Annotated in this window: 104 protein-coding genes (1 of these 104 running past the window's edge); 58 read left to right on the top strand and 46 right to left on the bottom strand. The window is 46.8% G+C overall.

All coding sequences use genetic code 11. The annotated features are described in order from the left end of the window. From NO352_RS16725 to NO352_RS16750, 7 genes are all read right to left on the bottom strand, one after another. The coding region (locus tag NO352_RS16725) for a LamG domain-containing protein (protein WP_289356185.1) at nucleotides 1–732 on the bottom strand (732 nt) is incomplete at its 3' end. 63 nt (nucleotides 733–795) lie between these two features. Continuing rightward, nucleotides 796–2,175 carry a GBS Bsp-like repeat-containing protein gene (locus NO352_RS16730; RefSeq protein WP_289356186.1) on the bottom strand — a complete coding sequence of 460 codons (1,380 nt, stop codon included), beginning with the start codon at nucleotides 2,173–2,175 and terminating at the stop codon, nucleotides 796–798. Between the two features lie 268 nt (nucleotides 2,176–2,443). Then, nucleotides 2,444–2,671, bottom strand: a complete 228-nt coding sequence (locus tag NO352_RS16735; RefSeq protein ID WP_327195484.1) for an aspartyl-phosphate phosphatase Spo0E family protein — start codon at nucleotides 2,669–2,671, stop codon at nucleotides 2,444–2,446. A gap of 312 nt (nucleotides 2,672–2,983) precedes the next feature. Further along, on the bottom strand, nucleotides 2,984–3,139 hold the full coding sequence (locus tag NO352_RS16740; protein WP_289356187.1) for a hypothetical protein: 156 nt from the start codon (nucleotides 3,137–3,139) through the stop codon (nucleotides 2,984–2,986). Nucleotides 3,140–3,227: 88 nt separating this feature from the next. Beyond that, the gene (locus tag NO352_RS16745) at nucleotides 3,228–4,304 is read right to left on the bottom strand and encodes a transcriptional regulator (RefSeq protein WP_289356188.1); all 1,077 of its coding nucleotides are present in this window, start codon (nucleotides 4,302–4,304) and stop codon (nucleotides 3,228–3,230) included. Next, nucleotides 4,246–4,437 carry a helix-turn-helix domain-containing protein gene (locus tag NO352_RS25175; RefSeq protein WP_353961265.1) on the bottom strand — a complete coding sequence of 64 codons (192 nt, stop codon included), beginning with the start codon at nucleotides 4,435–4,437 and terminating at the stop codon, nucleotides 4,246–4,248. Before NO352_RS25175 ends, NO352_RS16745 begins: the two co-directional genes overlap by 59 nt. Before the next feature lie 360 nt (nucleotides 4,438–4,797). Beyond that, complete coding sequence (locus NO352_RS16750; RefSeq protein WP_289356189.1) at nucleotides 4,798–9,471, bottom strand: S-layer homology domain-containing protein; 4,674 nt, start codon at nucleotides 9,469–9,471, stop codon at nucleotides 4,798–4,800. 410 nt (nucleotides 9,472–9,881) lie between these two features. Here NO352_RS16750 and NO352_RS16755 point away from each other — a divergent pair, with 410 nt between their 5' ends. The 3 genes from NO352_RS16755 (at nucleotide 9,882) to NO352_RS16765 (ending at nucleotide 14,221) form a co-directional block, all read left to right on the top strand. Beyond that, entirely contained in the window at nucleotides 9,882–11,627 is a 1,746-nt protein-coding gene (locus NO352_RS16755) for an ABC transporter ATP-binding protein (RefSeq protein ID WP_289356190.1), read from the top strand. Beyond that, nucleotides 11,624–13,414, top strand: coding sequence for an ABC transporter ATP-binding protein (locus NO352_RS16760; RefSeq protein ID WP_289356191.1), 1,791 nt, complete (start codon nucleotides 11,624–11,626; stop codon nucleotides 13,412–13,414). Before NO352_RS16755 ends, NO352_RS16760 begins: the two co-directional genes overlap by 4 nt. Before the next feature lie 63 nt (nucleotides 13,415–13,477). After that, on the top strand, nucleotides 13,478–14,221 hold the full coding sequence (locus tag NO352_RS16765; protein WP_268620773.1) for a YwaF family protein: 744 nt from the start codon (nucleotides 13,478–13,480) through the stop codon (nucleotides 14,219–14,221). A 169-nt stretch (nucleotides 14,222–14,390) separates the two neighbouring features. Here NO352_RS16765 and NO352_RS16770 read toward each other — a convergent pair whose 3' ends face one another. Continuing rightward, nucleotides 14,391–15,296 (bottom strand): LysR family transcriptional regulator, encoded by a 906-nt coding sequence (locus NO352_RS16770; protein WP_005548601.1) that lies wholly within the window; start codon nucleotides 15,294–15,296, stop codon nucleotides 14,391–14,393. 199 nt (nucleotides 15,297–15,495) lie between these two features. Between NO352_RS16770 and NO352_RS16775 the strand changes: the two genes are divergently transcribed. Then, nucleotides 15,496–16,497 (top strand): DMT family transporter, encoded by a 1,002-nt coding sequence (locus NO352_RS16775; RefSeq protein WP_268620774.1) that lies wholly within the window; start codon nucleotides 15,496–15,498, stop codon nucleotides 16,495–16,497. A gap of 180 nt (nucleotides 16,498–16,677) precedes the next feature. On the opposite strand, the gene NO352_RS16780 is transcribed toward NO352_RS16775, so the two are convergent. The 3 genes from NO352_RS16780 to NO352_RS16790 form a co-directional block, all read right to left on the bottom strand. Continuing rightward, nucleotides 16,678–18,183, bottom strand: coding sequence for a leucyl aminopeptidase (locus NO352_RS16780; RefSeq protein ID WP_268598761.1), 1,506 nt, complete (start codon nucleotides 18,181–18,183; stop codon nucleotides 16,678–16,680). Nucleotides 18,184–18,315: 132 nt separating this feature from the next. After that, nucleotides 18,316–19,737: a two-component system sensor histidine kinase NtrB gene (locus NO352_RS16785; protein ID WP_289356194.1), complete on the bottom strand. Its 1,422-nt coding sequence runs from the start codon at nucleotides 19,735–19,737 to the stop codon at nucleotides 18,316–18,318. A 258-nt stretch (nucleotides 19,738–19,995) separates the two neighbouring features. Beyond that, nucleotides 19,996–20,403, bottom strand: coding sequence for a hypothetical protein (locus tag NO352_RS16790; protein WP_005548608.1), 408 nt, complete (start codon nucleotides 20,401–20,403; stop codon nucleotides 19,996–19,998). 179 nt (nucleotides 20,404–20,582) lie between these two features. Between NO352_RS16790 and NO352_RS16795 the strand changes: the two genes are divergently transcribed. The 5 genes from NO352_RS16795 (at nucleotide 20,583) to NO352_RS16815 (ending at nucleotide 28,902) form a co-directional block, all read left to right on the top strand. After that, entirely contained in the window at nucleotides 20,583–20,816 is a 234-nt protein-coding gene (locus NO352_RS16795) for a KTSC domain-containing protein (RefSeq protein WP_005548610.1), read from the top strand. Nucleotides 20,817–21,055: 239 nt separating this feature from the next. Then, a complete protein-coding gene (locus tag NO352_RS16800) occupies nucleotides 21,056–21,526 on the top strand; it encodes a DUF4912 domain-containing protein (RefSeq protein WP_268620776.1) in 471 nt (156 codons plus the stop codon). Next, on the top strand, nucleotides 21,523–24,483 hold the full coding sequence (locus tag NO352_RS16805) for a 1,4-alpha-glucan branching protein domain-containing protein (RefSeq protein ID WP_289356195.1): 2,961 nt from the start codon (nucleotides 21,523–21,525) through the stop codon (nucleotides 24,481–24,483). The genes NO352_RS16800 and NO352_RS16805 overlap by 4 nt, the downstream gene beginning before the upstream one ends. Then, on the top strand, nucleotides 24,480–26,909 hold the full coding sequence (locus NO352_RS16810) for a sugar phosphate nucleotidyltransferase (RefSeq protein ID WP_268620779.1): 2,430 nt from the start codon (nucleotides 24,480–24,482) through the stop codon (nucleotides 26,907–26,909). Before NO352_RS16805 ends, NO352_RS16810 begins: the two co-directional genes overlap by 4 nt. A gap of 4 nt (nucleotides 26,910–26,913) precedes the next feature. After that, entirely contained in the window at nucleotides 26,914–28,902 is a 1,989-nt protein-coding gene (locus tag NO352_RS16815) for a glycoside hydrolase family 15 protein (protein WP_005548617.1), read from the top strand. Between the two features lie 136 nt (nucleotides 28,903–29,038). Here NO352_RS16815 and NO352_RS16820 read toward each other — a convergent pair whose 3' ends face one another. Together NO352_RS16820 and leuB are read right to left on the bottom strand one after the other, a co-directional pair. Further along, nucleotides 29,039–29,584 (bottom strand): peroxiredoxin, encoded by a 546-nt coding sequence (locus tag NO352_RS16820; protein WP_289356196.1) that lies wholly within the window; start codon nucleotides 29,582–29,584, stop codon nucleotides 29,039–29,041. Between the two features lie 210 nt (nucleotides 29,585–29,794). After that, nucleotides 29,795–30,874, bottom strand: a complete 1,080-nt coding sequence (leuB, locus tag NO352_RS16825; protein WP_268598764.1) for a 3-isopropylmalate dehydrogenase — start codon at nucleotides 30,872–30,874, stop codon at nucleotides 29,795–29,797. 332 nt (nucleotides 30,875–31,206) lie between these two features. Here leuB and NO352_RS16830 point away from each other — a divergent pair, with 332 nt between their 5' ends. The 5 genes from NO352_RS16830 to NO352_RS16850 all read left to right on the top strand — a co-directional run bounded on the left by NO352_RS16830 (nucleotide 31,207) and on the right by NO352_RS16850 (nucleotide 37,431). Further along, nucleotides 31,207–32,295: a glycosyltransferase family 61 protein gene (locus NO352_RS16830; RefSeq protein ID WP_289356197.1), complete on the top strand. Its 1,089-nt coding sequence runs from the start codon at nucleotides 31,207–31,209 to the stop codon at nucleotides 32,293–32,295. Between the two features lie 223 nt (nucleotides 32,296–32,518). Further along, complete coding sequence (locus NO352_RS16835) at nucleotides 32,519–33,610, top strand: glycosyltransferase family 61 protein (RefSeq protein ID WP_005548624.1); 1,092 nt, start codon at nucleotides 32,519–32,521, stop codon at nucleotides 33,608–33,610. Between the two features lie 329 nt (nucleotides 33,611–33,939). Next, nucleotides 33,940–34,572 carry an acetyltransferase gene (locus tag NO352_RS16840; RefSeq protein WP_051135160.1) on the top strand — a complete coding sequence of 211 codons (633 nt, stop codon included), beginning with the start codon at nucleotides 33,940–33,942 and terminating at the stop codon, nucleotides 34,570–34,572. A 39-nt stretch (nucleotides 34,573–34,611) separates the two neighbouring features. Beyond that, nucleotides 34,612–35,718, top strand: coding sequence for a DegT/DnrJ/EryC1/StrS family aminotransferase (locus NO352_RS16845; RefSeq protein WP_289356199.1), 1,107 nt, complete (start codon nucleotides 34,612–34,614; stop codon nucleotides 35,716–35,718). A gap of 30 nt (nucleotides 35,719–35,748) precedes the next feature. Then, entirely contained in the window at nucleotides 35,749–37,431 is a 1,683-nt protein-coding gene (locus NO352_RS16850) for a DUF4214 domain-containing protein (protein ID WP_289356200.1), read from the top strand. 57 nt (nucleotides 37,432–37,488) lie between these two features. Here NO352_RS16850 and NO352_RS16855 read toward each other — a convergent pair whose 3' ends face one another. Next, nucleotides 37,489–38,664, bottom strand: coding sequence for a glycosyltransferase (locus tag NO352_RS16855; RefSeq protein WP_289356201.1), 1,176 nt, complete (start codon nucleotides 38,662–38,664; stop codon nucleotides 37,489–37,491). Nucleotides 38,665–38,816: 152 nt separating this feature from the next. On the opposite strand from NO352_RS16855, the gene NO352_RS16860 reads away from it, so the two are divergent. Further along, a complete protein-coding gene (locus NO352_RS16860) occupies nucleotides 38,817–39,926 on the top strand; it encodes a glycosyltransferase (protein WP_262866643.1) in 1,110 nt (369 codons plus the stop codon). Nucleotides 39,927–39,953: 27 nt separating this feature from the next. Here NO352_RS16860 and mnmH read toward each other — a convergent pair whose 3' ends face one another. Further along, a complete protein-coding gene (mnmH, locus tag NO352_RS16865) occupies nucleotides 39,954–40,991 on the bottom strand; it encodes a tRNA 2-selenouridine(34) synthase MnmH (protein WP_289356204.1) in 1,038 nt (345 codons plus the stop codon). A 159-nt stretch (nucleotides 40,992–41,150) separates the two neighbouring features. Here mnmH and NO352_RS16870 point away from each other — a divergent pair, with 159 nt between their 5' ends. From NO352_RS16870 to NO352_RS16885, 4 genes are read left to right on the top strand one after another with little or no spacing between them, the layout of a single operon-like run. Next, entirely contained in the window at nucleotides 41,151–42,329 is a 1,179-nt protein-coding gene (locus tag NO352_RS16870) for a mannose-1-phosphate guanylyltransferase (RefSeq protein WP_289356205.1), read from the top strand. Between the two features lie 18 nt (nucleotides 42,330–42,347). Further along, a complete protein-coding gene (locus NO352_RS16875; protein ID WP_268598768.1) occupies nucleotides 42,348–43,448 on the top strand; it encodes a glycosyltransferase family 4 protein in 1,101 nt (366 codons plus the stop codon). An 18-nt stretch (nucleotides 43,449–43,466) separates the two neighbouring features. Further along, nucleotides 43,467–44,225 carry a glycosyltransferase family 2 protein gene (locus NO352_RS16880; RefSeq protein ID WP_289356206.1) on the top strand — a complete coding sequence of 253 codons (759 nt, stop codon included), beginning with the start codon at nucleotides 43,467–43,469 and terminating at the stop codon, nucleotides 44,223–44,225. Beyond that, a complete protein-coding gene (locus tag NO352_RS16885) occupies nucleotides 44,222–45,262 on the top strand; it encodes a glycosyltransferase family 4 protein (protein ID WP_005548649.1) in 1,041 nt (346 codons plus the stop codon). The genes NO352_RS16880 and NO352_RS16885 overlap by 4 nt, the downstream gene beginning before the upstream one ends. A gap of 71 nt (nucleotides 45,263–45,333) precedes the next feature. Here the strand turns inward: NO352_RS16885 and NO352_RS16890 are convergent, their stop codons facing one another. From NO352_RS16890 to NO352_RS16900, 3 genes are read right to left on the bottom strand one after another with little or no spacing between them, the layout of a single operon-like run. Next, nucleotides 45,334–45,963: a DUF1796 family putative cysteine peptidase gene (locus tag NO352_RS16890; protein ID WP_289356207.1), complete on the bottom strand. Its 630-nt coding sequence runs from the start codon at nucleotides 45,961–45,963 to the stop codon at nucleotides 45,334–45,336. A gap of 14 nt (nucleotides 45,964–45,977) precedes the next feature. Next, nucleotides 45,978–46,628 carry a glycosyltransferase family 2 protein gene (locus NO352_RS16895; protein WP_005548652.1) on the bottom strand — a complete coding sequence of 217 codons (651 nt, stop codon included), beginning with the start codon at nucleotides 46,626–46,628 and terminating at the stop codon, nucleotides 45,978–45,980. 34 nt (nucleotides 46,629–46,662) lie between these two features. Continuing rightward, nucleotides 46,663–49,038 carry a DUF4214 domain-containing protein gene (locus NO352_RS16900; RefSeq protein WP_289356208.1) on the bottom strand — a complete coding sequence of 792 codons (2,376 nt, stop codon included), beginning with the start codon at nucleotides 49,036–49,038 and terminating at the stop codon, nucleotides 46,663–46,665. Between the two features lie 196 nt (nucleotides 49,039–49,234). On the opposite strand from NO352_RS16900, the gene NO352_RS16905 reads away from it, so the two are divergent. Genes NO352_RS16905 through NO352_RS16915 form a run of 3 tightly spaced genes read left to right on the top strand, consistent with a single transcriptional unit; the run spans nucleotide 49,235 to nucleotide 51,096 of the window. Continuing rightward, on the top strand, nucleotides 49,235–49,804 hold the full coding sequence (locus tag NO352_RS16905; protein WP_268620786.1) for a class I SAM-dependent methyltransferase: 570 nt from the start codon (nucleotides 49,235–49,237) through the stop codon (nucleotides 49,802–49,804). Between the two features lie 26 nt (nucleotides 49,805–49,830). After that, on the top strand, nucleotides 49,831–50,379 hold the full coding sequence (locus NO352_RS16910) for a CatB-related O-acetyltransferase (RefSeq protein ID WP_005548660.1): 549 nt from the start codon (nucleotides 49,831–49,833) through the stop codon (nucleotides 50,377–50,379). Between the two features lie 18 nt (nucleotides 50,380–50,397). After that, nucleotides 50,398–51,096: a class I SAM-dependent methyltransferase gene (locus tag NO352_RS16915; protein WP_262866645.1), complete on the top strand. Its 699-nt coding sequence runs from the start codon at nucleotides 50,398–50,400 to the stop codon at nucleotides 51,094–51,096. A gap of 368 nt (nucleotides 51,097–51,464) precedes the next feature. Here NO352_RS16915 and NO352_RS16920 read toward each other — a convergent pair whose 3' ends face one another. Continuing rightward, complete coding sequence (locus tag NO352_RS16920) at nucleotides 51,465–52,163, bottom strand: class I SAM-dependent methyltransferase (protein WP_289356209.1); 699 nt, start codon at nucleotides 52,161–52,163, stop codon at nucleotides 51,465–51,467. 173 nt (nucleotides 52,164–52,336) lie between these two features. Between NO352_RS16920 and NO352_RS16925 the strand changes: the two genes are divergently transcribed. The 3 genes from NO352_RS16925 to NO352_RS16935 all read left to right on the top strand — a co-directional run bounded on the left by NO352_RS16925 (nucleotide 52,337) and on the right by NO352_RS16935 (nucleotide 55,006). Then, on the top strand, nucleotides 52,337–53,665 hold the full coding sequence (locus NO352_RS16925; protein WP_289356210.1) for a hypothetical protein: 1,329 nt from the start codon (nucleotides 52,337–52,339) through the stop codon (nucleotides 53,663–53,665). Nucleotides 53,666–53,678: 13 nt separating this feature from the next. Continuing rightward, nucleotides 53,679–54,179, top strand: a complete 501-nt coding sequence (locus NO352_RS16930; RefSeq protein WP_005548670.1) for a hypothetical protein — start codon at nucleotides 53,679–53,681, stop codon at nucleotides 54,177–54,179. 191 nt (nucleotides 54,180–54,370) lie between these two features. Next, a complete protein-coding gene (locus tag NO352_RS16935) occupies nucleotides 54,371–55,006 on the top strand; it encodes a hypothetical protein (protein WP_268598769.1) in 636 nt (211 codons plus the stop codon). Between the two features lie 116 nt (nucleotides 55,007–55,122). On the opposite strand, the gene NO352_RS16940 is transcribed toward NO352_RS16935, so the two are convergent. From NO352_RS16940 to NO352_RS16950, 3 genes are read right to left on the bottom strand one after another with little or no spacing between them, the layout of a single operon-like run. Beyond that, a complete protein-coding gene (locus NO352_RS16940) occupies nucleotides 55,123–55,554 on the bottom strand; it encodes a M67 family metallopeptidase (protein WP_289356211.1) in 432 nt (143 codons plus the stop codon). Beyond that, nucleotides 55,526–57,127, bottom strand: a complete 1,602-nt coding sequence (locus NO352_RS16945) for a hypothetical protein (protein ID WP_289356212.1) — start codon at nucleotides 57,125–57,127, stop codon at nucleotides 55,526–55,528. Before NO352_RS16945 ends, NO352_RS16940 begins: the two co-directional genes overlap by 29 nt. A gap of 35 nt (nucleotides 57,128–57,162) precedes the next feature. Further along, nucleotides 57,163–58,458 carry a hypothetical protein gene (locus NO352_RS16950; protein ID WP_289356213.1) on the bottom strand — a complete coding sequence of 432 codons (1,296 nt, stop codon included), beginning with the start codon at nucleotides 58,456–58,458 and terminating at the stop codon, nucleotides 57,163–57,165. 107 nt (nucleotides 58,459–58,565) lie between these two features. Here NO352_RS16950 and NO352_RS16955 point away from each other — a divergent pair, with 107 nt between their 5' ends. Both NO352_RS16955 and NO352_RS16960 read left to right on the top strand, forming a co-directional pair. Further along, nucleotides 58,566–59,228, top strand: coding sequence for a BMQ_0737 family morphogenetic spore coat protein (locus tag NO352_RS16955; protein WP_005548678.1), 663 nt, complete (start codon nucleotides 58,566–58,568; stop codon nucleotides 59,226–59,228). 81 nt (nucleotides 59,229–59,309) lie between these two features. After that, a complete protein-coding gene (locus NO352_RS16960; protein ID WP_005548680.1) occupies nucleotides 59,310–60,284 on the top strand; it encodes a CgeB family protein in 975 nt (324 codons plus the stop codon). A 180-nt stretch (nucleotides 60,285–60,464) separates the two neighbouring features. Here the strand turns inward: NO352_RS16960 and NO352_RS16965 are convergent, their stop codons facing one another. Then, nucleotides 60,465–60,812 carry a DUF1360 domain-containing protein gene (locus tag NO352_RS16965; protein WP_005548682.1) on the bottom strand — a complete coding sequence of 116 codons (348 nt, stop codon included), beginning with the start codon at nucleotides 60,810–60,812 and terminating at the stop codon, nucleotides 60,465–60,467. Between the two features lie 155 nt (nucleotides 60,813–60,967). Here NO352_RS16965 and ytxJ point away from each other — a divergent pair, with 155 nt between their 5' ends. Next, nucleotides 60,968–61,342, top strand: coding sequence for a bacillithiol system redox-active protein YtxJ (ytxJ, locus tag NO352_RS16970; RefSeq protein WP_005548683.1), 375 nt, complete (start codon nucleotides 60,968–60,970; stop codon nucleotides 61,340–61,342). Nucleotides 61,343–61,445: 103 nt separating this feature from the next. On the opposite strand, the gene selD is transcribed toward ytxJ, so the two are convergent. From selD to NO352_RS17005, 7 genes are all read right to left on the bottom strand, one after another. Continuing rightward, the gene (gene selD, locus NO352_RS16975; protein ID WP_289356216.1) at nucleotides 61,446–62,513 is read right to left on the bottom strand and encodes a selenide, water dikinase SelD; all 1,068 of its coding nucleotides are present in this window, start codon (nucleotides 62,511–62,513) and stop codon (nucleotides 61,446–61,448) included. 213 nt (nucleotides 62,514–62,726) lie between these two features. Beyond that, the gene (locus NO352_RS16980; protein WP_289356217.1) at nucleotides 62,727–64,277 is read right to left on the bottom strand and encodes a 2-isopropylmalate synthase; all 1,551 of its coding nucleotides are present in this window, start codon (nucleotides 64,275–64,277) and stop codon (nucleotides 62,727–62,729) included. A 139-nt stretch (nucleotides 64,278–64,416) separates the two neighbouring features. Beyond that, a complete protein-coding gene (gene ilvC / locus NO352_RS16985) occupies nucleotides 64,417–65,409 on the bottom strand; it encodes a ketol-acid reductoisomerase (protein ID WP_005548686.1) in 993 nt (330 codons plus the stop codon). Between the two features lie 184 nt (nucleotides 65,410–65,593). Continuing rightward, entirely contained in the window at nucleotides 65,594–66,094 is a 501-nt protein-coding gene (ilvN, locus tag NO352_RS16990; RefSeq protein WP_268598771.1) for an acetolactate synthase small subunit, read from the bottom strand. Next, nucleotides 66,091–67,836 carry a biosynthetic-type acetolactate synthase large subunit gene (gene ilvB / locus NO352_RS16995; RefSeq protein WP_268620796.1) on the bottom strand — a complete coding sequence of 582 codons (1,746 nt, stop codon included), beginning with the start codon at nucleotides 67,834–67,836 and terminating at the stop codon, nucleotides 66,091–66,093. The genes ilvN and ilvB overlap by 4 nt, the downstream gene beginning before the upstream one ends. Nucleotides 67,837–68,517: 681 nt before the next feature. Next, on the bottom strand, nucleotides 68,518–70,014 hold the full coding sequence (locus tag NO352_RS17000) for an ADP-ribosylglycohydrolase family protein (RefSeq protein ID WP_289356218.1): 1,497 nt from the start codon (nucleotides 70,012–70,014) through the stop codon (nucleotides 68,518–68,520). 83 nt (nucleotides 70,015–70,097) lie between these two features. Further along, complete coding sequence (locus NO352_RS17005) at nucleotides 70,098–70,286, bottom strand: hypothetical protein (RefSeq protein WP_268598773.1); 189 nt, start codon at nucleotides 70,284–70,286, stop codon at nucleotides 70,098–70,100. A 320-nt stretch (nucleotides 70,287–70,606) separates the two neighbouring features. Here NO352_RS17005 and NO352_RS17010 point away from each other — a divergent pair, with 320 nt between their 5' ends. Next, entirely contained in the window at nucleotides 70,607–71,044 is a 438-nt protein-coding gene (locus NO352_RS17010; protein WP_289356219.1) for a GNAT family N-acetyltransferase, read from the top strand. A 100-nt stretch (nucleotides 71,045–71,144) separates the two neighbouring features. Here the strand turns inward: NO352_RS17010 and NO352_RS17015 are convergent, their stop codons facing one another. After that, complete coding sequence (locus NO352_RS17015) at nucleotides 71,145–71,468, bottom strand: hypothetical protein (RefSeq protein ID WP_040736124.1); 324 nt, start codon at nucleotides 71,466–71,468, stop codon at nucleotides 71,145–71,147. Between the two features lie 343 nt (nucleotides 71,469–71,811). Then, complete coding sequence (locus NO352_RS17020; protein ID WP_289356220.1) at nucleotides 71,812–72,876, bottom strand: nucleoid-associated protein; 1,065 nt, start codon at nucleotides 72,874–72,876, stop codon at nucleotides 71,812–71,814. Nucleotides 72,877–73,026: 150 nt separating this feature from the next. Between NO352_RS17020 and NO352_RS17025 the strand changes: the two genes are divergently transcribed. The 3 genes from NO352_RS17025 (at nucleotide 73,027) to NO352_RS17035 (ending at nucleotide 75,056) form a co-directional block, all read left to right on the top strand. Continuing rightward, nucleotides 73,027–73,182, top strand: a complete 156-nt coding sequence (locus NO352_RS17025) for a DUF1540 domain-containing protein (protein WP_005548696.1) — start codon at nucleotides 73,027–73,029, stop codon at nucleotides 73,180–73,182. A 275-nt stretch (nucleotides 73,183–73,457) separates the two neighbouring features. Next, nucleotides 73,458–74,273 carry a DUF3298 and DUF4163 domain-containing protein gene (locus tag NO352_RS17030; protein ID WP_262866647.1) on the top strand — a complete coding sequence of 272 codons (816 nt, stop codon included), beginning with the start codon at nucleotides 73,458–73,460 and terminating at the stop codon, nucleotides 74,271–74,273. Between the two features lie 231 nt (nucleotides 74,274–74,504). Further along, a complete protein-coding gene (locus NO352_RS17035) occupies nucleotides 74,505–75,056 on the top strand; it encodes an acyl-CoA thioesterase (RefSeq protein WP_268598776.1) in 552 nt (183 codons plus the stop codon). Between the two features lie 64 nt (nucleotides 75,057–75,120). Here NO352_RS17035 and rplT read toward each other — a convergent pair whose 3' ends face one another. The 4 genes from rplT to NO352_RS17055 all read right to left on the bottom strand — a co-directional run bounded on the left by rplT (nucleotide 75,121) and on the right by NO352_RS17055 (nucleotide 77,809). Next, complete coding sequence (gene rplT / locus NO352_RS17040) at nucleotides 75,121–75,480, bottom strand: 50S ribosomal protein L20 (RefSeq protein WP_021254461.1); 360 nt, start codon at nucleotides 75,478–75,480, stop codon at nucleotides 75,121–75,123. Nucleotides 75,481–75,523: 43 nt separating this feature from the next. Beyond that, complete coding sequence (gene rpmI, locus NO352_RS17045; RefSeq protein ID WP_005548700.1) at nucleotides 75,524–75,724, bottom strand: 50S ribosomal protein L35; 201 nt, start codon at nucleotides 75,722–75,724, stop codon at nucleotides 75,524–75,526. Between the two features lie 62 nt (nucleotides 75,725–75,786). Continuing rightward, entirely contained in the window at nucleotides 75,787–76,287 is a 501-nt protein-coding gene (gene infC / locus NO352_RS17050) for a translation initiation factor IF-3 (RefSeq protein WP_040736125.1), read from the bottom strand. Between the two features lie 283 nt (nucleotides 76,288–76,570). Next, nucleotides 76,571–77,809 carry a glycosyltransferase family 2 protein gene (locus tag NO352_RS17055; protein WP_262866648.1) on the bottom strand — a complete coding sequence of 413 codons (1,239 nt, stop codon included), beginning with the start codon at nucleotides 77,807–77,809 and terminating at the stop codon, nucleotides 76,571–76,573. An 851-nt stretch (nucleotides 77,810–78,660) separates the two neighbouring features. On the opposite strand from NO352_RS17055, the gene NO352_RS17060 reads away from it, so the two are divergent. Beyond that, entirely contained in the window at nucleotides 78,661–79,188 is a 528-nt protein-coding gene (locus NO352_RS17060; RefSeq protein WP_005548706.1) for a phosphatase PAP2 family protein, read from the top strand. Nucleotides 79,189–79,309: 121 nt separating this feature from the next. Beyond that, the gene (locus NO352_RS17065; protein WP_051135162.1) at nucleotides 79,310–80,503 is read left to right on the top strand and encodes an MGDG synthase family glycosyltransferase; all 1,194 of its coding nucleotides are present in this window, start codon (nucleotides 79,310–79,312) and stop codon (nucleotides 80,501–80,503) included. A 92-nt stretch (nucleotides 80,504–80,595) separates the two neighbouring features. Here the strand turns inward: NO352_RS17065 and trmB are convergent, their stop codons facing one another. Further along, nucleotides 80,596–81,318, bottom strand: a complete 723-nt coding sequence (gene trmB / locus NO352_RS17070) for a tRNA (guanosine(46)-N7)-methyltransferase TrmB (RefSeq protein ID WP_005548710.1) — start codon at nucleotides 81,316–81,318, stop codon at nucleotides 80,596–80,598. 1,080 nt (nucleotides 81,319–82,398) lie between these two features. Between trmB and mnmL the strand changes: the two genes are divergently transcribed. The 5 genes from mnmL (at nucleotide 82,399) to NO352_RS17095 (ending at nucleotide 86,061) form a co-directional block, all read left to right on the top strand. Then, nucleotides 82,399–83,361, top strand: a complete 963-nt coding sequence (mnmL, locus tag NO352_RS17075; protein ID WP_040736127.1) for a tRNA modification radical SAM protein MnmL/YtqA — start codon at nucleotides 82,399–82,401, stop codon at nucleotides 83,359–83,361. A gap of 1 nt (nucleotide 83,362) precedes the next feature. Then, nucleotides 83,363–83,980: a tRNA 5-(aminomethyl)-2-thiouridylate-methyltransferase MnmM gene (gene mnmM, locus NO352_RS17080; protein WP_268598778.1), complete on the top strand. Its 618-nt coding sequence runs from the start codon at nucleotides 83,363–83,365 to the stop codon at nucleotides 83,978–83,980. A gap of 86 nt (nucleotides 83,981–84,066) precedes the next feature. Beyond that, a complete protein-coding gene (locus tag NO352_RS17085) occupies nucleotides 84,067–84,462 on the top strand; it encodes a VOC family protein (RefSeq protein WP_005548716.1) in 396 nt (131 codons plus the stop codon). Between the two features lie 21 nt (nucleotides 84,463–84,483). Then, entirely contained in the window at nucleotides 84,484–85,452 is a 969-nt protein-coding gene (locus tag NO352_RS17090) for a type I phosphomannose isomerase catalytic subunit (protein ID WP_005548718.1), read from the top strand. 105 nt (nucleotides 85,453–85,557) lie between these two features. Continuing rightward, nucleotides 85,558–86,061, top strand: coding sequence for a YbaK/EbsC family protein (locus NO352_RS17095; protein ID WP_171415883.1), 504 nt, complete (start codon nucleotides 85,558–85,560; stop codon nucleotides 86,059–86,061). 86 nt (nucleotides 86,062–86,147) lie between these two features. Here the strand turns inward: NO352_RS17095 and NO352_RS17100 are convergent, their stop codons facing one another. Further along, on the bottom strand, nucleotides 86,148–88,034 hold the full coding sequence (locus NO352_RS17100) for a helix-turn-helix transcriptional regulator (RefSeq protein ID WP_289356223.1): 1,887 nt from the start codon (nucleotides 88,032–88,034) through the stop codon (nucleotides 86,148–86,150). A gap of 182 nt (nucleotides 88,035–88,216) precedes the next feature. Between NO352_RS17100 and NO352_RS17105 the strand changes: the two genes are divergently transcribed. After that, on the top strand, nucleotides 88,217–89,035 hold the full coding sequence (locus NO352_RS17105; RefSeq protein ID WP_289356224.1) for a type II CAAX endopeptidase family protein: 819 nt from the start codon (nucleotides 88,217–88,219) through the stop codon (nucleotides 89,033–89,035). Nucleotides 89,036–89,099: 64 nt separating this feature from the next. On the opposite strand, the gene NO352_RS17110 is transcribed toward NO352_RS17105, so the two are convergent. Further along, entirely contained in the window at nucleotides 89,100–89,414 is a 315-nt protein-coding gene (locus NO352_RS17110; RefSeq protein ID WP_171415889.1) for an ArsR/SmtB family transcription factor, read from the bottom strand. A gap of 215 nt (nucleotides 89,415–89,629) precedes the next feature. Here NO352_RS17110 and NO352_RS17115 point away from each other — a divergent pair, with 215 nt between their 5' ends. From NO352_RS17115 to NO352_RS17140, 6 genes are all read left to right on the top strand, one after another. Then, nucleotides 89,630–90,853 carry an MFS transporter gene (locus NO352_RS17115; RefSeq protein ID WP_289356225.1) on the top strand — a complete coding sequence of 408 codons (1,224 nt, stop codon included), beginning with the start codon at nucleotides 89,630–89,632 and terminating at the stop codon, nucleotides 90,851–90,853. A 95-nt stretch (nucleotides 90,854–90,948) separates the two neighbouring features. Next, nucleotides 90,949–91,623 carry a response regulator transcription factor gene (locus NO352_RS17120; protein WP_268598782.1) on the top strand — a complete coding sequence of 225 codons (675 nt, stop codon included), beginning with the start codon at nucleotides 90,949–90,951 and terminating at the stop codon, nucleotides 91,621–91,623. Further along, nucleotides 91,620–93,002 carry a sensor histidine kinase gene (locus tag NO352_RS17125; protein ID WP_289356226.1) on the top strand — a complete coding sequence of 461 codons (1,383 nt, stop codon included), beginning with the start codon at nucleotides 91,620–91,622 and terminating at the stop codon, nucleotides 93,000–93,002. The genes NO352_RS17120 and NO352_RS17125 overlap by 4 nt, the downstream gene beginning before the upstream one ends. A gap of 207 nt (nucleotides 93,003–93,209) precedes the next feature. Further along, the gene (locus tag NO352_RS17130) at nucleotides 93,210–94,124 is read left to right on the top strand and encodes an ABC transporter ATP-binding protein (protein WP_289356227.1); all 915 of its coding nucleotides are present in this window, start codon (nucleotides 93,210–93,212) and stop codon (nucleotides 94,122–94,124) included. Further along, nucleotides 94,121–94,834 carry an ABC transporter permease gene (locus NO352_RS17135; protein WP_005548736.1) on the top strand — a complete coding sequence of 238 codons (714 nt, stop codon included), beginning with the start codon at nucleotides 94,121–94,123 and terminating at the stop codon, nucleotides 94,832–94,834. The genes NO352_RS17130 and NO352_RS17135 overlap by 4 nt, the downstream gene beginning before the upstream one ends. A gap of 1 nt (nucleotide 94,835) precedes the next feature. Continuing rightward, the gene (locus tag NO352_RS17140) at nucleotides 94,836–95,567 is read left to right on the top strand and encodes an ABC transporter permease (protein WP_289356228.1); all 732 of its coding nucleotides are present in this window, start codon (nucleotides 94,836–94,838) and stop codon (nucleotides 95,565–95,567) included. Nucleotides 95,568–95,680: 113 nt separating this feature from the next. Here NO352_RS17140 and NO352_RS17145 read toward each other — a convergent pair whose 3' ends face one another. The 4 genes from NO352_RS17145 to recQ all read right to left on the bottom strand — a co-directional run bounded on the left by NO352_RS17145 (nucleotide 95,681) and on the right by recQ (nucleotide 100,369). Then, complete coding sequence (locus NO352_RS17145; RefSeq protein WP_289356229.1) at nucleotides 95,681–95,842, bottom strand: hypothetical protein; 162 nt, start codon at nucleotides 95,840–95,842, stop codon at nucleotides 95,681–95,683. A gap of 249 nt (nucleotides 95,843–96,091) precedes the next feature. After that, nucleotides 96,092–97,900 carry a B12-binding domain-containing radical SAM protein gene (locus NO352_RS17150; RefSeq protein WP_289356230.1) on the bottom strand — a complete coding sequence of 603 codons (1,809 nt, stop codon included), beginning with the start codon at nucleotides 97,898–97,900 and terminating at the stop codon, nucleotides 96,092–96,094. A gap of 245 nt (nucleotides 97,901–98,145) precedes the next feature. Beyond that, nucleotides 98,146–98,508 (bottom strand): chaperone CsaA, encoded by a 363-nt coding sequence (gene csaA / locus NO352_RS17155; protein ID WP_005548744.1) that lies wholly within the window; start codon nucleotides 98,506–98,508, stop codon nucleotides 98,146–98,148. A 43-nt stretch (nucleotides 98,509–98,551) separates the two neighbouring features. Further along, a complete protein-coding gene (recQ, locus tag NO352_RS17160) occupies nucleotides 98,552–100,369 on the bottom strand; it encodes a DNA helicase RecQ (protein WP_289356231.1) in 1,818 nt (605 codons plus the stop codon). Nucleotides 100,370–100,640: 271 nt separating this feature from the next. On the opposite strand from recQ, the gene NO352_RS17165 reads away from it, so the two are divergent. Beyond that, on the top strand, nucleotides 100,641–101,651 hold the full coding sequence (locus NO352_RS17165) for an RluA family pseudouridine synthase (protein ID WP_289356232.1): 1,011 nt from the start codon (nucleotides 100,641–100,643) through the stop codon (nucleotides 101,649–101,651). Between the two features lie 89 nt (nucleotides 101,652–101,740). Here the strand turns inward: NO352_RS17165 and NO352_RS17170 are convergent, their stop codons facing one another. Next, nucleotides 101,741–102,211, bottom strand: coding sequence for a GNAT family N-acetyltransferase (locus tag NO352_RS17170; RefSeq protein WP_289356233.1), 471 nt, complete (start codon nucleotides 102,209–102,211; stop codon nucleotides 101,741–101,743). Between the two features lie 193 nt (nucleotides 102,212–102,404). Here NO352_RS17170 and NO352_RS17175 point away from each other — a divergent pair, with 193 nt between their 5' ends. The 6 genes from NO352_RS17175 to NO352_RS17200 all read left to right on the top strand — a co-directional run bounded on the left by NO352_RS17175 (nucleotide 102,405) and on the right by NO352_RS17200 (nucleotide 108,965). Further along, the gene (locus NO352_RS17175) at nucleotides 102,405–103,424 is read left to right on the top strand and encodes a hypothetical protein (protein WP_005548749.1); all 1,020 of its coding nucleotides are present in this window, start codon (nucleotides 102,405–102,407) and stop codon (nucleotides 103,422–103,424) included. A gap of 439 nt (nucleotides 103,425–103,863) precedes the next feature. Next, nucleotides 103,864–104,400, top strand: coding sequence for a sigma-70 family RNA polymerase sigma factor (locus NO352_RS17180; RefSeq protein ID WP_005548751.1), 537 nt, complete (start codon nucleotides 103,864–103,866; stop codon nucleotides 104,398–104,400). Continuing rightward, nucleotides 104,401–105,843: a DUF4179 domain-containing protein gene (locus NO352_RS17185; RefSeq protein ID WP_289356234.1), complete on the top strand. Its 1,443-nt coding sequence runs from the start codon at nucleotides 104,401–104,403 to the stop codon at nucleotides 105,841–105,843. Nucleotides 105,844–105,977: 134 nt separating this feature from the next. Then, a complete protein-coding gene (locus NO352_RS17190; protein WP_005548755.1) occupies nucleotides 105,978–106,190 on the top strand; it encodes a hypothetical protein in 213 nt (70 codons plus the stop codon). Nucleotides 106,191–106,373: 183 nt separating this feature from the next. Next, nucleotides 106,374–107,606, top strand: a complete 1,233-nt coding sequence (locus NO352_RS17195) for an aminopeptidase (RefSeq protein ID WP_005548757.1) — start codon at nucleotides 106,374–106,376, stop codon at nucleotides 107,604–107,606. A 183-nt stretch (nucleotides 107,607–107,789) separates the two neighbouring features. After that, nucleotides 107,790–108,965 (top strand): MFS transporter, encoded by a 1,176-nt coding sequence (locus NO352_RS17200; protein WP_005548759.1) that lies wholly within the window; start codon nucleotides 107,790–107,792, stop codon nucleotides 108,963–108,965. A 254-nt stretch (nucleotides 108,966–109,219) separates the two neighbouring features. Here the strand turns inward: NO352_RS17200 and NO352_RS17205 are convergent, their stop codons facing one another. Continuing rightward, on the bottom strand, nucleotides 109,220–111,511 hold the full coding sequence (locus NO352_RS17205; RefSeq protein ID WP_289356235.1) for a hypothetical protein: 2,292 nt from the start codon (nucleotides 111,509–111,511) through the stop codon (nucleotides 109,220–109,222). Between the two features lie 347 nt (nucleotides 111,512–111,858). Here NO352_RS17205 and NO352_RS17210 point away from each other — a divergent pair, with 347 nt between their 5' ends. The 5 genes from NO352_RS17210 to NO352_RS17230 all read left to right on the top strand — a co-directional run bounded on the left by NO352_RS17210 (nucleotide 111,859) and on the right by NO352_RS17230 (nucleotide 115,193). Then, complete coding sequence (locus NO352_RS17210; RefSeq protein ID WP_005548762.1) at nucleotides 111,859–112,128, top strand: YciI family protein; 270 nt, start codon at nucleotides 111,859–111,861, stop codon at nucleotides 112,126–112,128. 91 nt (nucleotides 112,129–112,219) lie between these two features. Further along, nucleotides 112,220–112,852: a DJ-1/PfpI family protein gene (locus tag NO352_RS17215; protein ID WP_005548763.1), complete on the top strand. Its 633-nt coding sequence runs from the start codon at nucleotides 112,220–112,222 to the stop codon at nucleotides 112,850–112,852. Next, nucleotides 112,849–113,799 (top strand): helix-turn-helix transcriptional regulator, encoded by a 951-nt coding sequence (locus NO352_RS17220; protein WP_005548764.1) that lies wholly within the window; start codon nucleotides 112,849–112,851, stop codon nucleotides 113,797–113,799. The genes NO352_RS17215 and NO352_RS17220 overlap by 4 nt, the downstream gene beginning before the upstream one ends. 62 nt (nucleotides 113,800–113,861) lie before the next feature. Further along, nucleotides 113,862–114,626 (top strand): effector binding domain-containing protein, encoded by a 765-nt coding sequence (locus NO352_RS17225; RefSeq protein WP_268620811.1) that lies wholly within the window; start codon nucleotides 113,862–113,864, stop codon nucleotides 114,624–114,626. A gap of 18 nt (nucleotides 114,627–114,644) precedes the next feature. Further along, entirely contained in the window at nucleotides 114,645–115,193 is a 549-nt protein-coding gene (locus NO352_RS17230; protein ID WP_268620813.1) for a DinB family protein, read from the top strand. A gap of 29 nt (nucleotides 115,194–115,222) precedes the next feature. On the opposite strand, the gene NO352_RS17235 is transcribed toward NO352_RS17230, so the two are convergent. Continuing rightward, nucleotides 115,223–115,343, bottom strand: partial view of an erythromycin esterase family protein gene (locus NO352_RS17235; protein WP_289356236.1) — the end only. Its footprint extends 1,277 nt past the window's final position; the window shows 121 of its 1,398 coding nt (coding positions 1,278–1,398); its start codon lies beyond the right edge, outside the window; it ends in the stop codon at nucleotides 115,223–115,225.

Raw genomic sequence — 115,343 nt, forward strand, 5'->3', positions numbered from 1 at the left:
TTTCATTTGTTGGAATCCGTTGAACTTCAGTGATTGTACAGGCTCATCTCTTAGCTTCCATTCTCCTACCAAATCTGTTACTGCTACAGGACTTTTCGAAAATACACTGCTTGAAATTTCGGGTTGCGTTAACGCCCTCTTCCAGATTTTTAGATCTGATATTTGACCTTTGAAGCGGTAATCTTCACTCCTTGCCCAGCCTGAAATATTCGCAGTGCCCGACACAGATTTGATTAGTGATTGACTCCCGTAGTGTTGTAACGTTTGCTTTGTTCCATTTACATAGATTTCACTTTTTGTAATGTCCCCATTATGAAATATGGCTGTAATTTGAACCCATTTGTTAGCGATATTTTCGGCTGGAAATCCGAATATGTCCCCATTCCCCGTGTTGAACCCAAATACATTACTATAAAGCCAAAGTGTGTACCCTGAATGCCAGCTAAATGGCATCATATTGTCTTGACCTGTCCAGTACATCCAAAATTGAACGGTTGTATGCGCATTATCAGCGCTGCTAACTCCCTTGGCACTGATTGCAACTTTTTCTTTTCCTGTAAACGTCTTTTTATCGGCGGGAGTGTAGCCACTATCTGCAACATTTACAGTAGATTTTCGAATCAAGTTGCCATTTGGGTCATATTCATAAATAACGTTGTTTCCTGCAAAGCTCGTGCCAGCCGGCAACATTATCATAAGAAGTATAAGTAGTGACGATAATATTGTTCTCATATGATACCGCTCTCCTCGTAAATTCATTGTTTTATGCTGCTCTACTACATTTACTTATATATTTCAATCCATTACCCGAACATTCACCCATGCTACAGCCATCATATTTCCGTATGGATCAACCGTGTAAACATGCGTAATGTATGTACCTGATTCATTATTATGTTTACTGAAAGGAATTCGGATTTTCCATACACCCGGCTTTACTTGTTCTCCTTTCATCCATGGATGTTCAAGATCATCTTGTCCATTGTGATCCGTCCATGTTGGAAATCTGACTTCATTGATGCTAGTAGGAACTCCTTCTACAAAAATTTCATATGAACCGTCGCTTTTCTTCACCTCTTGCGGAGCTCTAAGTTGAACGTTGTTGCCGCGAACCGTAACGATAAAACCATCTACAAATTTCCCATCCGCATAGATATGGGTAATATAGCTGCCAGCCTCCTGATTATGCTCACTATAAAGTACAGTTGCTTTCCATACTCCATTTGCGACTTTACTTCCCTCAATCCACTTCAAATCATCCTGATCATTGTGAGCTGTCCACGTTGGGAACTGAACCTTCTGCGTATTCTGATCCAGACCATAAATGGCAATATCGTAGGACACACTAGATAGATTCGTCTCGATTGGATACTGAGTTCCACCTGTCACATTTACCTCTGCCGCGCCAAGCATCATGTTGTTTCCATATTTGTCAAAGCTATAAATATGTGTGATATACTTTCCCGTCTCATAATTATGCTTCTTGAATGGAATCGTTATTTTCCATGTACCGTTCCCTTGATTGACTCCTCTAATCCAAGGTTGCTCCAGATCGTCTTGGCCATTTGCCTCTGTCCAAGTCGGAAACCTAACCTCTTTCACATTGGCACTTATGCCATCAATGTAAATATCATAAGACTCATCCTTCAATGGCGCTTTTTCTGGACTGCGCACTTTCACGTTAAAGCCCACATTCACGATTGTCGATGCAACCATACGATCCCCATCATAAATATGAGTAATATAAGAGCCTGTTTCCATACCGTGATTTTTGAAAAAAACAGTCGCTTTCCATACTCCATTAGACACCTTCGTTCCCTTGATCCAATCAATATCATCTTGACCATTACGATCAGTCCAAGTAGGGAAATATACCTGTTCAGCATTACTACGTATCCCTCTTATATAGATCTCATAGGATAGAGCCGACAAATTGATTGTTGGCTGTGCTGTCTGGCTCCCTTTTTTTCGATTGATTTGATTTCCGTTTGAATCATAGATATAAGACATATAAGTGCCATCTGCTAGAAAAGCTGCAATCAATCTTCCGTCAGCATCGTATATGTAATCGTTTTTCTTTGCATCTGTAGACAAGTTAATAAACACTTGCTGCGATTCATTTTGCCCTTCTTGAGCAAGTGCTTTGTCCCCGTAAATCAAGTTTGTCCCAATCATAAAAACAATCATTATAGTGATGCTTATGAACAGCTTCTTTACTTCACCATTACCATGTACCCCTGCCTTATATAGGTTTCCTATTTTCTATATTTACTATATCTGCTGACCCGCGCAGCATGACAGACATTAATTTACATAAATAAGAACAAACGGGTATTATTTTGGAGGGTTCATATACTCATTCACGGAGGTACAAATCGAATGAAAAGACTGATTTGCCTATTTCTTTGCTGTTTGGATTTGCCCCTGCAATCAATATCATAAATCATAAAATTTCTATTTGTTTTTTTAAAACTTTCCTCCTTCTACATGCTTCCTTACTCCTTCTCTGAAACTCAAAAAGATAAACATCTAATTCTTGACTCAATCTCACAACACTTTCGTTTGTAAAGCTCTTTTTTTCATTTGCTGTCTTTATTAATTGCTGTCGGATACTTTCGATTTTCTCAATTAAATAATCATGTTTTGCATAGCAAAAATAAAAAGGTTCTATTGTTGAAACACCCTTTCATATTTTTTGACAGCTTAAATGATTGGAGCGCCCCTAATCCATAAACTGTACTTTCTTGATAATAATAGAGGTTGCTGAAAAATGATTATTTGGGAGTTTTTATGTAACCCTTAATGATCCGACATTCTTTAATGAATATTTTTACACAAACAAAAAGACGCCAACCAAATAGCGTCTGTCTGATTTAAGTACGACTAATTTAAGTTCTTAGGTCAATTGAAGCCAATACGTTATTGAAATAATTTTTTCATTATACCAATCTTCCTTAATTTATTTTTGCACTAGAGGTTTGAATTAAGGAATTAATTCTTTAACTGCTTCTTGGTTTTTTAAAGAACTGTCATTAATCATGGCTTGTGCAACAAGCAATAATGACGAAGATGCAACAGCACTAGTGAGAGGGTAAGGGGATGGTTCGTCTAAATATTCGTTTAATTGCGTTATTTCCAAATCTACATTTCCTTTTTTCCATAAATTAAGGTGAGCATCAATTTAACGTTGTTTGGAACAAACGAATATGGAAACTTATTGTACTTCTTTAGATTAGCTTGACAAGCTTCATCGAGATACAATTATAGCATTCAAACGCTTCGGTATACATATTGACTTTCATATACTCGTGTGCGCCTTTAGCATAATATTCAAATGCAGTTGCTGTGTATTCATTATTAGACATCAGAAAATCGCCCTTAAGCTTATAAAAATAAGCAAGTATATACCTTCTAAAAGGCGTTACAATGTTCATGTTCGCAATTTTCTCTTCATTGCTTAACAGTTTTTCAATTGCGGAAAAATCTTTTTTTTGCAGATACAGTTCGAATAACGAAACTGCGATATAAACAAAATTATATTCAGAGGAGTTCTTTAAGCAATCTTCAAGTTGGGTAATTGCCAAATCTATATTTCCCAGTTTTCCGTTTATGGAACCAGTCATAAATTTGATGTTCTCGATTACATGCGGAAAGGAGAATTTACTATATTCGTCTAGATAGTACCTAGCTGAAGCGGCATCTCCTAAATAATAGTATGAATTGCATAAGGCATAAAAAGCCTCCGCTTTCAAAAAACTATCTGCTTTGTCATTGCGGATAACATTTGAACAAAGCTCAATGCAATCTTCATAGAGCCTTAAAACATAGGCGTGGCAGCCTAGCTTATAATAAAATGTTATTCGCTCGTCGTGGGATAAGAAATCCGCATAATTCAAAATAGCTCTTCCAACTGTATATGTTTCATTTAATCTACTGAAATCATCTCGTTCAATCATATACTTTTGGTACAAACCTTTTGCTATATAGGGCATAATTCCATGGGCACGTGAGTAATCGATGATGAGGCTGTACAGGGATAATTGAATGGAGGTATCCTCTAAGGAGTCTGTCATTTGATACAGATTTTCTATCAAATCTAATGTATCCTCTTTTGGTGATTCGAGATATTTTGTAGCTATTTTGGTTATTAATGATGGACTGTAAAATGCTGCAACCGCTTTCTGTAAAAACGCATAAATCACATTTGATTTATGTCCGATCTCGATGTACTGTTCTACGATGTCTTCAGAGGGGGGCTGCGATAGATTCAATGATGTTGAAATTGGGACGTTTAACCTCCCCATTCTCAATCCTTGAAAGGTTGCCTTTATCAAGGCCAACTAATTCTTGAAGCTTAGACAAACTGATATTTTTCCTTTGGCGATGATACTGAATAAGCTCCCCTAATGTTGCAGGCTTCGCAGTAACGATACGCACAACCTCACCTTCCTTTAGCGTTGCAGATAATCACACTATATTTTACCGTATTTTTAATAATTGTAAATATTTCTTAATTAATCAATTTTGTGAAAATCTTCAAAAGAAATTATAGGAGTCTGTAAAATAGTTTGTGTGAACTCTTAAACCAAAATCCAGTAAACTTAAGTAAATCCGGTTTAAGAAAACAACGCAAATGGCACGGTTTAACAGGCCTGCCCTTGGAGTTGGATGATAATTATAAAACACTTTTACCAGCAGTCGGAATCTTGACCAATATAAAAAAAGCCTCCCACGCCAGCCAGCATACACTATACACTGGACTGACGTGGAAATGCTACCGTACCTTCTTCCCCATTACTATCGGTTCAAATACCCTGCCTGCTGCAGCAGCCGCTTCAATACTACAACAGCTTCTGCGCGTGTGGCCGTTCCATTCGGCACAAAATGATCAAAAGAACGTCCTTCCATTAATCCATTGTTTACGACCTTCGCTACCGCATCCTTGGCCCACGAAGCAATCTTGCTCCGATCCTTGAACGCTCGGAGAAGCTCCTCCGTATTCCCCTCTGCAAGGTTCATCCCTGCAAGCTCGGCTGCTCTGGCTAGCAGCACACTTATCTGTTCCCGCGTGATCCTATCATTCGGACGGAAACGTCCGTTATCGCCTTGAATCAGTCCCTGCTCAACAGCTGCTCCTATTGCGCCTGCATACCAATCCTTGGGCTGAATATCTGAAAAAGGTGAAACATCTGTCTTCTCCTTCATGCCGAGGGCCCGCACCAGCATAGTCGTGAACTGAGCACGCGTCAACGGCTCGCCAGGATCGAAGCGGGTATCACTCGTCCCCTTCACGATGAGCTTGGATGCCAGCAGTAAAATGTCTGTCTCTGCCCAATGTCCCTGAATATCAGCAAAAATAGGTGACTGCACCGCAGCAATGGTAAAGATGCCTGTCTCCGATAGCTGAAGCGATGCTTCCAAGCCTCCATCTCGAAACTCGAACAAGGCAGGGAGGAAGGCGATTCGTCCCGAATGTCGATCATACGAAATTGCCGTAACTCGATTTTTATCAGACATTGCGGCCGGAAGCTTGTAGCCAAATTGAGTCCGCACGCGACTCAATGTGGTTGCTTGCTTTCTATCCCCATCCTTCACGGCAAATTCAATTTCGAACGGTGACCCAAGCTGTAGAGCTCCTTCAACTGCCAATCGTTTCTGCAGCTCTTTATCCTGTTCTTTTGTTAGCGTTCTGATCTGAATCTGAAGCTCTTCTGTTTTCTGAACGCTGTTGCTGCCTAATGCTGATCTCAAGGCATGAAGCGGGAGAGTAAGCTGTCCGAACGATGATTCGATACGTATGCTCGGCTTCAACTGCGAAAACTCTTCCGCAGCCTGCAGCACGCCCTTCACCGGCAAACTGATATCCAGCACATCCTGAACGTTGGAGATGCTATAGGTAAAAATCGGAGCAGTTGATGATTGCTTTTTGAATTGCTCGATTTCTGCCTGCATCGGAGCAAGATTAATCCTTGCCGCAGTTACGAATTGACCGTCCTTATTCTGCCTATGCGAAATGGACAAACGCTCTGGTTTAGCAGGAGCTGCAGGCTGCTGCGATACAACTGCACCGCCGGATTGGCTTGAATCCCCTGAATTCGAGTCTGTATCTCCAGAACCGGTGCGGGTGATATCAATCGTTCGACTGTTTGTTTTGATCTTGTCGACAAATACTTGGACGGTAACACTGTTATGGCCAACGGACAGCGGGATGACGGACTTGAACGTACCGCTCGCACCCACCGTTGCGGCCTGCCCGTTTAAATAAACCTCAGATTTCCCCGTGCCCAGCACTTCAACCTGACCCTCTACCCATATCTCTCGGCTCGATGTCTTTCGTCCTTCATCATCCTTCAATCCGCTGAGTACAGCTGCCCGTACTGAATTGCCTGTATCATATGCATTTGCCACAAGCTGACGCAGCGTACTCGTCCCGGAAGGATCAACGGTCGTAATGACAAATCCCCCTTGCGGGATGATGCTATTATTTTGCTCTGGCACTGCCCAATTCCACTGAATGGCTTGATTGCGATTGACCACCTTCGTCACCTGACCGGAAGCATCAACTACTACTTCGACTCCAAATTGATTCGTGCCCGTTGAATAACCGAACGCATCAGTAAGTACATTTACATTTCCTTCGACTCGGTTCACATTATAATAATTCCCCTCCAGAAATGAATTTGGCCTGTTCGGCAAGCTGATGCCAAGCTGGTAATCCTTCACGTATTCTTCATCCCTCAGCGCAGCAGCGGCAATCGGCCAGTTGATCTGCGACGCATCGAATAGCATCAGCCCGTTCGTCGTGCTTAATCCTGCTTGGAATGCCTCCCTCTGCATGGACGGAGACTGCACGTTCACCAGCGAGATTCCCGCATAGAGCGGAACTTCCCCGTTGGTGACAATATTGCCGAGCGTAATGTATTTCTTTACTTCCTTACTCGTTGTCTGATAGGCGCCAATCATAAGGAAGTCCAAGTATTCAATATATCCTGTACCGTAATATTCAGGGGTATATACAGATTGATCAGGGAGTCCCAACCTTTCATCATAGCGAAAATTAGCACTTCCCCAATTGACGCCATTCAAATAGTACGTTTCATACCATGAACCGACATAGGAAGACACCTGAATTGTTCGTCCCGTCGAAGCTTCATAGGAATCAACCAATGCCTTTACTTCACCGAAGAAGCTCTTAATTGTCTGCGAGCGGAATTCCCACCACTCTTGAATAAGTGGTCCATAGATTCGGGTATTCTGCTCATAGCGATAAATATCGTTAGGCCAGTTCTGCAGACGCTTACCTTTTGCCTGCAAAAACTGCTCAAACTTGATTCGGGTAATATCGCTGAAATCAGCGGTTTCGTTATCATACCTCCCTCTATCATGTACAACTCCGTCTACATCGTAGTTTTTGATCACTTCCTCGAACGTTTTTAGCTGATAGGCTCTACCCTCATCATTAGATGGATTGACAAAGGCAACGAGCCCCTTTTTCGCGCTATCACGCAGACGCTTGATTTCCCCGTTATTTTCCGGAACATACACGCGCTCCTCCCAATCCAAGTGCTGATCGAGCACGGCATATTCATTATGGGCAATCGAGCCTTCCGCGAATACATTCACAGATGCGTGCACTTTTAAGCCGAGCGCATGGCCATGGGTGACGAATTCCTGCAGCAGATCGAGATTCGGGTTGGAGCCAGACTTCTCCGGCGCCTTTATTTCACTGACATACGGTCTTCCCGTTAGATCATTCTTTTTGTAGGATGCGAATCCCTCAACCCCCTTCACATCGAAAATGATCGTTGTTACGCCTATGTCCTTCGCTTTTTTCAGGAAGGCCTGCACCTGCTCACTGGATTGGAACTTCCTTGCATTGGCAGCCTGATCTACCCACAATATAACTTCCTTCTTCGGGGCAAATCCTGGTCTGCTGAATACAACAATATGCCGCTTATCCTGTTCTTTGCCATTCTTCATGACCGCAATATCCACATAATTCGTACCGCTGTTGAGGGGTACCGGAACGGAAAAAGAACCGTCCGCACCGAATGTCTCCTGCTTTCCATTCATGAACAACACGGTTGCAGCAGGGTTATCCATATTCATAATACGTCCAGTAATGATCGTCTGTTGATCCGTAACCGTATACATGGAGTCATTGTCCAGCACTATTCTTGCGATTGCGCCATTCCCGCTCATCACATCTCTAACGGAGACAACCTCGCCATTTTTGCGAAGCTTGATTTGATCCCCAGCCTTGAAATGAACAGCCAGATACCGCTTGATGTAATTCGACGCGTAGCTGTCATCCTGTGCCGTTAGCACATACCCGCCGTCAGGGATTTCCAGTGTAGTTGGCCCCGTCCAGACAGGCGGCTTGCCATTAATGGAAGGATTGACGACACGGAGTACGCGATTGTGCTCATCGACCTGCACAGCGACATTATATTGAGGGATGACAAGAGTGGAGCCATAATCGCGGGTAAACAAGGCAACGACATTGCCGTGTTGGGACAGATCTGCATCTACGACATCAATTTTATGCCGCGGCCCTTGAATTTCAATGGTTACATCGATTGGTGCAGCCTCCACCTCAATATAATCAGAGCCCTGCCCGGAACGGTCATAAGTAACGGTAAGCTGGGACATGGCCAGCTCTAAATCACCCTTCATCAAGCGAACCGTTATGCTGTTGACCCCAGCAATCAAATACACGGGGAGCATAAAGCTTCCGTTCGCTGTAATACTGGCTTGTTTCCCCCCAATCGTAACCTGAATATTCTGATTTTCTCGATAATTGGCTACATAACCTTTGACCTCGATCATCGGTACCGTTACCTTTGATTCCGAAGGGGTTACGAGATGCAGCTCCGGTTTCAATTCCGGCTCAGGGTCAGGCTTCTGATTGCGGAAATCGGCCGCCGTTACCTCCTTGCCGCCTCTCATTAGTCGAATGCGATCTCCAACGCCATAATGGTGAAATAGTGGTTTTTGATGAATGGAAGAGTCCCATGTGGTTCCACCGGAAAGCACGATGTAACCTTCCTCAGGAATGGAAATGCGGATGTCATCGTCCCATGACACCGGTGGGTCGGCGTCCGGGCCATATACGGCTTCGACAACACTGTGGGAATTGACGACAATAGCCATCTCGTATTTTTTGACGAATACTTCATTGCCATACACTGTATTCGTTACTCCAGCCCCGCTCGTATACAGGGCCAAGTAATCCGTTTTATTCCTCAATGAATCCCCAGGGGCATTAATATCGCTAATAAGAAGCGTCTGCGATGCATCCTGCGAGACAAGCGTAACAGGATCAGATCCAACCGAAGAGTCAAGCTGATGTTCGAGGGGAGGCACAGCGGCCTCTGCTTGTGCGAGATTAGGCACAGTCTGCAGCATCGAGGAGAAGAGGAGAATGGCGACAAGCCAGAAGGACAACGGTCTCAGCAAGATGTATCTCATTACAATTACCACCTTTCCTAGTTCTCCATCCGAAGGAGAACGATTTGGGAGTTATACGCAGTTGACCAGTGCGTGTGTATCAAGCTGGGACTCATCACCTCCTTTTTTGTCGCTTAAAAGATGTTGTTTCTGCCCCACATTGTAAATAGAAAGCGCTTTCGTTATTAGAGGTGTGGCATTACTTTTTCTGGTAAAATCATGTTTTCTTTTGCTTCACCTCATGTCATGAATGCTTCTGCTTCCTAACCACTACAGCAGCAAACGGATGAAAAGGCGGAACAAACAATTTAATTCAATTTTTACATTGAACCTCCCATTATTTAGTGTATGATAGAAATTATTTCATTCGACTCCTCTTCTCAAGCCGATGATGGGAAGCTTCATGTCGTTCACGATTGGAGGTAAGGCTTATGTCGCGCAACACTTCGCTATCGATGTCTTGGCTGCTTCGATATGTAATCCCAGTGAGAGGACGTTTGCTTTTTCTCTTGGTTATGCTGCTCGTATCTACCGCATTTCAACTCGTTAACCCGCAAATTGTTCAGCAATTTATTGATACGGCAGCCTCACAAGGCACACTATCTACCCTGCTGTTACTCGCAGGCTTATATCTGATTATTGCTGCCCTCACCCAGCTCATTACCGTCGCCATCAGTTATCTGGGCAACGATATATCATGGCGTGCCACCAACACCTTGCGCGCAGATCTGCTCAAGCATTGCCTTGGGCTGGATATGCATTTTCATAATCGCAAGACGCCTGGGGAAATGATTGAACGGATTGACGGCGACGTTACTGGTATGTCCAATTTTTTTGCAATGTTCATTGTTCAGGTTATCGGCAGCTTCATTCTGCTGGCTGGCATCCTTGGCTTCATGTTTACCGTGAATTGGCCTATTGCACTCGCGATGGCGATTTTTACCTTGCTGTCGATTGGATTTATGACATTCATTCGCAACATGGGGGTCAGCAGTTCCAAGGATGAACGGGCTGCAAGCGCATCCTTATTTGGTCTTATAGAAGAACGAATTGCAGGCATAGAGGATGTACAGGCAAATGGAGCCGTTCCTTATGTCATCAATCGATTCCACCAGGCAATGCACAAGGTGTTCCGAACAGGGCGCAAAGCATGGATGCTGCGGGTCGTTCCGTGGAATACGACGGTGGTACTCTTTGCTATAGCGGTTACAGTTGTGCTGCTCTTAGGCGTGCATTACTATCTCATTGGTCAAATATCGCTTGGTACTCTTTTTCTTATTTTTCAATATACACAAATGCTGAACACACCTATCGAGCAACTGGGAGATCAAATTCAAGAATTTCAGAAGGCCAAATCCGGCATGATGCGTTCGCAAGAGCTTCTCTCCCTTCAAAGTGAGATTGTAGATGGTACGAAGGAGCAGCTGCCAGATGGAGCATTGGGACTGGAATTCGATCATGTCACCTTCGGCTATAACGAGGAGAAGGTTGTACTTCACGATATAACCTTTGCGGTTCAGCCCGGTCAGCGTCTCGGCATCATCGGGCGAACCGGCAGCGGCAAATCCAGCATTAGCCGTCTTCTGCTTCGTCTGTACAACATAGACAGCGGCATCATCCGCATTGGCGGTGAGGATATTCGCAGCTTAAAGCTGGAGACACTGTATCGCCGAGTCGGGATGGTGACGCAGGATGTTCAGCTTTTTGATGGAACACTGCGTGACAATCTAACTTTATTCGACCCTGAGATAACGGATGAGACCATCTTCGAGACGACCGATAGACTTGGACTGCGTCAATGGATCGATGCGCTCCCGAACGGACTCGATTCCCACTTATCCTCTGGTGGAACTTCGCTATCCGCTGGAGAGGCCCAGTTGTTCGCCTTAACTCGCGTCTTCCTAACGAATCCGAGCATAATCGTGCTTGATGAGCCGTCGTCCCGGCTCGATGCGGCTACGGAAGCGATGCTCCAAACCGCAGTAGATCAGCTAATGGAACAATGTACGGGCATCATTATCGCTCATCGCTTGGCTACCCTGGAGCAAGTAGATGCGATCATGGTGCTGCAGCATGGACGAATCGTTGAGCTGGGTCCACGCAAGGAGTTGACCAGCGATCCATCCTCGCATTATGCAATGCTGCTGAGAACAGGACGAGAGGAGGAATTGGCATGACTGTCACGCACTTTATGATTCGCTTGTTCCAGTTCCGCCCTACGCTCTTCCTGCTGAACGGGGTGCTGTGGGGCATATTCCACTCCATTCCACTGTTTCTTGGACTAGGTATGCAATGGTTTTTCGACAGAGCAACGACACAATCTCATGATTATATGTGGCTGGCCGTGCCGCTCATTGTGATCGCTATTTTTCGAATGCTGCGCGTCGGTGTGTTCTTCGCCGCATTCTATCAATGGGTGACTTACATTTATCATCTTCAAGCCGTACTGCGCACCAATATGCTGGCCGGCATTATGCGCTGGCCAGGCCGCCATCTCCCTGCATCACCTGGAGATGCAGCCAGCCGATTCCGCGATGATGTCAATGAAGTCATCGAATATGTGGAATCATGGGTCGACTTCTGGGGACGATTGGCCTTTACGCTCGTATCCATCGTCATTATGGCCAATATCAATTGGCTCATTACAGCAGTAGCTATTTTACCGCTTCTCGCGGTTACGTTGCTGAACAATCTATCGGGCAACCGCGCACGTCGCTACAGCCAACTAAATCGAGAAGCAACATCGAAAATTACCGGGTTCATTGCGGAAATATTCGGTGCTGTTCAAGCACTGAAGCTGGGGCAGGCTGAACGCCATGTGCATCAGCGGTTCGTCGATCTTAATGAAAATCGCCGTCAGGCAGCCCTTAAAGACACACTCTTTACACAATGGATGAAATCGCTCAATCAGCATGTGCTCACCATTAGTACCGGCGGCATTCTGCTTATGTGTGCAGCGGAGATGCAGGCTGGGCGGTTTACAGTAGGTGATTTCGCGCTGTTCACTTCTTATCTGACGAACTTTGCTTTCAGTATTTCCTTGTTCGGCTATATGGTGTTTCAACACAAGCGTCTTCGGGTGTCCCTTGATCGCATGCGCATCCTGTTTCAGCCGGGTGAGGAAGATCGCATCGTTGAACATAGTAAGATATATTTGCATGGAAAGCCTCCTGAAGATCCTGTTCGCTCGCTTCAACCGGAGGAGCGGCTGCAAACCTTGGAGATAAAGGATGTATCCTTTCTTTATCCGAATTCGGAGAATGGCATTCGCAACATTCACTTCTGCATGAAGCGGGGCGAGTTCCTCGTCATCACTGGCCGAATCGGCTCAGGGAAGTCAACGCTGATGCGTACCTTACTAGGATTGCTGCAAAAGTCGGAAGGAACAATTTGTTGGAATGGAAAGGAGATCGATCCCGCTTCCTTTCTGATTCCGCCTAAAGCTGCCTATACACCCCAGGTGCCTCGCTTATTCAGCGATCCGCTGCGAGAGAATATTATCATGGGCAGCATTCAAGAAGAGAATGCCTTGGAGCGGGCCATTCGACTGGCCGTCATGGAGCGAGATATCGAGCAGCTTGAGAATGGGCTCGATACGTATGTGGGACCACGCGGCGTCATGCTCTCTGGCGGACAAATTCAGCGAGCGGCAACAGCCAGAATGATGATGACACAATCAGAGTTGTACTTGTTCGATGATCTGTCCAGCGCCCTAGATGTAGAAACCGAGCAACTGCTCTGGGAACGATTGTTCACGGAACGCGATGCAACCTGTATTGCCGTGTCACATCGCCGCGCTGCCTTAAGCAGGGCTGATCATATTATCGTCATGAAGGATGGTTGCATCGAGGCAGAGGGAACATTAAGCGAGCTGCTCGCAACATCTCCAGAAATGCAGCTGCTCTGGCAAGGTGAACAGTCCTCTACGGAAGAAGCACAGCCGGAGCAATTGGTTAATACCTAATATGGCCCACATGCCTCTTCACACATTCAGAAACTACTACAATAAAGGGGGATATCTCTTCTCATGTCTTGGTTCTCCCCACAGATAACGGATACGTTCCAAGCATTTTCTGTATCTCATATTGGAGCACTGCTGCTGTTCATCTCGGCTGTGCTCCTATTCTATCGCTGCCGACATTGGCTCCAACAGGAGAAGCGCAATCGTTGCGTCAGATATGTATTGTTGGGATTGCTTATTCTATCTGAAGCAGCGTTGAATATTTGGTATCTAGCCACAGGCATATTCCATGCCTCTAACACATTGCCATTTGAGCTGTGCAGTATCTCGTTATACATGTGTGTACTCATGCTTTTTTTCCGAAGCAAGAAGATTTTTCAGATCGTCTATTTCACAGGTATTGCGGGGGCGCTGCAGGCACTGCTGACACCTGCTCTGGACTACCCATTCCCCCATTTCCGGTTCATTCAATTCTTTCTTGCGCATATCGCGATTATCCTAGCGGTGCTGTATATGGTGTGGGTGGAACACGCTAAGCCTACTTGGAAATCGATCGGCTATGCGATGCTGTTCCTGAATGTGCTGCTGGTCGTAGTCGGGGGAATCAATTACATAACGGGCGGCAACTACATGTTCTTGGCTCATAAGCCCGAAACAGCCTCCTTATTGGATGTGTTGGGGCCTTATCCATGGTATCTCCTGTCATTGGAGGCGGTCGCATTTGGCATGTTCATTGTCTTGTATCTTCCATTCCTTATTGCAGGGCGGCTGCTTAAGAGCAGTTCGAGCGAAATCCATTGGCGAAGCTAGTATCTACTTTACTGAGCTAATGCCAATATTGCATAATCAATCTCGAAATGAGCAGATGAATATCAAAACAGGATGGTGCTGCCGCACCATCCTTTCTCTTTATTTTCTCTATAACCATAGATTACATTTTATTCCTTACTTGTATTATGTCCATTATCCGATTTACTTACTACACAGGCAGATGCTCCAGTATCCGACGCTTCTCGCGCACTTCCTCGATTGTCTCCATAAAGCGGCGTTCCGCTTCCCCCATATACGTATCACTGCGCCGAATATAGACAACGGATACCATATTGAACGGCTTCGGTATGGCGAATACTTGCAGTTCGCCTTCCTTCTCCAAACGTCTTACTGCGGCCCGTGGAACGACTGTGATGCCAAGCCCTGCAACGACTGTACCGATAATCGTCTCCAATGTCCCGAATTCCATCACCTTCGTTGGCGATATGCCTTCAAGCTGCATCCATTGCTCCAGCTTAGCTCGATAGCCGCATCCTCTGCGGAAGACGAGCAGCGGTCGGTGCAGTAATTCCCTCACGTTGAATAATGGCTGCTTTCCGTCTACGACACATTTGCCGCATACAAGCACCAGTTCCTCTTCAAATACCGGATACTGCTCCACATTTGTTGCCGTTACCGGCCCGGATACAAATGCCCCATCCAGCTTATATTCCTGCACTTCCTCTGTAAGCTTGTCTGTAACGCCAGCCATCAACGACAGATCAACCTTCGAGTATTTCTGATAGAACAAACTCAATATATCTGGAAGTCCTACGACCGTCTCTACCGAGCCAATGAGCAGATTGCCGACCGGATCGTCACTGTCCTGAAAAGCCTTCTTCATCTCGCTTATGAGCATCGACATCCGTTCCGCATAATAGAGCAACTTGCGGCCTTCCGCATTCAGCGTCATGCCTCTGCGATGGCGATGGAAGAGCGGATGGCCAATTTCCTGTTCCAATGCTCGAATGCGTGCCGTTACGTTCGACTGCACATACCCCATCTCTTCAGCCGCACGACTCACACTTCCATGCTCAACGACGGACATGAAAATATAAATGTCACTCAAGTCCATCCTGCTATCTCCTTCATTCCCTATGTCTGGTATCATTAATAGTGATATCTTAAATCACTTTCAATTATTTTACAAGATATCAAAAAAGTCATAATATGAATTTTCAGTTGTTATCAAACATTACTATATATCAGAATTGCTAAGCAGTCTCAAAGACAGATATCGCTTGGCAACGTGTGAAGTGGGAGTGAATGGTATCATGAGTAGGAAACATTTTTGGCAAGGAGCTTTGTTTTGTCTTTTTGCAGCAGTAGCATGGGGAGCAATGTTCCCGATTGCCGAAAGCGCATTGCATCATATCGATCCGTTCTGGTTCTCTGGTATTCGATATTGTATCGTCGGAATATTATTAGCTGCCCTGTTATTTTTCAAGGAAGGCAAAGCTGCATTCAATACGAAAGGGCAAACCTTTAAAATATGGCTGCTCGGTCTATTTGGATTCACCATTTATAACTTCGGTGTATTCTGGGGACAGCAGCAGCTCGGCAAATCAGGTGTCCTGCTTGCATCCATAATGGAATCATTCATGCCAATGCTTGCTGTGCTATTCGTATGGATCGTTACACGGAAGCGGCCTAAAATGTCGACGCTCGCTTGTGTCTTTACCGCATTTATCGGCGTTGTCTTCGTCGTTACGAAAGGAGATTTGCATTCCCTTGCTAACGGCGGCTTGAAGCTGCTGCCGCTGTTGTCTGTATTTGCAGGCATTACGGGGTGGGTAATTTACACCGTAAGCAGCGGACAATTTGCAGGATGGTCTGCGCTTCGATTCTCAACACTCAGCTCACTGTATGGCGGGTTGACGACAATGGCTGTTGTCCTCGTTATGACTTCTTTCGGCATGGTGGATGCACCATCCATCAGCGCTGTTGCATCGATTGCACCGGAAATGAGCTTCATGATTCTCGTTGCCGGACTGCTCGCATTGCTGAGCTGGATTCAAGGCGTTCAGTTACTGAAGCCGATCAATGGCATGCTGTTCATTAACTTCGTACCTGCCACGACGTTCATTATTTCCGTTATCCAGGGTTATGCGGTATCATTTGCCGAACTGTTCGGCACGCTGCTCATAGTAGGCGCCTTAATCGTGAACAACCTGTTAAGCCGGCGCATGTCCCAAGATGAATTGAAAACAGTCAAGTCGCAATCGGATTTACGCAGCCGTCTTCCAAAGAAGCACTCACACGCTCCAACTGGTTAACCAATACATTTCTTTATGCACTCCCTGATTCAACACATACAAAAAGCAAGGAAGCGAATAACACCGCATCCTTGCTTTTTTAGTAAGTGCTATGTCCCTATGACTGGATATTGATATTAAAAAGAAAAAGGTGCGCCGCACATGCGATGCACCTACTAATAGAAGGATCCGTCGTCTCGTTTACGACAAGATCGTTTCCACAATTGTACGAACCATAACCCCTGTACCGCCCTTCGGATCTACACCACGGCCCGATCCCAAGAACGCAGTCCCTGCAATATCCAAGTGAATCCAAGGCAACTCGTCTGCGAATGTTCCAACGAACAAGCCAGCCGTAATTGTCCCTGCACCGCCAGGAATGGAATTGCGCAAATCAGCAACATCACTCTTCAGCATATCCCAATATTCTTCGTTGGAAGGAAGCTGCCATACAAGTTCGTTCGTACGGGATGCAGCTGCTTTAAATGTATCGAAGAAGGCTTCATCATTTGTGACAACACCAGTTGTAATCGAGCCAAGTGCTACGCCAACAGCTCCTGTCAAGGTTGCTGCGTCGATCAGCTTGCTTGCGCCAAGCTCCTTCGCATAGGTCATGCCATCAGCAAGAACAAGGCGTCCTTCCGCATCTGTATTAAGAACTTCAATTGTACGTCCGCTGTAAGAGGTAATCACATCACCCGGCTTTAACGCATTGCCGGCAGGCATATTTTCCGCAGAAGCGATCACGCACAACACGTTCGCTTGCGGACGAAGCTGACCAATAACAGACATCGTACCGAGCATTGCTGCTGCCCCGCCCATATCGCAGATCATTTCATCCATATTCGCAGCACGCTTCAAGGAAATACCGCCTGTATCGAACGTAATCCCTTTGCCTACAATACCATATACATCTGTCCACTCGTCTTTGCCTTGATATTTCAGAACGATCATGCGCGGAGGATTCACACTGCCCTTGCCTACGCCAAGCAGACCACCCATGCCCTTCTCTTCAATTTGCTTCTCATCGAGCACGTGTGCTTCGAAGCCGAACTGTTCAGCGAGCTCCAACGCTTGCTCTGCGAGTGTGCCAGGAACGAGCACATTCCCTGGCAAGTTCGTCAGGTCACGCGCATACGTTGTACCGAGTGCATAGGCTTGTCCTGTTTTAATGCCTTCGTTCCATGCCTCTGTTGCAAGATTAGCTGCGCACAATGTCAGGGATGCAAATGTGTGGGCTGGTTTCGCATCCTTCTTGTAGGTAACACGTTGATAAGCGCCCAACAAGAAGCCTTCCACCATCATATGCGCGAAGGACTTCGCTGCTGCTGCTTCCGCCTGCACAAGCTGTTCAGGTACGATAACTGCAACACGGCTCAGGCGGAGTTTCACCGCTTCACGAGCTGCCTCTGCAAGGCTAAGACGAACTTGCTTCTCTGTTAGTGCCTCATCCTTACGACCTACTGCAATTAGAACAGGAGCCTTCTCTTCTCCTGTAGCCAGTACATGGGTTTTGCAGCTATCTGCTGCAAACAGGCCGCTGCGAACCGCTGCTGCGCAAGCTTGTGCTCCCGGAAAACCAGATGCTTGCTCCAACTCAGCCTTCGTGCCAATTACAACAACTGCATCTGCTTCAACTTGAGCAGGAGTCAATGATTGTGCTAGAAACTGCACATCGTTCATCCAAGTTACATTTGCTAGATTCATAAAGTAATCATCCCTTTGTATTAAAAAATGATGAATGCCAATGTCTCCCTTATTGTACCACAACCGCGATCGCCGTGGTTCGGTAACGACAGACATTGGCTGCAGTGCTGCAGGGTTCTTCCCCTTCCGTATCTATGCAATTGGCAACCGAATCGTAAACAGTGTCCATTCGCCCTCTTGACTGTCTACTTCGATCATTCCGCCATGATTTTTAATAATTCGGTAACTGACAGACAATCCAAGTCCGGTACCATCAGCCTTCGTTGTAAAGAATGGATCGAATAAGCGCTCCATTGTCTTTAGCGACATGCCCTTTCCGTTATCCCGAATATGTATTTTAACGAACCGCCCTTCGCGTTCCGTGACAATGCGAATTTGCCCTTTTCGTACTTCGGCCACTTCATCAATAGCGTCAATCGCATTTCGTATCATATTCAATATGACCTGCTTAATTTGCTTCACATCAATGGATACAGATAAAGAACCTGAGGCGGAGTTGTCAACCAGCTCGATTTCACAGCCTTTCATTACGGCGTCGCTTTCTGTCAGAAGAACAACTTCGCGCAGAAGGGAAGAAACGGGAACTTCTGAGGTCATAGGAGCTGAGGGTTTCGAGGAATTCAGAAATTCAAAGATGATATCGTTGGCCCGATCAATTTCTGCAAGAATAATTTTCGCATACTCTTCCTTGCCGAGCTGCATTAAATGCGGCCTAAGCAGTTGTATAAACCCACGTATTGAGGTTAACGGGTTGCGGATTTCATGTGCAATAGCTGCGGCAATTTTGCCGAGAATAGCCAGCTTATCATTTTGATAGGCCGTTTGCTCAATGCGCTTGAAGTCAGACACATCTTTAATGCTAAATAAATAATCGCCATCCATCTGATCTCCGTATGTAACGGTGACAAGATAATGTCGATCCAGACGGTCGGAGAATTCGTGGTAACGCTTTCTTTGGAGGATAGTATCTTTATACAGACGGAGAAGCATTTTACGCTTGTCCCTTTTCAGCAACGGGTGAAAAAGCAACTCACGTAAGGAACAGCCAACCAGTGCTTTGCGTGGGACATCCAGCAGCTTGGAGGTCTCCACATTAATAAATGACAGTACGCCACTGCTATCAAATAATACGATTCCGCTATCCATATGCTGAAGCACGTTCTCGTATTTGTCACGAACGCTCTTGGTGGAAAACAAAGCTTGTGCGGACTGAATCCAAGGCTCTCGAATCGGGTTCAGCGCCACTGCAATCCCCTCCTTGCCTCTCTCTTCTGTCTTCATCGCTATTATCCACTCAATGAAAAATAGGAACGAACGATGAAGCGCCTTCACTCCATCATTCAAGTCGACATGGGCCAGAACCGTGAACATAGCATCTTCATGAACGCTCAACAGATTTTGCTGTGGCTCCAAAGGACTTAGCTCAGTCGCTAATTCTCTTGCTACAACCAAACTATGCTCGTCCCCGTTCATGATATAATTCCACAGCCCTTTAGAGTATCGTTGTCTCCACTCACTTTCATTCCGTTCTTGCAGCTTGCAGTCCGTGGTCAATGTGGCTCACCTCATTTGTACGGTAACCGTATGCAGGTTCGTCCCAACAGCTTCATCATAGTAAACTTTTGGCAAAATCGTCAACACTAGATAATGTCGAAAATGGACAAATAAGCTCAATTCCCTTAAAAGTAAGCTAAAATGCCTGCATCCATGCACATCAAAGAGGCGCCTTGCGCCTACCGCCCTACAATGAGCGCGCCACGGAGCACGCTGCTAGACGATTGGCCGCCGCCTCTTTCTCTATCAAGCTTACACTTATTTCTGCTTCAATAACTTCGCTCTTCGGCGGCTCATTAATGCCAAGCGCCGCTTCAACTCGGCTTCCCACTGTGTATCATTCCACTGCTTGGCCAACGCAAGCAAATCAAGCGCATTATCAATTTGCGTCTTTACCAGCTCAAGCGGATCATCATGCTCTTGATTAATGCAGTTCTCGAACATGCCTTCGTCATCCGTATGCACATAGTCTCGAAAGTCAATTTCCTCAGCACCATCATCCGATGAATATTCCGCCAAAATTTCATATTCGCTTTCAACCAAGTAATGAACCTCAATGCGATGACAGACCGGACACAGCAGCAGGGGAACATTATGAATTCGTGTTCGATAATGCTGCAGGGTACCTGTCGTTCCGATCATGCTTGCTCCACAACAAAAGCTCATGTTCTCCCTCCTCGCTCTGCGGAAAGCTTAGATTATTGTAGTGTATTCGATGCCCCCACTTATAATTCCTTTATTTCTGATAAAACTTCCTTCAATTGTCCTACCTCCAGCTCGCCGCGTATAACTACATACCCATGGGCATATAGATGTAATTATTACAGACCGCGGGAGGCATACTAATGAAATCAAATGTACTGTTCATCGCCTCGAAGCAAATTCAATACGTACAGTATGACGAATTAAACCACAAATTAGTTGTTCATTATGCTGACGGAAAGCAAGATGCATTTTCCTCTGTGTCGTCAAGCTGGTTTGAGCAACTGATGCATTCTGACAATCAATACGATGATGTCATGAGGCTGTCGGAAACCATGATGGGTATCAGCATGCAGAAGCGCCATGAGCATGTATGAGGCTTATTTGCCAGCCTCACATGTCTGCTAATGCAAAAGAATTGATTTCTTTCAGCTATTTTGATTGTTATTTTCAAAGGTTCCAATTATTTTTTCAAATATTCATAAAAGGAACAGACATGAATTACAGACTATATGGATAGTATTAGGTTGAAGCTTATAGCGATTCCAGGAAAGGAGGAGAGCTTATTCCTGCTGCCGATGCACGGACACATTCATCCTATCGTCAACATTCTGTCTTGCAGCTTTTACTTAAGGATCCCTATACTTTATTCGCCTATTGGTTCATCACTGCACGAACTCAAGTAGCCGTAGAGCGGCATTATCGAATGAAGTGGAGCGAATTAAAAAAAGCCATCCAGCTATATGAAATAAAGCAAGCGGATCTGCATCATTGCAAGCTGGGCACATCTAACCACGTATTACTGCATACGGTGGAATCGCATGAGGGCTCCGTATATCTTCGCCCTCTCAAACCCTATCATTCGTACATAGCTGATTATGGGTTCATGACAGCAACGCATTCCTTTGTACCGCTTGCGCGATCAACAATCATCCATACCCCCTACCTGCAAACATACGGTGAGCTTTCTGAACAGATGGATCATGCCTTACAAGCTGTTCAGCTCGGGCAATCGGAAACGGAAGCACTATTTCCATCATTCTCTTCCTATACGCTATATGAAAATCGAGAAGGAGTTCGTGAATGAACGCAATTATCCCTACTAGCTCTCATACCGACACTCATACGCAGGGATTCGTATCCCTCGTGCTGCATGCACATTTGCCTTATGTACGCCACCCGTATATAAAGCACACTCTGGAAGAACGCTGGTTTTTCGAGGCAATGATGGAAACATACCTGCCTCTGCTTCATACCTTTGGCCAGCTTGAGCAAGATCATATTCCGTTTCGCCTGACGATGACTTTGACCCCAACTTTATTGTCCATGATGGATGATGCCGAAATGAAGTCGCGCTTTGAAGCGCATATGCAGCGTTCCATCGGTTTGGCTGAATCTGAGGTAAAGAGGCTGGCCAGCCACAAAGAGCTGCAAGCCGTCGCGGCAATGTATGCAGAGCGGTGGCACCAATTAAAGGCTGTTTATTCCCAGCTTGACGGACACATCATTGATGGATATCGGCATTATGTCCAAAAAGGGCATTTGGAATGCATGACAAGTGCTGCAACTCATACCTTCCTCCCATTGATCAAGCAGCCCTCTATGGCTTATTTGCAAGTTGAGGTGGGGATGCGGGAGCATGAGCGTTTGCTCGGCAGAAGGCCTGATGGAATATGGCTGCCTGAATGCGCCTATACTCCAGAGCTAGATCCACTTCTTCAAGAATGCGGAATCCGATATTTTATCGTGGATCATCATGGCTTCGTCAACGCAATACCGCAGCCAGCATCCATGCATTATGCTCCTATCCATACAGGGGGCGGAGTATTCGCTTTCGCACGCGATCCAGATTCATCAAGACAAGTATGGAGCACGCACGAAGGGTATCCCGGTGATTATGACTATCGAGAATACTATCGTGATATCGGGTTCGATCTCGGCTGGGGCAATGCGGAAGAGTGGGATTACATCCGTCCCCACCTGCTGGACAACGAAGCCAGAATCAATACTGGACTTAAATATTATCGTATTACCGGCGCTCATGGCGTTCCTAAAGAGGCCTATCATCCAGAATGGGCTCTGCAAAAAGCAAAGGAACACGCTCGCCACTTCTTAAACAACAGGGAGCAGCAGCTTCATAGGGTCAATATGCCGGGAGATCGCCTTCCAATAGCCATCTGTCCCTATGATGCGGAACTATTCGGCCATTGGTGGTTTGAAGGCCCGTTATGGATTGAAGCGTTATTCCGGGAACAGTCAGAACGATCCAGCAAGCACAATCAACGTATTGAGTTCGTGTCGCCGAATGATTATTTAAAGCGATATCCAGAGCAAGAAAACGCATGTCTATCCTTCTGCAGTTGGGGTCGAGGAGGCTATGCGGACGTATGGCTGCATGAAGGTAATGATTGGATGTACCCGCCTCTCCATGAGGCAGAGGATCGGATCGTACACATCACCGCCAGAATGGAGAAAGAAATCAACACAAGCTTCCGCGCCATTCAAGAGCGGACCTTGAATCAAGCCATTACAGAATGGATGCTCGCTGCAAGCAGCGATTGGGCGTTCATCGTGGATGCAGGTACTGTAACCGAGTACGCCGGGATTCGGACGACGCAGCATCTTGATCGCTGCCATACCTTGTTAGACATGATAGAGCGGGGCATCTATGATCAAGTGCTGATTAGCATCATGGAGAATGAATATCCTTGCTTCCCGTCTGTCGACTATCGGCTTCTATCAATCGGAGCTAGACGATCATCCGAACGATTGCACCAACTCAATGCAGCCTATCCGCCTCCAAATCGAACCATGCCATTTTACAGTCCCCAACCTATTACGGCTCATCATCCACAATATCGTTCCAGCAAGCGAATTTTAATGATCGCCTGGGAATTCCCACCACTCGTTGTTGGCGGACTATCTCGTGCGGTATATGATCTGTCCCGTCATTTAAGCAGAAAGCATTGCGAGATTCATGTTGTTACGCGCGAAACACCGGGGGCGCCTGACTATGAGCAAATGGACGGAGTTCACGTCTATCGTGTGCCGCTTATTCACACATCTGCACCGTTAGACTTTATGGATTGGGTATTTCATATGAATGCCGCTATCTCTTCATTAGTTGATGATCTCGTACACGCTGGACTTACTTTCGACCTTATACACGCCCATGATTGGCTCGCTTACTCCGCCGCAGCAGATTTGAAGCAGACCTACGGTTGGCCGCTTGTTGCCACCATTCATGCCACCGAACACGGACGCAATCATGGTAACCTATCGAGTCCGCTTCAGCAGCGAATCCATGATATGGAACTGAGTCTAACCGCGGAGGCAGACCATACCATCGTGTGCAGTCATGCCATGGTAATGGAGGTAGCTTCCCTGTTCGCACTTCCCAAACAGCGCGTTACGATGATACCCAATGGAGTCGATGCGATCGGAACAGCAGCTCCAACTGTACAATTCAAGGGCCTAGATCACCATGACTTATCAGATTCCCCGCTCTTATTCTATGTTGGCCGACTTGTGTACGAGAAAGGCATTCATATTCTCATTGAGGCGATGCCGCTTATTTTACAAGCTGTTCCTCAAACGAAGCTGATTATCGCCGGGATTGGACCAATGAGACAGCAATTAGAGGATCAAACCAAGCAGTTAGGATTGCAGGAGCATATCCTTTTCGCTGGATTTGTACAGGATGATGCCCGTGATGCATGGATTGCAGCCTCATCGGTGTGCGTATTTCCAAGTCTATATGAACCTTTCGGTATCGTAGCACTTGAAGCGATGCGGTTCGGAACACCTGTTGTCGTATCAGATACGGGTGGGCTTGCCGAAATCATTGATCATGCTGTAGATGGATACAAGGCACTCCCTGGACATATTGAATCATTGGCATGGCATGTCACGGATCTTCTTACTCATCCCGAGCATGCAGCTCAAATGGCTGCAAGAGCACAGCAGAAGGTTCAAGCGCAATATGATTGGAACACGATAGCTGTGTCAACGAGACAAGTATATGAAGGAGTGATCGCTCAATGAAGGCAGTAATTATGGCAGGCGGCAAAGGAACACGGCTGCGACCGTTGACACTTGGTACCCCTAAACCAATGGTTCCTCTCTTGAATCGGCCGTGCATGGAATACATTATTGAATTGCTCAAACGATACGACATTCATCAAATCGCTGTTACTGTGCAATATTTGCCAGAGATCATCCGCAATCACTTCGGAGACGGATCCAAATATGGAGTACAGCTTCATTATTTCGAGGAAGACATTCCACTTGGAACGGCCGGCAGCATTAAAAATGCCGAGACCTTCCTCAATGAAACCTTCGTCGTAATAAGCGGCGATGCATTGACCGACTTCAACTTGCGTCAGGCTATCCACTATCATAAAGAAAAGCAAGCACTCGCCACGATCGTGCTGACCCAAGTAAGCCTGCCGCTCGAATATGGCGTTGTCATGACTGATGAAGAAGGAAGGGTGTCCCGCTTCCTAGAAAAGCCAAGTTACGGAGAAATATTCAGCGATACAGTAAATACGGGCATCTATGTATTGGAGCCAGAAATATTGAACTGGATCCCGGAGCGGGAAAGCTATGACTTTAGTCTGCAGCTATTCCCAAGGTTGCTCGAGCAGCAGCAGCGGCTGTACGGATATACGGCTTCAGGCTATTGGTCCGACATTGGAAACTTGCAGCAATATCGGCAAACCCAATTCGATATGCTGGATCGCCGAGTCGATCTGCATATTCAGGCGGCAGAGCCGATGCCGGGACTTTTTGTAGAGCATGGGGTAAGGCTCCCTTCTCGAATTAGACTTAGCGGACCTGCCTATATCGGATCGGATTCGATTCTCCATCCATCCTGCTCGATTGGCCCATATACAATTCTAGGTTCCGGCAATATCGTATTTCCAAAGAGCTCCGTTACCCGAAGCATTCTGTGGAATGGTAACCGCATTGCTAAGCACTGTGATATAGAAGATGCAATCCTGCTCCACCGCACCGTTATCGGCAGTGACGTGCACATCCAAGAGGGCGCCGTGGTTGGAAGCGGCTGTACGATCGGCGATAAATCCCACATTCGATCTCAAGTAAAGTTATGGCCGAACAAGGAGATTGAAGCCCACAGTATCGTAAATTCGACCTTAATATGGGGTAATGCAGCCGCGGCACTGTTCAAGGGCAGCAAAATATGCGGCAGTCCAAATCGCGAGTTGACCCCAGAATTCATCGGCAAGCTTGCATGTGCTTACGGCTCCATTCTCAATCGTGAAGCATCTATCGTACTGGCATCCTCATCCCATCCTTTTGACAACATCATGAAAGCAGCCTGTGCGGCTGGACTTCAATCACAGGGGATTCACATGATCGACATTGGAGACGCGCCGCTGGATTGTCTCCGCCATGCTGTTACTGCACTGAAGGCCGATGGTGCTATTCATTTCAAGGTTCTATCCGCGAACGAAGAAGCAAAGTTCGAGCAGATGGTCATTAGCTGGATGGATGCAAGAGGCATGCCGTTCGCCAAAGGAACAGAGCGAAAAATTGAAAATGCCTATTTCCAAGAAGACTTTGCCCGAACTCCTATCGAATACCTTGGACGTAAAAGAAGCGAAGAACATGCCATCCCATCCTATTTCAAAACCTTATCGAAGGCTATTGATTTCGAGCTTATTCAATCCGCCAGCTTCAAGATCGTTATTCAAAGCTCAACTGCAGATGCTGCCTTCATCCAGAAATGGTCTTCTCTAACCGGTGGCGTACTGCTCCATACGCAATCTGATGTGCCTTCCTCATCTGCCTTAATAGAGCATATTCGCAATGTTCAGGCAGACATTGGCATCCTGCTTACTGAGGATGAAGGCTTCAGCATTTACATGAACGACGGAACGGGCATGCCTCAGAATCATCTTCTGCCATTAATTTTGCAGTCGCTTGTACATACGGGCACCAATGCCAGCGTCGGAGTCCCAATCAGTGCCCCTGTTACAGCAGAGCAAATCGTCAATCGAAGCGGGATCAGGGTTGTACGCACTCAAGAGCCGCTGCGCTCGCAGATGGAGGCTACAAGCGGCATCGCCTTGTCTCCTGCGGCGCATCGCTTATATGCAATCAGTCTTATTTTGCAGCTCATGGCAGACACCGGGCAGCCTCTTCACAGACTTATTGCCGATATGCCTACCCTGCATACCGCAGTCGAGGAAGTGACTTGCCCTCGGTTCGACAAAGGCAGTGTCATGCGTGAAATGACCGAATGGGTTCGCCAATCCGCCTATCGGGCAGAATTTTTGGATGGGATTAAGATTGAAACTCCTGAGGGATCTATTTTAATTCAGCCTGATCAGGAAGAGCCTTTGTTCCGCGTCATTTCTCAAGCAGAAAGTATGACCAAGGCACGCATATTAGCTCATGAATTTGCGGGACGGTTGATCAAGTCACAGCCCCCGCTGAGGAAGTGATAACGTGCCGCGCCATCTAGTCGTCGGAAATGGCAAATTTCTCGTGAACCTTGATGAGTATGCCTATGTAAGAGACATCTATTATCCGTACGTTGGGCAGTTGAATCACACTGCTGGATATCCAAGCCGCCTTGGCATATGGGTGGAGGGTCAATTCAGTTGGTTAAGCGATCCAGATTGGCGCATTCGCCTTGCTTATGAGGAGGATTCCCTCGTTACCCATGTAATAGCCGAACATGAAGGTCTCGGCATCGTGCTTCATATGAATGACGCCGTACATCAACGGGATCCTATCTATATGAAGCGAATTGTTATTGAAAATTGTAATCCACAGCCGCGCGAGGTTCGTTTATTTTTCCATCAGGATCTATCTATCAATGAAACAGAAGTTGGCGATACCGCTGGATATTATCCCGATAATGGTACATTATTTCATTACAAAAAAGACCGTTACTTTATGTTCAATGGCTGTATCACTCAGCATCATGGCGGTCTGGCCGGCATACACCAGTACACGACAGGGATTAAAAGATTCCATCAGGCGGAAGGAACATGGAAGGATGCAGAGGATGGACATTTGATGGGAAATCCGATAGCCCAAGGCTCTGTTGACAGTACGATTTGCTTGCGCACAATCGTACCTGGTTCCAATAGCCGGGAAAGCTATTATTGGCTTAGTGTCGGAAACCGACTTGATGATGTAAAACAACTCGATCAATATGTCCGAGACAGCGGGCCTGCACAGCTCATTCAACGCGTCAGCATTTATTGGAAGCGCTGGTCGAACCAGCGCAGCATCGATTTCGCTGACCTCGAACCCGAACTGATACGCCTGTATAAGCTCAGCCTGCTCATCATACGCACGCAAACAGACGTGAACGGTGCGATAATTGCGGCCAACGATACAGACATTATGCAATTCAATCGAGATCATTACAGCTACATGTGGCCCCGAGATGGCGCACTCGTCGCAGAGGCTATGTCAGCCGCAGGATATCATGGCATGACAGCTCCCTTCTTCCGCTTTTGTGCAGATGCGCTTACGTCGGAAGGCTATCTGCTGCATAAGTACAACCCAGACGGCACTGTCGGCTCCAGTTGGCATCCCTATTTGCGCGACGGCAAGGCTCAGCTGCCAATCCAAGAAGATGAGACCGGACTCGTACTGTGGGCATTATGGAAATACTACGAACAGCATCGAGATATCGAGCTCCCCCAGTCGCTCTATCAAACCTTAATTCGCAGAGCCGCTAAATTCATGATCCAATATCGCGATCCCGAGTTGAAGCTCCCGCTGCCAAGCTATGATTTATGGGAGGAGCGATACGGGATATTTACCTTTACCGCTTCAGCTGTATATGGCGGCCTAACTGCTGCCTCCAACTTCGCGTCGCTGTTCGGAGATGTGGAACGCGCTCACCGGTTCAGCATCGCCGCAGAGGAAATCAAGACCGCAATGATGACCCATCTCTGGAATGAGGAAACAGGTTCCTTTGTCCGCGGATTATACCGCAAAGATGGGAAATGGACGCAGGACACTACGCCAGAGAGCAGCATTTTGGCCATTTATATGTTCGGTGTTTTGCCTGCTGAAGATGATCGCGTACTGTCAACCGTCCGTGTATTGAAGAGCAAGCTGTCAATTCGGAGCCAAACCGGAGGAGTTGCACGATACTGGCGGGACTACTATTTCCAGCGGAGCGCCGACCCTGGGATTGCCCCCGGCAATCCATGGATTATATGCACACTCTGGTTCGCTGCCCATGACATCGCGGTTGCCGCCAGCTTGGAGCAGCTTCAGGCTGCCCATGACACCCTGCGCTGGGTGGAAGCACACAGTCTGGCAAGCGGACTGCTTCCAGAGCAGCTTGATCCATTCGATGGCTCGCCGCTGTCTGTCGCACCACTAACCTGGTCTCATGCTACCTATGTTCATACCGTATTAAAGTATATTGAGAAATACAGGCAGCTGGAGGCAGCGTCGACCATCTGATAAACTGTGTTGCCGTGTTGCAGACATTCGATAATCCAGTCTGCTGCCCGACAAAGCGCCCACCTATCCACATGCACGAAAAGCCCCGCAGAACTTCATTCTGCGGGGCTTCACTCTATTTAGAAGGGCATATTTTCTATGCATTCAGGTTTTTATCGCCTGGTTTCCAATTGATTGGACACAAACCTCCGGACTGAAGGGCTTGTAATACACGAAGTGTCTCGTCTACACTCCGTCCCACATTGTTATGGTTCACGACTTGATATTTCAGTTCACCTTCAGGATCAATGATGAACAAACCGCGAAGCGCAATGCCGTCTTCTTCCATCAGCACACCGTAGTCGCGAGCGACATTCTTCGTAATATCAGAGGCGAGCGGAAAGTTGATTTTGCCAAGACCATTGAGCTCTCTAGGTGTATTGATCCATGCTTTATGACTGTGAATGGAATCAACGGACACACCCAAGATTTCCGCGTTCAATTTTTTAAACTCTTCCGAAGCCTCACTAAGAGCCGTGATTTCGGTTGGACACACAAATGTGAAATCAAGCGGATAAAAGAAGAAAATGAGCCATTTCCCCCGGTAATCAGACAAAGACGCTGCTCCAAATCCATGTCCATCGCCTGCAGCGGTTTCCATATTGAATTCTGGTGCAGGTCTGCCTACCAATCGTTCTGCCACTCCAAATTCCTCCTATATACTAACTGAATTGGTGTTATTTATTATATCATTGCTTATGTTCGATTCAAAATTGCCCGCATTATGCACATGCCAACCTCGCGCAAACGCATGTCTTCCAACTTGCATCTGGAATTTCCGAAAGTCATGACTGCACCGAATTCCGACAAAAAAAAGCCAACCCATGCTTGCATGAGTTGACCCTTATTGCCCTTATTTTTTCATAGCCGCCACAATCAGTTCGCCCATCGCCTGGGTACCAATCGCTGCAGACTTATCTGTTGCGATATCTGCTGTACGGTGACCGTTATCTAGCACTTCCTTCACCGCATCCTCAATCGCTTGCGCTGCATCTTCATAACCGAAAGTCAAGCGGAACATAAGCGCGACCGAGAGAATCGTTGCAATTGGATTGGCAATGCCTTGGCCAGCAATATCCGGAGCAGAACCATGAACCGGCTCATACAGCCCGAAGCTGCCCTCGCCCAAGGAAGCGGAGGACAGCATGCCGATCGATCCTGTAAGCATAGCTGCCTCATCACTTAGAATGTCACCGAACATATTCTCCGTAACGATGACATCAAAGCTGGCCGGACGGCGCAGCAATTGCATTGCACAGTTATCAACCAATACATGCTCCAGCTCTACATCGGGGTATTCCGGCGCAACGCGGTTTACCGTTTCTCTCCACAAGCGTGAAGTCTCCAGCACGTTCGCCTTATCAACGGAAGCCAGCTTCTTGCGTCGTTTCTGTGCAACTTCGAACGCTTGACGCACGATGCGCTCCACTTCCTTCACATTATATACGCAAGTATCCACTGCTTCTTGTCCATGCTCTCCGTCGCGGCGGAATTTCTCTCCGAAATAAATGCCGCCCGTCAGCTCGCGAACGACGATTAAATCCGTGCCTTCAAGCACTTCAGGCTTCAGTGTAGATGCATCCTTCAAGCAGTCAAATACGACAGCGGGTCGAATATTTGAGAACAACCCAAGCGCCTTGCGGATTCCGAGCAATCCTGTCTCCGGACGAAGCTCTTTAGCATTGTTATCCCATTTCGGCCCCCCAACCGCTCCAAGCAGAACTGCGTCTGCATTCTTACATAGCGCCAGCGTATCCTCAGGCAGTGGAGTTCCCTTCTCATCGATCGCAATTCCCCCGAACAGTCCGTGACTTGTTTCGAACCGATATCCGAACAGCTCTTCCGTACGCTTCAATACCTTTTCTGCCTCTCTTACAACTTCCGGTCCGATCCCATCGCCGGCAATAACCGCAATTTTTTTCACTTCTGCCATATCTGCCACTCCTCGTTCAAATAATGTTATTCCTGTTGTATCACAAACAGACGGAGTTGACTAAGATATAAAATCTATTGTTTTTATAGGTAAAAACTATTAAAGGGGTATTCATATCGAACTGTGCATAGTTGACTATAAGAAAATCCCCATTCGGTTAACTATTAGAGAAAATTTCAGGTTGATGCGATCCCGCTAAATTGTACTTTACTATGCCATGATTGGCCGTATCTTCTAATTCAGCATAGCTATAGAATGTTATATCTTGATGATGAATTAGTATTGCGATACTCACATCCTTATGAAATAAAATGGAGGTAAGGCTAAGACATATGTACACCATTCCTATGCAATTTCATAATAAGACGAGCACTTGGGCTCAGACCTATGCATTCGAGCAGCACTGCCCGCTTGAACAAGTGTACAAAACAATTTTTCCACAACATACGTTGCACATGCAAGCCCCTAGAGGTCTCGATCCTCCACGTTGGCCACCGATCTGCCATTATGATGAGGCGTTCGTAGCGAGCATTCCCCATGGCCGCCTCGCAACAGGCAATTGCTACGTGGTTACACCCGATAATAAACGCCTTCTCGATGTCGAGCTCGCCTACCCTTATTCGTTCACTAGATTGCCCTCTCCATCCTTTTTTGAGGGGACGGCTGCTGTTCTGTTCTGGGGATGGAATATTGCTGAAGTCGCCCGAACTCAGGATATATTGGGACACTGGATGTTTGATATATTGCCGCGTCTATGCCTGTTGGAACGAAGCGGGATCCCTATCGATAAATACGTAATTGGCAAGCTGAGTCACTCCTTTCAATATGAATCGCTTCAGATGCTCGGTCTCCCTTTAGACAAACTTATACAAGTCGACTCGAATGACTTCCATTTTCAAGCCAAGACATTAGTTGTACCTGCCGTCCCCGTTATCATTGGAAAAAGTCCTCACTGGGCTTTCCAATTCATAAGAGAGCGCCTCCAATCTATGCATTCCATACAACCGATGAAGGGTTATGAGAAAATATATATTACAAGAAAAGACGCCAAAATGCGTTATGTGCTCAACGAAGAGGAAGTAATGAGTTTGTTGGCATCCAAAGGCTATAAATGCGTAGCTTTAACCACATTGTCTGTGCAAGAGAAAATCACGTTATTTGCTTCCGCCAAAGAGATCATCGCCCCCATAGGCAGCGGTAATGCGAATCTTGTCTTTTGCCAACCAGACACAAAGATCATAGAGCTCACACCATACTCAATTGTCGATGATTACTTCTGGAGAATCAGCTGTCTTGCAAAGCTCGAATACTATGAAGTTATATGCGACGTAGAACTCCCTCCCAAGCCTGCATGTGGCTCAGATAATCTAATTGTTGATACGAATAAGCTTAAACGGACTCTTGAACTAGCTGGGATATAGGCCTAGCTAGTTTTATGTGCAGAGAAGGCTCATTTATCTAAAAAGATAATAGACTAACCGCCTTATGAATCTATCACAATTATTGTAGAAATGTGTCCGCCTCTTTCTCATACGCCGTCCCCCTGCGTTCATTTCCACATAAAATAATCACATAATCTAGCAATAGATTTCCCTCAAACACAAATAGCTAGAGGACAAGTCTATTATAGGGAGGGAAGTGAGGATGTTTACCATCCCTGATCAATACTATGGACGAACGAAAGAGTGGGCCATTTTCTATGCAAATGGGCACCAGATCCCAATCGAAACAATCTATAAAGTGATTCACCCGCAAGAAACGCTCGTGCTACGGCCAACAAAGGGGTTCGATCCTATGCGATGGCCAATAGTATGCAGCTATGAGGAAGCCTTTGTAGCTACCGTGCCAACTGGTCGCCTTGCTACGGGGAACTGCTATGTCATCACACCGGATAACAAGCGCTTGCTCGATGTCGAGTATTTTTACCCCTATAATATGTCCATACTCCCTCCACCCATCTACCAATCAGGAACGGTTGGCACTGTTGTGTGGGGATGGAATATTCCTGAAGTAGCGTTTACACAAGCCATATTCGGTCATTGGTTTTTTGACATTTTGCCGCGATTTCATTTACTTCAGCAGAGCGGTGCTTGCATCGAGAAGTACGTCATCGGCAAACTAACGCATTCATTCCAATATGAATCCTTGGACATGCTCGGCATCCCGCGCGACAAGATCATACAAGTAGAGCAAAATGATTTTCATCTCGTCGCCGATCAACTGCTTGTTCCTGCCGTGCCATGGATGATAGGCAAAAGCCCCCGATGGGCATACCAATATATACGTCACCAGCTAAAAGATAACCATTTGATCAGCCCTATTCCAGGGTACGAACGAATCTATGTCTCACGGCAAGATGCCTATGCTCGATATGTCATAAATGAAGATGAGGTCATGGAACTGCTGCAATCCAAAGGATTCACTAAAATTGTACTTACTCCTTTAACAACAACAGAGAAAATTGCCATGTATTCATCTGCCAAGGTTATTGTTGCACCATTCGGGAGCGGAAATATCAATTTCGCATTTTGCAATCCAGGTACGAAAGTCATCGAGCTTACTCCGCACACGATAACGGACGACTATTTCTGGAAAATAAGCAATCATGCAGGACTCGACTACTATGAAGTCATCTGCGACATTGAATATCCCGCCAAGCCTGTTGGGGGGGCAGACAACTTGGTTGTTAATATGGATAAGCTGCAGAACGTACTTCTTCTAGCCGGGATCCAGTAGATGTTTGCTATTGTCTTCGTATCTGGGCAGATTCCAATATCACCCTCATGAAATGAACTGATCATTAGAATGACGGATGCAGGCCAGCATGCCTGCATCCGTTTTTTTGCAATCCGGCTTACTTCATATTGATCATACCGTTTTTAACATAACAAGAAAAAATATCGACGTATCAGCAGCAATCTTGTATCAACACTAGATTTGTTTTATATACAGCAATACACCCATTTTAGGGTCAATCATTTGTTCTGCCTAAGTCGTCCTCCTGACAATCATCATAATGTAACAGTACAGACAATGTGGTCAGGAGGAAATGCTTCGTGTCAAGCATGCAGAAAACCGTGATCATTGGCGCAGGAGGCCATTCGAAAGTCATAATCGATATTTTGCAGCACAATGAATCGATAGAGATTGTTGGATGTACGGATCACTCACAAAAAAAGGAGATTATGGGAATTCCTATACTCGGCAATGATTCTATCTTGCCTTCTTTATTCGAGAGCGGTATCCATCATGCCTTCGTCGCCATCGGAGACAACAAGCGAAGATATAACATAGCCACTCAAGTTCAACAGTTAGGCTTTACCTTAATTAACGCCATCAGTCCGTCTGCTTATATATCTTCCACCGCCCAGCTTGGAAGAGGAATTGCAATCATGCCTAACGCTGTTTTGAATGCAGAAGCTCACATTCATAATTACTCCATTATTAACACAGGTGCCTCTATCGATCATGAATCCATCATAGAACAGGCATGTCATGTCGCTCCTGGCGCCACACTCTCTGGAAATGTACATGTGAAGGAAGGAAGTTTCCTCGGCACGGGATCCAGCGTAATCGACGGGATTACTATTGGAGCATGGTCTATTTTGGGGGCTGGTTCTGTTGCCATACGTAATATTCCTGAATCATGTGTTGCTGTCGGGGTTCCAGCTCGCGTCATTAAGCAGACTCCATGTTAAACCGCTCTACTTGCAGACATGAATGTTGGAGGGAAAAACATGAATAAATACTACCCAATAGCAACCCCCATTTTGAATGGGAATGAAACGAAGTATGTGTTGGACTGTTTGAATACGACGTGGATTTCTTCCAACGGCCCATATTTGGGACAATTCGAGAAGCAATTTGCAGCTCTTTGCCAGACCGAGCATGCCATTGCCTGCAGCAATGGAACAGCGGCTCTGCATCTTGCTCTGCTGGCTCACGGCGTCGAGCCGGGAGACGAGGTGATCGTACCTACACTAACGTTTGTTGCCACAGCCAATGCAGTTGCCTATTGCGGTGCAGTTCCTGTATTTGTCGACGTAGAAGCTGATACGTGGAACATGGACGTTCGTGCAATCGAACAAAAAATAACTGCCCGTACAAAAGGAATCATTGCTGTTCACTTGTATGGTCATCCGGCCGATATGGATCCAATCATGAGGCTCGCAGAGCGATACGATTTGTTCGTGATCGAGGATGCTGCTGAAGCAATTGGCGCTCAATATAAAGGCAGAATGGCTGGTTCGCTAGGCCATACAGCAACATTCAGCCTATTCGGCAATAAGGTCATTACAACCGGAGAAGGCGGCATTATCACAACAGACAACGATGAGATCGCGGATAAAATCAGGCTGTTGAGGGGTCAGGGCATTGATAAAAATAAAAAGTATTGGCATCCGGTTATCGGCTACAACTATCGGATGACGAACATTCAGGCCGCTATAGGCTGCGCCCAATTGGAAAAGGTAGAATGGCATATTCGACAGCGTATCCGGGTAGCGATGCACTATTATGATTATTTAAAGCACGACGATAGACTGGCACTGCCTGTACAACAGATATGGGCCAAAAATGTATTTTGGATGTTCAGCGTTGTATTGAACGGCTATTCCGAGCAGCAGCGAGATCAGATTATGCAATTGTTGAAGGATAAAGGCATTGAAACCAGACCTTTCTTCTATCCCATGCATATTCTTCCTCCGTATCGGAATGGTCAGCTGCTCGATGAATATCCAGTCGCCAACCGAATTGCAGCCCAAGGCATGAATCTACCCAGCCATGGCGAATTAAGTGAGCACGACGTTCAGTACATCTGCCAAACGCTTCAAGAGGTACTATGACATCAACTGAGCTGTTAGGAGGAGACACCTTTGAACCAGCAGTTTCGAATTATCCATTTCATACAAGCAATTATACGGCTTGATGGGAACCATTTCATCGCAGAGCTCTTCCGGCAATTCCTCCACCGGGAGCCGGGAGCAATAGAATATCAGCACTATTCAAGGCTGCTGGCTTCTCACAAAACAAAGGCAGCCATTATTGAGCAAGTCATGTGCAGTAGTGAAGCAGAACAAAACTATCTTCGGCCTCCTGCCAGTTTTATTCCCACGGAGGCCCTTACCGCAGCAAACCTTTTTCGGCGTTTTTACGCTGCAGAGCCTTTTTTCTTTATTCATTCGCTCTACGATGAACTGTTGTGCCGCTGTCCAGATACGTTAGGCTTGCGAAGTCATATACAAGGATTACAGGCCCGACATAGCAAAAAGCTCATGATTCGGCAATTTTTTAATTCCCCGGAATTCCATCACCTGCTTGCACAGCCGCTGCCTCCGTTGAAACCCGATCCGTCTGTCCCCGCAGCTCACTCGGGAATCGTGCAGCATGTCGGGATATTTCTGGCCTATCCGCATCCACTTGCCATGGATGGAGAGGGAATTGGACGTTTTCTCTATCGGCTGACGAGAGGCATGTTGACTAATTTTCCGCATATACACATTCATATTGCTGCGACGGGATACAATTTTGCAGATGCTGAACACACCTTCTCTCCTCTCAGGAATATGTTTCCTGGCCGCGTCCATATTCATCATCACAACAATGTAGAACACTTTAATACTCATGTGCCTGCTGAGGTATGGATTGTGCCGATTCTTACACTTGATCTAGCTATGTTTTTAAGAAAGCCATACATCCTATGCCTGCATGATCTCGTGCACCATCAGTTTAAAGAGCTTTATTTCTCCACCTATCCGGAGTTTTGCCATCGGGTGGATCGCAACGGGTACTATATTTTGCACAAAGCCGCCGCAGTTGTCTCGAACTCGAATTATGTACGAACTCATCACGCGATCGGAATTGCCGGTTTGCCTGTTCACAAAACACATGTCATCCGGCTCGCTCCACCCAGTGACGAGTATCAGTCATTTTCATTCCTGAATGAAGCCCATTTCAGAATGAAATATCAACTTCCTTATGAATACATGGTATTTCCAACTGTACTTCGCCTTCACAAAAACTTTGAACGGCTCATCGCTGCCTATATTAAATTCAGACAGTCCATCGATGGATACCACTCTCGCCTGCGCCTTGTTTTTACAGATCAATTATCTAACAATCCAAAGCAGGCAGAAGTCATGCACATGCTGCACCAGATCCATGATCCTGAAATATTGAACGGTCTCATGTTCATTGGCAGAATTCCGACCTCCGACCTGCCTTCCCTATACAAATACGCAGTAGGCACCATCGTTCCAACCTTGTTTGAAGGCAGCTGCCCATTCCCGATACTTGAATCCTTGACAGTCGGAACTCCTGTTGCCGCCGCCAATATCGAAGTATCGAATGAACTTATTTCAGACATGAGCGCCTTCCTTGCTTTTAATCCTTACTCTGTAGATGAAATTGTAGCTAGTATGAGAGCGCTTTGGGTATTCCGCTATACTTTGCTGCCTAGGCAGCAGGAAGTCATTCAAGGAGCCTTGCAGCGAAGCTGGTCGGATGTAGCCAACGAGTACTATGCCCTGCTCCAGCACGTAGCAACTAATTCCTTATAAGCCTTATCTCTCGGCTCTAATATAGACAAACACGTACCTAGCCTAGCAGCAAACGTTCTATATCATGCCGTAATATTTCAAGTACGCTACACGGAATACATGTATATATTGACTCGCGATCTGATCCCATGTATCCGTCGGATCATGCATGCCTTGCTGCGCTGACGATTTATAATGATTGTAGTTATCAAAAAGAAGCTGCAATGCCTGAGCGATGGAATCCGGAGATTCTGGATCGAACCAAAGGATATCTGCACTATGCCTTGCCAAATGTTCTCTCATTACAGGGATATCTGAGCATAGTACTGGTACTCCGAGCCGCAGTGCTTCTTCAACAGGGTAGCTCCCGCCACCCTCCGACATGCTCGGCATAATGAGCGCCTGGGCTTTCCTGATTATAGGAATCACATTCGAATCCTGAATGAATCCTAATGGATAAATGTCTGCATCCACGCGGAGTCCCGATCTCTCCATTAATGATATCAGCGTAGGCACATACAACTGTTCCGGCCACAGTGGAGGAGCAGAGCGCAGCAATTCCGTATTATGGCCAAACAGAACGAGAGGAACTTTGCCAGAAGCGGTGCAGCGGGAATAGCCCAGCAGCAAATTATAGTGGTTTTTGTGCGGAGATATATTACTCGGATATACGATATATAGCGGCGGGAGACGTACAGCGACATCAGCACTTATCGTCTCCTTGTTCAAGTGTTTTATTGGATCTGCGGGCAATATGGCATGTGGGATAATAGTCGCGTTATTGCCCACCTCACCGAAATAATGAATTAATCGATTTTGCACATGACGCGAAGACACGACAATCGAGGTCATATTACGTAGCCATTCCTGTGCGTCCCGCCAAGCTTGCTGGATGATTGAGCCTGACACATATGGTGGTACAAAGTCAAAGATCGTTGCATCATGAAAGGTGCATATCGTCGGAAGAGCTACCTTCACATAAGCTGGCCCATGCGGCCAAAAGAAATAAACAACATGACAATCCGCTAATAGTATACTTGCTTCGGGCGATTGAATGCTTCCGCTAAAATACACAATATCAATATTGGGGTAGCCGGATGTATCCAAACGCTCCTTGAATTTCGTATCAGGCGAGATGACTAGTCTGACAAGATCAATATCAACCTGTCTGGCCATGGCAGGCAGCATATTTGATAATAATCTGGCTCCACCACCAGCAGATATCATATTGGCACACCATATCATAATCCTCATTATCCACACTCCTTAGAAGCAATATCTTGCTGAATGCAGTCAATCAGTTAATCAATATGCGGCCTACTGTGCTAAGATTCGTGGGAATAGCCGTGACACATCGTGCCAGTTTGCGAGTAAAATGACGATAGAGATTGGAGGGGAACATGAGGATGGCGCAAATCATATGGCATGGCGCTGCATTTGATTCCAGTGGATATGCCAAGGCAACCAGAGAATATGTACTCGCACTGCATGCTGCAGGAGTAGATGTGAAGCTTGAAACCTATCAAGGGCTGCCACAGGTAGGGCTACCAGCCGAACAACAAGCCGTGCTGGAGCACATGCTCCGAAAGCGGCGTAGCACTGTGCAGCGAGTTAGCGTCTATCACTACATCCCGGATTTTTGGCGAAGAAAGCTACGAGCTTCTTTCGGATTTACCTATTGGGAAACCTCCAAAATACCGGATAACTGGATTAAGCAAGCGAATCAAATGAGCGGCGTTCTATTGCCCAGCATCCATAACATCAGCGTATTTCGTCAATCCGGTGTCCAAGTACCACTGTATCACGTTCGGCCTTGTCTATCCGAGCCCTTTCATCCACCTTCGCTAGAATACACACCCGCATATGTAAACCATTTGCCGCCATTTCGTTTTTTATCCGTTTGCTCTTGGATCGATCGCAAAGGAATCGATATTTTGCTCAAAGCATTTTGGAGTGAATTTACCGCAAATGATCCTGTTTCTCTCATTATTAAGACCGCAGGTTCTCCAGACTTGTATCATATTGTGGAGCGTTTGAAGAAAGAACTCCAGTTACCGCATCATCCCGCGCCTGTCTATCTTGATCTGGAGCTGCGCAGTGAGATGGAGATGGATGCCTTATATCGAAGTAGTCATGCTTTTGTGCTGCCGAGCCGTGGGGAAGGTGTCGGTTACCCTGTGTTGGAAGCCGCCATGCGGGGAGTGCCTATTATTGTGACCGGATGGGGCGGCCATCTAGATTTTTTGAATGAATATAACAGCTACTTAATTCCCTACCATCTCGTCCCTGTAACCCCTCAGCCTTATTATCAAGGATATCAGCCGGATCAGTTGTGGGCCGAATCATCGATCGAAGCACTGCGCTGCTTAATGCGGAACGTAGTATCCAATTATGAGGAAGCTGCCATCAAGGGACAAATTGCCATGCAGCATACACTTTCTCATTTTTCACCGGAGAAGGCTGCACAGGATCTCATTTCAGCCCTGTCGCAGACAACAGGCTTCACCTTCGCCTAACGGTAAAGGTGAAGCCTGTAACTCGTGCTATGATAGTCCCATTCGTCCAAGATGGGCCTTAATTTGTCGCAATGCATCATCTACATGTGCTGCCGCAATTGAATGTATCTCTCCTTCATAGCCGATGGAAGCATGATCGTACCGGGAATCATAGTAGTGTGTAAGCATGAGCGACACAGCTTCCCCATAGTTCTCCATGCGAAGAGCCTCAGCAATAGCGTGCGCATGTGGCGTATGCATACGGCGCTGAATGCGTGCAAAGGCTTCACGAATGGCCATCGGATGCTTGGATGGCTCATATTCCTTTACGATATTTCGAACCCGCTCCTGTATCGGCAGTTGGATATCAAGCACCGTACCGGCTTTCTTGGCGTTCATCAGGAATTCAGGCAGCATGACCTTGCCAATTCTTCGACTTTCCGCCTCAAGCAGGATGCAAGGGACTTTTGCGGCCTTCATCTGCTCCATCTTCTCGTACAGCATGGCATCGAACATTTTCTGATTATTCGGAGCTTGTCCGATATGTCCAAATACAGACCCCCGGTGTCCGGCCATCTCTTCCAAATCAAGCACGGGATATCCCTCTGTTTGCAAACGGCGCAGAATATCGGTCTTCCCTGTTCCCGTATGTCCTGACAATACCACACACGGAACTCGCCATTCATATTGCTCCAGTGATTCTTGAATCCATTGACGATAGGTGCGAATGCCGCCTGACAGTCGGTATGGCTTCAGCCCCATCAAAGACATGCACGTAGCCATTGTACGGCTTCGCATGCCGCCCCGCCAGCAGTAAATGACGATCGTGCCAGGCAGCTCCTTGAATTGCTTATATAATAAGGGAAGCTTGGCTGATGCGATCTCTAAGCCCCGCTCCTTGGCCGCTTCTATACTTATCTGCTTGTATATCGTTCCGATTTCCGCCCGTTCTTCATTGTTGAACAAGGGAATATTAATGCTTCCTGGTATTCGGAATTCAGCGAATTCTCCTGGCGAACGCACATCAACAAGCGTTGCCTCCTTGTCCCGCAATGCCATACACTGTTCTAATGAAATATCGTGCATACCCTCTCACCTCTTGTTGTCACTTGCTATACTATGACGAATCTCAACACATTTTCTCGATTTCGATCTACTTTTAAGACTATAGCATTCCGCCTCAGAAATCCACTCCGACAATCGCCGTGCCCTTTTCCCCACTAGGTACATATGTAGTAATAACCCATGATTGTCATCACTGTCTTTTTTCAGGAGGTGTTTCACATCACGACCGTTAAGGCAGTTATATTGGCTGGCGGAACCGGAACCAGATTTTGGCCTTTCAGCCGAGCAGACTATCCCAAGCAATTTTTGCCCATTCTTCACCAGCAATCCATGATCGCCGATACACTGCAGCGAATGCTTGAATATATGCCGCTCGAACATATCTATATCGTATCCCTTGAAGAGTACATTCCTATCATTCGCAGGCAACTTCCAGATTTCCCGCTCAAGAACATTATTGTCGAGCCAATGGCGAGAGATACAGCCGCCTGTATCGGTCTTTCTGCGCTTCACATGATAGCGGCTGACGAGGATCCTGTTCTGATTACATTACCGTCTGATCACTATATCTCTGATACGGATGCTTTTCATGAAGCATTGCGGTCAGCCGTCTATCGTGCCGAACAGGAGCAATGTGTCGTTACGTTAGGCGTCAAGCCAACACGTCCCGAAACTGGATATGGCTACATTCGTATCCAGCAGAACGCGGAGAGCATTGGCCATTCTGGAAGTGCAGGAGGAATAGGAAACATAGGAAGTTCAGCAGCAACGAAGTCAGCCATAATTACCCCAGTCGAAAAATTTATCGAAAAGCCCGACCTGAACATTGCGACCAATATTTTCGCAGACGGATGCCACTATTGGAACACAGGGACATTTATTTGGAGAGCTTCGACGATTATGAACCTGATTCATCTGCACCTTCCTGAGCTGTACCAGGCCTTATTAGATATGAAGGCCATGTTGAACGGTCAAGAGAACGGTCAACAACAGCTCAGAACCGCATACAGTAGTCTCAAGAAGCAATCCATTGACTATGGCGTCATCGAAAAATGTGAATCCATTTATATGATTCCTGTCCATTACGGCTGGGATGATCTCGGCAATTGGAATGCGCTGGAGCGCATTCATCAATCTGATGCTCATCTTAATATTGTTCATGGTCTCTATGAAGGGATCGATACGGAACGCTGTATCATTTATGGGGCAACAGAGCAGCTGATAGCGACTGTCGGGATTGAGGATTTGGTCGTTGTCGCTACAGATGATGTGGTGCTCGTCTGCCCGAAAGAAAGGACGCAGGATATCAAAAAAATGGTGGAGCATTTAAAGTTGCTTGGATATAGCACGTTTTTGTAGAGAGGTGGAACGGACGCAATGTATGTTCACAATATCGGCACCATATTTGAACCGACTGGATATGCGAAGGCGAATCGTCATGTCGTCCTTGAACTTATGAAGATGGGTGTGCAATTTCACTATACTCCGATTCATCCTGAAGTCGTCAGAGTTCCCATGGAGCCAGACATAGAAGCTGCTTTGCAGGCGATTTCACACGCTCCACTGCCAGAGAATCATATTGTATTTACTCACTACCCTGCGATTCAATTTGTGAAGGACATTCATCGATTCACCATTGGCATGACCATGTACGAATGCAGTCGACTACCATTCATGTGGTCCAGAAGATGCAGCAGCATGGATGAAGTATGGGTGCCGTCCAGCTTCAATCGGGAAACCTTCCACCGTTCCGGAGTTCCCTTGCACAAAATTCAAGTGATGCCATACGGTATCGATTCAACCATGTTCTCTCCCGATCATCCTCCGCTCCCGATTCCCGGCAAACGAAGCTATACCTTCTTATCCGTCTGCTCCTTCGATGATCGCAAAGGCATTGATATCTTAATTACCGCCTTCCTCGAAGAATTTGCAGAGTCCGAGGATGTGTGCCTCATCATTAAAACGCGTTCCACTACGGAAGAGGAGATCGGCCGTCAGCAAGCCTATATTGATTCAATTGCCTTCAAGACGGCAGGAAAGTCCCGTTCCTCAATCATTCTTATCTCTGCCATACACAGTTGGAGTGAACCGGAATTGGCAATGCTCTACAACAGTGCCGACAGCTACGTGCTCCCTACTCGGGGGGAAGGGTGGAGCTTAACCGTCATGGAGGCAATGGCTTCAGGCCTTCCTGTCATTACAACACGCTGGTCGGCTCATCTTGATTTCGTCAATGATGCCAACGGATATCTTATCTCCGTCCAAAAGTTCGCGCCGGCTCACCCTGGGAATTCCCGCATGCTGTGGGCAGTTCCTGACCTCATGCACTTAAGGCAACTGATGAGGCATGTGTATGTGAATCGGGAAGAAGCCGCCGCCAAGGCCGCTCTTGGACGACATACGGTAAAGGAGCAATTCACATGGCAAGCAAGCGCAGCCCGTATGCTGCATCGTCTACAGGAAATATCTTCGCGTTAAAAGGGAGATGGCAACCTTATGATTAGTGTCATTGTTCCTACAATCCATCACACCGATCTCGTTAAGCATTGCGTGCACAGCTTCATCCATACCGTGCACGACTTGCCCTATGAAATTATCGTTGTCGATGATGGAAGCTCTGGCTCTATACAGGAGGAGTTGGCAAGATGGGCAGCTCCTCTTCAAGTCCAATTCATTGCTAAGCCGACCAATAACGGCTTCAGTCATAGCGTCAATTTGGGCATTCGGCACGCCAAGGGACAGTACATCTTGCTCGTCAATAATGACGTATTTTTTCATGAACCCGGATGGCTCCACCATCTGATCGCTACCATGAATAGTGATCCCGCAATCGGCATCGTCGGTGCGAGACTTCTCTACCCAGATAGAACGATACAGCATGGCGGTGTTATCCCGACAGCAAAGGGGCATTTCGATCACCGCTACCGCCGGCAGCCCGCCGACTACGAGCCTGCCTTGGCCGTGGAGGATATGAATGCTGTAACCGGTGCTTTAATGCTCATACGCAGGCAGCTCCTCGATCAGGTTGGCCTATTATCCGAGGACTTTTTCATTGCTTTTGAGGATGTTGATCTCTGTTATCGCGCCAAGATGCAAGGCTACCGTGTTGTATATTGTGGAACTGCCTGTGCGCTCCATGCCGAAGGGTATACTCGAGGCACGACGAAAGCAAACAAAAATCCCTATTGGAGACAAAAAGAAATGGAAGCAAGAAAAAAATTCTGGATGAAATGGGGAGGGAAAATCATCCGATGACAGCTCCTCTCGAAGTCGTATACGTGCTTGAATTGACCGGCTTGTCCGGCGGCATCCGCAACGTATTCGAGCAAGTCAATCGACTGCATGATATGGGTGTCAAAGTACATTTATTTGCGCTGGATAAGCAGCCAAACTGGTTCCCGCTTAAAGTGCCTGTTCGCCGCTTCGCCAATTATACGTCCATGATGCGCTACTTGAAGCAAATGAACTGCATTAAGGTCGCAACATGGTGGAAAACACTCTCCGCCGTATGGCACAGCTGTGACCGCAATCGTGGCGGAAGCGGCGTGCCGCTGTACCTTGTGCAGGATATTGAAGAAAGCTATTACCCGAACTGGAATGATATGCAAGAGCGAGTTCGGAATACGTACCGCGTTCCCGTGCATATGATGACCATAGCGGATTGGACGACCAAGCAACTGCTAGAGCGATTCCAGCAGCACGCAAGCAATATTTCCATTGCGGTAGACTTCGATCTGTATAAGCCGAACCGCACCCATGATTATGATCCTTTCCGGATTCTTGCCTGCAGCCGCCGGAGCCAGCATTTGAAAGGCTTTGATATTACGGTTCAAGCTGCGAAAGATGTATGCTCCAGGCTTCCGCAAGCATCGATGATCACCTTTGGCGTAGAACCGCCTCATCTGCAAGGGATCTCTCATTTACATTTCTCTCATCCTGATGATCATCATGTTGCCTATTTATACGCCAACTGTGGAGTATTCGTCCAAACCTCCTATCACGAGGGCTTCGGGCTTCCTATATTAGAGGCAATGGCCTGCGGAGCTCCGGTGGTAACTACCAAGGCAGAAGGAAACGAGGAATTCTGTCACAATGAGTGGAATTGTATTCTGGTGGAAAAAGGGGATGTTGCCGGCGTTTCGCAAGGTATCCTGCGCATACTGACCGATCCTCAATTCGCCGCCTACATCACGGCCAATGCCATGGCGACGGCACAGCACTACAATTGGCCGCGCATCATGAATAATTTGACGAATGTGTTTCACGCTGTGGCGCCGCAATTGCAACGGTAAATGTTCCATGAAATAGGCCCCACCCGATTGTTATCGGAGTGGGGCCTATTTCATGTCCAGCGGCACGAATCTTATTTAGCAGCCTCATATCGGATATGGGCAAATACTTCATTCCATACTCTATCGCACTCTTCATCCCAGCCAATAGGGAGCATTAGCCCACATGTATTGGCGAGCGGCCAGTTCAGATCTACTACTCGATACTCGCTGCCGGGATTCACAACCAGCAAGCTGAATTGGTGCTTTACGAGCGAAGCCAGAGCAGCCTCCAGCTCCGCGGCTTCATCATAGGAGGCGTTCATACGGAGGAAGAAGAGGCGCTTGCTGTGCTCCGCCTTCGTTAGGAAGCGATGAATTCTTCGCTGCAAGGTCTCCATGAATGTCGGATATTTTAAGGCAATTCCCCTCCGCCGAGCCGAATGCAAAAAATCATGTACAGACTGGACATGATACACCCGATCTCTCACACAATAGTTATGGTAAAACACGATGCTTTCCACGACAAAGTGATCGGGATGCATGAACTTGGCAAATCGATTGCGAAGCAGCATACTTACCCCTGGCGTCGAATTGGAATACATCCAATCGATCACACCGCTATATGGCCGCAAGCCATAACGTTCTAATCGCTGTGCGGGGTAGCAATTAGAACCTAGGCTGTATACGGCGTCGTATACCCCATTGACGTCAGACAGCAGCACGACAATCTCCTCCACTACGTAAGATTGAATGGTGTCATATATGTTTCCTCAGCCATCTTGCCGCCCCACTTCAGCTCATAATACCGTTCATACAAGGGCCAGGTGGTATCAATAATAAAGTTATAACGAGCATCTGACTTTCTTGTTGAGCTTACATGATGATCGACCGCCAACCCTGTAAACACTTCATCATAACCAGCAAGTCTTAACCTGCGATGATAGTCTATATCGGCAAAATAACTGCTGAACACAGTATCCCATGATCCTGCAGCTCTTACCGCCTCCATATTGTAAGCAGCGAGTGCATCAAAGTTCGTTAAGGCAAGCCCCCACTTTCGTCCACTATTCTTCAGTTCCTCAAGCACGGCCAAAAATGCTTCTGGCGTACCCGGATGCGCCTCTGCATCATTATGCATATAGAACACCGCATCGGCTTCCTGATCGGCAGCCACCTTCTGGAACCAATTCATCGATTGGGTAAATGTCAGCGGTACAGGAGGCTCATACACGGTAACACGCCGCGACAATTCACTGTCATATCTCAGCTCGCGCGTTGGAGAGTTATCCAATACGTAAGTATGTTTTCTATACAGCTCAATACTGTCTATTGCCCGGTACAATAAATCTTTGCGGTTCACGTACGGGATTCCCACAACGTAACGCATAGCCACTCACTCCTTTTTTCTTTTCCTTACACCGTTATAAATGCCGAACCCGTTCCGCTATTTTTTTCGCGGAATTTTCCCACGTCCAGTGTGACAGCACTAGTTGCGAGATGTACAGGCTTCGCTCCTTCACTATCTCTTGATTCTCATATACATGGCGCATCAGATGAGCCAGATGCTCATAATCCGGTTCTGCCCACTGAAAACCTTTATAATACGGACATTTTGCTACAGCCGGAACCAGTCTCTTCACTTGAATGGGGTACCCGGTATGAATGTTCAAAAAGTCTCGCTGTGCGCTCCAATCTGTCGCGATAACCGGAATGCCGCAAGCCATCGACTCCAAAATCGGCATGCCCCAGCCCTCTCCCCTTGTAGGCAACACAAAGCAGTCTGCCGAACGATACAAGCTTCCGAGCAAATAGGACGGAATGGTTTGATTCTCGATAATGATGATCTTGGATTCTGCATGCTTCAGATTCAGCTTCCGAATTTCCGCACGCACATTCACTTCTGGATCTTTGTTCGTTATTTTGCAGACGAGCACCACATCATCGAAGGCGAACTCATTTGCGAATGTTCGCAGCATTTCCTCAGGGGCCTTACGTTCTCCCCATTCGAATACACTCAAAAACGTAAATTTTTCTGAGAAGCGGAAGGAACGGATGTTTGGGTTGAAAAAATTCGGATCAATCCCTAATGGGATGACATGAATCGGGACATGAACCCCGCTGTTGCGGAAGGTTTCCACATTGAAGCTGGACGGAACCCACACTTCGTTCATTCGATTGCACTGACGCACCCATTCTTCAGGCAAGCCGTCCACTTCCAGCATCGTATAGCCGATTTTGTATCTGCCCTCATTTTTGAAAAACACGTCGCCTTGTCCGTATACTACCTCAGGGGCCGATGCATCTCGATTGCGCATGCTGAATATATTTACGCGATAATCATCGCTCATATTAGGCTCCTTCGTATGGAAGGGTGTTCCGGGGCCATACACATAACGATAATGCATTTTAATATGCTGCTCGTCGAGGGCGATCATAAGGTTGCGGGAGGAATTCGCATATCCGCTAGGCAGATTGACGATGGAATGCCAGTTCAAGTGAGCTTGATATTGCCCTGCAAGATGATGGCCCCATTTATTGCGGAATATAGCTTGTGACTGCAAGAACAACTGATTAAAGTCTACATTATTCACCTTCGTAGAAGTATTTTGCGCATGAATCAACGTTACCCGACCATCGTAGATAACTCGAAATCCTGCGGCCAGCGTTCGCAGACAATAATCTGTGTCTTCAAAATACGCAAAATAATCAGTATCCAATGAACCGATGACATTAATGAGTTCGCGCTTCACATAAGCACATGCAAATACAACCCCTTGTACATCGCGTACACCTTCATATTGACGTATATCTGTCTGCATTCCACCGATTTGCTGCCCCCAGCACGTTTCCTCAAAAATGTACGTCCCTGCATGCTGCACCTTCCCGTCTTCGCCGCGCAATCTGCAGCCCACTACTCCGATATCTGGGGAGGAGAAAGCCGTCTCCTGCAGCCGCTCCAACCAATCCGCCTGCGAAATTAAAATATCGTTATTCAATAGCAAAATATCGCTTTCCAGATCACAGTGAGCAATCGCAAAATTATTGCCGGCCGTAAAGCCAATATTTTGGGGGCTCTCAATTAACGTAACCCAGTTCAAACCACGGAGATAAGCTACGGTTCCATCCGTACTCCCGTTATCCAGCACCACAATATTAACCAGTTCATGGGAAGCCATGGGAGCGAGTGAAGCAAGACATTGCTTCGTATGCTCCAATCCGTTCCACGTCAGGATGACAATGGACACTTTGCGCCGAAGCGAAGGTGCAGGTGTACAATTTTCAATCGACTTGGCGGGAGGGTATTCCAAAATTTCAAATCTTCCGAAATCAACAGGTCCATTATGTCTTGGCGCTTGGGGGGCACGTAGCAGCATTTGGCATTCAGGCGACATAAGAACACCTACAATAATCGAGAAACGAGGCTTTCCCTGTCTTAATAGGATGGAATAGTGCCAAAATGCACCCTCTTCTACTTCTCTGCAAAGCATTTCTCGATATAGCTCATGTGGAAATTCATTCGGATCGATCGTTAATAAGGAATAAATGCGATGAAAGATACGAAAAGGTGCCCCCCCCATATCGATCCTACCTTCGCGGGTAAAAGCCTGCTTCAACTCTTTGCTCTTCATGAACTGAATCATAATCGTGAGCTTCGTATGCCCTGCGCGCAGCAGTCCAACAAAATGGCTCAGACCAGCCAAATCCGGCTCTCTGTTCAACACCTGCCTATATAGTTCCGACACGAATGCTTCCTCTTCCAAGCGGAACATCTGGTGTAACGTCTGGATGATATTCAAACTCGATCCCTCCATACACATTACGGATGATACGGTCATTTACATTAGTGTATTAGCACAGGTTCCAATTTGACTGTGTATTTGACCGAAAAGGGCGCTAAATAACAAATGGATAGGAGCCTATTCAACATCTCCATCATTCCTGAATACAGTGAGACTAGATTTAGGTGATGGTATATGAATAAGGAGTGAAGAAATGAGACAAATCGTTAAAAATTTGGTGAAAATATGTTCGGACATTCTCCCCTATGAAGTGCCAGTATATGAATTTGGAGCGTATCAAGTGCAAGGTCAGGAAGGATTCGCTGATTTGCGTCCCTTCTTCCCAGGCAAACCTTATGTCGGATGTGATATGCGTCCTGGTGTAGGTGTAGATATGATCTTGGATCTCCATCATATTGATCTTCCTGCGGAAACAGCCGGACTTGTTATCTCCTTGGATACGCTTGAGCACGTGGAGGATCCCCGACTTGCGATGCAAGAAGTGCATCGCATCTTAAAGCCAAACGGTATTGCTATCATTACTTCTGTTATGAATTTCCCAATCCATGACTACCCGGCAGATTATTGGCGCTTTACGCCGCAAGCATTCGCTAGCATTTTGAAACCATTTGATACGGTTATCACTGATTATGCTGGGGAGGAATTGTTTCCGCACACTGTCATCGGGATCGGTATTAAGGGCAATGCTGTATCGGACGAAACGATTACCACACTCCAGCATTACTTAAATATGTGGAGAGCAGCAAGCTATCACCAGCATTAACATCTCAGGGGAGGGGGGGAGATCGAATGAGTATCTTCTTGAACCATAACCCAGCTTTTCAACAATACCAAATCGGTGATTGGACCTACGGTATTCCTCACATCTTTACATGGGGAGAGAAAGCTTCCTTGACGATCGGAAAGTTCTGTTCTTTAGCTTTAAATACGACAATAATGTTGGGCGGCGAACATAACGTGGACTGGGTTACCACCTACCCCTTCAACCCACTATTCCCTAGTGCAGCAGCTTTCCTAGGACATCCCAAAACAAAGGGAGATGTTACGATTGGCCACGATGTATGGATTGGCTTCGACTCGTTGATTCTTTCTGGAGTATCGATTGGCAACGGCGCAGTCATAGCAGCAAGGAGCATCGTTACTAAGGACATTCCTGCTTATGCGATTGCCGGCGGCAACCCAGCTCGTGTGATTCGTTATCGCTTCCCCCCTTCCATCATTGACGATTTGCAGCGTATCGCATGGTGGGATTGGCCACTGGAGAAAATCACAGCCGCATGGCCCCTCCTTCTCTCCAGTAGAATCGAAGAATTCATTCTCACGTACAAAACGTGGTGATCATGGGAGGCAACTGAAGTGATTTATTTCTGGAAACAGGTCGTTTATCCGATTCTTGAGCTGACAAGGCCGAAAGTGATCGTAGAAATAGGATGCGCGCAAGGATATAACACTGTTAATTTGCTTGAATATCTCAAGCCAGTGGAGAATGGTCAGTTAATAGCCATCGACCCGTATCCTCTGTTCGATATTGAGCGAATGAAGCACATGTATGCGCACAAGTTCCTTCTCGTTCAGGATTACAGCTTGAAGGTTCTGCCCCATATTCATACATGCGATGCTGCCTTTATAGATGGCGATCATAATTGGTATACCGTATACAATGAATTGAAGCAATTTGAGCGCATCAAGAAATTCCCGATAATATTCCTGCATGATCTGGAATGGCCCTACGGCAGACGGGATATGTATTATTTTCCGGAATCTATTCCGGAGGAATATCGCAAGCCTAGCGCAAAAAAAGGGATTTTGCCGGGGATAAATGAACTCGTTGACAATGGACATAATTCATCTGTCCATAACGCTGCCTATGAAAATGGGGATCGCAATGGAGTGTTAACTGCGGTAGAGGACTTCATGAAGGAAACTAACATCCCGCTGCAGCTGCATCGAGTGCGCAGTCAGTTCGGGCTTGGCATCATCATGCCAGACTTTACGGAAACGCATCATTACTTCAATAGAGAGGTTCAAAGCATAATCGAAAGATCAGGTCTATAATCATACAATGATTATACCGCCGGCGTATGTATTTCTAGCCGCAGATTCGTTTTTACTATCTGCGGCTAGAATACGCGTTTGCTTGAGACAAGTATGGATGATTTTTATGCTCTCATGGCATCTGCCCATATCCATCGGCATAATTAAATAATGAATCTACACATCTTTGTCTCCACTTTTTTTCGAATATTTATTATTTTGTTCCAAAAGCGTAAACGGGTTATGGCCGATTTGGCCTAGCCGGTGTATACTGACACATTGCTTCGTGATCTCGATCTCTCGATCGGATTCAGTACGAGTATATCGATACTAAATAATGGAGCCTCAGCCCCGCATCTCCTTTTTCAAACATTTGCAGCCCCTAGCATCTACAACCCCGAATTAGTCAAAACGGCTTGAATATGCGCATCGATCGATTCATGCTTCGGTGTAATAATGCCCAGACCACTATTCGACAAGGCCTGATGAAAGCTTACATGCCAAGGGGTTTGTTTCAAGAAATCCTCAACAGCAGTGAGCACGCCGTTGCGTTCTCCGCCTTCATAGAGGGCATTGTTCAGCATGTTGTTCGCTCCGCCATGGGGTACGAGTTGCAAGATACCTGGCACCATTCCCATTTTCGCATAGGGATGGACAAAGCCAGCCGGTATCGATTCAGGAAAATAATACATATCTCTTCTTCCATACGGCCACTGTGTGTCGTGTAAGAAAACCAGTGGAAATCGCGCTTGCTGCTGAGCCATTAATTCCACTAGCTTCAGCTCATGATACACGGTATACCAATTGTGATCCCCGTCAATCAGGATACAATCATATTGATTCAGGTTCGGAAGAACCTCTAAGCTATAATCTACCAGCATATGAAATTCCTTGTGAAAGTGCCTTTTATACTCCAGAATATCAAATCTCGGGGCGGGATCGATAACAAATAACTCACCGTTCACCGCACGACAATATTGCAGTAAATTGCTTGTATTCAACCCATGCTCCGCACCAATCTCTACAATTCGTTTTACGCCAAATGATTGCAATAGTGGCAATATGATTCTTTCCCAAAATGCAAGCACCTTGCTCACCTCCGTATATCACTATATGCACAAAAACATATTTGGTATAAACACTATGCCCGTTTCTCGAAAAACGGGGACTTGCTTATAATAGCGTGAAATTCATCCTAGTTTAGGAGGCAGTTGAATACAATGATACCAGAAGCTCGCGTATAACAAGGGGGTGCCATTCGATGATGAGAACGCTGTTGTCTACCCGATATCATTTCTCTTCATTGCGAAGCACTGACCACGGATTGCTTTTCGACCCGCTGGATCATTGCCTGCTCGAAAGACCTAAGCCTATTACATTCCACGATGCGGCCGGTGTATACGGAGTATGCCTGGATAATGCACACTATGTCCACATCATTTACGTAAATATCCACCATCAGCTCATCCACATTGCAATCGAGCCCTGTACCTTGCAAGCGCACAAACGCGAGTTATCCGGCATCTTCCAGCATGTGCGCCATATTCAATTGACGAGCTGCTGCAACCAGCTCCATGCCTTCCTTCAATATCATTCGAGGGTGGAGCATGTATCGTTGTCAGGCATCCATTGGTCATCTCCATCCGTAGTGCATCATGGAGAAGAGATTCTTTCTCTACGTCTGCTCTCCATGCAAGAGCACGTCTGGATATGCCTTGCCTTGATTGCGTCTGCTGCTTCACCACAGCAGCAAGTCAGGCTCCTCATACAATCGTTCCATCCTGCGTCCTGCAAATGGAGCTCGGTTGCTGCATTGCCTGATATACAACTTGAATCGGCAGCAGATCTATTGACGTTTGAGCTATCCCCCATTCAAGAACGGGTCAGTGTCTTCCTATTCCAACAAACGGGCAATAAGCTCTATTTCACCGCCTATGACTGGAACAAGCAGAAGAAATGGTCCAAGACCGCTCAAAACCATACGCTCATCCCTCCCATCCATGCAGAGCATGTCGTGTCTGTATACGATCAGGGGAAATTTTGCCTAAGCTGGGTTACAGAAGAACTGCTGTTCCGCATTCACTACCATATTGATCAAGAAACATGGAGCGATTTATATACATCGCCTATCCAACGTCCAAGAGTATGTACATGTATCAGGGATATGCAATCAAGCTCCACGATTCCGCAGAAATGGATTGCAACTGACAATGAAGATGAACTTGTTGGACTCAATGGTATGGAAGCAGCACATATCGAAGGCTACCGAGCCACGCGCAACTTGACACATAGCATGGATGCGGCCAAGTCTGTCATCGATTCGCTTGCACAAATGAAGGAACGCAGCATAAAAATGAAGCTTGAACTTGTCCGGATGAAGCAAATCCAACAGTCTCGGCAAGTCAAGGCACAACAGTTGGGAGAACGAATTGCAGTCCTACAAGAGGAAGTTCACATACGCAAAGCACTATACGATCTTAGAAGCAACGAAAATATATTAATGAAGAAAGAAGCTGTACCTCGCGTTCAAAGCAATATGAAGGAACGATTATCTCAAATTATATTAAAAATATCTAAACATCCACGTTGAGAGGAGCTTGTACATGACGAATCATGCAACAACTTCGATTGATGTCATCCTGCAAACTGCTGCAGATGTCGATCTTGAAATGCAGCGTCTCTATTTGATCGCCCATATCCGATTTCGTAATACCTCGTCCGCACCAGTACAGCTTTCACATATTTTGCTCAAGCTATCCCCGAGTGCATTCGTCGACGTCAGCGGCAAAGTGGTAGCGCCACAATTTGCCCAGGTGTATGGCCTTCATAAGAGTCGGAAAGGGAAGCAGCAAACCGGCTGGCGATTCGATCGCGAGGATTGGTTTTCCTACGGTCGTAGAAGCGGGGAATATCAAATTGAATCTATGGAGCCTCTCCTCCTTCAACCAAGTGTCTGGAACGATTTAAGAGACGTCCACATTGCATGCGATATAGATCGCCTCGTAGAACCGCTGCAAGTACATGCATTTGTCATTGCGGGCGATCAGCGATTTCCCGCAGAAAATCCGACCAGCATTAGTTTCCGATCCGCAACCATGGAATAAAGCAATAGCTCAAGAAAATCGAGACAGAAGCCATTCTCATCTCCGACATAGATACAAAGGTTCGAAGAAGTTTGTACGAATGAATCTAGTAATTCATCCAATCTTACAGCAATCCCCTTTCATACATTAACAGTGTAGAAAGAATTCTAGCGGATTCTTTCGCTCATATGATGAAGGGGAGGTTTACGAATATGGTTCTTATTCCCATTCAACGGATCGTAAGCAGCACAGCTAACGTAGTTACTGCTGCTAATAGTGCAACTGCAGCGACTTTAGCATTGGCAGGTGCAGCGCCAAACGTTGTAAACGTAGGGAACGCACCGCGCATTTGGCCTCAGATCGCAAAATTCGACAATGATAACGGGCCTTTTGCAGCAGTTCCGAATCCGCAATTCATCTGGTCACAACCTACATTCATCCCAGGTGAAACGCACGGTTTTGCTACTGTTTCTGTACCAATTCCGCTTACTATTGGAATTGCAGCTGACTTTGTCATTGCGATGGCTGTATTTGCCGACAACGCCGTGGTTGCAACGATTCAAGCTTTCAGCCCATTCCAGATTAGCTTGTTCCCAGTTCCTGGCCTGAATGTACCATTGATTGGAGGCTCCTTGGATCCAACTACTGGTTTAACTACAGATGTTGCGAATCCTTACAACTGGCAAAATGTGCGCTTCTATACGATTCCAGCATCGCTTGGATTAATCACACTTGCACTTAGCGTACAGTTTGTATTCCAATTCCAAGTGACAAACTACTTCACAACTGGCGCTGTCAACACAGCTGGATTGTCCTTTATTGCCGACATTTACCAATCCATTCTCTAACGTCCATTCTTAAACTCGTAGTAAAGGAAATGTCAGCAAGTCGCAGAAAGAATAGTTAATAGAAAACGTGAAGAAGCATGATGCTCTTTTCAGTGTGCATCATGCTTCATTCCTTGTTACGATACGATCTGAATCGGCTCCGGCTGCGCTGTATTTCCTTCAATTCGGTAGCTTCGAACACGAGGGCGAAGCCGCGACAAGGAGACAATGATATAGGAACATGGATATGCGGCATGCTCAATATCGTAAGCCGACGGATATGGAATCGAGGCGGGATGGGAATGGAATACGGCAAGCAATTGCTCACCAGTTCTCTCCATTTGCTTCAGTGCACTATCCAACTGCTCCATATCCATGGTAAATGATACTGGGCTCTGGTCGATGTTCACGATAGGCCAGCAGCGCTTGGCGAGTCCGTCATTCCCTGACAGCAGCCCGCATGCTTCCAGCGGCTTCTCCTGCAGGCAATGCCACACCATATCACGATACGTGCAATCGGTCATCCGCAGAGCCGCAATATTACGATTGATCGGAAGGCGATTGTTCACGCTTTACTCGCTCCCTTTGCATGGTCAGCAAGTCTGGCTGCTTTGCCTTGCGGGGTTGGCTCGTCAACGATTTTTGGTTCATATAGCTTAATAACGAGGCATATTCTCCAACACCTTTGTTGCTTGCATCTCCGTTACGCTTGACGGTGTTCGCATGAAGCCATGTAAACGTCGAAAAATTCGGGGTTTGCCGCTTGTTTTCCTCATGCTGCTGAGCATGCTCATCGTTGTCTGAATGATCTGTTGCTTCATTCTGCAGAGCATTGTGCGCTTGCTTTGAATTAAGATGATTGGACATTTCGTCAGCCTCCTGTTCCCCTTCCAGCTGGCTATCTGCTGACGCTGCCATTGCTGCCCTATTATCTTCACGCTCATCATCCAGTTGTTTGTGAATTGCAATATCCGAAGTGAGAGAGTTCTTCTTATCTTCCGTATACTTCTCAACCTTCTCAACTTCCACATGCTTTCCTGCTTGCTCATAGTCCTTATTCCCTGCAAGCTCATTTTCCGTCATGCTATGATGGACAAGGCGATCTTCAGTGTAGCTTTCGTCTGCAACAATTTCTGCCATGCCATCTATTTCTGCAGCATTAAACTGCCATTCGTTATCCGTATGTTCCCACTCTTCCTCCTGTTCTGGCTCGATAACTGTTTCCACCTCTTCTGTGGCTTCAACGCATTGCTCATCATAACGCGAAGAATATAGCTCTTCTTCTTGAGCAAACTTCTCCTCAAGAACGATCCTTCCCGGCTTCTCAACTTGTTCATGCGAATACGCAATAGCTTCCGTCTGAGGTGAAGGCTGAACTTGTGCTTCTTGAGTATGTTCCACTTGCAACGAGACTATGTCTTCCTGATGCGGTTCTGCAATACCCGCTGGTTGTTCTGTCATCGCACTCTTCACTTCGAATCCATCTCTCTTCTCCATCGCTCGAAGCTTCTCAATGACATCAAGAATAGGCAGATACGAGAAGAAAGAGGCGGCGGCACGCATAATTCCATTCGCCAATTGCATCAACTGTTCGGTAGACAACCGCAAAAATCCGCCATACGTTAAAGCAACAGTGGTCCATGACTGTCCTGCCAATGACAATTGATAGTTCGAGCGATCCTTCCAATTCAAGCTTGCGCCGCGGATTGGCAGCTCACTGTACTTCAACAGGTTCATGATCAGCAGTTGGGACAACTGCTTGCTCTGCTTTCGATGATGGAAAAAGTAATGCACGCTTACTTCCATGGCATCATCCTGAACAGCAGATATCCATATGCCTTGCCGCTGATTGTTGGATTCATTCAACATCTGCTTACGCGTGTCCTCTGAATCCACAATCGTAACTCTTAATCCAGCCTGGGACAGCGTAGACTGAATAGGATACCACAACCGATCCACAATTTCGGCCATCTTGCTTTCCAGTACAATTCGACATCCTTGAAGCGGGTTCATAATATCGAGTATGCCGCGTTCTTTATCCAGATGAAACGTAAATGAGTGCTTGCCCAGCAGCTGATATACGTCGATCAATCTCGTCTCAGCAATCGTACATAACGGTTTGCCGTTCAACTGAATTTGCATTCGATGCCCCTCCCTCCCGTACGCATTCACTATCGTTATTGTATGAGGCGAATACCGAATGGTTCCATATTGCCATCACCCGCATGCAATTGCTCCATCAGGCGTAGCTCCTCCCGCTCCATTTCTTCGATATGTTCTTCCACACGCTGAAGTGCATACTCTTCCTGCGTCTTGCGTTCATCAAGCATCATTAGCTCCCCTTGCCATGCTGCAATGGTTGCCGAAGCATAGTGTTGCCATAAACTTAGCTGCAACTGTGCATACTGCAGAAGCATATCATCCTGCACAGGGGGATGCATGCTAGACATAGTGAGGTAAGGATGCAGCAAATCCATCAGTTCTATCGGACGAAAGTGGGGATACCCCCACCCAATAAGTTGTGCCGGAACGATGCCGTGTGCAATTATACGTATCCCGTGTACAATGCGCAGCTTCGATTCACGTGTAAAAGGAATATCCATAAAGGAGCCCCAATCCTGACCTCCATTACTTGAATACGTGCAGGATATCCTCGATGAGCCAGTAACCGCAAGGAGCATACCATTGCTCCCTGCCATCATGAGATGCGGGATGATTGACTGCTTATCAAAATATACCTTCAATGGAAGACCGGAGTGCGCAGCATTCCTTCCTCGAGCAAAAAACAACTTGGTTGTCGCCCCATTACAGACGATCCAGGCGAGACAAGGTTCTTCTTCCCCTGCAGCCGACACCGTGATTTTCCAGCTCTGCTCTGTTTGTGTAGAAGTAAAGACAGGAACCCACTTTGGTTCCTCTGCTTCTATATCCAGCTCAAGCAGCAAGAGCTCCTGCTTATTCGTGTCCGCATGTCGAATCAGGAGCAATCCATATAGCACCCCTGATTCACTTATATCCCAGCTTGCTTGTTCAATATGTACGTTTGCCCCATAATCTTCGTGAACATAGAAAAATTCCCGCTCTTCCCACCTCCCCTGTTCATATCGCCGAAGAACATAAGCCAACTTCTCATTCCGTATCATGGTATAGCTCAAAAATAAGGTTCTCCCCAAACCAAAAAGATAGGGGTGATTCGAGCTGGGATGCCCGCTAACGCGCAGCTCCTGCTTCTCTTCAATCGGCGAATTTATGCTGCACCTCGCATAATAAATCCCCGCTTCAGAAGCCATTAACATATGTAAATAGCCGTGAAACAGAATAGCGCTAAACTGCTTCACGGAACTGCTAAACCCCCATAGATGCTGCTTTGCCCGCTCTCCTTCACGATACAAGGAATGTCGCAGCGACCCATCAGATTGAAGTTCAATCCAATGTACACCTGCAGAGGAATATAAGAAGACTTCTTGCCTCACAGCGATCCCCTCCAAATAATTTTGTGGGGGTGTCACCTTTTCTACAAAGCCCCCATAGACTGTATTGAATTTGAATTCAGATTCTATAAAGGAGGCAGGAAACATTCATGGAGAGCAAGTTAGTTCAAGGGCAAACAACGCCCCCCGAATATTTGCCACTACCCTCTTTGGAATGTATAGAGGTTCCTAAAGTATTCGATTGGGTGTTGTTAACGACGCAAATTGTTGATGAAGCATGCATTGATCCAGCTTTGTGCTTGCCATTGCCGGCTACATTCAGCGTTCAAGCAACGGTACTGTCAGTAAGCTGCGGAGAAAAAGTCGGTTCTATTAGAGAAAATGTTGTGGTAACTGTTGGTGGCACACCAGTTACCCTGCAACGAGTTGTCATTAAGAAAACAGGAACGCTTGAAATCACGATCATTGATACTACTGTCGTTCCTAACGTAGTACATTGCACATTTACGAAAACCTTTGTCCGCTTCGAGAAAGTTCTGTTGTGCGCGCCTCCGGGAACTACTATCAATTGCGAGATCGTTCCGAACACAACAACGATTGAAGTTCTTGATGTTGTTGACAACTCTTGTGTCAATGTGGACATCGTGATTTGCCAAAGCATTCAGGTAACAGCGCCTGTCAAGTTAGTTGTTGAAGCTGAGCTGTGCCAACCGCGGGCAGTGATTCCAGTCCCTGAAAATGTTTGTGTTGTCACATTCCCACAACAATGCCCTACTATTTTCCCTGGTGCGCCTTATCCGTTCCCATCATAATCAAAATGCTGATCGGCTTGGGGTGGTGGCTAAAACCATCCCTTTTTTATTCTTTCGACAGCAGGAACGAGGAGGGGCTAAATGCGGCTATACTATATCGCTTCCGGTTATCGGAGGCCAATTGATATCCTCGATAATGCGCTTATGAAGGCTCTGTATGGTCAGAGTCATGAGAGTAAAATATTTCTGTTAAATCGCGCACCTCTTCAGCAGCTTCTTCCCGATATTCGCGAATTCAAGCCTGAGTTCGTCTTGACTCTATGCGGTCCGCGCTCTTTTTTGCCTGTGGATCTTGTGCGCAGCATTCGGAGAATGGGCAGTCCGATTGGCGTATGGTTCGTTGATGATCCCTATGCTATCGACAATGCACTGCAGGTAGCTGCCGAGTATGATATCATTTTCACCATTGATTCTGGCTGTGTTCCATACTATGAGCGTCATGGCTGCAAGCGAGTGCACCACTTGCCGCTCGGAACAGACACGGACATTTTCCGTCCTTTCACGTCTCATCCTTCCTATGAAAGCGACGTTTGCTTTATTGGAACGGGATACGACAACAGGTTGCGAATGATGCAGCAAATGATGAAAGAGCTTGATCCTACCTTGCGCGTGAAGCTTGTCGGCCATTTCTGGGACACGGTAAATTGGTCAGGCGGATGTGTTCCCCATCTTCGCACGAAGTGGGTCAACTTCTCAGAAACGCCCCGTTATTACAACGGCGCGAAGCTGGTGCTGAATATTCATCGCAGCGAAGATGATACGCTAATTGATAAAAATAAGACAGGTGCGCCAGGCCACACGATTAACAATCGCACATTCGATATTGCTGCATGCCAAAGTTTGCAGCTGATTGATTATCGTCCTGATCTTCACTTGTTCTATGAACCGGGTAAGGAGTTGATATGCTTCGAATCGCCGAAGGAATGTGCCGAACTTATTCATAAGTACATTTATGAGGAAGCCGAACGCAATTCTATTGCCTCGAAGGGATATGAACGAACCCGGGCAGAGCATACGTTTGCGAAGCGGCTGAAGCAATTGCTAGCTTGGGTATGAAGTGTGAATGTGGACGACGATAGTTTGCATTCATTTCTTTTGGGATGCGAGTAAGTTTCCTATCAGCTTTGCTATATCTTATGATGCAGGTGCCAAAATCTTGAGAGACAATTGCCTCATGGAAGAAGAAATGTGCAGTAAGCCCGTTGATAGACACCTATAGTAGGCATGCAGCCAAGCTTATCCTTTGACAAATGACTCCACAATCCCCGCTGCACCAGCAATCGCAAGTAGAAGAATGACGGGAAAAGCATAGGTTGGTATAAGGAGATAACAGACCGTGACAAGGGCTGCCGACCATACCCCTGTGCACCAATAACAGGTAAGGAGCTTGCGCATAAATGCATGGAAACGGCCGCCTTTTTCATCAATTACGGCGAATATAGCTCCATTTTCATCCGTGTGAAACCGCTCCTCTACAAATGGCTTACGAATAAATGAGGTTATTTCATCAAACACGATAAGTCTGGTTAGGCGATAGCTCGCCAAGATAAGCAATATAAAAGATAACCATGTGATGTCCTGCATATGGAGTCCTCCTTAACCGCTCGTATTGCTCTTCGATCAGTTTCATTGTATGGACTTCTTGAGTCGGATAGAACCGTTCCCTATCACTGCCTTGGACATTACATAGTGCTGCCCATCCATTGCAGCGGGAACAAGAAGGAGGTAGATTCAGATTCATGCATGCACTTCCCATTATCGCTACCGAGGAGCAGCTCATTCATACGATTCAGCAGTCAGATGAACGACCATTGTGGTTATTTAAGTACAGTTCGAACTGCGGCTCAAGCAGAATCGCCCATATCGCTCTGAATCAATTTTTGACCAAATATCCACACTTATCTTCTCGATTCTCCTTTGCTGTCGTTCGTGTCTTAGAAGAAAAGGCGTTATCGGAGAAAGTCACAAAAATTCTTGAGATTCCCCATAAATCCCCACAGATACTGCTCGTTCACAAACAAAAGGTTGTATGGAATTCATCTCATCAGCAGATTAACTCCTTACAGTTGTCACAGCTTGCACAGCATTTTTTGCAGCAGCATCCTACTATTTAACCCCTGGGTGCTGGCTGATTTCGATATGGAGGATCAACCTAAAAACCGTCAGGAAGGAGGAATGCTATCCCCTCTTCCTGACGGTTTTTATCTGCCTCTGCAATTAGCCGACAAAGCTGCCCTCTACATGAATGTGTCCGGGATGATCGGCCACTACTTCACCAATGCACACCGCTTCAACGCCTCGCGCCCGCATGTCGCGAATCATGGCTTCCGTATCCGCAGCCGCAACGGATAAGAGAAGTCCGCCCGATGTTACGGCATCACACAGCATCCACTGTGCAATCTCGTCCAATCGTTCATCGAACTCAACTTTATCTTTCACATGGTTGTAATTATTTTTCGTCCCGCCCGGTACAGCTCCGCTTTCTGCCAATTCCCGTACACGAGGCAAGAACGGCACTTGCTCCGCATAAATGACAAGACCTGCTTCGCTGCCAGATGCCATTTCTGTACTATGACCAAGCAGACCAAACCCTGTCACATCTGTACAAGCATGAACATCATATCCAGCCATGACTTCAGCAGCCGTTTTGTTCAGTGTCGCCATGGTACGAGTAACAAGCTCAACCTCTTCTGGTTGCAACAGCTCGCGCTTTAAAGATGTCGTCATAATTCCGACGCCTATCGGCTTTGTGAGCACCAGCTTATCCCCTGGCTTGGCACCCGCATTCGTCAGTACCTTCTCTGGATGAATAATACCAGTTACCGCCATGCCAAACTTCGGTTCCGCATCATCAATGGAGTGGCCGCCAACGAGCGTCGCTCCTGCTTCCTTCACTTTATCGCCAGCTCCGCGCAAGATGTCCGCCAAAATGGACTTGTCCAGCTTCGATATCGGGAAAGCCACGATATTAAGTACCGTTAGCGGCTTGCCGCCCATTGCGTATATGTCACTAAGAGCATTCGCAGCAGCGACCTGACCGAACGAATACGCGTCGTCAACAATTGGTGTAAAGAAATCAACAGTTTGAACCAATGCCATCTCGTCATTTAAGCGATATACACCTGCATCATCGCTTGTATCTAGGCCAACAATTAAATCCGGATGCTTTTCTGCCTGCGGAAGCATGCGCAATACCTGCGACAGATCGGCCGGGCCTATTTTACAGCCGCATCCTCCTTTGCTTGACAAGGTAGTCAATCGCACCTTTGATTGTTGTTCGTCCATCCCTGTATCCTCCCATCGCATTCAGCGAATTTCTTCCATTCGTGCGTGTTCATATATCCTCTACTATTGTAACATATCCGCACAATGCGATCGTTCATATAGGCATACAAGCTGGTTTCACAAACTTGACCATTCGCCAGTAAAGCAAAAGCTGCCCCTATGGCCAATTAATAGCCATCTGGGCAGCTTCTATAATTACTGATTGTTAATCACTTATACAAGGCCGATTTTATCTCGACGCCTGGCTGCACCTTGCTTGCGCTTCTCGATCAGTCGGTTGAGCGCATCTACGTAAGCGCGGGCGCTTGCTTCCAAAATGTCAGTGCTTACACCACGACCGAGGGCTGAGATATCATTCTGTGCCAGCACAACATGAACTTCACCAAGCGCATCCTTACCATGCGTTACGGATTTAATGGAATAGTCTACGAGTTCGACATTCTCCTGCGTTGCCTTGTCAATCGCTTTGTAAATTCCATCAACAGAACCATTGCCCTCCGATTCTTCCTCAAGCACATTCCCTTCCCATGTAACGATACGCACTTTCGCAGCCGGAATCGCTTGGTTCCCGTATGCGACATATATCGTTTCGAGCGAATACACTTCTGGCGTGTCGATAAGCTTCTCTTCGATCATCGCACGAATGTCCTCATCAGATACTTCCTTCTTCTTATCAGCCAGATCCTTGAATTGGGCAAACGCCTTGTTCAGATGCTCTTCATCCAAATCATATCCAAGATCAATCAGCTTCTCGCGGAAGGCATGACGGCCAGAATGCTTTCCAAGCACGAGCTTGCTTTCCTTGAGACCAATTGTTTCTGGCGTAATAATTTCATACGTTGAACGTTCCTTCAGCATGCCATCCTGATGAATGCCGGATTCATGCGCGAAAGCATTAGCGCCTACAATTGCTTTATTGCCTGGTATCGGCATGCCCGTCAGCTTGCTGACAAGGCGGCTCGTACGCGCAATTTCGGACAACACGAGCGAAGTTTTCGCCTGATAGAAGCTTGATCTCGTATCAAGCGCCAATGCAACTTCCTCAAGCGCGGTATTGCCTGCACGCTCTCCGATGCCATTGATCGTGCCTTCAATCTGATCTGCACCATTCAATATCGCAGCAAGCGCATTCGCCGTCGCCATTCCCAAATCATCATGACAATGAGCACTTAGCTGAATCGTCTCAATTCCCGATACATTCTCCTTCAGCGTCTTGAAAATATTGCCATACTCGTACGGCGTCAAATATCCAACCGTATCCGGTATATTCACAACGGTAGCCCCAGCTTTAATCGCCATCTCTGTAACTTGACACAAGAAATCGAGCTCCGTACGGCCCGCATCCTCTGGAGAGAATTCAATTTTGCTAAAGTACTTCTTGGCATAACGAATCGCCGCTTCAGCCGTCTCCAGCACCTGCTCCTTCTCCATACGCAGCTTATGCTTGCGGTGAATAGGCGAGGAAGCGAGGAAGAGATGCAAGCAAGCATCCTCTGCACCCTTCAGCGCCTCATACGCAGCATCAATATCCGGAATACGCGATCGGGACAGACCGACAATCGTCGATTGCTTCACCGCTTTTGCCACTGCATTCACAGCTGCCAAGTCACCAGGAGATGCCGCAGGGAATCCCGCTTCGATACGGTCGATTCCTAAGCGCTCTAATTGAAGCGCGATTTCGAGCTTCTCCTTCGTATTTAGGTTCACGCCAGGGGACTGCTCTCCATCCCGAAGCGTCGTGTCAAAAATATAAATTTTGCGCATCGTCTGCACCTCCTTCTTTCGTCTTTAGGGCTTTATATTTATCAGTCTATGTTCAAAAAGTCCATTGATAGCACCGAAAAGGCTGCCGAACGGACTTTTTGAACATCATGTTGTGTAATTGCTTTTCAATTGTTATTCTTTATTTCTTGATCCAGTGCATCAATTCACGCAATTGACCGCCAACCACTTCGATCGGATGATTTGCTTCGTTGCGGCGAGTTGCTGTCAGGAACGCACGGTTCGCTTGGTTTTCCAAGATAAAGTCGCGAGCAAACTTGCCTTGTTGGATGTCGGACAATACTTCCTTCATTGCTTTCTTCGTCTCTTCTGTTACAATGCGAGGGCCTGTTACATAGTCTCCATATTCAGCCGTGTTACTGATAGAGTCACGCATTGTAGCCAGACCTCCCTCATAAATGAGGTCAACGATCAGCTTTAGCTCGTGCAAGCACTCAAAGTATGCCATTTCAGGAGCGTAGCCTGCTTCTACCAACGTTTCGAAGCCTGCTTTGATCAGCGCGCTTACACCGCCGCACAATACAGCTTGCTCACCGAACAAGTCAGTTTCAGTTTCTTCCTTGAAGGAAGTTTCAATAACACCTGCACGCGTGCAGCCAATGCCCTTCGCATACGCAAGGCCAATTGCCTTCGCATTGCCAGTCGCATCTTGCTCAATTGCGATAAGCCCTGGTACGCCGAAGCCTTCTACATATGTGCGACGCACGAGATGTCCAGGAGATTTAGGAGCAACGAGCAATACATCGTTGTCTTTCGGTGCTACGATTTGGCCAAAGTGAACGTTAAAGCCGTGAGAGAACATCAGAGCTGCGCCCTTTTTCAGGTTCGGCTCGATTTCATTCTTATACACAGCTGCTTGTGTTTCGTCTGGCATCAGGATTTGAACGACATCTGCACGGGATGTAGCATCTGCAACCGACAATACTTCGAAGCCGTCTTGGCGCGCTTTGTCCGCAGATTTACCTTCGCGAAGGCCGATTACGACTTGAAGACCGCTGTCACGCAGGTTTTGCGCTTGCGCATGTCCTTGGCTTCCATAACCGATTACGGCGATTGTCTTCCCTTGCAATACGTTGAATTCCGCGTCATTTTCATAGTACATAGTAACTGGCATAAGTATGAGTCCTCCTCTTTCTTCCTATATAAATGGTTTGTGTAGTAATTCCCCCGAATGAGGCGGGTATTTCAAGAGACAATCCCTTGTTCTACCGGCATCTTCTTACTTGTCCCCTGAGAGACCCCCTCATTCGGAGTTTTATTCTATGGCATACAATTATGAAATAAGTCCAACTTGCTGCTTACTTATCTGTCACTTGTCCGCGAATCAAGGCCGTAACGCCCGTACGGCTAATCTCACGAATTCCGTATGGCTCCAGCAATTGAATCATTGCCTCGATCTTCTGCGATTCTCCTACAACCTGCACCATCAGCGTACTTGGACCAATGTCGACGATAGATGCTCGGAACGTTTCTACGACGCCAAGAATCTCTGGACGCACATGCGGTTCAGCCTTCACCTTAATGAGTGCAAGCTCACGAGCAACCATCGGCTGAGAGCTCAAGTTAATTACCTTGATCACGTCAACAATCTTATACAGTTGCTTCTCAATCTGCTCCAGCATCTGATCATCTCCTGTGGTCACAATGACCATGCGGGAGAGACCTTGCTCCTCAGAAGCACCTACGGTAATGCTTTCAATGTTGAATCCTCTGCGACCAAATAGACCGGAAACACGCTGCAGAACACCTGGCTGATCGTTCACGATGACGGCTATAGTATGTTTGGTTATGTTCATCATTCACAATCCCCCATTATCATTTGGTCAATCGTGCAGCCCTGCGTAACCATCGGGTACACATTCTCATACTTGCGAACAACGAATTCAACAACTGCTGGCCCCGGCGTATTCAACGCCTCCTGCCATGCCCGTTCTGCTTCCTCCTTATTCGTCGCACGGAAGCCTCTTACTCCATAAGCCTCCGCAAGCTTCACGAAGTCAGGGCTTCCAGCCAAGTCTATATGGCTGTATCGATTGTCATAGATAATTTCCTGCCACTGGCGAACCATGCCAAGTACGCGATTATTAATAATGGCTACCTTAACCGGAATATTGTTAATCGCACAGATCGCAAGTTCCTGCGCACACATTTGCATGCCGCCATCGCCATTGATGGAAACCACCGTCCGATCCGGGAAGGCCATCTGAGCGCCAATCGCGGAAGGGAAGCCGAAGCCCATTGTTCCAAGTCCGCCGGATGTAATCCAGGAGCGCGGATGATTGAAGCGGTAATATTGCGCTGACCACATTTGATGCTGACCGACATCCGTCGTGACAATGGCCTCCCCTTTGGTCGTATCATTAATCAATTGAATAACCCATTGCGGCTTCAGTTCTTCATCAGAATCAATAAAGCGCAGCGGCATATCCGCCTTCATCTGCATAATGCGGGCACGCCACTCATCCGCTTGGTCTGCACGTGATGCTGTCTTGTTCGCTAACTCCAGCGTCGTACGGATGTCGCCTACAATCGGAATGTCAGTCGGGACATTTTTGCCGATCTCTGCCGGGTCAATATCGATATGGACAATTTTCGCATGGGGCGCGAAACCTTCGAGTTTCATGGTAACTCGGTCATCGAAGCGAGCACCTATATTGATTAGCAAATCCGCCTGCTGAATGGCATTGTTCGCGGTGTAAGTGCCGTGCATCCCCGGCATGCCCATCCACAGATCATGGCCGCTTGGGAAGCCGCCTAGTCCGAGCAGCGTCGTCGTAACTGGAATTTGCGTTTTACTTACGAATTCATACAGTTCTTCATGCGCATTAGAATGAATGACTCCAGCCCCTGCGAGAATAACCGGAGACTTCGACTCTCCAATCGCTTTCAGCATCTTCTCAACTTGATATTTATTCGGCATAACGTTAGGGTTATAGCCGCGAATATTTACGTCCGATACCGGTTCGAACAGCGTCTTCGCCGCCGATACATCCTTCGGAATATCGATGAGAACCGGACCCTTGCGTCCTGTGTTCGCAATGTGGAACGCTTCGTGTATAACACGCGACAAATCCTTCACATCGCGTACCAGATAGCTATGTTTTGTAATCGGCATTGTGATGCCTGTAATATCTGCTTCCTGGAAGGCATCTGTACCAATCAAGCTCGTCGCTACGTTGCCTGTAATGACAACGAGCGGGACAGAATCCATATAGGCGGTCGCAATTCCCGTGACCAGGTTCGTTGCTCCTGGACCCGATGTCGCGATACATACGCCTACCTTGCCGCTCGCACGAGCGTAACCGTCCGCAGCATGAATGGCTCCTTGCTCGTGCCGGGTCAGAACGTGGTGGAAATCCTCACAGCCGTGCATAGCATCATAAATATAGAGCACCGCGCCGCCTGGATATCCGAACACACACTCCACACCTTCCAACAACAAGCTGCGAAGCAAAATATCCGAGCCTGTAATGACTTCAGGCTGCATCCATTTCTGTCTTAAATCTTCTTTAGACCTCATTGTCGTACGATGTGAGCTCATTCGACATCCTCCTTACGCATATTTACTCATTTCCACACTCGGGCTCTAGGTTACATTTGTGAAGATATGTTTCGCCTGGCCAGGCACATATACAGCTAACTCTTTGCATGAATCATCAAGAAATAAAAGAGCCAGCAAATGCAAAAAAACCTTCCATCCCCACGCAGCAAGCTGCTGCATTAGGGACGAAAGGTTGTGCTTCCGTGGTACCACCCGCATTCATCTCATATCTCGCGATATGAAATCTCAGCAAGTATTCGTATGCTCATAGGCAATAGCAAATACTCATAGCGTCTAACGCGCGCCTTACGATTCTCCCTACTCGCATGATAGAACGATAATTCTAGCGTCCAATCATCTGTTCAGGAGAACAGCTCCGAGGTGAGCTCGCATATAAGGGGTTAAGGCATCGGTTTCAGCAGAACCTCCGACTGCTCTCTGTTCATAAGAGCCCTTACTACTTCGTCCTCTTCATTGCCGTTGGTATTATGTGACATGTTTCAAATGTTTAGAAACATTATATGCCTCCACCTACCAGGAGTCAATAGGGCATTCTTTATTTTTTTGTTTTGTGAATCATTATGGATTACTGCAGATTTTTGCATGATTGTTCCTGTTTCCGCTCAGTGGACAGTTTATATCCGAACTTTTTTGTTTTTACAGATAAATAATATACGTTTTTCATTTTTCTAGTAAAGCGGTTTCAATCCCTCTGAACAATGCAACCGAACGATGCGCCAACGCAGTAAAATCAATAGGATGGAACCCTTCAACATCTGCAAATAACGTATCATGCAGCGGCTGAACAAAATGTGCGGGAAGTCGTCGATGGCCCATCGAAGCTCCTAAAATAGAGCCGACTGTCGCTCCATTGCAATCCGTATCGAATCCACCCAGCACGGACGTTGTTACACCACGCACAAAATCTCCCTTGGAAAAAATCAGCGAAGCTGCAACGAGCGCGGCATTATTATTGGTGTGTACCCATGAATAATGACTGAACGCATTCCAAATCCGCTCTGCCACCTCTTCTTCGCTCTTCGCTGTTCGACCAATCTCTATCGCTTGAGTGATATCAGAGGCAAGGCGTGATGTAGCTGGAATCTGCGCAAGCCCCGCCCGAACGATGCGTTCAGGATCCGGTTCATAGAAGGCCACAGCAATCATCGCTGCAACGAACATCGCCCCATAAATTCCATTCTTCACATGTGATAACGAGGCGTCCCGCCATGCGAGCTCTGCTGCTAATTCTGGTCTTCCAGGAGCAGAGTAGCCGTATGCATCTGCACGAATTTGAGCGCCTATCCATTCACGGTATGGATTCAGGTGCATCCGTACTCGTTCCCAGTCAACTTCCCGTTTATCCCCGGAAGCTGACTTGTTGCAATCCCGCACGGCAGCCAGCTCCTGCTCCAAATTCACATAGGCCATGCATTCGGCAGTAAATACTTGCTTTAGGCTCAGGCGCTCAAGCCAAATCGTTCCAACATGTTCCGTCTTCAGCTCCAACCCATGCCGCTCCATCAATAGCAGTCCAAGAACGGCATACCGCATATCATCATCCGTTTCCATGAAGCGAATCTGCTCGAGCTGGCTGTCTGGAAAAAAGATTCTCAGCTTCTCATTTGGACGAAACTCGAATGATGCCGCGCGCGACTTTCCAGGCACATAACTCCGAAATGGCCAAGCTTCGGCTTCTTGAAGCCAAGTTCGAACCCACTGCCAGCCCGGAACACCACCCGCTCCGTCGATAAATGGAGGCACTTCAAACGGTTTGCCAAGCGCACAACCAATTGCACGTCCCACCCATGCGCCGTGAAAACGATCATGCCAGAAGGCATCATCTCGCAACGCAGATTCACGCATGAGCAGGAGCTCCTCTTTCGATAGGAAGGAAGCTTCAGCAGGTCTCCGCTGCCGAATGCCTTCCAAATCTGAGGGCTCTGTAAAAGGAAAGTCACTGCGAAAACCCCGATTGCACATTTCCAAATATAACTGTGCTGCAGCTTCCTCATTATCCGAATGATGGCGCAGCCAATCGTCCAAGGCCTCAGCAATTCCTTCTGCATCCTTCCCTTCCTCGATCATTTGCTTCCATTCCGCCTGCAAAAGTTCACTCCAGCCGCCGTGTGCCCATTCCCGCTTGATTGCATCAAGATCCATAATTCCGTTTCTCATTAAAACGCCCCATTTCCATATCTCGGAATGATAATAATGTGTGTGCTCATAAAACATCTGCATATTCGGACTATTATCTGTTGCTAGCCTACTAATCTCGTTGGCTCGACACTCTCCACGAAATACTTCTGCGCAAATAGATACAAAGTGATCATCGGCATCAAGACAAGCAGCGCTCCCGCGTTGATGAGCTGTGATACATAGGACGGATCGTTGATGATATCGAAAGCAGGCAGTTCTTTTTTCCGGTTTGGACTCCTCTTTAGGCTCATCTTTTTTAGGTTCTTCTTTTGGCGCCTCCGTTTTTGACTGTTCCTGTGGTGCCAGAGCTGAACTCCCGCTGGAACCCGAGCAAGCTGTGACGAGCAACCAGTAGACCATGTAATAGAACGATCATCCAGTATTTTTATGATTATTGGATGTAACCACCCTAAAGGTTATTCCCATTATATTCTTTAATTCTCGGAAGCACTTTGACTATTGTTCACAGGAGCCGGCTTTTTTTCGAAATGTGAGGAAAAATGATCCGATGATCACCGCTGGATCACAAACGTCATAAAATATAAAAACAATTGGAACAGAGGGAACTATTATGATTCGACTTCGACGGCCTGCTACTGATGATGAAGCAATCCTTCAGCTTGTGAAGCGGGAATTGCTGCCCCACTCCCACTTGATTGCAAGTCGTGAACAGCTAATCAAGGAAATCCCTGAGCGCTTGAGCGAAGGGCCTACGTATGTTGCTGTTAATCGCGTGAACCGCACTGTTGGATTCGTCCATGTATATGTACGAGAAGACACACTTATTATTGATATGCTTGCTGTTGCGCAGACCTCACAGCATCGAGGATTTGGGAGACAACTACTCAAAAAAGCCGAACAATATGGGCGAAACAAGCGCTGTACTCAGGTACGTATTATGGTTGATTATGGCAATGTTCGAGCAGAGCGTTTTTATGAACGCAGCGGATATCGGTTCATTCGCTTTGTTCCTGCCGTCGTATGCCATGAAATGGGGAAAAAACTGTAACATGCGAGCAGCCCGGGGCATTCCCCGGGCTCGCTGTCTACTCTTCTCCGCTTAGCAGGTTACTACGCTCTCCTTTTGCAGCTCTTTAATATGTCCGCATTTATCTATAATAACCATATCCTCCGTAATATCCTCCATATGGCCCTGGTCCTCCGTACCCGTAATATCCGTATCCGCCTCCATACGGATATCCGCCTCCATAGCCATATGCAAAGGGTGCTGTGCCTATTGCCAGCAAATCAAACAATACGAGCGGAATAATCGCCTTGGTCTTGACCTTTTTTCCTTTATCTTGCTCCAGTACAAGCCGCCGCCCCTTCACTTCAATCAGCTTGCCGCTAACGACCGTTCCGTTCTTATGCTGCGCATAGATTTGCTTGCCAATCAAGCTCTTCACCTGTGCCTTCGTCACACCATGCATCATAATCCCTCCTTCACCGGTGTACCTTACATGGTATGCCCGCCAAGCGCATACTGCTTGGATATCGGCCTTGCATCTATGAATCTGTGTCGATGTTTATAACGAAATCTCCCATGCTGCTATCTTGCGGCAGAAAAAGGTTTTATAAACAGAAGCTTGCATGCTACTACTTGGAACTTACATTGGAATCAATAATATGTTGTACAGGCTTCGATAGAGCGTAATAATCTCCATAAATTTGCGGCTTTTTGTCCTGATTCCATGAATGCCCATTTAATCAAACAAAAATCCATACCATTCCTGGTATGGATTAATATTAAACTCAAGTTGTATGGGATCGACTCACTTATTCTTCTTCGTTAAAGAACACTTTGTAATAGTGCATGCCACGCTCTTCATCATAGCCCTTTTCAATGAAAGGAAAGCTCTCTGGCTTAAGCTTCATATCGATGCCCGTGTCTGTACGAATATTGTTCTTATGAGAGCGTTTGGCCTTTTTCAATGCCGGCTGTGAAATTGGAATTTCTGTAATCGGCGGAAGCTCGTTGGCTTCCTCAAATGTTTCCTTATACGCTTTGAACAGCGGCACGAGCTCTGGCTGTCCGATGACTTCTTCCGCAAATGCCTCTTCCTCGAACTGTTCATGCTTTGCAAAGTATTCCATCGTGCTGTTAATGAACATTAGCTTGTCCTTCTTCTCAGGACGCTCTTCAGCAGCTGGAACGATAACATCCTCATAAAACTGCGTGCACATATCAATGGCTTTATCCGTTAAATAATGCTCATCCTCCAGCAGCTTTACATTGAGGAAATCCTCCATCCAATATTGAGCGGCCTCTCCACCTTTACTCGCTGACGTATCAACCACACCCAACACGTAACCGGAGTCTGCATGCACATTTAAGATTATGCAGCCCTTGTCGAGCTTGCGGATATTAATTCCCTGCTCTACCTGTAGTCCTAAATCATCAGATGACAGCTCATCAATTCGCATATATACGTCTTTATTTTCCGACTTGAATATCCCGATTGCATCAATGCTGAAGTTGTTGTACAAAATATTGTTCAGGTGTACAACATACAGTTCACCCGCTTTAATTTGAGGATGTGATGATTGCTCATACAAATGATTCAGCATATGCACGGACTGTTCATGGAACGCGTTGGCCTGCTGGAATATGCGGCTCGCATACGTGTACATTTCATTCAGGGGTAGCTCCGCTTCATGCTGAAAAGTGTAATGTATGTCAAATTTGAAGCTGGAGATAAAATATTTAAGCAGCGTCTCGCGCACATCGTCATTCGGAATATGGTAGAGCTCGTTCGATACACGAACTCCTTCATCCTTGGATTGGTTGCCCACCTTATGAATGACCATTTGGTGAATGTCCGCTTTGGACAGATCGATCATGCAATTCCCACTCCTCTTCTCGAAGTCACATTCCTCTATTGTAACGAAAAAAGGTAGGGTTCGGAAACTACAAAATGATAGAAACTCCTCCTAGATGTATAAAAAGAGGGGGCGGCTGGCGAAGTTAGTAAGGAGAGGAGGTGAATAACGATGGCGAAAGACGTACTTTGCGAAGTGAACTCCTGCAAGTATTGGGCAGCAGGCAATAAATGCGCAGCGACTTCCATTTATGTGGTGAACAACCGCGGCAAGCAAGCTGGTGATTCTGGCGACACAGATTGCAAAACATTCGAACCTAAGCTGTAACGATTATGGGGCGGCCGTCACGCCGCCCTTGTTTACTCCCGACTCACTCACATTGATAATTATTCTCAACAATGGATACATTTATACATCCGCTCTTATACCTCTTCAGCATTTTTCCAATGATGAATACATCGTCATACATAAGACGCTTTCAATGAAAACATTGTTTCTTTTCCACTCGTTATTGTTATTCTGCTGTAATCTCTTTAATCTCGCAAAGTTCTATACTATAGAGGAAGTCATCACGACGCACACACGAAGGGATTGAAACATCGATGAATACGAAAAAAACAGTTGTCACACTTGCACTTTCCTGCACAATGATCGCCAACATGGGCGCAGCAGCATATGCAGCACCTGCCCTGGCAGCAGGAAAAGAAACAAAGCCTACAACAACGACACAAACAACACTGTTGAACAATAAATCTATGACTAACAAAGTTGAAATTGGTCTTAAGGCAACCAAGCAGCCGATCAAAGCTACAAATAGATTTGTTCATGTTAATTTGAATGTACCTGTCATTATCGGCTTGAAAGACAGCAAATACGAAGAACAACTGAATGATATTTTAATGCGCCATGCGATGAAAGAAAAAGCAGAAGTGTATGAAGCTTCTAAAAAGGCAGAACAAGTTGCGAAAAAACAAAAAGTTACCTTCGAACCAGCAACGCTGAACTCTGACTTCCGCTTCGTTAAAAATGGTAATGTACTATCTCTGATTGTTGATACGTATAAAATCACAAGTGCTGAAGCAAATGGCGAAAGCCGTACAGATACCTATACCTTCCTAAATGAAGATGATGCACATGCATTGCAACTGAGTGACTTGTTCAACAAGGATACTGATTACAAAGCATTGCTAGGGAACGTCGTACGCAATCAAATTGCATTGAAAAAAAACAAACAAGATTTCAACTTCGAGAAAATAAAAGACACGCAAAGCTTCTATGTATCCAACGGCTACCTGGTGTTGACATTTGACCGTTATGAAATTGCTCCTGGAGCAGCTGGATCGCAAAACTTTAAAATTCAGCTTGCTTCCATCCAATCGAAGCTGTCTGATACATTCAAGCAAGCTCTGAAAGGCTAATTCACTAAAGCACAATAAGCTTAGCTTACAATCAACTAACCGCAAATGATATGGACTGGCAAACCCTTGTCAGTCCTTTCTTTTTTGCTTCAGTCTCTTCATCATGTGCGAAGTGCTGAAGTTTTAACTTATTCATTTCTTCTTACAAATTTAGCGAATGTCATTTTTTTCTTCCGCATGAACAAGAGTGAACCCTTTATAATATACGTATGACTTCTCAGAAAGGGCGTAATGAAGGCTATGTCAGAACATAAACCAATAACTTCTCTTCCTGCACCCAAGCACTGCAAGGAATCCCGTGTCTTCAAGACCGGTCGTGTATTTCCTAACGATGTCAACAATCATCAGACGCTGTTCGGCGGCAAACTGATGAGTCTTATTGATGAGACAGCTTCTATCTCTGCGATGCGGCACTGCCGTCACAATGTCGTAACTGCATCCACGGATTCCGTAGATTTTCTGCGACCTATTCGTCCCACAGATTCCGTGTGCTTAGAATCCTTTGTCACTTGGACGGGCAAGACCAGCATTGAGGTATTCGTCAAGGTTATCGCAGAACAGCTATATACTGGCGAGCGCGTTGTAGCCGCTACCTCCTTCCTAACTTTCGTAGCACGTCATGAGGACGGCTCAGCAGCGCTTGTACCCCCTGTAATCCCCGATACAGAAGAAGAGAAGCTTCTTCATGAATCGGCCACAGAACGAGCGGAACTGCGCAAAATAAGACGTGTAGCGAGCAAACAGTTAGCCGATAAGCTGACGACCAGCAAGTACTGGGAATAATATAAAAAAAAGCAGCGTTTCGAATCCATTTCGAAATCGCTGCTTTTCTTATATCAACGCAATCTTACGCGTTAACTTTTTCTTTTGCAACTGTAGCCAAGGAGTTGAACGCGTTGATATCGTTCACTGCCAAGTCAGCCAACATTTTGCGGTTAACTTCTACACCAGCCAATTTCAAGCCGTGCATGAATTTGCTGTAGGACAAGCCGTTCATGCGAGCCGCTGCGTTGATACGAGCGATCCACAATTTGCGGAAGTCACGCTTCTTAACGCGACGATCGCGGTAAGCGTACAGCAAGGATTTCATCACTTGCTCGTTAGCTGTTTTAAACAATCTGTGTTTGGAACCGAAGTACCCTTTTGCCAATTTTAATACTTTTTTATGACGACGACGTGTCGTAAATCCGCCTTTTACTCGAGCCATTTCGTATTAACCTCCCAATCGATTCGATGTTTCCGTATAATTCTTATTTCAAGTTAGCCAATTGCTGCTTCATACGACGAACGTCGCCTGCTGCCATTACTGGGCTAGTAGCAAGAACGCGCTTCGTGCGGTTCGATTTGTGGGAAAGCAAGTGATTGCGGTACGCTTTATAGCGGCGTACTTTACCTGTACCCGTAATTTTGAAGCGGCCTTTCAAGCTGCTGTGCGTTTTCATTTTAGGCATTATCGTTTCCTCCTCAAGTTCGGTAATCTTATCCGCCGCCTTCTCCTGCGCGGCGGGCCGAATTAGCTGTTCGCCTTCGGTGCCAAAATCATAATCATGCTGCGACCTTCAAGCTTCGGTGCACGCTCTACGATGCAAAGCTCAGTAGCTTCGTTCAGAACGCGTTCCAATACTTTCTTACCGATATCAGCATGTGTGATTTCACGTCCACGGAAGCGAACAGAGCATTTTACCTTATCTCCGTCACGCAAGAACTTCAGTACGTTGCGAAGCTTCGTATTGAAATCATGCTCCTCGATGTTGGCACGGAACCATACTTCCTTCACATCAACAATCTTTTGGTTTTTGCGTGCTTCCTTTTCTTTCTTCTGTTGCTCATAACGGAACTTTCCGTAGTCCATAATGCGACATACAGGCGGTTTAGCCTGTGGAGCTACGTTAACCAAGTCCAAGTTAGCATCGTATGCCATCTGCAGCGCTTCGCGGAAAGGCTTAATGCCAATCTGCTCCCCAGCTGGTCCAACTAAGCGAACCTCTCTTGCACGAATGTCCTCGTTAATCAAATGATCCTTGCTAATGGTGTGCCACCTCCATAATCGAATTCCCTGCTTACTGGTTATAGTGTAAAAAAGGGATGCAAGCTCATCGAGCCCACATCCCTCACATAGACATTCTAATCTAGTGACACTGCCTAAGCAGTGCGAGTCATAACCAGCCAACAAAACGTCGGTCAGGTGAGAAGCGTGGGCTTCTTCTTTCAAATTGCAATATGCATTTCAAACACTTGATTAATATATCACAACGGCTTAACCAAGTCAAGCCGCTGTCGTTATCTTTTTTATTCACTTACACTTGCTTGCCTTGCATCTCTTCCAAACGTACAACTCGTGTATGCTCGGTATGGCTCCATACCTTGTTGTTCTGTGTGAAGAACGCATAGAACGTAATTGGCCACCAGGACAACAAGAACACTGGGAACGTAATCAGAGATGCATAAATGCGCCACGACTTGACACCTTCCAAAACCAAGGCCAGTACGAATACGGCACAGGACAGCACAAGCGATACTACAGGAACCCACTCAGGCAGGTACTGGAAGAACGTTGCCACGTTTGGTCCATTGAAGAAAGCAGCATCCACCCACATGAACGCGGTCATGAGGAAGGTAACCAACACGGTATAAACCGTAATCGTGTACAACGCCATGTCGAACTTCGCCAAGTTACGCTCCTTGATACTTTTCCAGAGCAGCGGGAAGAAATAACGGCGCGCTACTGTAAAGTGGCCTTGCATCCAGCGCAGACGCTGACGAGCCGATGCCTTGAACGTGAGCGGCTTTTCATCATAGACGCGAGCGTTGTAGTTCAGCACTGGATTGATACCGTTTTTAACACAACGGGCAGTGAACTCCAAGTCCTCTACCAAGCTTGTCGCACCCCAGCCCATTTCCTTCAGCAACTTGCTTTCGAAGCACATACCTGTACCGCCTAAGAAGTTAGCCATGTTCAAGTTCTTGCGGGACAGCTGCCATAGACGGTTGCAATACCAGTAAGTAACGCCATATGCAGCAGTAATCCAGGAATCCTCTGGATTTTTCGTATCGATGTATCCTTGTATTACTCGTGCTCCGGAGCACAGATCATTATTCATTTCAGTCAAAAAGTCTTTGCTTACCAAGTTGTCCGCATCAAGCATAACAACTGCATCATATTGACGCGGCATTTCCCACAAATTTTTCAACATCCACTCGATGGCATGACCCTTGCCCCGTTGATGTGGATTATGGCGTTCACATGCATAAACGCCATGCTCTCTTACGATATCAGCTGTACCATCCGTGCAATTGTCGCAAATGACAAACACGTCGTACATATCTCTTGGATAATCGAGCGCCTTCAAATTCTCAACCAATGCCCCGATTACAGCTTCCTCATTGTGCGCTGCAACAAGGACAGCGAAAGATTTTTGCGGTTCGTATACTTTTTTCTCTTTTTTGCGGTAAATCCCGAACAGCGACAAGGTAAACTGGTACACCCCAATCGCGGCCAGCAGAACCTGCAAGACGATAAATAACGTATCCACCATGCTTGGTGTCCCCCTTTTAAATAACCCCTAATCAAATTCATTAACGCGTCAATTAGCATGGCGCTCTCTTTTTATGTATGAACGCATGCTCATCAACTCTATATATGGTTTACCCCGCTGAAAACGGTCGATCACGATTTTCTAATGTTTGCTTTCATTTGTCAAAACCTTTTATTGGCTTTCAACGCGTGAATATTAACATTATCGCCGAAGATTCTGCGTGAAGTCGCATCGAATCGTGCTTTCCCGCGCGGTTATGTTATATTTTCATCCAAATGCTAAGAAATTATGGCTTTTGACCCCCTTTTCGTCAAAATTTGCTGTGCATGCATACGCTACCAGGATCCGAAAGACACTGAGCTAAGCAAAAAATTGGCTTTTGTAACACAAGACAAATCCCCTGTATATATTATCGACGTATTACACCTGCAAAAAGTTTCAGGTAATGTTTATTATCCGTTTGGAATTTATGGAAAACCTTCATTTCACAATTCTTCATAAATATCTTTACCAAAGATTCATGTGAATAGAACCCAGTGGTACTCTTATTCGTCAATCCGTAAAATTCACTTCGTATTTTAAGCTCACCTGCTACACCATTCATTACAAGCCACTACAGGAAGATAATCAAAGAAATTTGCATTCTACACGCATGACATGCGATTTTGCAGGCAATGCCACTTCGAGTAAAATAGGAATAACTTGTTGAAATGATCGGCATTTGAAAATATGATTAAAGGTACTCTTTATGCTGCGTTAGCCTTCAGAGAAAATTCACAGACCCATCATCTTCTGTTAATGTTACGCTGTTACGATCATATTATTAAATACCGGATAACGGAGGAATCGACATGACTCGTGTTATCGCGTGGCTGGGTAATCGTGAACGACAATTATTTTTTTGGATTAACCATCGGCTGCACCACCGGAGCATGAATATTTTATTGTATACATTGACCCATTTAGGCGGGGCTACATTCACAATTGCGTTTACGTTATTGCTCGCTTTATTGGCTCCTAAGCCATGGAGTGCAGTCGGCTGGCAATGTGTTGCTGCGCTTATTGTAAGCCATTTGCCTGTCGCCTTGATTAAAAAATGGTACCCAAGAGTTCGGCCGCATTTAGCATTGCCTAATATTCGTACATTTCGCAAGCCGCTGGTTGACCATTCATTTCCTTCTGGACATACGACAGCTATATTTTCTGTTGTTGTCCCGCTCATGATAGCTAACCCAGCTTTGTCATGGGGATTGCTACCGATTGCATGTATTGTTGCACTCTCTCGCATGTATTTAGGGCTACATTACCCTTCTGACTGTTTGGCAGGAGCCCTCATCGGTACAGGCGCAGCTGTAAGTGCAGTAGCCTTATGGCCATGACAATCGGTCTATCGGTCTTGTACAAAAAAGGATATCAAGTATAGTTAGGTATATGGAAATTATAAGAACAATCATACCTAAGAAGATTGAATAAAGGGTGAATACCGTGCATCATCATGCAATGACATTTACACTTCCTTCAGGCTCCTTTTTACCTGGTGCCGAAAATGATGGAAAGAAGCGTATACTGCTGCTGTCAGAGCGTTTCGGAGCTGGTCACACCCAAGCTGCCCATGCACTTGCCGTCAGCCTTCGCAAGCTGTCTCCGCATGTGCAAACTCGTGTGATGGAGCTTGGAAGCTTCCTAAATCCGAAAACCGCTCCGCTCATTATAGAAGCTTACCGCAAGACTGTTCTCATACAGCCGAAGCTTGTAGGCTTTATGTATAAAACGCAATACAATCGTTCTTTAAACCGACTGACTACGATGGCGCTGCATCGGGTATTCTATACCCATGCAATGTCCGTTATGCGTCAGCTCAAGCCGGACATGATCGTTTGTACACATCCGATCCCGAGCGCAGTCATTTCACGATTGCGGCGACTTGGGCTCAATGTCCCTCTTTGTACAGTCATCACAGATTATGATGCGCATGCCGCTTGGGTAAGTCCAGCCGTGAATCGATATTTCGTATCAACGCCTGAAGTTAAGGAAAAGCTCGAGATGCACGGCGTAAGCAGCGATTCCATACAAGTGACGGGCATTCCGGTTCATCCGAACTTTTGGGAGCCCCATGATGGCATGGGCAAGTCATCCATCCGCGCCCGATTCGGACTAAAAGATATGCCAACTGTGCTCGTCATGGGCGGTGGCTGGGGAATGATGGATTCTGCTCAATCGACAGAGCTGCTGACTCGTTGGCGCAAAGATGTTCAATTTATTTTTTGCGTCGGAAATAATGACAAGCTACGACGCCGAATGCTTGAGAACCCGCGCTTCCAGCATGAGAATATCCATCTGATGGGGTACACTAAGGAAGTTGACCAATTAATGGATGTCTCTGATTTGCTTGTAACTAAGCCGGGGGGAATAACATGCACAGAAGCACTGGCGAAAGGAATTCCGATGCTATTCTATCAGCCGCTTCCAGGCCAAGAAGAAGAAAATTGTCATTATTTCACGGAAAAAGGGTACGGAGAGCCGATTGAATCTGCTCATACCATTACAAAATGGATGAACCTTCTAGTACATCATTATGATGAGGTATCCGCACGCCGCTCAGAACATGAACACAACGCATCGCGTTATCATCCTAAAGTATGTGCCGAAGCCATTCTGCAAATGATGAATGTGCCGATTACAAGAGAAGAATAGCAAAAAGGCCGCTATCATGCATGCTATTAAAGGAGAAGATCTCCTCTTATTCATGCAAAATAGCGGCTTTTTACTTGTTCATTTATAACATACTAACGAGATGAGTATGGCTCATTGTGCGGCAAGGATGAGCGATACTGCTTGTACGCCTTGTCACCAACAAGAACTTCGACACGATGAATATTCATGCCTCTGCCCATAAATTTCTGCTCATACTCCGTCATAACATGTTCTTCATTAATGCCGTCACGATGCAGGTTCAAAGAGATATTGCGCATTTGAAGCCCCATCTCTGCAAAGGAGTTCAAAGAAAACTCGAATAATGTCTCTGAATCGGTTTTGAAATGAATTTCACCCGTATCACTTAAAGCGTAACGATACTTCTCGACAAGGCGCGAATGAGTCAAGCGACGGCGTGCGTGCTTCTTCTTCGGCCATGGATCACTAAAGTTTAAATATACACGTTCAATTTCGCCTTCGTCAAAAATCTGCTCCAAAAATTCAACATTCGCGCGGACAAGCCTTAGGTTGGATGCCTCCTGCATTCCCGCTTCTTCTCGCAGCATGCGAGCCTTCTCACAGCCACGAGCAATCAATTCATCATACATATCTACGCCAATGAAATTGATGTCTGGGTACTTCAAGCTCATCGTACTGATAAACTGTCCTTTTCCCATTCCCAGTTCAACATAAATTGGGCGATCATTGCCGAACGCCTCACTCCATTTTCCCTTCAACTGCTCCGGCTCCAGCACGACTAGGTCGGCTTGCTGCGCAAGCAGCTCTTTTGCTCCTCTTTTGCCACGTAAGCGCATGTGTGCTATCCTCCATACTGATTATGCTCCAAGCCCTTATTGTGCATGACAAGCGCTAAAAAGTAAAGACAACTGCTATATAACTGCTCGCTATTGCATATACCCGTCCAAGATCTCTATATCTCCATATATGCTACTATCCAATAATGCGTATCCCCATACACATGTGTCACACAGATCATTATATCTACATATCTTTTCGTTTCATCTTCAACGATACACATCCAGCGTATACTCTTATCTACTTATCTATGTATCTGCGCATCTACGAGATATGCTGCTTTATCGAATGTTACTGTATTATATGTATTTTACTTTACAACCTTCACTCCCGCTCACCGCTCTTAATGTTTCTACTCTTTCCGCCATATATGCTCTTAGCGCTTTTCAGCTACTGCATCATTGCGCCTCAGCATTTTGCTCCTATCATCCATGACTTTTTGTCGCCTTTGCCCCATTATCCCCTTTGCTCAGATTCCATTTTCATAAGTCTTCTATTGTATTCACTGTTCTCTAATTCCTCATTTCGACATTATATTCTTCATCGATATACGAGTGCCGATCCTGTTACCACCAGACCTCCCCTATAGCGAACAAAGTTATGGAGGGGAGTTGAACATCCCTTTGTAAGTGGTTCACGGCGACTTGGCTCTTAACCCATCCAAACAGCATCAATACAGTGCAGCTTAGCACGTTCATTGATGTGACATTCAAAACTGCCTGGTTCATGCTTCACAAGATTCGCATTGCTATCAAGCATACCGATAATATGAATCAATTAAGTGGAGATGTCCAAGCTATACTAGCTTTTTCACTATTCACTTCTGCACACTCAGTAACTTCTAAATTCTTTGCTTACGATTGTGACCGTCTAACTCATGGTTTCGTTCTGAGCGAAGGGGATAATGAAGCAAGACCACAGTCACATTTCAAATCTAATTGGAAGATCAAGAACTGAGCTTGCCTCCGTCTTCGCTTTTAGGGCTAAATCTGCTACAATAATACAATGAATTTGTTATCGGTATAATGTCGTTATACAGACTTTGTACTCAACTTATATACTGAAAGGGCTTGTAGCCATTGGAAGGCTTAACACACTTACAACCGCCCTCTCCCCTTTTATGGGGTGACAAGCGGTTTCATACATGGAATTATGAGATGCGTGAGCATTTCGGAGAAAAGGTATTCAAAGTCATGCTCGATGCTGGTTTTACCTGTCCGAACCGGGATGGAAGCATCGCAATTGGCGGCTGCACATTTTGTAGTGCGCGAGGTTCCGGAGACTTTGCCGGACGACGACGCGATGATTTAGTTACTCAATTCAATACGATTCGAGACAAGCAGCATACCAAATGGCCAAACGCTAAATATATCGGCTATTTTCAGGCTTATACGAATACGTATGCCCCTGTAGAGGTATTGCGGGATTATTTCGAGGTCATTCTGGAACAGCCTGGGGTTGTTGGATTGTCCATTGCAACACGGCCAGACTGCTTGCCGGATGATGTCGTCGAATACTTGGCAGAGTTGAATGAACGCACCTATTTGTGGATTGAGATGGGACTTCAAACGATTCACGAGTCAACTTCCCAACTCATCAATCGCGCACACGATACTGCGTGCTACCTAGAAGCTGTTGAGAAGCTGCGCAAGCATAATATTCGTATTTGTACCCACATCATCTATGGGCTACCGCAAGAATCGCACGAAATGATGTTAGAGACTGCACAAGCAGTTGCAAAGATGGATGTACAAGGCATTAAGCTTCATCTGCTGCATCTCATGCGCAAAACCCCGATGGTAAAGCAGTATGAAGCTGGACTGCTGCGCTTCCTGGAGATGGATGAATACATCAAGCTCATCGTCGATTCGCTCGAAATTCTCCCTCCAGAAATGATCGTTCACCGCGTTACGGGAGACGCACCGCGCGACTTGATTATCGGCCCTATGTGGAGCATGAAAAAATGGGAAGTGCTCAACGGCATAGATGCAGAATTGAAGCGACGCAATACGTGGCAGGGCAAGTATTGGAGGGAATCTTAAGATGGGGTTTTTATCCGTACTTGGCTATGCTCAACAGGTCGTGAAGGAACGCGTACAGCCAGGTGAACGAGTGATTGATGCAACTATGGGAACAGGCGTAGATACTTTATTTCTTGCTCGCCTTACAGGGCCGCGCGGAGCAGTAGCTGCCTTTGACGTACAAGAAGGGGCGCTTGAGCTGACACGTAAGCGGCTTCATCGTGAGCTTGGAGTAGAAGGAAGTACTCATGTGAGCCTGTATCATACAAGTCATGATGCGATGCATCAGGCACTGAATGAAGAATGGCACGGTTCGACGGCAGCAATTATGTTCAATCTTGGATACTTGCCGACTGATGAAGCAGATAAGCAAATTATGACAGTCCCTGAATCTACGCTCGCCGCACTTGAAACGGGGCTAACCCTGCTTCGTCCTGGCGGAGTGCTTAGCATCGTACTGTATCCCGGACACGCAGGCGGCGACGATGAAGCTAATAAGGTGCAGCTGTGGGCGCAATCCCTGCCTGCCCGTCACGGCCAAGTGGTAATCTACCGGATGCTGCAGCGTCCTGACGCCCCTTATGTAATTGCGGTAGAAAAACGGAAACAACCTGACAGCGAATTTAAAAATAAAGTTTAAAAACATACCCAAATATATTTAGAACTTCTGCCTCCGCTTAGGTGAATGAAAATCCTATCTAACAGATTGAAGGAGTGATGAGGGAAATGGCAGTCCGTAAAATCGAGCACGTCGGGATCATGGTTCAGCAATTAGAGCCTTCCATTCAATTCTACGAAGAAGTAATCGGATTGAAGCTAAAAGGCACACTCCTCCATACAAATGGATTCATTCGTCTCGCCTTTCTTGGATGGGATGGAACCGATGCAACAGAAGTAGAGCTTGTAGAAGGATATCCTGGAAGCGTAACGGAAGAAGGAAGAGTTCATCATATCGCTTTTTCCGTTGACGATATAGAGGCAGAATTAGCACGCATCAAGAATCTGCCTCATGTTGAACTTATTGATGAAGAACTGGTTACCTTGCCGAACGGCAGCCGCTACTTTTTCTTTAAGGGTCCGGACGGCGAGAGACTTGAGTTTTTCCAATCAACTAGAAACTAGACAACTCGGGAGTGAGAGAACATGACAAAACCTTATCCATTAAAGTTTCAACCTGAATTCAAAGAACGCGTATGGGGTGGCCGTGCTCTAACGCAATTCGGATTGGATTTGCCTGAAGGACATATCGGTGAAGGCTGGATGATTGGTGATCATCCGAACGGTACAACGAAAGTTGTTAATGGTGAATTAGCTGGACTTGGCTTGGATCAAGTACGTGAGCAATACGGTAAGGAATGGTTCGGTTCTAAAGGCTTTTCCGAAAAAAATGGCCGTTTTCCATTGCTTATTAAGCTGTTGGACTGCAACGATGATCTCTCTATTCAAGTCCATCCGACTGACACATATGAAGGCTTGCCAGAAGGGGAATTGGGCAAGACTGAAATGTGGTATGTGCTTGACGCGAAGCCAGGCGCTAAAATTATATATGGTTTAAAAGAAGGCATTGATCGCAAAGCGATGGCAAAAGCGATTGAAGAAGGACGCATCATGGAGGTTCTGCAAGAGGTGTCCGTTCAGGCTGGAGATACGTTCTACATCCCTGCTGGTACTGTGCACGCGCTGTGCGCAGGCGTTGTAGTTGCAGAAATCCAACAAAACTCCGATACGACCTATCGCTTGTACGACTATAATCGTCCGGGCTTGGATGGTAAACCTCGCGAACTGCACATTGAGGATTCCTTGAACGTTATTGCCTACGAAGGCGCAGGTGCAACTCGCATGTCTACGAATGGCGCAGTTGCGAACGAATGGTTGGTATTGGCGGAGTCCCCATACTTCCGTGTAGAAAAAGGGATCGTTGCAAAACCATGGTCATTGTCTACAACGGAAGAGAGCTTCGTCATCCTTGTTGTATGTGAAGGAACCGGCACGCTAAAAACAGCTGACGAAGAGATCGCATTCAAAGCTGGTGAATGCTTCTTGCTGCCAGCTAACCTCGGTAACTATACACTTGACGGTAACTGCACAGTGTTGCGTTCTGTTGCTCCTTAATACTCGTATGATTGACTTGGCATCCGGTCCCCTGATGGGAAACCGGATGCCTTTTATTAGAATTCGATATAGCAATTCTATTTCTGTAAGAATGGAGGGACATAGATGAACAAGATCGAGAAATTTATGGAACCATCGCAGCCGCTGGATCCCTATGATAGCAAGCTCATTGCGTATATTCGTACCCATCAGATGGCTGCTAAGCATTTGCGGCTTCAAGCGCTATGCCATTCCGTCGAGGATGCTGCCCAAGCGGTACAAGCCGATAAAGTCGACTTTGTAAAAAATGTCTGCATGATTGACGAGGCGGGGCGCTTGCTTGTAGCTATCGTCAAGGGTGAAGACCGTGCAAGCACTAGCAGAGTTGGCAAGGCACTGCTCATTCCTCCACCACGCTTAGCACTTGAAGAAGAAATGCTAGAGCTTGCCGGATACCCTGCTGGTGGAATCCCTTCTTTTGGCTACAACGCACTATTTATCATTGACCCCAAGGTTCTTGAACGCGAATTCGTCTATACAGGCGGAGGCTCCCCATACTCGTTAACACATATTTCGGTTCAAGAAATGCTGCATGTGAATCAGGCCATTGTAGCAAGAATTCGAAAATAATTGCAGCAACGCATAAAGAAGCGCTAGAGCATTCTCTAAGCGCTTGTTTTGTTACGATTAATGTTTAGGTGATTGGTGATTAACAATTATTTAGCTGCGGTTGGCGGAGAATATAGCAGTTGTACTTTCCGTGCTGCATTCACAGCAGATAAACGATCATTAACACCTATCTTGGCATATAGATTCGATATATGATTGCGTATGGTTCCTTCGGCTAAATAGAGTGTCTGTGCGATTTCTCGATATTTCATTCCTTGTGCCAAATACTGAAGCACTTGCTTCTCTCGTTCGGTCAAGCCAAAAGGATCTTGGACGAGAAAGGTATGCTGAGTATTCGACTCTGGCGCCTGCAGCTTTCGATCCTCCTGCTCGTCATGTTCGATGTGCTTTAATTGATCTGACAGCATCCGCGTTACAGATTGTGAGAGGGACGTTCCCCCATGATGTACAAGCCGCACGCTAGCCAACAGTTCCTCAGGATGCACAGACTTGAGCAAGTATGCCTCAGCACCTGCATCGATTGCTTGCACTGCATAATCCGTTTCCTCAATCGTGGTCAGCAATATCACCTTCATAGCTGGCCATCTTTCTTTTATCACCCGAACGGCTGCAAGTCCATCCATCCGTGGCATTCGAATATCCATAAGCACAATATCCGAATGTTCATGTTCCGCATATTCAATTGCTTCCTTACCATCCCTTGCTGTCCCTACTACATGAATATCTTCCTCTTGCTCAAATAAAAAGCACAGGCTTTCACGAATAAGCTGCTCATCATCTACAATAAGCAAGCGGATTGGACGCTCCTCTTCAAGTGGCATAATGCGTGGAACCTTGCAAATGACCTCTATGCCACCTCCTAGGGAGGAACGTACCTTCAGTTGTCCGCCGTAAGCCTGCAAGCGCTCATTCATTGATGATAGACCATAGCCGAATGTTAGATTCTCATCACCAATGCCATTATCGCGAATAAATAAACATACTTCCTCGGTGTCATAGACAAGTCTAACTTCGATTATTGAAGCCTTGCCGTGTCGCACTGCGTTCGTTGCCGCTTCCTGTACACACCGCTCTATCGCCATACGATGAGCATAAGGAATACAATAGGCGCTGCCCTCGGCAATAAATTTACATTCTATATCAGTTTGGTTGTGGAGCGTATCAAGTAGTTGCCCCAGCACTTCTTCTAAGCTATACTGCTCTTCCTCTGAAGATGCAATATCATGGATGTGATGCCGTACCTTCTCATAGCTGCTGCGCGCATGCTCTATAACAAGCTCAAGCCGCAGCTTAGCCTGTTCCAGATCAACAGCCATAAGAGTCTTGACTGATTCCATCCCCATTACAATAGATACATGAGAATGTCCTAATGTATCATGAAGCTCACCTGCCACTCGATTGCGCTCCTCCTGTACAGTAAGCCTCTCCACCTGCTCCGTATATTGGCGTATGACATTGATTTGGTCTTCATTTTCTTGAAGAAGCTGCTTCATTTTTCGCTGCGAATGCAAAAACACGCTGAAGCCAACACCAATCCCGAACAAAATAAAATGATTGACAGACGCATCCAAAGCCTGCAGCCAGGTCAGCTTCCCGCTCCATATCCCGATGAAGGGGAATAAGCCTACTATAGGAGCTCCCCACCATATGTTCGCTCTTGTCGTCATGAATCCAATCAGTAGAGAAGGCAGCACCATATTGTCGAGATAAAAAGGCATCGACAAATGCATGGATAAATTAATGCCTCCCGACAAAATTATTTCCGAGGCAATAAATTTCGACGGATGAATGCTTCCAGGTCTCCAAAACCATAAAGGCAGCGCAGAACACATCATAAATTCGATTAGCGATCCTGCCGTATTATGCATGATAAAATTCGGTGATATTGCCATGTAGACTACGCCAGATACAATCCAAAGCATATATAGGCCCAACATAGCTGTATCTATCCAATGCCATTTTCTTTGTTCCATTACACGAATACACGCCTCTTTCTATGAAATTAAGTTGGATCTGCTGATAACCGAAGTAGAACGCAAAAAAAGAAAACTAGGATATTCATATGACTGCATTTCAGATGATTCTCACTGGGAGGTATCTTCATCATTGTAATAGGATTGATCTGTGAAAAAAAGAAGAAATGGAGGAATGGAGCTTGTTCTCAAATCTAAAAAACCAAACGAAGGCTATAAGTTACACAGCAATCACCTTCATCCTTGCCGTATGCTCTGCCATGGTTCCGGACACCAACTCGCTGGTATATATGCTAACCCCATCTGCAGCAGTCTTAATTATGCTCCTATTGGTAACGAAGGACGGATATTCGCGATCTGGCTGGGCCGCACTCGGATTGGGGAAAAGCGGACATAAATGGTGGTGGATCATCTGTCTCATTCTCCCCTCTGCAATCGTAGCTTTAAGTTATGGACTGGCCTTGGGAATAGGAGTTTTGGTTATCGATGTTCCCCCAACCTATGAAGGCTACAGCTGGACTTCCTTTCCTATCGTTGTTGCTTTACAATTTGTCGGTGCTCTATTTACGAGCTCGCTTGGAGAAGAAATTGGCTGGAGGGGCTACTTACTGCCATTGCTTGTAGATAGCTTAGGTGAAAGGAAAGCACTTGTTATCAGCGGACTCATTCATGGGTTATGGCATATTCCAATCATCATGCTGTCTCCTATTTATCATCATGATCAAAATCCGATGTTAGCATGCTTGTTCATCATCATGTCCTGCGTCTTCCTAGGACCTGTCATCGGCTTTATTCGACTGCGCACATCCAGCGTATGGACGTCCTCTGCGTTCCACTCGGCACATAATGTTACTTGGGCTGTGCTGCGGGGCATTACAGTGCCGACTTCAAGCCTTGCACTGTATATAGCCGGGGATAACAGCATCATCGTTATTTGCTGTTATATGCTGCTTACCATATGGATCATGAAACGAATCCGCAACAATTCCAGTGTCCGCTAAGCGATACTTCCAAAATCTGAAAAGACCGCCTAGATAGGCGGTCTTTATCTGTTTGTTTACAACATTAAGACGTTGCAACATTCACTTGGGTCAAAATTAATTGCAGCAATCCAGGAAAGCGTGCTTCCAGTTCATCCTTACGCAAACAGATAAACCGTTGTGTTCCCTCCATTCTAGTTCGAATAATGCCTGCTTCTCGCAGTACTTTGAAATGATGCGACATTGTAGACTTGGACAGGGATAGATCAAATCCTCCGCATGTCTGCTCCGGAATATTCATCAATTGCAGTACGATATTCATGCGAATCGGCTCGCTTAGAGCATAGAACACTTGCGAAAGTTCAATATGTTCAATATCGGGATGAAATAATGTTCTCATGTCATTATTGTACCTAAATGATTGACATCATTCAATAGTTCGATTACACTCGAACTATTGAACAAAGGTGCGCACCTCTCTATTCAATAAATGATGACGTAGAATGTATCTTTTTATCGTTCAAGCTAGTGCAATTTTTGAACAATAGGCGATCTTTAACGTGCGGCAGCAGAGCCTCACATGATCGCGGATTCATTAATAGGGGGCCTTTTACAATGAGCAACACGACGAATCAGCAGCTTACCGCATCACTATCCAGTCCGATTATGGCATTGTTTTTTGTCACCATGTTCATCATCGGTACAGATACCTTTATCGTATCACCTATGCTTCCAACACTGCGTAAGGTTCTTCACATCTCTATCGAACAATCGGGATGGCTCATTTCTGCCTATGCACTCGGCTATGCCCTGTTTGCTCTCATTGCCGGCCCTCTGTCTGATGGCCTTGATCGCAAATTATGCCTGCTTGGAGGGATGATTGGTTTTTCACTCTTCACAGCATTATGCGGATCAACAACAAGTTTTAGCCTCTTGTTCGCCTATCGTACCTTGGCAGGGATCTGTGCAGCAATCGCCACACCACAAGTGTGGGCTTCCATTCCACAACTTGTAGCACCACAAAAAATCGTAAAGGTTATGGGTGCCGCTACTGCAGGCTTAGCCGTTTCCCAATGTCTCGGTGTTCCTCTTGGCAGTCTACTTGCCGCCAGCAACTGGAGATTTCCCTTCTACGCTATTGGGATTACGGCGCTGTTAATTACGATCGTATTGGCGCTCAAGCTTCCTTCCATACCGCCAACAACGAAAAACCGGAGTTCATTGGGCTCTCTTAAACAGCAATATCGCATACTATTTTCACGCAGAAGCACCGTCACTGCTTTTCTTGGATATTTTTTATATCAGTTAGGTACTTTTTCTACATTTTCTTATCTTGGAAATTGGCTCGCAGATGATTTCTCTCTAAATGTACAGCAAACAGGATTATTCATCCTCGGATTTGGTATTGGTAATTTGGCAGGCAGTATCCTCGTATCGAAGGTGGAACGCACTCTCGGTATTCGTCGCACAGTTACAAGCTCCCTTCTTGGCATGATTGCAATGTATGTAATAGTAATAACAGGAAAGGATGTCATCTTTATTAGCGTCGCTTATGCGCTGATCGCCTTGTTCGGCGGCATGCTGTTCCCGCTCTTAATGGGTACGCTTCAAAAGGAACAGCCGTATGCACGGGGTACCGTAGCAGCACTTGCCAACAGCACCATGTACTTTGCCACGATGCTTGGGTCAGCACTAGCAGGTGAACTGTATACTCACTTTGCTGGATTTTCCTCCATTGTTATAGGTACAATGCTGTGCTATACAGCCTCCCTGATTATTTTCAGAGGCTTGCTGCACAACCGACGAACCGTTATCGGTCAAGCTAACGGCGCAGCATAAAAAGGATTCGGCTTCGCGCCCCCCTCTTCCATCTGATTTCATTTGAGCTATAATGTTCAATGACAGATCGACACGATAGGGAGAGATCGTTCAGAATGAATCAACGACTGCTATACATAGAAGATGACAAGGAAATTGGAACCTGGACAAGCGATTATTTGCAAGATAAAGGCTACCAGGTGACGTGGCTGCTGTCGGGCGAACATGCACTTCAGCACGCACCTGATAGCGATCTCATCATCTTGGACGTGATGCTTCCAGGATTGGACGGCTTCACCGTTGGGCAGCGCTTGAAGCGCGAATATCCAAATACGCCTATTCTACTGCTGTCAGCCCGCACAGCTATTGACGACAAGCTGCAAGGACTGAATTTTGCGGATGACTATGTGACGAAGCCATTCCATCCGGATGAGCTAGCCGCAAGAGTAGAGGTATTGCTTCGGCGCTTCGAGAAGCAAACTCCTACTGCCATCGAGCTGAAACATTTGCGCATTTCCCTGCACGATAATCACATTGTACATGCCCAAACTGGAGAGGAAATCACCCTTACCGGCAAGCAGCATCATATTTTTGCGTTTATGCTTCGCCATGCCAATCAAATTCTTACGAAGGAACAGATCTATGAGAGCGTTTGGGGTGAGCCTTACATGGAGGGAGATAAGACGCTAATGGTTCATATTCGGTATTTGCGGGAAAAAATCGAATTCGATCCAGGGCATCCGGAAATTATTGAAACCATTCGCGGCATCGGATACCGGGTGAAGCTATGAGCTCCCGGATCCCGCTGCGCAGATCACTGTTAATACGGTATTTGACGCTCGTATTTGTCGCGCTCATGATATGGCCGATTATATTCCCATTAACATCGACCATCTTGTATTATACTTCCCTATTAAGCAATAACGAGAAGCCTGCCGAGAACATATATGCAAGTGCAGCAAAGCTCGAAGAACGATGGCATCAGGAAGCTGCCAAGCTGAATCACAAGGATGGTGTCACCATTGAGCGCCGCCTGCATGAACTGAAGCAGGAGTATCCGGAAGCCAAGCTATTCTGGGTTGATCAGAATGGAAGCACCCGTCTGAAGCTGCCGGAACAGCCCAATTTGCCTGTACAGTGGGAAGCGGGAGACGCCATTACTTTTATGAAGCAAAGCTATGATGGAGATCCGTTCACCGTTGTTGCATTTATTGGGCAGGATTCGAAGCAAGGATTTATGGTCATGCAAATTGCACGCAGCTTGATGATTGTAGATAGAGGAGGCTATAACACAACTCATGTGCTCATTATCGTAGTGCTCGTGTTTATTCTGTTCACAGCAGCCTCTTGGTGGTTCTTCTATCGGCTCCGCAATCGGCTCGTGCGGCTGGGCAAGGCAATGGTGGCCGATACAACAAATGGGCTGCCTGCACCAATCGAGATTACAAAATGGGATGAAATCGGCCAGCTCGAGCATACCTTCAACCAAATGATTAAGCAGCTCACCTCGAGCCGTCAGCGGGAACAAGAAGAAGAGTCCTTGCGTAAGGAGCTGATCGCCAATCTGTCTCACGATTTGCGAACCCCCTTGACCACGATTCGCGGCCATGCCCATTCGCTCCAGCACGAGTCCTTATCCGAGAAGGGCAAACAGTCGCTTGTTCTGATCGATAAGAAAGTTAGCGACTTGGGGCACCTTGTCGACAATTTGCTGGCGTACACGCTTCTGTCTGCCCATAAATATACGCTGCACCCCGTCCCAACGGACATGCTGCGGCTTGTACGAACATCGGCAGCAAGCTGGTATCCCATATGGGAGAAGGAAGGATTTGAGGTTACTATTCATCTCCCACAGCATTCCGTCACTTGGGTCGTTGATCCACAATGGATGACGCGAATACTCGATAATTTATTTCAAAATGTCGTTCGTCATGCCGCTGCAGGTCACTATGTCAGAATTGCGATTCAAGAGCATGAATCGACTATGGCTATTGCGATCGAGGATCACGGCCCCGGCATGGATGCTGCCTCTACAAGCAAAGGTGTTGGTCTCGGCTTGACCATAGTGGAGATGATGACAAATGAAATGAAGCTGCATTGGGAAGTTATGAGCAGCCCAGAAGGCACGGTCATGCTTATATATCCAACAGCCCTTCCTCTATCTCTCTAACGATATGAATCTAGTGTCAGCCATGTATAAGCTATCATTTGATTGATCACGTTGTAATACACGATTAACGATTAACCTTTCAACGCCCATGAACGCTGTTATGTGATCGTGGGTTTCTTTACTTTCCATTTTTTAAACAGAATTTAAACAACCAGTCGCTCTCGTTTTAACCTTCAGCCTGTATCGTTACGATTGAGGTGATAAACATTGATCGAAACAATTATTCAGACCGAAGGATTAACAAAAAAATACGGCGATCGTCATGCGGTTGATCAGCTTCGGCTTACGATTAACCGGGGGGACATCTATGGATTTCTTGGCCCGAACGGAGCAGGCAAAACGACAACGATTCGCATGCTGCTTGGTCTCATACGTCCCACTAAAGGCATCATACGCATCTTTAACAAAAACTTGCGTACACATCGGATGGACATTTTGCGAAAGGTCGGTTCGCTAGTGGAATATCCTTCGTACTATGCCCATCTGAGTGGGCAGGACAACCTTGAGGCTATTCGCAGAATCATCGATGTTCCGAAGTCGAGAATTGATGAAGTGCTCGCCATCGTTAGATTGACAAAGGATGCCCAGCGCCCAGTCAAAGGGTACTCGCTCGGCATGAAGCAGCGGCTTGGGATTGCTGCAGCCTTGTTAGGCAGTCCCGAACTGCTCATTCTGGATGAACCGACGAATGGACTTGATCCTTCCGGCATACTGGAAATCCGGGAGCTGATTAAGAGCCTGCCGTCTCAGCATGGCATTACCGTCCTTGTATCCAGCCATCTACTCAGTGAGATTGAACAGATGGCCACACGCGTAGGCATTATTCAGCATGGGCACATGGTATTTCAAGATTCAATCGGACTGCTGCAAAGCCGGGCGCAGCACCGCATCCGATTGGCCGTATCGAATCCTGCCAAAGCAACAAATTTGCTCAACACATCTGGGTGTATCGCGGAACAGCAGGAAGGAAGCGTCTTGATGAACTACATGCCTGACAGTCAGGTCGCCTCCGTCGTTGATTTGCTCGTCCATAACCAATTATCCGTGTACCGAGTTGAAGAACAGCGGCAGTCACTGGAAGAGATCTTCCTCTCAATGACTGGAGAGGGGAACAAACGATGATCGGGAAGCTGCTGTCATCTGACTTAGTGAAAATACGCCATACATGGATATGGCTGCTTATTGTCCTAGGTCCATTCGGCGTTATCAGCCTTCAAGCACTCAATTACAGCTTGCGTTATGACTACCTCGTATCCAAGCTGAAGGATCAAATATGGTTCGGGCTGCTTAGCGACATTAAAATGCTGGCTGTTCTTGCCCTATTGTTCGGCATAACGCTTGTCACTTCCTTAATCGCAAGTATCGAGCATCGCCAAAGCTCATGGAAACAACTGCTCGCGCTTCCTGTGTCACGGTTCAGCGTGTTCACATCTAAATATATCCTGAGCTTGTTCATGATGTTCACCGCATCGCTGCTGCTTGCTGTCGGATCTGTACTGCTCGGCCTTCTTCTCGGCTTCGGCACAAATATCCCTTGGCCCCTGCTGCTCAAGAACAGCTTCTATCCATTCTTAGCGGCTATGCCTATACTCGCATTGCAACTATGGTTGTCTACCATTATCAGTAACCAAGCCATTCCGCTTACTTGCGGAATTCTAGGCACGATCGTATGCGTATGGTCCATTAAAATGCCGGATTGGATGCCGTACAAGTGGCCGCTGCTCGTGAACGAAGCCCAAATTCCAGAATACTCCGTTATCGCAGGCATTTTGATCGGCTTCGTGCTCTTTCTGTTCAGCCTTGTTCACTTCATAAGAAGGGATGTGGATTGATGTGACAACATGGCTGCGATTATTCCAAGCTGAACGATTAAAGTTGGGCAAATCCAGTATCGGGCTGCTTGCCCTGATCAGTCCTTTGCTGTCCGTGCTCATCGGATTATTCATATCTGAGCAGCAGCCGCCCGAGATCCAGTGGCTCTACTTATGGTCGACGATGTCAACCACGCACGCGATCTTGTTCCTGCCGCTGCTGGCCGGTGTGTTCTCCGCATTTATATGCCGGTACGAGCATGCAGGAGGCGGTTGGAAGCAAATGCTCGCCTTGCCTGTGTCCCGCTCCAGCCTGTACTTGGCGAAATTCGCCCATGTTGCACTGCTGCTAGGACTTACACAAGTACTGTTCCTGCTAGGTGCAATTGCTATCGGCCTATTGAAAGGATATGCAGCACCTATCCCTTGGACTGAATTTCTGAGAGCCTTCTCCAATGGCTGGCTGGCAACCCTGCCGGTTGCCGCGCTTCAGCTGTTCGTGTCCGTATCATGGTCAAGCTTCGCGGCTCCGCTTGCTATTAATGTGATGCTGACACTGCCGAATGTGCTCATCGTCAATTCGGAAAAGTACGGCCCATGGTATCCTTGGGTACAGCCTGTACTCGCGATGAACGGCTTGGAAAAATACGGGGCATTCAATGTATCGGTTGGCACTCTTTTGTTCGTCATTGTCGGTGGATTCCTGCTCTTTCTAATTAGTGGACTTATTTATTTCAACCGTAAAGATATGTAGCTTTATGAGGACATCTTGCAAAGACATAGAAAAAAGAGGTAGATAGACATGGTCGTCTAATCTGCCTCTTTCTATATGATATGGGTTACACCCCATACATTTCATTTCAAATTTTATGACATTGGCGGTTGCTGCGAGGATGACTGCTGCGAAGCAGATTCTTCTGTTGTCACAGATTGATCCTCTGCAGGCTGCTCCTTACGCTTCTTGCCCATCTTTATAACTTTGCAGCAGCTCGTCCGCATCAATCTCATTTTTAATGCGACTTTTGTCATTTTTCATCCTTCAAACCTCTCTAGTTGAGTTCAGAATGTTACTGGTAACACAGGACTATACGAATCATAAAAAAAATTTATATTGGTGCAAAATAATGATCCTAAAGTCCTATCCGATTATAGCCAAACCCGTTTCATTCACGGAAAAAAGAGCAAGTAGGCAGCTATCACAATAGCTGGACAAGAATACAAAATCGTTGGACAGAAAAAAAGCAATCCTAGGATGTTACCTAAGATTGCTTCAAAGCGCTATTCATTTATCACCAAAGCAGAGTGATTTACGGTAAACAGCAATGGCTTCTCGTCATCGCTTTGCTGGTACAAAAAGATGCCGTACATATCATCCGCATGCCCATCTTCTGTGATTTCGGATTCTATTTCTGAACGAACTGAAGTGCCTAATGCGCTGCTGCGTGCAATCGCTTCTTGCGGAATTTTCTCAACAACTGCGTGCTTGTGCAGTTCCTTCTCTGAAAGATCCAATGCTGCGAATTGCTCAGACACAAGCTCAGCCTGTACAGCCGCCCATTGCAGAACACGCGATGCCTCTTCCTTCTGAAGCTGTCCGCTCCACCACACTTTGCGTGGTTTATATTTATGGCTCATATAGTAATCAAGCTTCATCAGCCCTAATGCCACGTGCGGCTTTTTGAGCCCATGTGCATTCAAGAAGGCATGCAAACGCACGAACAAATCTTCTAATTGATGGCCAATCTTCTGCCAGCCGTTTGCTTCCCAAAAGTCGCCGAATGCTTGGAAGAAATCAAACGGTGAATCGAACTCGGTATGCATCAAATACTCCATCGTCCGATCCATGCGGTGCGCGTTCCAATACTTTTCGAGTACGTCCTCCAGGCGCTTTAATCGTACGACATCACGGAACGGAAGCACGTCATTCGACAGCATTTCGTACGGTGCATGATCCATAAAGACATAGCCGTATTTCGCAGCATCCAGCCGAAGCCCTGTACCGCGCAGCATTTTCAAGAAGCCGAGCTGCAATTCCTCAGGACGCAATGCAAATACATCGTTGAACGTTTTGCGGAATGTATTGTAATCCTCAAGCGGCAGTCCTGCGATTAAGTCCAAGTGCTGGTCGATCTTGCCGCTCTCCTTCACCTTCGTTACGGTTCGCGTCAACTTCGTAAAGTTCTGACGCCGCTTCACGAGCTCATTCGTTGGATCGTTCGTTGATTGGACGCCGATCTCAAAGCGAAATACGCCAGGCGGTGCATTCTCGGCCAAGTAGTCAAGTACCTCCGGACGCATAATATCCGCCGTAATCTCAAATTGGAACACGCAGCCGCGATGATTCTCGATGAGGAACTGGAACATTTCCATTGCGTAATCGCGCTTGATGTTGAACGTTCGATCAACGAATTTAATTAGCTTCGCTCCGTTATCAATCAAATACAAAATATCGGCCTTCGTCCGTTCAATATCGAAATAGCGAACGCCAACCTCGATGCTGGACAAGCAAAATTGGCAACTGAACGGGCAGCCGCGGCTTGTCTCGAAGTAAACTACACGTTTGCCGAGGTTCGGAATATCTTCCGCAAAGCGGTGCGGAGACGGAATCTCATTCAAATCCAGCTTCGGCCGTGGCGGATTGATCACTGCCTCGCCCTGCTTATTCCGATAGGCCAACCCGAATACGAAATGATACTTCCCTTCATCTTCGAGCTCCCGCAGCAAATGAAGCAGCGTCTCTTCTCCCTCACCCATGACGATGAAGTCAACATCCGACAGCCGTTCCATCCATTCCTTCGTGTCATAGGACACCTCGGGTCCGCCAAGTACGATGCGGATCTCCGGCCGTACCTTGCGCAGCATGTTGACGACCTTAATCGTCTCCTCGATGTTCCATATATAACAGGAGAACCCAATCACATCCGGCTCTCGCTGGTACAAATCCGAGACGATATTCATCACCGGATCCTTAATTGTATATTCGGCAATGTCGACATCGAACTCGCCTTCACAATGTGCTTTCAAGCAGCGTATCGCCAGCGAAGTATGAATATATTTAGCATTTAATGTTGCAAGTACGACTTTCATTTAGATCTTCCTCTCATCAGGCACTACCTTACGTGACCGAGTTGCTCGTATCAGCCTATACCATTATAACCAAAGTAAAGACGGATCTCGACATTCATCCAAAAAACCACCATGAACAGAAAAGCAAAATGCCGACAGCTTGCTGTATTCTATACATGCTATAAAAAATGGATTATCGAATCATGCCGCCCGAATATACCATCGTCCATATCGGACGATTCCTCTTCTCTGTCATTCAAATCAAGCTATGCAATCGGTGTGCCGTTAGGAATGCGCTCATCTGCATGTAGAAGGACAACATCGCCTTCCCCGGGAACACCACCCAATACAAGCACTTCAGAATCAAAGCCTGCGATACGGCGCGGCGGGAAATTTACAATAGCAACGACCTGCCTTCCTACCAACTTGTCCGGCGTATACCGAGCCGTAATCTGTGCGCTTGATCGCTTCGTTCCGAGCGGCCCGAAATCAATCAACAGCTTAATCGCTGGTTTGCGTACCTTCTCGAACGGCTCTGCCTCCACGATTGTTCCGACACGTATATCGAGCTTCATAAAGTCCTCAATGCTTGCTTCTGCCTTGATTTGGTTCAGATTCAACTCGTGCATCACGTATCAACTCCTTATTCATACGCTATTCATTGCGTCAGATCTATTCCATATCGTAGCGACCCGCTTCTTCATCCCGCTGCTGGAAAAATTCAAGGAACGGCATGCCGAACTGCTTCAGCTTCGCTTCCCCGACCCCTTTAATACGGAGCATACGCGCTTCGGTCGTCGGCTGCATCTCTGCCATTTCCCGCAGTGTACTGTCATTGAACACGATGTAAGGCGGAACGCCTGCCTGGCTTGCCAGCTCACGACGAATAAGGCGAAGCTGCTCAAATATCGTCTCATCAATGGCAGTGCCCGCCTTCGGTTTCAGCGACTTCGCAACCCGCTGTTCAACGGTTCGCTTGCCCTTCAATACATCCGCAGCCAGCGGCAGCAGCCGCACGACCGGATACTGCCCTTCGCTAAGCTGCAAATACCCCTCGGCTATAAGAACATAGATGAGATCCGAAATTTCCTTCTCTGCCAAATGCCGCATTTCGCCATGCGTGGACAGCTTCTCGAATCCATACTGCATGACCTTCTTGTTGCGCGATCCTTTCAGCACGGAAGCTACCATCGATACGCCGAACCGCTCACGCATCCGATAAATACAGGAAAAGATTTTCTGCGCTTCAATCGTAATGTCAATCGATTCACGCTCATCCTTGCAGTTGCCGCAAACGCTGCAAGACTGCTCGCCTTCTTCCCCAAAATAGCGAACCATATAGTTTTGCAGGCACCCTGTCGTATAGCAATAATCGATCATCACTTGCAGTTTCTTATACTCATTCGCCTTCCGTTCCGGTGACGCCTCGCTTTGTTCGATGAAGAACTTCTGCGTCAATATATCCTGCGGATGGAACAGCAGCACGCATTCGCTTGGCTCGCCATCGCGTCCCGCGCGTCCTGCCTCCTGCACATAGGCTTCCATATGCTTCGGCATGTTATAATGCAGCACATACCGCACGTTGGACTTGTCGATGCCCATGCCGAACGCATTCGTCGCCGCGATGACACGCACATCATCATAGAGGAAGGCTTCCTGCATCTTCGCCCGCTCCTCATCATCGAGTCCAGCATGATAGCGGCCAGCGGCAATTCCTGCACGTCTAAGCGTGTCATAGATGTCCTCGACTTCCTTCCGTGTCGAAGCATAAATAATGCCTGATTCGCTCGACCGCTGCCGGACATAATCAAGCGTAAATGCCTTTCGCTCCTCGCCGCGCAGCACCGTAAACGCCAAATTGTCCCGCTTAAATCCAGTTACGACAAGCTCGGGTTCCAGCAGCTCCAAGGATTGCATGAGATCCTCCGTCACTTCCGGCGTCGCGGTTGCAGTAAATGCCGCCACAATCGGGCGCTCGCGACCGCTATGTACAAGCTCCTGAATGAAGGGTGCAATTGTCCGATAACTTGGACGGAAATCATGTCCCCATTGGGAGACGCAATGGGCTTCATCTACCGCTACCATGGATATCGGAATCGATTTCGCGCGCTCCCGGAACCATTCTGTCTCCAACCGCTCCGGCGCTACATAGAGCAGCTTAATGCGTCCTTCCTGGGCCTGCCACATCAGACGTCCCGCTTCACCCATCTCAAGCGTGCTATTGATGAATCCAGCCTTGACACCCAAGCTGTGCAGCGCGTCCACCTGATCCTTCATTAACGAAATAAGCGGCGAAATGACCAGCGTTACCCCAGGCAGCAGCAGCGCCGGGATTTGATAACAAATCGACTTGCCCCCGCCGGTTGGCATAATTCCCACCGTATCTTGTCCCGCAGAAAGATATTCAATAATTTTCCGTTGTCCATCACGGAAGCCATCGTAGCCGTATACTCGCTGCAATGCGCTTCGTGCTTGGTCCATTGTAAACATGTACGCAGACTCCTTTTCCCCGTTCCCTTGCGGCAACCTGTTGTTCTGTCCTTTATTATAACATGGGCTTTTCCTATGAGGTAATAGCTTCCACTTCACGGTTCCCTGCCCATATGCCTACCCTTTTTGCCTATTCTGAATAGAATCTGTCCGAACTTTCTGCTATAGTGATAGCATTCCATAGAACATGTCCTACAGCGCGCCATCAGCGCCATCTGTGAAGCGCACTGTTCTGTATAGAGTTGTCTACTCATCAAGGAGGTCTTACGAAATGCGTAAGCGAGAGAACCATAAACCGAGAAAAGGCCGGCAGAAGAATCAGCCGGCGAAAGCTTACCAGCCAGCCAAACCAACAAAACCACCCCATCGGACACCGCCGAAGGCTCGCGAATATACGGTTCAGGAACCAGCCGAATTGCTTAGCTTCTTATTAAATACGGTAGAAAATATGGGACGTAACTCCATCAAATCCGCACTTGCCCGCGGTCAAATCTCTGTCAATGGACAAGCCGTAACAGCCTATAATCATCCGCTTCAGCCCGGACAAGTTGTAAGCTTGTCCAAGGAGAAAATCGTTGAAGCTCCTCCCTTTGTCGGTTTGTCGATACTGCATGAGGATGACGATATCATCGTCATTCACAAGGAAGCTGGCCTGCTGTCCATTGCTTCCGAGCATGAAAAGGAAATGACAGCCTACCACCAGTTGACGACACATGTTCGTTTGCAGCATCCGAGCAACCGCATATTTGTTGTGCACCGTCTCGATCGGGATACGTCCGGCGTGATGATGTTCGCTAAAAAGGAAGACGTCAAACAGCTGCTGCAAAATAACTGGAAAGAGATCGTGCACGAACGTTCTTATGTCGCGCTTGTTGAGGGGAAGGTTCGCCAGCCGGAAGGCACAATTTCCTCTTGGCTGAAGGAAATGAAAACACTTAAGATGTATTCCAGTCCGTATCCAAACGATGGCCAGCATGCGGTTACGCACTACAAAACACTAGAAGCGAACAGCGCTTACTCCCTGCTGGAGGTTCATCTCGAAACGGGGCGCAAAAATCAGATTCGCGTTCACATGGAGGATCTCGGTCATCCGATCGTAGGTGACAAGAAGTACGGAGCCAAATCGAGAGGACTAGGACGTCTTGGTCTGCATGCGCGCATCCTGGCATTCAGCCATCCGACAACTGACGCGCCAATGCGATTCGATACGGGCATTCCGAAGCCGTTTACTCGCTTGCTGCAGCAAGACGGAGCGGCTACAAATAAAAAAGATCGCCGTTAAATCCAAATCAGCTCACGATTTATCACGGTATCGCGCTAGCGAACATCAAAAATAGCCGATCTCCTTAAAAAAGGAGGTCGGCTATTTTTTTACAATCGTTTGCTCATCTTATAATTAACCAAATCGATTCCTCTGCGCTGTACCGTCTGAGCTTGAATCACGCAAAACCCGTGCCGCTCGAAGAAGGGTCGTGCCGTAATACTTGCATCTGTTCTCATATCATCCAGTCCCAGATTCCTCGCTTCCTGCTCCAACTTGGACAACAATGCCGTTGCGACGCCTTGCCGCTGAACATCCTTATGAACATAAAGCCGATCCAAATACCCGTCAGCAGCCATATCGCTAAATCCGATCAATTCATTGTCCCGAATCGCTACATACGTAAGATGCTGGCTTAACGACTCTGTCCAGCGAGCCAGCTTCTCTTCCTGTTCATCGGCTGGCGCCCAGGCTTGTATTTGTGCTGCAGTATAATCTTTTGCATTGACGGTGTGTACCGTATCGTAAAATAAGGCGACTAACTGGTCGATATCCTCTACTTGAAATTGTCGTATATACATGATATTTCAAACTCCTTATTTTTTACCTTTGGCATGCGAACCGCCTCCCATCCATTATGAAGTACGCCAAATAATCTGTACATGTTACGGGGCCCGGTTATGCCTCTTTGCTATTTTTTTATGTAATTCCGTGAACCTGAGGTGTGCCTCCTGCCGTCTAATCGATGTGACGACATAACTGAGGAGGATTATGATGAACACGAATTCTAATAAATTAATTGCCGCTACAATCGCAGCAAGCGTAATGCTGACCGGACTTACCACGTTACCGCCGTATCACACCGCATATGCGGCGCAGCAGAAGAATCAGGAGAATAAAAAGCTCCCGTCTACGATTGCCGAGCTCGATCCGAAGCTGCTACATAAAATAAAGGAAGAGCTAAAGACGCTCATTCCCAAAAAAACAATCGAGCTGACAGCCCTTCATACTGTTAAGGAAAAAGAATATAGCTGGCTTCGTCCGAACGAGATTCTCTTAGAATCGAAAGACAAACGCGCCAACGTTCAGATCACAAATGACGTGTCATATCACATCGAAATCGAGTGGAAGGAACTTGAAGCCTCTCTTCAATCTACGATCCAAAAAGCCTTAAAGAACATGGATCCGAAGCGGAAATTCGTCATTAAAAAAGTAGAACGTTATAAAGATAACAGCGTAAACTATTGGGCATTTCGCGGCGAAGGCTTCTCTGGCTCAATTGACGCCATTACCGGGAAGTCTATTCGCACCACCATAGATTTTCAGCTTGCTAACATAGATCCAAAATGGAGCTCGCTTGCTAAAGAGACCATTGTGTCTCTGTCCGACGGAAAACATAAAAAGCTCTCAGACAAGGTGGAAGTTTCGATTGCCAGAAAGGACGGAAATCGTAAGACAGCACGATTCCGCGTTGATTTCACGCCATATGAAATCAATATCGATACTGCATCCTGTAGGCTGCTGTCCTTCTCTCTTCCCGGCTTCAATGATCATATTCCCGAAGAAATACGGAAGAAAGTGTTCACAAAGCCTCTTTACAGCAACGAAGAAGCCATAACAGCCGCCGGACCGATAGCCAAGCAGCACTTCCAAATTGACCTGGAAGGATATCAAGTAAACGTCACATATAATGTGTACACGTTCACGAAAAACGGTAGTCCGACCGTTACTGGATCGATCGATGATAAAGGGAAATTCGTAGGCATGTCAATCTCTGTACCATCAGGCTCGTAAATTGCCACTGCCAAGTGCCGCAATTTTTTTATTTTCCCGTGAACCTCGTCCCAACCTGGCGCCATCTAATGAGTACATTAACCAAAACCGATCGATCCAGAAGGATACCGAGCCAGGTTGAAAGGCTATCAGGTTAATGTGAAGAGGAGCAGTATACGTTCACAAACAAGGAAAGCCGAGCGTCTATGGTAAGATCAATGAAAAAGGGGACTTTTGGATTTTGGAGCATGTCGCTTATTGCTCCTACGGCCCCTAAGCTGCGCTTGAACAATGACGTATACTCCTACGTTGGCGATATCCGTTACCAATAGACAAGCCTATCAAACTATATTCAAGCAAAATGCATAAAGCGACTTACTATAAGAAGCTTGAATTCCAAGTTCAGATACCGATAAGCCGCATAGATCATTGAACAAACGCTATAAAGGAGACTATTATTGTGCAACAGCAGCTAGAACAGTTGGCAGCACAGGCTCGCCAAGGGGAAAAGGAGGCATTCGGAACGCTCATCCGAACCCATGAAGCTTCCCTGTACCGAGTTGCCAAGTCAATCGTGCATTCCGATGAGGATTGCGCGGACGCCATCCAAGAAGCCGTGCTGAAAGCATATCGATCGATTCATTCATTGCGCGAGCCGAAATATTTTAAGACATGGCTTATTCGGATATTGGTCAACGAATGCCGGGCATTGCTTCGCAAAAAGAAGAAAACCGTACCGTTTGTTGAGCTTCAGCATGCCAGAACCGAGACTGACGATTACGTGCATATTGAAACACTAGAGATCGTCAACGCTTTGGATGAGGATCTTCGAATTGTCGTCACGCTATTTTATCTGGAAGACTTGCCGCTTAAGGAAGTTGCGGATCTGCTGGATCAGCCCGTCGGCACGATAAAGTCCCGACTTTACCGGGCGCGAAATAAACTGGCGGATATGTTCAATATCCATAACGGCAGCGGAAAGGAGCTTATGATCTGAATGGATTCACATGTAGACAAGCAAATCCGCGAACGGCTTGCCGCTGATCTCGGCTCTGGAATTCCCAAGCTCGTGAAATCGCGATTGGAACAAACGCTTCACTCGCTGGAAACCGAGCCTGCGCCTGCTGCGGAACTTCTTGATATACGCAACAGCCTGCACAGCAAACGAAGACGCAAAGCTTGGTATGTCGCCGTGTCGGCCCTGCTCATCATCAGCGGGATATTAGCTTCGGGCTTCATTTCACCCGTTATGGCCGAAACGCTCAAAAAAGTGCCCTTTATCGGGCAAATCTTCGATTCGCTTGGCGATGACCTGCTGCAGCATGCCAATCGGAACGGCATGTCCGTTCCCGTGAATCTTAGCGCGACGGACAACGGCATCACATTGACCATTACAGAAATATTGTACGACGGCGCTCAAATCAAGCTCGGGTTCAAGGAGGAATCGCAGGCGGAGCTTCCTGTTATTACGCCTAACTATCAAAGATTCGAAATGCCCAATTTGAGCAGTGACGACCCGACGATATCTTGGATCTATGCCATGACGAAAACACAAGCCAAGTCCCCGACCGAGCATTTCGGCATTTTGACGTTCGGATCAATGAATGGCGAGATACTGGAGCAAAGCGACAAGATTCCGGATAACTTTACCCTCTCTTTTACGATCAAGCAGGTCGGTGACGTTAACGGAGTTAAAGGGAACTGGGAGTTCCATGTTCCCATCAAGCTGAATAACGCGCCTACCAAAAAAATATCGGTCATGGAAACAAAAAAAACGCTGGACGGGCGCGGCTATATCACGCTGCAATCCGTTATCGCTTCGCCGCTTGGCACGGAAATCCGGTTTTTGACCCAATCCAGTCAGACTGCCCGCAAAGCTAATAGTCCCGATTTCACAGGGCTTGACATCAGCTTCCTCGTCATAGACGAGAACGGCAATGAGATTGCATGGGAAGGAGGACGCGGCAGATATAGCGGAACGCGGCCGAAGAATGCAGAGTACGAAATGCTGTATCAGTATGCGCCACTGGCCGAGCATGTGAAATCGATCCGCTTCCTGCCTGTCGGGAGAGCAAATCGGTACGGGGATGTAGCCATTCCGTTAGACCTAAACGCTCTGCCATGCAAGCTGCAGCAAGGCGATATCGGTTCCGTTACTGTAAAGAGCCTAATGTTCGAACAGGACAAAACAATTGTCCATTATGATATTAAAGGCGATTGGCCGTCAGCTCAGTCCCAAAGGCTTGTATTCATTCAAGGCAAGCAGAAACATCTTACTTACAAATGGAACACAAAACTATTGAGCAAAAGCAACGGGATACATTCCTATGTTAGCGAGTATGAGCCCATGGATAAAAATCAGGAGATTAAATTGTATACACCCAAGATGACCAAGCCGATTTTCTTTAAGGAGCTTGAATTCCAAATCCCAATACGGTAAAATCCGATAAAGTACAAAAGAGAAGTAAGTTTCGACAACTCCTACTATTCATTTCAGTTAGAATCATTCATAATGGGGATGAGATGGAGTCAATTCACATCTTACCGATCTATTTGCCGCACGGGGGTGATACGATGACTGAGCACATGGAGAACCAGGGTGGTGCTGAAGCTGCAGAGAGTAAGAAAGTGAGCTTGGCGGATGCCGCGAAGCGCATGCTGCAGCAGAAGAAGCAAGCCCAAGGGAAATCGCAAGGCGTGCACAAGCATCATGAGTCTGGCCAACCGACAATGAAGAGCCAGCATACGAAGAAGACGAACAACCAGCGTAAACGCATGGGTGTGTGAAACCGTGGAGGGGCGAGCCTCAGAGCTTTATGTTCTGAAGTTCAGCCCCTCTTTCATGTATAACCTGCATCCGATATCCAATTGCACCAGAAACTTTGCTGCAACCCCTCCAATAATGGTATATTGAGAACATACTGAGAAATGACTTCAGATTATGAATTCAAGGAACAGAGGTGGCTACCCATGGTAAATTTCGAGCAGCAATTAGAAAAGTATGCTGAACTTATTGTAAAGGTCGGCGTCAACGTACAAAAGGATCAGGATGTATTCGTAAACAGTTCTATCGAAGTCGCTCCACTTGCCCGCCTCGTTGCTAGCAAAGCATATGAAGCAGGCGCACGCAACGTACATATCGATTGGTCAGACGAGACTGCTACTCGCTTGAAATTTGAGAAGGCATCTGACGACGTGTTCACCCAATTCCCAGAATGGGAAGCAATGAAACGCAACTCTTTCGTCGATAAAGGTGCTGCATTCATCTCTATCGTCTCTTCCAGCCCAGACCTGCTGAAAGGGGTCGATCCACAGCGTATCGGCAACAACCAAAAAGCATCTGGACAAGCACTGGAGCATTTCCGCCGCTGCGTACAAGCGAACAAAGTAAGCTGGACGGTCGTTGCAGCCTCTTCTCGCGATTGGGCGGCAAAAGTATTCCCTGGCGTAGCTGTAGAAGAAGCAGTTGAGAAGCTGTGGGAAGCGATCTTCACATCCATCCGTTTGAATTCGGATAATCCGGTTCAAGCTTGGACGGAACATAATGAAAACCTGCATAAAAAGGTTGAAGTATTAAACGGCAAGCATTTCCACAAGCTGCACTATACAGCTCCTGGAACAGACCTGACGATCGAATTGCCAGAAAAGCATCTGTGGGTAGGCGCAGGCAGCGTCAACGAGCAGGACGTGCCGTTCATGGCGAACATGCCAACAGAAGAAGTATTCACGGTGCCTCATAAGTTAGGCGTTAACGGCTATGTGTCCAGCACGAAGCCGCTTAGCTATGGCGGCAACCTGATCGATAACTTTAAAATCACATTCGAAAATGGCCGCATTGTAAAGGTAGAAGCCGAACAAGGCCAAGAAATCCTGCAGCAGCTCGTCGACACAGATGAAGGCTCACATTTCTTGGGCGAAGTGGCGCTTGTGCCGCATCAATCTCCAATCTCCGAATCGAACATCTTGTTCTACAACACGCTGTTCGATGAGAATGCATCCAACCACTTGGCGATCGGAAGCGGCTATGCATTCAACGTAGAGGGCGGAACGAAGATGTCCCAAGAAGAGTTGGAAGAGAGCGGCGTGAACCGCAGCATTACGCACGTAGACTTCATGATCGGTTCTGCGGACATGGATATCGACGGCATTCATAAGGATGGGACAACAGAGCCTATCTTCCGCAAAGGCAACTGGGCAATCTAATAATGGCATATGCAAAGCAGTAGAAGCTTCCCGCTTCTGCTGCTTTTTTTATCGCAATCATGTATTGCTCTCCGCTCCATACCTGCCGCATAATGGGAGAATAAGACAGAAGCAAGAAAGAAGATCGGTTGCCGTTTCTTGCATGCTGAATCTAATCATTTGGAATTCGAGGTGTTCCCCTCCATGCGCATATGGCATGATTTCAAGCAATTCCTTCGAGTAAAAGGCGCTCTGCATCTCGTCCTTACCCTGTTCCTGTACGGCATCGGCATGGGGATTCTGGCCCCAATGAACGCGATTTATTTGCGGGAATCGTTAGGGCTCGGCAAGGTAGAGATTGCATCTATTTTTGCAATTTCCCTGTTTCTGAACATGGTGCTTACGATTGGTGTCGGCATGATTAGCGATTCTATGAAGCGCAAGAAGACAATTCCCCTGCTCGCGTCTATTGTCTGTATGATTGGCCTCGTCATCTATATGAATGCAGACAGCTATGTACAGGCGCTAATCGGGATGGCTCTCGCCACTGCCCCTTCTGGGATGATTATGGGGCAGCTATTCGCGATGGCGCGAAATCATGTTACGCGGCTTGCTCCTGATATTGTGGAGATGGCGCAAATCTGGATGCGCGCCACGTACAGCGTTGGCTTCTTTACCGGGCTACTCGTCGGCGCAAACTTATACTTGCTGGCGACGTTCCACGGGGTACTGTGGGGCAATCTTGCCGGATATGCTTCCTTGTTCCTGCTGCTCTTGTTCTACAAGGAAATTACGCTCGATTCGTCAGCAGCATCCGCCAAAGCAGGCGAACCCTTTTCACTCATCATGCTCTTTGCCATCCTGCTCCTATCATGTGCTGATGCCATACGCGGCTTATACTTGCCGCTTGTTGTGAACGAGCAATTCGGCGATCCGAGATTGATGTCCTTCATATGGAGCATACAAGCCATATTCGAGCTCCTGTTCATGACGATGGCGGGCTATTGGGCCGCCAAGTATGGCAGCAAACCCATTATTATGTTCGGAGGGTTGTTCGCACTTATAACTTATATTGCTTATAGCACAAGCGATTCCTTGACGGTGTTTTTCCTTATGCAGCCGTTGTATTCTTTCTTTGTTTCCGTTTTATACGGTGTCGCAATGGGCTACGTGCAGCGCATGTTCATACATAAGGCAGGATTTGGTGCCAGTTTATACGTGTTCATTTCGCAAACGGCTTCTTTAATCGGCTACTTCCTGCCGCTCTTCATTGATGGTGTCACGCCGCAAATCTTCTGGATTCCAGCCGCGCTTATCGTTGCTTCCATGGGGTTGATGACAAGTGCGCTTTATACGGGACGGCAACAGCTATCAGCCTAAGCATACGTAAGGAATAGAATGAATCATGGACTCATTTATAGATACTATTTTCCTTCACTATCTCAATAAAAAACTAAAATAGCATGGGGAGGCAGCTCCATGCTATTTCAGTTCTTCATTCATCAAACCTGACTTGAAAGTTGTGCCTCCACTGTCTCATCGCGATTAATGAGAAATGCAGATTCATATAGGAAAAGAATCGCACTTACCCATAAAAAAAGAGAGGGCACTACTCCCTCTCCTGCCATTTCTATTTAATTTGCCTTGGCATGCGCAATGATTTGCTCTTGATGACTCCATAGGAGATGACGCAGATTCGATTTGGAGCCCTCGATGAAATAGAACGGAATCTGATTCTGCTTCGCGATTTCAACACAATCCCAATAGGCTTGATGCGAGGTTGCCGTAAGCAAAAGGAATAATGCGGATGAGCGCTTCAGATCGTGGAAGATCCGTTTCGGATTTTTCCCATTCTCATGCACCAGTTCGGCCCCTGTCTCTGCAACCACTTCTTCAAACCATTTTTTGAGTCCGCCGACAATGGTAATTTGATGCCCTTTCAGGAATGGCTCTGGTTTCTCGTACTCCTTCTTCGCCTGTGCCTTCGCTGCACGCGCTCCAGCTCCGCCTTGACCTTGGCTCCCATTCATTGCTGTGCGTTTCGCTTCAAGTTCTAATCCAGGCTGAGCCCGATATAAGCGGGATAATCGTGCTACTTGCTTCCCAATCTCTACGTTAAATGAGCAAGGATCCCCATCCTTCGGCGTACGAATGGCCACATCCCGCTCATGCAGCGGGAAGCGGCTCTGTGGATCATTCAGGTCAACACAGTACCAGGTGAAATGCTCTCCGAGCTGTACATAGCCATCATATTGAATAATAGAGCTGTTGCTGTCATCTCCTTGCAGGAGCAGTTCAATATCGTACTGCGTTGGATCATGCTGCTTCGGACGGCACAGCACACCAGCCTCATGCTGCAATTGGTGCTGAAGCACTAGACTTTCCGTAATGTTGAATGTTTGACCGGTCTCCAATACAATGTAGCCGCCATGATCACGGCGGAAGAACGTGCCATTCACTCCGCTCTCGTCTGTCTCGTCGGACAGTTCTGCATCCGTAGCCATTATTGCATAGGGCTCAGTAAAATTGCTACCTGCTTCCCGCTCCGAAAGCGCTGTACCGCTGCTCTCTAACGCACATGCCGACTCTGCATATGGGATCGATTCATGTCTTTGATGTTCCTGCACAACATTCAATTGACCTTCCGGCTGTGCCTTGCCAGAATGGGAATGCTCTGGAGGTGTAACAGACCGTTCAGGAGAGTGCTCACTTCGCTCTTCTATAAATTGCTCAAGCTCATCAATGAGCTCCAGTGACATACGGATTTTCTGTCTTCCGTCCTTGCCAGAATGCATGGCTGCGTGGCGAGCCGCATGAAGTGTATCCTCCACATCGGCATATAACAGTTGAATCAATTCCTGAACCGACGAGGTTAATGACTTAGGACGCAGAACTTCCGCTTTTGCGGCGGCAGCGGATTTTTTCAACTGCATGCACTGCCGATTCAATTCATCGTTGTCCGCTCGCAGCACAGTAAGCTGCCTGCGCAATTGTGTCAGCTTCTCCTCTTGGCTATGCAATTCATGACGAATGAACTCCGTCTGTTCTTCCTTGCCAGCAATCTCTTGCTGCATCAACTCAGACTCCTTCAGCAGCTTGCTCCGTTCTTGACGGCTCAGCCGAAGCTCCTCGTGAAGCTGTGTGATTTGCGCTTCTAATTCTTGAATATGTACATCCTTGTCCTGCTGCACTTGCTTCAGCTTCTGCTCGACATGCTGAAGCTGGAGTGCTGTATCAGACAGTTGACGATTTAAGCGATGAATCTGCTTCTCCGTCTTGCCTAGCGCGTTCTCCGCCTGCTTGCGCAAATGTGCTTCATGATTCAGTTTCTTCTTCATTTCTATCAATCGGTGTTCCAATTCCGTTGAGGGTTCAGAAGTATCAACAGCCGGTGCTGCTTCTTCTAATAGAGAGGATGGTTCACTTGCCATATGCAACACAGCCTCAGCAGGGAATTCTGTAATTAATCCTTCCCTACTCTCCAACTCTTCCATGGCCTGGTTCCAAAGTGACTCTTGCTCGGTTCTGCCTGGATGAAAATACAATGACCAATAGTAATGCCAAAAGCCGTGTTCTGCCACAATGGACTCCTGCCGTGTAAGAAACGCTTCCAGACTATTTTCATCTTCCTCTTCTAAGATGACCATGAGTTGCTTGATTATTGACGTGATTAGTGTATATTTTCGATTAAAATGATCCTGTCTTGATTTTACGTATTTGCGAATCTCTTTAATAAATAATATGGTGGGCATACTTTTCGAAGTGCGAACCGAGGGTAAATGCAGGTCTATCGCCATTTCTCGCCTTGCCGCACTCGACATTTCCTTAAATAGAGCTACCAGCTTATCCATTGATATCGTTTGGGTCAGCTCTTCTTCTATAAAATCTTTGTACTTTTGTACCTCTTCGGCTAATTCAGTTCGCATTGATAACCCTCCCTGGATAAAAGTCAAGATGTCATTCATCTGCCGTTCATTGAACTCGATGTAATCCCTAAGAAGAGTTTTCATAAAATAAGATTTCTAAATTAACACTTGCTATTATTATAATTTATATCATAGAGAACGTAGATTTCAACTGCTCCTGCAAGAAAAGTAATCGCCCTTTTCCGCGCTGAGACCGCCTTTCTTCCTCTAATGCTGTCGATTTGTATTCCTTGAAGTCAACTCTAAGCTAATTTCGTCGAATTATAGAAAATCTGTCGCAAGCCCATCCATTTGCTATAATGAATGCAAAGAACACACTAAGGGAATCAATGGGAGGGGTATTGAACATGGCCTATTTTGCAGCAATTCTGGAAATGCAGGACGAAAGTAAAAACTTGACGTATCGCCCAAATCATTTAGAATACTTGGAACAACTCGGCAAAGAGGGGAAAGTATTCGCGAAGGGGCCGTTTGGTGACGGATCAGGCGGCATGGTCATTTACATTGCCGAGAATTTAGAGGAAGCCAAGCAACTTGCCGAGAACGATCCTTATATACAAGAAGGCGTACGCAAATTGGACTTGCGCGAATGGAAGCTCCAGCTCGTTCAGGCATAATTCGCTTCATGCTTCGTTATTCGCAATCATGCCCCACTGGTTCGCCCCGGTGCGGGCATGTTCTTCTATATTAGGAAGGAGATGAACTTGTATGAATCAGCAATGGAATGTAGGAATTGTGTTATTTGATGATGTTGAGGTGCTGGACTTTGCAGGCCCTTTCGAGGTGCTGTCAGTTACAACCTATCCCGATCAAGATCCTGACACGACTGCCTTAAAACCATTTCAAGTGCGCACGGTATCGGAGCACGGCAATATGATTACCGCACGTAACGGACTGAAGGTCGTTCCTGACTTCAGCTTCTGCAATGCGCCGCATTTTGATATCGTCATCGTCCCTGGAGGGCTCGGAGCAAGAAAACGGGAACTCCATAACCCGCACATGATCAAATGGATTCAGGAGCGAATGCGCACTGTCGATTATATGACCTCAGTATGCACAGGAGCACTGCTGCTTGCGGAGGCAGGCCTGCTGAATGGGAAGCGTGCAACGACGCATTGGGCCAGTTATGATCTGTTAGCAAATAAGTATCCAGAGGTTGAAGTCGTACGAGATGTAAAGTTTGTTGCAGATGGCTCCATCGTGTCATCCGGAGGCATTTCCGCTGGCATCCATATGGCCTTCTACCTTGTCCAGCAGCTTCTTGGCGCGGAGGTTGCCCGAACAACTGCGAAAGATATGGAATACGACATTGTATTCGACTCAAGCAGCAGCGCAACATGAAAATTGATCGCTTGCTATCCATAGTCATTCTCCTTATGAATCACAAGCTGGTTCAGGCCAAGGAACTGGCTGACCGCTTCGAGGTATCCGTAAGAACGATTTATCGGGACATTGACGCGATCAACCAAGCTGGCATCCCCATCGTCACGTATCAAGGAGCCGGCGGCGGCATCGGTCTGGCGGAAGGTTACCGGCTTGATCGAAACCTGCTGACGAACGATGAGCTTGCCGCTATTGTGACTGCGCTGCAAAGCATCTCCTCCTCCCACCCAAGCACCGACAATGAACTGCTTGTTGAGAAGCTGAGCAGCATTGTACCGCCAGCAGATTCAGCGCAGTTCCAATTGAAGACGCAGCAGTTTTTAGTAGACTTCTCCCCTTGGGGCAGCAATGGCGTGCAGGAGCAAAAGCTGTTGAGGCTGAAAAATGCGATTGAGCAGCAGCATGCCGTCACGTTTACCTATTGCAACGCCGGCGGGAAGGTATCCGTCCGCACCGCTGAACCCTATACGCTTGTACTGAAGCAACAGCGTTGGTATCTGTATGCATACTGCAGGCTGCGTGATCAGTTCCGCCTGTTCAAGCTGCTCCGCATGAAAGACCTGCACGTAGAAGCCCAGATCTTCGAGCGGCAGGAGGTTGCTGTTCATGACCTTCCTTGGGATCAAGAGTGGCATGCCCCGGAACGTACGGAAAGGGTCGTCCTTCGCTTCGATGCTGAGGTGCGTCATATAGCGGAAGAATGGTTCGGCGTGGAGGAGTTGCAGGAAGACGTCGAAGGCACCGTAGTGGCATCTGTTCCGTTCCCGGTTGACAACTGGCTATACGGCTTTATTCTGAGCTTTGGCAATCATGTCGAAGTGCTTGAACCGCAGTTCATTCGACAGCATATCAACCAAATCGCGGCTCGTATTGTTGAAAAATATGAAACGCAAAATGGAACCTGACAGAGTGTTGTCAGGTTCTCTTTTTTATAATGAAGCCATCAACGATACAGGAGTGATCATTCATGAATCAAATGATATGCCAAAGCTGTGGAATGCCGATGGAGCAGGAGAATCAGTTCGGAACGAATAAGGAAAACAAGCTAGTTCGTGAATATTGTATTCACTGCTACAAGGATGGAGCATTCACAAATCCCGATATTACACTTGAAGAGATGATCGACATCTGTGTGCCATTTATGGTGCTGGATGGAATGGAAGAATCGACTGCCCGTACGATGTTGCAGCAATTCCTGCCGGACTTGAAGCGCTGGAGCGTCGCGAACGGAGATGCAGCCGCTTCACTCCAACCAAACCGAATTGTAGAACTGGGTGCGATGAAACTTGCCGGGATTGCAACGCGTACAACGAATGCCAATGAAATGAGCGGCAATGGCAAGCTGGGACCGTTGTGGGGCCAGTTCTGGTCAGAGCAGATTGCCGTACGTATTCCCAATGTCAAAGAGCCTGGAACCATTTACGGCTGCTACAGCGACTATGAGAATGGGGCTATGGGCGAATATACGATGCTCATAGGTGCTTCCATTGATTTGAGCGCAGATGCCCCAGCAGGATTGGAAGTCGCGGAGGTGCCGGCTGCCAAGTATGCCGTTTTCACGACAGAACGCGGCCCTGTTACCGAGGTTGTTGCCCGCGCTTGGCAGTCCATCTGGAAATGGTCGCTATCTTCAGGCGAAGAGCGAACCTTTACCGGAGATTTCGAGCGTTATGACGAGCGCAGCGCCAATCCGCAGGATGCACAGGTTGATATTTATATTGCAATTAAATAGAGAATGGAGGCTTCGAATATGATTGCGTTAGACGAACAAACCATTCTACGGTATAAACAATTTACAAAGTGGACCGACACCTTGCGTCAAATTAATGAGAGTGTCTGGTCACAACCGATTGCGGAAGGTAAAGCAACTGTTGCTGAAGTTATTTCGCATCTTACGAACTGGGATAAGCACTTGCTCTTCACCGTCATCCCTGCGATTCAGAACGGGGAAGGAATGCTCTTTCCTGATTTTGACCCGTTTAATAAGCTTGCTTATGATTATGCCAATTCTGGGGTATCTCAAATTCATCTGCTCGAAGAGTTCAAGCAAACGCGCCATCAGCTCGTTGAAGCACTGTTAGCTGATCCTGACATGGCTGCAAAGCAGGTTCCCGCAAATGGAGAAGCAACATGTCCATACACGGGCATCCCTTATTCTTTGCTGTACGTCATTCATGAATTTAACGCTCACGACAGCCATCATAAGAAACAAATTGAATCGGTATTGCAACACATGGAGCACTCCGACAAATTCATGCCGCGACAAACTCAATACCATAACAAAAACGCCCATAGATAGGGCGTTTTTCGTTTGACTTAATAGCTGCTCTAGGATTGATTTGTGCTCGGCAAATAGGTTGGCATCTTCACTTGCTTGATTAGCAGCACGCCATCAAAGTGTCGTCTCAGCTCCAGCGGGAACGGCATCATCACCTGGTAAGAAGCAATC

The sequence above is a fragment of the Paenibacillus sp. S-12 genome, assembly GCF_030363895.1.
GTDB lineage: Bacteria > Bacillota > Bacilli > Paenibacillales > Paenibacillaceae > Paenibacillus_B > Paenibacillus_B alvei.

Excerpts from the sequence above, each read along its gene's own strand:
- NO352_RS16965 (WP_005548682.1), bottom strand. The coding sequence starts at position 60,812 with ATGCAGGACATCACATGGTTATCTTTTATATTGCTTATCTTGGCGAGC.
- NO352_RS16860 (WP_262866643.1), top strand. The coding sequence starts at position 38,817 with ATGGCGCAAATCATATGGCATGGCGCTGCATTTGATTCCAGTGGATAT.
- mnmH (WP_289356204.1), bottom strand. The coding sequence starts at position 40,991 with ATGCACGATATTTCATTAGAACAGTGTATGGCATTGCGGGACAAGGAG.
- csaA (WP_005548744.1), bottom strand. The coding sequence starts at position 98,508 with ATGCACGAGTTGAATCTGAACCAAATCAAGGCAGAAGCAAGCATTGAG.
- mnmM (WP_268598778.1), top strand. The coding sequence starts at position 83,363 with ATGGGGTTTTTATCCGTACTTGGCTATGCTCAACAGGTCGTGAAGGAA.
- NO352_RS17035 (WP_268598776.1), top strand. The coding sequence starts at position 74,505 with ATGAAGGCTATGTCAGAACATAAACCAATAACTTCTCTTCCTGCACCC.
- NO352_RS16895 (WP_005548652.1), bottom strand. The coding sequence starts at position 46,628 with ATGCGTTACGTTGTGGGAATCCCGTACGTGAACCGCAAAGATTTATTG.
- NO352_RS16755 (WP_289356190.1), top strand. The coding sequence starts at position 9,882 with ATGTCGCGCAACACTTCGCTATCGATGTCTTGGCTGCTTCGATATGTA.
- NO352_RS16925 (WP_289356210.1), top strand. The coding sequence starts at position 52,337 with ATGATGAGAACGCTGTTGTCTACCCGATATCATTTCTCTTCATTGCGA.
- NO352_RS16870 (WP_289356205.1), top strand. The coding sequence starts at position 41,151 with ATGATTGTCATCACTGTCTTTTTTCAGGAGGTGTTTCACATCACGACC.
- NO352_RS17220 (WP_005548764.1), top strand. The coding sequence starts at position 112,849 with ATGAAAATTGATCGCTTGCTATCCATAGTCATTCTCCTTATGAATCAC.
- NO352_RS16960 (WP_005548680.1), top strand. The coding sequence starts at position 59,310 with ATGCGGCTATACTATATCGCTTCCGGTTATCGGAGGCCAATTGATATC.
- NO352_RS17055 (WP_262866648.1), bottom strand. The coding sequence starts at position 77,809 with ATGGTGGATACGTTATTTATCGTCTTGCAGGTTCTGCTGGCCGCGATT.
- NO352_RS17085 (WP_005548716.1), top strand. The coding sequence starts at position 84,067 with ATGGCAGTCCGTAAAATCGAGCACGTCGGGATCATGGTTCAGCAATTA.
- ilvB (WP_268620796.1), bottom strand. The coding sequence starts at position 67,836 with ATGAGCTCACATCGTACGACAATGAGGTCTAAAGAAGATTTAAGACAG.
- NO352_RS16805 (WP_289356195.1), top strand. The coding sequence starts at position 21,523 with ATGAACGCAATTATCCCTACTAGCTCTCATACCGACACTCATACGCAG.
- selD (WP_289356216.1), bottom strand. The coding sequence starts at position 62,513 with ATGGACGAACAACAATCAAAGGTGCGATTGACTACCTTGTCAAGCAAA.
- rplT (WP_021254461.1), bottom strand. The coding sequence starts at position 75,480 with ATGGCTCGAGTAAAAGGCGGATTTACGACACGTCGTCGTCATAAAAAA.
- NO352_RS16945 (WP_289356212.1), bottom strand. The coding sequence starts at position 57,127 with ATGCAAATTCAGTTGAACGGCAAACCGTTATGTACGATTGCTGAGACG.
- NO352_RS17020 (WP_289356220.1), bottom strand. The coding sequence starts at position 72,876 with ATGATCGATCTGTCCAAAGCGGACATTCACCAAATGGTCATTCATAAG.
- NO352_RS16840 (WP_051135160.1), top strand. The coding sequence starts at position 33,940 with ATGCAGAAAACCGTGATCATTGGCGCAGGAGGCCATTCGAAAGTCATA.
- NO352_RS16855 (WP_289356201.1), bottom strand. The coding sequence starts at position 38,664 with ATGAGGATTATGATATGGTGTGCCAATATGATATCTGCTGGTGGTGGA.
- NO352_RS17145 (WP_289356229.1), bottom strand. The coding sequence starts at position 95,842 with ATGACAAAAGTCGCATTAAAAATGAGATTGATGCGGACGAGCTGCTGC.
- NO352_RS17225 (WP_268620811.1), top strand. The coding sequence starts at position 113,862 with ATGAATCAAATGATATGCCAAAGCTGTGGAATGCCGATGGAGCAGGAG.
- NO352_RS16930 (WP_005548670.1), top strand. The coding sequence starts at position 53,679 with ATGACGAATCATGCAACAACTTCGATTGATGTCATCCTGCAAACTGCT.
- NO352_RS16830 (WP_289356197.1), top strand. The coding sequence starts at position 31,207 with ATGTACACCATTCCTATGCAATTTCATAATAAGACGAGCACTTGGGCT.
- NO352_RS16795 (WP_005548610.1), top strand. The coding sequence starts at position 20,583 with ATGAAATCAAATGTACTGTTCATCGCCTCGAAGCAAATTCAATACGTA.
- NO352_RS16845 (WP_289356199.1), top strand. The coding sequence starts at position 34,612 with ATGAATAAATACTACCCAATAGCAACCCCCATTTTGAATGGGAATGAA.
- NO352_RS16955 (WP_005548678.1), top strand. The coding sequence starts at position 58,566 with ATGGAGAGCAAGTTAGTTCAAGGGCAAACAACGCCCCCCGAATATTTG.
- NO352_RS16760 (WP_289356191.1), top strand. The coding sequence starts at position 11,624 with ATGACTGTCACGCACTTTATGATTCGCTTGTTCCAGTTCCGCCCTACG.
- NO352_RS17000 (WP_289356218.1), bottom strand. The coding sequence starts at position 70,014 with ATGAGAAACGGAATTATGGATCTTGATGCAATCAAGCGGGAATGGGCA.
- NO352_RS16905 (WP_268620786.1), top strand. The coding sequence starts at position 49,235 with ATGAGACAAATCGTTAAAAATTTGGTGAAAATATGTTCGGACATTCTC.
- leuB (WP_268598764.1), bottom strand. The coding sequence starts at position 30,874 with ATGGCAGAAGTGAAAAAAATTGCGGTTATTGCCGGCGATGGGATCGGA.
- NO352_RS16790 (WP_005548608.1), bottom strand. The coding sequence starts at position 20,403 with ATGAGCTTTTGTTGTGGAGCAAGCATGATCGGAACGACAGGTACCCTG.
- NO352_RS17210 (WP_005548762.1), top strand. The coding sequence starts at position 111,859 with ATGGCCTATTTTGCAGCAATTCTGGAAATGCAGGACGAAAGTAAAAAC.
- NO352_RS17120 (WP_268598782.1), top strand. The coding sequence starts at position 90,949 with ATGAATCAACGACTGCTATACATAGAAGATGACAAGGAAATTGGAACC.
- NO352_RS16835 (WP_005548624.1), top strand. The coding sequence starts at position 32,519 with ATGTTTACCATCCCTGATCAATACTATGGACGAACGAAAGAGTGGGCC.
- NO352_RS16885 (WP_005548649.1), top strand. The coding sequence starts at position 44,222 with ATGACAGCTCCTCTCGAAGTCGTATACGTGCTTGAATTGACCGGCTTG.
- NO352_RS17150 (WP_289356230.1), bottom strand. The coding sequence starts at position 97,900 with ATGAAAGTCGTACTTGCAACATTAAATGCTAAATATATTCATACTTCG.
- NO352_RS17165 (WP_289356232.1), top strand. The coding sequence starts at position 100,641 with ATGCGTAAGCGAGAGAACCATAAACCGAGAAAAGGCCGGCAGAAGAAT.
- NO352_RS17205 (WP_289356235.1), bottom strand. The coding sequence starts at position 111,511 with ATGCGAACTGAATTAGCCGAAGAGGTACAAAAGTACAAAGATTTTATA.
- NO352_RS16750 (WP_289356189.1), bottom strand. The coding sequence starts at position 9,471 with ATGAGATACATCTTGCTGAGACCGTTGTCCTTCTGGCTTGTCGCCATT.
- ytxJ (WP_005548683.1), top strand. The coding sequence starts at position 60,968 with ATGCATGCACTTCCCATTATCGCTACCGAGGAGCAGCTCATTCATACG.
- NO352_RS16730 (WP_289356186.1), bottom strand. The coding sequence starts at position 2,175 with ATGATTGGGACAAACTTGATTTACGGGGACAAAGCACTTGCTCAAGAA.
- NO352_RS17175 (WP_005548749.1), top strand. The coding sequence starts at position 102,405 with ATGAACACGAATTCTAATAAATTAATTGCCGCTACAATCGCAGCAAGC.
- NO352_RS17125 (WP_289356226.1), top strand. The coding sequence starts at position 91,620 with ATGAGCTCCCGGATCCCGCTGCGCAGATCACTGTTAATACGGTATTTG.
- NO352_RS16880 (WP_289356206.1), top strand. The coding sequence starts at position 43,467 with ATGATTAGTGTCATTGTTCCTACAATCCATCACACCGATCTCGTTAAG.
- NO352_RS16980 (WP_289356217.1), bottom strand. The coding sequence starts at position 64,277 with ATGCGCAAAATTTATATTTTTGACACGACGCTTCGGGATGGAGAGCAG.
- ilvC (WP_005548686.1), bottom strand. The coding sequence starts at position 65,409 with ATGCCAGTTACTATGTACTATGAAAATGACGCGGAATTCAACGTATTG.
- NO352_RS17195 (WP_005548757.1), top strand. The coding sequence starts at position 106,374 with ATGGTAAATTTCGAGCAGCAATTAGAAAAGTATGCTGAACTTATTGTA.
- NO352_RS16935 (WP_268598769.1), top strand. The coding sequence starts at position 54,371 with ATGGTTCTTATTCCCATTCAACGGATCGTAAGCAGCACAGCTAACGTA.
- rpmI (WP_005548700.1), bottom strand. The coding sequence starts at position 75,724 with ATGCCTAAAATGAAAACGCACAGCAGCTTGAAAGGCCGCTTCAAAATT.
- NO352_RS17100 (WP_289356223.1), bottom strand. The coding sequence starts at position 88,034 with ATGGAACAAAGAAAATGGCATTGGATAGATACAGCTATGTTGGGCCTA.
- NO352_RS17115 (WP_289356225.1), top strand. The coding sequence starts at position 89,630 with ATGAGCAACACGACGAATCAGCAGCTTACCGCATCACTATCCAGTCCG.
- NO352_RS17005 (WP_268598773.1), bottom strand. The coding sequence starts at position 70,286 with ATGAGCCTAAAGAGGAGTCCAAACCGGAAAAAAGAACTGCCTGCTTTC.
- ilvN (WP_268598771.1), bottom strand. The coding sequence starts at position 66,094 with ATGATGAACATAACCAAACATACTATAGCCGTCATCGTGAACGATCAG.
- NO352_RS17030 (WP_262866647.1), top strand. The coding sequence starts at position 73,458 with ATGAATACGAAAAAAACAGTTGTCACACTTGCACTTTCCTGCACAATG.
- NO352_RS17110 (WP_171415889.1), bottom strand. The coding sequence starts at position 89,414 with ATGAGAACATTATTTCATCCCGATATTGAACATATTGAACTTTCGCAA.
- NO352_RS17200 (WP_005548759.1), top strand. The coding sequence starts at position 107,790 with ATGCGCATATGGCATGATTTCAAGCAATTCCTTCGAGTAAAAGGCGCT.
- NO352_RS17190 (WP_005548755.1), top strand. The coding sequence starts at position 105,978 with ATGACTGAGCACATGGAGAACCAGGGTGGTGCTGAAGCTGCAGAGAGT.
- NO352_RS17095 (WP_171415883.1), top strand. The coding sequence starts at position 85,558 with ATGAACAAGATCGAGAAATTTATGGAACCATCGCAGCCGCTGGATCCC.
- NO352_RS17015 (WP_040736124.1), bottom strand. The coding sequence starts at position 71,468 with ATGATGCATGGTGTGACGAAGGCACAGGTGAAGAGCTTGATTGGCAAG.
- NO352_RS16810 (WP_268620779.1), top strand. The coding sequence starts at position 24,480 with ATGAAGGCAGTAATTATGGCAGGCGGCAAAGGAACACGGCTGCGACCG.
- trmB (WP_005548710.1), bottom strand. The coding sequence starts at position 81,318 with ATGCGCTTACGTGGCAAAAGAGGAGCAAAAGAGCTGCTTGCGCAGCAA.
- NO352_RS17215 (WP_005548763.1), top strand. The coding sequence starts at position 112,220 with ATGAATCAGCAATGGAATGTAGGAATTGTGTTATTTGATGATGTTGAG.
- NO352_RS16765 (WP_268620773.1), top strand. The coding sequence starts at position 13,478 with ATGTCTTGGTTCTCCCCACAGATAACGGATACGTTCCAAGCATTTTCT.
- NO352_RS17065 (WP_051135162.1), top strand. The coding sequence starts at position 79,310 with ATGACATTTACACTTCCTTCAGGCTCCTTTTTACCTGGTGCCGAAAAT.
- NO352_RS16745 (WP_289356188.1), bottom strand. The coding sequence starts at position 4,304 with ATGGGGAGGTTAAACGTCCCAATTTCAACATCATTGAATCTATCGCAG.
- NO352_RS17185 (WP_289356234.1), top strand. The coding sequence starts at position 104,401 with ATGGATTCACATGTAGACAAGCAAATCCGCGAACGGCTTGCCGCTGAT.
- NO352_RS17170 (WP_289356233.1), bottom strand. The coding sequence starts at position 102,211 with ATGTATATACGACAATTTCAAGTAGAGGATATCGACCAGTTAGTCGCC.
- NO352_RS17060 (WP_005548706.1), top strand. The coding sequence starts at position 78,661 with ATGACTCGTGTTATCGCGTGGCTGGGTAATCGTGAACGACAATTATTT.
- NO352_RS16910 (WP_005548660.1), top strand. The coding sequence starts at position 49,831 with ATGAGTATCTTCTTGAACCATAACCCAGCTTTTCAACAATACCAAATC.
- NO352_RS17010 (WP_289356219.1), top strand. The coding sequence starts at position 70,607 with ATGATTCGACTTCGACGGCCTGCTACTGATGATGAAGCAATCCTTCAG.
- NO352_RS17135 (WP_005548736.1), top strand. The coding sequence starts at position 94,121 with ATGATCGGGAAGCTGCTGTCATCTGACTTAGTGAAAATACGCCATACA.
- NO352_RS17230 (WP_268620813.1), top strand. The coding sequence starts at position 114,645 with ATGATTGCGTTAGACGAACAAACCATTCTACGGTATAAACAATTTACA.
- NO352_RS16875 (WP_268598768.1), top strand. The coding sequence starts at position 42,348 with ATGTATGTTCACAATATCGGCACCATATTTGAACCGACTGGATATGCG.
- NO352_RS17025 (WP_005548696.1), top strand. The coding sequence starts at position 73,027 with ATGGCGAAAGACGTACTTTGCGAAGTGAACTCCTGCAAGTATTGGGCA.
- recQ (WP_289356231.1), bottom strand. The coding sequence starts at position 100,369 with ATGTTTACAATGGACCAAGCACGAAGCGCATTGCAGCGAGTATACGGC.
- NO352_RS16780 (WP_268598761.1), bottom strand. The coding sequence starts at position 18,183 with ATGAATCTAGCAAATGTAACTTGGATGAACGATGTGCAGTTTCTAGCA.
- NO352_RS16770 (WP_005548601.1), bottom strand. The coding sequence starts at position 15,296 with ATGGACTTGAGTGACATTTATATTTTCATGTCCGTCGTTGAGCATGGA.
- NO352_RS16775 (WP_268620774.1), top strand. The coding sequence starts at position 15,496 with ATGAGTAGGAAACATTTTTGGCAAGGAGCTTTGTTTTGTCTTTTTGCA.
- NO352_RS17090 (WP_005548718.1), top strand. The coding sequence starts at position 84,484 with ATGACAAAACCTTATCCATTAAAGTTTCAACCTGAATTCAAAGAACGC.